Source organism: Pseudomonas sp. YY-1 (assembly GCF_002843095.1).
GTDB lineage: Bacteria > Pseudomonadota > Gammaproteobacteria > Pseudomonadales > Pseudomonadaceae > Aquipseudomonas > Aquipseudomonas sediminis_A.
On sequence record NZ_PJLX01000012.1, the window covers coordinates 57672 to 168401 of the forward strand.

At 63.4% G+C, this 110730-nt stretch carries 112 protein-coding genes (2 of these 112 running past the window's edge); 45 read left to right on the forward strand and 67 right to left on the reverse strand.

What is annotated here, in order from left to right:
- The 5 genes in view from CXP40_RS16975 to CXP40_RS16995 are tightly spaced (at most 55 nt apart) and all read right to left on the reverse strand, a layout consistent with a single transcriptional unit that may run on beyond the window.
- Window positions 1-48 carry the beginning of an SCO family protein gene (locus tag CXP40_RS16975; RefSeq protein ID WP_099524929.1) on the reverse strand. Its footprint begins 585 nt before the window's first position, so only the first 48 of its 633 coding nucleotides appear in the window; its start codon is at window positions 46-48; the stop codon falls past the left edge of the window.
- 48 nt (window positions 49-96) lie between these two features.
- The gene (gene cyoE / locus CXP40_RS16980) at window positions 97-996 is read right to left on the reverse strand and encodes a heme o synthase (RefSeq protein ID WP_017676413.1); all 900 of its coding nucleotides are present in this window, start codon (window positions 994-996) and stop codon (window positions 97-99) included.
- A 23-nt stretch (window positions 997-1019) separates the two neighbouring features.
- Entirely contained in the window at window positions 1020-2075 is a 1056-nt protein-coding gene (locus CXP40_RS16985) for a heme A synthase (RefSeq protein WP_106734720.1), read from the reverse strand.
- A gap of 55 nt (window positions 2076-2130) precedes the next feature.
- Complete coding sequence (locus CXP40_RS16990; protein WP_055986032.1) at window positions 2131-2709, reverse strand: hypothetical protein; 579 nt, start codon at window positions 2707-2709, stop codon at window positions 2131-2133.
- Complete coding sequence (locus CXP40_RS16995) at window positions 2684-3415, reverse strand: SURF1 family protein (RefSeq protein ID WP_106734721.1); 732 nt, start codon at window positions 3413-3415, stop codon at window positions 2684-2686. The genes CXP40_RS16990 and CXP40_RS16995 overlap by 26 nt, the downstream gene beginning before the upstream one ends.
- Window positions 3416-3486: 71 nt before the next feature.
- On the opposite strand from CXP40_RS16995, the gene CXP40_RS17000 reads away from it, so the two are divergent.
- Complete coding sequence (locus CXP40_RS17000) at window positions 3487-3690, forward strand: twin transmembrane helix small protein (protein ID WP_021487546.1); 204 nt, start codon at window positions 3487-3489, stop codon at window positions 3688-3690.
- Between the two features lie 6 nt (window positions 3691-3696).
- On the opposite strand, the gene CXP40_RS17005 is transcribed toward CXP40_RS17000, so the two are convergent.
- The 4 genes from CXP40_RS17005 to coxB are packed head-to-tail and all read right to left on the reverse strand — an operon-like array spanning window position 3697 to window position 7876.
- The gene (locus CXP40_RS17005) at window positions 3697-4593 is read right to left on the reverse strand and encodes a cytochrome c oxidase subunit 3 (protein WP_106734722.1); all 897 of its coding nucleotides are present in this window, start codon (window positions 4591-4593) and stop codon (window positions 3697-3699) included.
- A gap of 11 nt (window positions 4594-4604) precedes the next feature.
- Window positions 4605-5153 (reverse strand): cytochrome c oxidase assembly protein, encoded by a 549-nt coding sequence (locus tag CXP40_RS17010; RefSeq protein WP_106734723.1) that lies wholly within the window; start codon window positions 5151-5153, stop codon window positions 4605-4607.
- A 10-nt stretch (window positions 5154-5163) separates the two neighbouring features.
- Window positions 5164-6747, reverse strand: coding sequence for a cytochrome c oxidase subunit I (gene ctaD, locus CXP40_RS17015; RefSeq protein ID WP_017676406.1), 1584 nt, complete (start codon window positions 6745-6747; stop codon window positions 5164-5166).
- A 4-nt stretch (window positions 6748-6751) separates the two neighbouring features.
- Window positions 6752-7876 (reverse strand): cytochrome c oxidase subunit II, encoded by a 1125-nt coding sequence (gene coxB / locus CXP40_RS17020; RefSeq protein ID WP_026088514.1) that lies wholly within the window; start codon window positions 7874-7876, stop codon window positions 6752-6754.
- Between the two features lie 404 nt (window positions 7877-8280).
- Here coxB and CXP40_RS17025 point away from each other — a divergent pair, with 404 nt between their 5' ends.
- Window positions 8281-8922, forward strand: a complete 642-nt coding sequence (locus CXP40_RS17025; protein ID WP_106734724.1) for a hypothetical protein — start codon at window positions 8281-8283, stop codon at window positions 8920-8922.
- Here the strand turns inward: CXP40_RS17025 and CXP40_RS17030 are convergent.
- Window positions 8912-9841, reverse strand: a complete 930-nt coding sequence (locus CXP40_RS17030) for an AEC family transporter (RefSeq protein WP_106734725.1) — start codon at window positions 9839-9841, stop codon at window positions 8912-8914. The genes CXP40_RS17025 and CXP40_RS17030 overlap by 11 nt on opposite strands.
- 142 nt (window positions 9842-9983) lie before the next feature.
- Here CXP40_RS17030 and glsB point away from each other — a divergent pair, with 142 nt between their 5' ends.
- Window positions 9984-10892 carry a glutaminase B gene (glsB, locus tag CXP40_RS17035; RefSeq protein WP_099524937.1) on the forward strand — a complete coding sequence of 303 codons (909 nt, stop codon included), beginning with the start codon at window positions 9984-9986 and terminating at the stop codon, window positions 10890-10892.
- Between the two features lie 63 nt (window positions 10893-10955).
- Window positions 10956-11351 (forward strand): RidA family protein, encoded by a 396-nt coding sequence (locus CXP40_RS17040; RefSeq protein WP_099524938.1) that lies wholly within the window; start codon window positions 10956-10958, stop codon window positions 11349-11351.
- 144 nt (window positions 11352-11495) lie between these two features.
- Here CXP40_RS17040 and CXP40_RS17045 read toward each other — a convergent pair whose 3' ends face one another.
- The 9 genes from CXP40_RS17045 to CXP40_RS17085 all read right to left on the reverse strand — a co-directional run bounded on the left by CXP40_RS17045 (window position 11496) and on the right by CXP40_RS17085 (window position 20828).
- A complete protein-coding gene (locus CXP40_RS17045; RefSeq protein ID WP_106734726.1) occupies window positions 11496-13079 on the reverse strand; it encodes a gamma-glutamyltransferase family protein in 1584 nt (527 codons plus the stop codon).
- 9 nt (window positions 13080-13088) lie between these two features.
- Window positions 13089-13925, reverse strand: coding sequence for a sulfite exporter TauE/SafE family protein (locus CXP40_RS17050; protein ID WP_106734727.1), 837 nt, complete (start codon window positions 13923-13925; stop codon window positions 13089-13091).
- Window positions 13926-13946: 21 nt separating this feature from the next.
- Complete coding sequence (locus tag CXP40_RS17055) at window positions 13947-15272, reverse strand: TRAP transporter large permease subunit (RefSeq protein ID WP_106734728.1); 1326 nt, start codon at window positions 15270-15272, stop codon at window positions 13947-13949.
- Window positions 15269-15790, reverse strand: coding sequence for a TRAP transporter small permease subunit (locus CXP40_RS17060; RefSeq protein WP_106734729.1), 522 nt, complete (start codon window positions 15788-15790; stop codon window positions 15269-15271). The genes CXP40_RS17055 and CXP40_RS17060 overlap by 4 nt, the downstream gene beginning before the upstream one ends.
- Before the next feature lie 4 nt (window positions 15791-15794).
- On the reverse strand, window positions 15795-16889 hold the full coding sequence (locus CXP40_RS17065; protein ID WP_106734730.1) for a TRAP transporter substrate-binding protein: 1095 nt from the start codon (window positions 16887-16889) through the stop codon (window positions 15795-15797).
- A gap of 392 nt (window positions 16890-17281) precedes the next feature.
- Complete coding sequence (locus tag CXP40_RS17070) at window positions 17282-17728, reverse strand: Lrp/AsnC family transcriptional regulator (protein ID WP_017676395.1); 447 nt, start codon at window positions 17726-17728, stop codon at window positions 17282-17284.
- A gap of 71 nt (window positions 17729-17799) precedes the next feature.
- On the reverse strand, window positions 17800-18243 hold the full coding sequence (locus CXP40_RS17075) for a GNAT family N-acetyltransferase (RefSeq protein WP_106734731.1): 444 nt from the start codon (window positions 18241-18243) through the stop codon (window positions 17800-17802).
- A 27-nt stretch (window positions 18244-18270) separates the two neighbouring features.
- Window positions 18271-19260, reverse strand: coding sequence for an asparaginase (locus CXP40_RS17080; protein WP_106734732.1), 990 nt, complete (start codon window positions 19258-19260; stop codon window positions 18271-18273).
- 128 nt (window positions 19261-19388) lie between these two features.
- Window positions 19389-20828 (reverse strand): sodium:alanine symporter family protein, encoded by a 1440-nt coding sequence (locus CXP40_RS17085; protein WP_106734733.1) that lies wholly within the window; start codon window positions 20826-20828, stop codon window positions 19389-19391.
- Window positions 20829-20987: 159 nt separating this feature from the next.
- Between CXP40_RS17085 and CXP40_RS17090 the strand changes: the two genes are divergently transcribed.
- A complete protein-coding gene (locus CXP40_RS17090) occupies window positions 20988-21800 on the forward strand; it encodes a helix-turn-helix transcriptional regulator (RefSeq protein WP_106734734.1) in 813 nt (270 codons plus the stop codon).
- 4 nt (window positions 21801-21804) lie between these two features.
- On the opposite strand, the gene CXP40_RS17095 is transcribed toward CXP40_RS17090, so the two are convergent.
- The 3 genes from CXP40_RS17095 to CXP40_RS17105 are packed head-to-tail and all read right to left on the reverse strand — an operon-like array spanning window position 21805 to window position 23567.
- Window positions 21805-22476, reverse strand: a complete 672-nt coding sequence (locus tag CXP40_RS17095; protein ID WP_106734735.1) for a GNAT family N-acetyltransferase — start codon at window positions 22474-22476, stop codon at window positions 21805-21807.
- Window positions 22476-22916: a GNAT family N-acetyltransferase gene (locus CXP40_RS17100; protein WP_106734736.1), complete on the reverse strand. Its 441-nt coding sequence runs from the start codon at window positions 22914-22916 to the stop codon at window positions 22476-22478. Before CXP40_RS17100 ends, CXP40_RS17095 begins: the two co-directional genes overlap by 1 nt.
- 18 nt (window positions 22917-22934) lie before the next feature.
- The gene (locus tag CXP40_RS17105) at window positions 22935-23567 is read right to left on the reverse strand and encodes an FMN-binding negative transcriptional regulator (protein ID WP_106734737.1); all 633 of its coding nucleotides are present in this window, start codon (window positions 23565-23567) and stop codon (window positions 22935-22937) included.
- Window positions 23568-23664: 97 nt separating this feature from the next.
- Between CXP40_RS17105 and CXP40_RS17110 the strand changes: the two genes are divergently transcribed.
- Window positions 23665-25125 carry a PLP-dependent aminotransferase family protein gene (locus tag CXP40_RS17110; protein ID WP_106734738.1) on the forward strand — a complete coding sequence of 487 codons (1461 nt, stop codon included), beginning with the start codon at window positions 23665-23667 and terminating at the stop codon, window positions 25123-25125.
- Window positions 25126-25367: 242 nt separating this feature from the next.
- Here CXP40_RS17110 and aspA read toward each other — a convergent pair whose 3' ends face one another.
- A complete protein-coding gene (gene aspA, locus CXP40_RS17115; RefSeq protein ID WP_106734739.1) occupies window positions 25368-26792 on the reverse strand; it encodes an aspartate ammonia-lyase in 1425 nt (474 codons plus the stop codon).
- A 179-nt stretch (window positions 26793-26971) separates the two neighbouring features.
- On the opposite strand from aspA, the gene CXP40_RS17120 reads away from it, so the two are divergent.
- Both CXP40_RS17120 and CXP40_RS23695 read left to right on the forward strand, forming a co-directional pair.
- Window positions 26972-27877, forward strand: a complete 906-nt coding sequence (locus CXP40_RS17120) for a LysR substrate-binding domain-containing protein (RefSeq protein ID WP_099524948.1) — start codon at window positions 26972-26974, stop codon at window positions 27875-27877.
- Window positions 27878-28162: 285 nt separating this feature from the next.
- A complete protein-coding gene (locus CXP40_RS23695; protein WP_157831692.1) occupies window positions 28163-29491 on the forward strand; it encodes a hypothetical protein in 1329 nt (442 codons plus the stop codon).
- Window positions 29492-29839: 348 nt separating this feature from the next.
- Here CXP40_RS23695 and CXP40_RS17125 read toward each other — a convergent pair whose 3' ends face one another.
- Window positions 29840-30934, reverse strand: a complete 1095-nt coding sequence (locus CXP40_RS17125; protein ID WP_106734740.1) for a polyamine ABC transporter substrate-binding protein — start codon at window positions 30932-30934, stop codon at window positions 29840-29842.
- Window positions 30935-30998: 64 nt separating this feature from the next.
- Window positions 30999-32027, reverse strand: coding sequence for a histone deacetylase family protein (locus CXP40_RS17130; RefSeq protein WP_106734741.1), 1029 nt, complete (start codon window positions 32025-32027; stop codon window positions 30999-31001).
- A gap of 212 nt (window positions 32028-32239) precedes the next feature.
- On the opposite strand from CXP40_RS17130, the gene CXP40_RS17135 reads away from it, so the two are divergent.
- From CXP40_RS17135 to CXP40_RS17155, 5 genes are read left to right on the forward strand one after another with little or no spacing between them, the layout of a single operon-like run.
- Window positions 32240-32509, forward strand: a complete 270-nt coding sequence (locus tag CXP40_RS17135; protein ID WP_106734742.1) for a PepSY domain-containing protein — start codon at window positions 32240-32242, stop codon at window positions 32507-32509.
- 55 nt (window positions 32510-32564) lie between these two features.
- Window positions 32565-32867, forward strand: coding sequence for a PepSY domain-containing protein (locus CXP40_RS17140; RefSeq protein WP_106734743.1), 303 nt, complete (start codon window positions 32565-32567; stop codon window positions 32865-32867).
- Window positions 32868-32877: 10 nt separating this feature from the next.
- Window positions 32878-34158, forward strand: coding sequence for an exo-alpha-sialidase (locus tag CXP40_RS17145; protein ID WP_106734744.1), 1281 nt, complete (start codon window positions 32878-32880; stop codon window positions 34156-34158).
- Window positions 34151-34750: a hypothetical protein gene (locus CXP40_RS17150; protein WP_106734745.1), complete on the forward strand. Its 600-nt coding sequence runs from the start codon at window positions 34151-34153 to the stop codon at window positions 34748-34750. Before CXP40_RS17145 ends, CXP40_RS17150 begins: the two co-directional genes overlap by 8 nt.
- Window positions 34747-36783: an LTA synthase family protein gene (locus CXP40_RS17155; protein WP_106734746.1), complete on the forward strand. Its 2037-nt coding sequence runs from the start codon at window positions 34747-34749 to the stop codon at window positions 36781-36783. The genes CXP40_RS17150 and CXP40_RS17155 overlap by 4 nt, the downstream gene beginning before the upstream one ends.
- A 103-nt stretch (window positions 36784-36886) precedes the next feature.
- On the opposite strand, the gene CXP40_RS17160 is transcribed toward CXP40_RS17155, so the two are convergent.
- The 3 genes from CXP40_RS17160 to adhP form a co-directional block, all read right to left on the reverse strand.
- On the reverse strand, window positions 36887-37879 hold the full coding sequence (locus CXP40_RS17160; protein WP_099524956.1) for an AraC family transcriptional regulator: 993 nt from the start codon (window positions 37877-37879) through the stop codon (window positions 36887-36889).
- Between the two features lie 81 nt (window positions 37880-37960).
- Window positions 37961-38755, reverse strand: coding sequence for a hypothetical protein (locus CXP40_RS17165; protein WP_106734747.1), 795 nt, complete (start codon window positions 38753-38755; stop codon window positions 37961-37963).
- A gap of 120 nt (window positions 38756-38875) precedes the next feature.
- Window positions 38876-39898, reverse strand: a complete 1023-nt coding sequence (gene adhP, locus CXP40_RS17170; protein WP_106734748.1) for an alcohol dehydrogenase AdhP — start codon at window positions 39896-39898, stop codon at window positions 38876-38878.
- 276 nt (window positions 39899-40174) lie between these two features.
- Here adhP and purE point away from each other — a divergent pair, with 276 nt between their 5' ends.
- From purE to CXP40_RS17200, 6 genes are all read left to right on the forward strand, one after another.
- Window positions 40175-40666 (forward strand): 5-(carboxyamino)imidazole ribonucleotide mutase, encoded by a 492-nt coding sequence (gene purE, locus CXP40_RS17175; protein ID WP_106734749.1) that lies wholly within the window; start codon window positions 40175-40177, stop codon window positions 40664-40666.
- A gap of 147 nt (window positions 40667-40813) precedes the next feature.
- Window positions 40814-41899 (forward strand): 5-(carboxyamino)imidazole ribonucleotide synthase, encoded by a 1086-nt coding sequence (locus tag CXP40_RS17180; protein ID WP_106734750.1) that lies wholly within the window; start codon window positions 40814-40816, stop codon window positions 41897-41899.
- A gap of 54 nt (window positions 41900-41953) precedes the next feature.
- Window positions 41954-42718, forward strand: coding sequence for an ABC transporter substrate-binding protein (locus CXP40_RS17185; RefSeq protein ID WP_106734751.1), 765 nt, complete (start codon window positions 41954-41956; stop codon window positions 42716-42718).
- Window positions 42719-42784: 66 nt separating this feature from the next.
- Window positions 42785-43030: a GlsB/YeaQ/YmgE family stress response membrane protein gene (locus tag CXP40_RS17190; RefSeq protein ID WP_024306226.1), complete on the forward strand. Its 246-nt coding sequence runs from the start codon at window positions 42785-42787 to the stop codon at window positions 43028-43030.
- Window positions 43031-43093: 63 nt separating this feature from the next.
- The gene (locus CXP40_RS17195) at window positions 43094-43627 is read left to right on the forward strand and encodes a DUF3299 domain-containing protein (RefSeq protein ID WP_106734752.1); all 534 of its coding nucleotides are present in this window, start codon (window positions 43094-43096) and stop codon (window positions 43625-43627) included.
- 31 nt (window positions 43628-43658) lie between these two features.
- Window positions 43659-44132, forward strand: a complete 474-nt coding sequence (locus tag CXP40_RS17200; protein ID WP_106734753.1) for an FAD/FMN-containing dehydrogenase — start codon at window positions 43659-43661, stop codon at window positions 44130-44132.
- Here CXP40_RS17200 and CXP40_RS17205 read toward each other — a convergent pair.
- The 3 genes from CXP40_RS17205 to CXP40_RS17215 all read right to left on the reverse strand — a co-directional run bounded on the left by CXP40_RS17205 (window position 44125) and on the right by CXP40_RS17215 (window position 47038).
- Entirely contained in the window at window positions 44125-45027 is a 903-nt protein-coding gene (locus CXP40_RS17205; protein ID WP_106734754.1) for a D-hexose-6-phosphate mutarotase, read from the reverse strand. The genes CXP40_RS17200 and CXP40_RS17205 overlap by 8 nt on opposite strands.
- A gap of 99 nt (window positions 45028-45126) precedes the next feature.
- Complete coding sequence (locus CXP40_RS17210; protein ID WP_106734755.1) at window positions 45127-46503, reverse strand: TRAP transporter large permease subunit; 1377 nt, start codon at window positions 46501-46503, stop codon at window positions 45127-45129.
- Window positions 46496-47038 carry a TRAP transporter small permease subunit gene (locus CXP40_RS17215; protein WP_106734756.1) on the reverse strand — a complete coding sequence of 181 codons (543 nt, stop codon included), beginning with the start codon at window positions 47036-47038 and terminating at the stop codon, window positions 46496-46498. The genes CXP40_RS17210 and CXP40_RS17215 overlap by 8 nt, the downstream gene beginning before the upstream one ends.
- Window positions 47039-47225: 187 nt before the next feature.
- Between CXP40_RS17215 and CXP40_RS17220 the strand changes: the two genes are divergently transcribed.
- The 3 genes from CXP40_RS17220 to CXP40_RS17230 all read left to right on the forward strand — a co-directional run bounded on the left by CXP40_RS17220 (window position 47226) and on the right by CXP40_RS17230 (window position 50987).
- Window positions 47226-48326, forward strand: coding sequence for a TRAP transporter substrate-binding protein (locus CXP40_RS17220; protein WP_072425091.1), 1101 nt, complete (start codon window positions 47226-47228; stop codon window positions 48324-48326).
- A gap of 635 nt (window positions 48327-48961) precedes the next feature.
- A complete protein-coding gene (locus tag CXP40_RS17225) occupies window positions 48962-50311 on the forward strand; it encodes a cache domain-containing protein (RefSeq protein ID WP_106734757.1) in 1350 nt (449 codons plus the stop codon).
- 43 nt (window positions 50312-50354) lie between these two features.
- The gene (locus CXP40_RS17230; RefSeq protein ID WP_106734758.1) at window positions 50355-50987 is read left to right on the forward strand and encodes a response regulator transcription factor; all 633 of its coding nucleotides are present in this window, start codon (window positions 50355-50357) and stop codon (window positions 50985-50987) included.
- 132 nt (window positions 50988-51119) lie between these two features.
- Here CXP40_RS17230 and CXP40_RS17235 read toward each other — a convergent pair whose 3' ends face one another.
- On the reverse strand, window positions 51120-51521 hold the full coding sequence (locus CXP40_RS17235; RefSeq protein WP_064493685.1) for an acyl-CoA thioesterase: 402 nt from the start codon (window positions 51519-51521) through the stop codon (window positions 51120-51122).
- A gap of 374 nt (window positions 51522-51895) precedes the next feature.
- Here CXP40_RS17235 and CXP40_RS17240 point away from each other — a divergent pair, with 374 nt between their 5' ends.
- The 4 genes from CXP40_RS17240 to CXP40_RS17255 all read left to right on the forward strand — a co-directional run bounded on the left by CXP40_RS17240 (window position 51896) and on the right by CXP40_RS17255 (window position 54137).
- On the forward strand, window positions 51896-52093 hold the full coding sequence (locus tag CXP40_RS17240; RefSeq protein ID WP_099524987.1) for a hypothetical protein: 198 nt from the start codon (window positions 51896-51898) through the stop codon (window positions 52091-52093).
- A gap of 19 nt (window positions 52094-52112) precedes the next feature.
- Window positions 52113-52277, forward strand: a complete 165-nt coding sequence (locus tag CXP40_RS17245) for a DUF1328 domain-containing protein (protein ID WP_017676339.1) — start codon at window positions 52113-52115, stop codon at window positions 52275-52277.
- A gap of 10 nt (window positions 52278-52287) precedes the next feature.
- On the forward strand, window positions 52288-52749 hold the full coding sequence (locus CXP40_RS17250; RefSeq protein ID WP_099524988.1) for an inhibitor of vertebrate lysozyme family protein: 462 nt from the start codon (window positions 52288-52290) through the stop codon (window positions 52747-52749).
- A gap of 158 nt (window positions 52750-52907) precedes the next feature.
- Entirely contained in the window at window positions 52908-54137 is a 1230-nt protein-coding gene (locus CXP40_RS17255; RefSeq protein ID WP_099524989.1) for a nucleoside recognition domain-containing protein, read from the forward strand.
- 21 nt (window positions 54138-54158) lie between these two features.
- Here CXP40_RS17255 and CXP40_RS17260 read toward each other — a convergent pair whose 3' ends face one another.
- The 6 genes from CXP40_RS17260 to CXP40_RS17285 form a co-directional block, all read right to left on the reverse strand.
- Entirely contained in the window at window positions 54159-54740 is a 582-nt protein-coding gene (locus CXP40_RS17260) for a hypothetical protein (RefSeq protein WP_099524990.1), read from the reverse strand.
- A gap of 109 nt (window positions 54741-54849) precedes the next feature.
- Window positions 54850-55065: a dodecin gene (locus tag CXP40_RS17265; protein WP_099524991.1), complete on the reverse strand. Its 216-nt coding sequence runs from the start codon at window positions 55063-55065 to the stop codon at window positions 54850-54852.
- A gap of 123 nt (window positions 55066-55188) precedes the next feature.
- A complete protein-coding gene (locus CXP40_RS17270; protein WP_106734759.1) occupies window positions 55189-57597 on the reverse strand; it encodes a TonB-dependent receptor in 2409 nt (802 codons plus the stop codon).
- Window positions 57598-57693: 96 nt separating this feature from the next.
- Window positions 57694-58635: a FecR domain-containing protein gene (locus tag CXP40_RS17275; RefSeq protein ID WP_106734760.1), complete on the reverse strand. Its 942-nt coding sequence runs from the start codon at window positions 58633-58635 to the stop codon at window positions 57694-57696.
- Window positions 58632-59138 (reverse strand): sigma-70 family RNA polymerase sigma factor, encoded by a 507-nt coding sequence (locus CXP40_RS17280; RefSeq protein ID WP_099524994.1) that lies wholly within the window; start codon window positions 59136-59138, stop codon window positions 58632-58634. Before CXP40_RS17280 ends, CXP40_RS17275 begins: the two co-directional genes overlap by 4 nt.
- Before the next feature lie 74 nt (window positions 59139-59212).
- Window positions 59213-60091, reverse strand: a complete 879-nt coding sequence (locus CXP40_RS17285; RefSeq protein ID WP_106734761.1) for a LysR family transcriptional regulator — start codon at window positions 60089-60091, stop codon at window positions 59213-59215.
- Window positions 60092-60215: 124 nt separating this feature from the next.
- Between CXP40_RS17285 and trpB the strand changes: the two genes are divergently transcribed.
- Window positions 60216-61430, forward strand: a complete 1215-nt coding sequence (trpB, locus tag CXP40_RS17290) for a tryptophan synthase subunit beta (RefSeq protein WP_106734762.1) — start codon at window positions 60216-60218, stop codon at window positions 61428-61430.
- Complete coding sequence (gene trpA / locus CXP40_RS17295) at window positions 61427-62236, forward strand: tryptophan synthase subunit alpha (protein WP_106734763.1); 810 nt, start codon at window positions 61427-61429, stop codon at window positions 62234-62236. The genes trpB and trpA overlap by 4 nt, the downstream gene beginning before the upstream one ends.
- 151 nt (window positions 62237-62387) lie before the next feature.
- Here the strand turns inward: trpA and CXP40_RS17300 are convergent, their stop codons facing one another.
- The 5 genes from CXP40_RS17300 to ybaL all read right to left on the reverse strand — a co-directional run bounded on the left by CXP40_RS17300 (window position 62388) and on the right by ybaL (window position 67412).
- Window positions 62388-62813 (reverse strand): hypothetical protein, encoded by a 426-nt coding sequence (locus CXP40_RS17300; RefSeq protein WP_106734764.1) that lies wholly within the window; start codon window positions 62811-62813, stop codon window positions 62388-62390.
- Window positions 62803-63405: a nucleotidyltransferase domain-containing protein gene (locus tag CXP40_RS17305; protein ID WP_100546470.1), complete on the reverse strand. Its 603-nt coding sequence runs from the start codon at window positions 63403-63405 to the stop codon at window positions 62803-62805. The genes CXP40_RS17300 and CXP40_RS17305 overlap by 11 nt, the downstream gene beginning before the upstream one ends.
- Window positions 63406-63535: 130 nt before the next feature.
- A complete protein-coding gene (locus tag CXP40_RS17310; protein ID WP_106734812.1) occupies window positions 63536-64972 on the reverse strand; it encodes a SulP family inorganic anion transporter in 1437 nt (478 codons plus the stop codon).
- Window positions 64973-65098: 126 nt separating this feature from the next.
- Window positions 65099-65506 carry a hypothetical protein gene (locus CXP40_RS17315; RefSeq protein WP_106734765.1) on the reverse strand — a complete coding sequence of 136 codons (408 nt, stop codon included), beginning with the start codon at window positions 65504-65506 and terminating at the stop codon, window positions 65099-65101.
- A 175-nt stretch (window positions 65507-65681) separates the two neighbouring features.
- Window positions 65682-67412 (reverse strand): YbaL family putative K(+) efflux transporter, encoded by a 1731-nt coding sequence (gene ybaL, locus CXP40_RS17320; protein WP_106734766.1) that lies wholly within the window; start codon window positions 67410-67412, stop codon window positions 65682-65684.
- 283 nt (window positions 67413-67695) lie between these two features.
- Between ybaL and CXP40_RS17325 the strand changes: the two genes are divergently transcribed.
- Complete coding sequence (locus CXP40_RS17325) at window positions 67696-68439, forward strand: SDR family oxidoreductase (RefSeq protein ID WP_106734767.1); 744 nt, start codon at window positions 67696-67698, stop codon at window positions 68437-68439.
- A 73-nt stretch (window positions 68440-68512) separates the two neighbouring features.
- On the opposite strand, the gene dkgB is transcribed toward CXP40_RS17325, so the two are convergent.
- Entirely contained in the window at window positions 68513-69316 is an 804-nt protein-coding gene (gene dkgB, locus CXP40_RS17330; RefSeq protein WP_106734768.1) for a 2,5-didehydrogluconate reductase DkgB, read from the reverse strand.
- A gap of 220 nt (window positions 69317-69536) precedes the next feature.
- Between dkgB and CXP40_RS17335 the strand changes: the two genes are divergently transcribed.
- A complete protein-coding gene (locus CXP40_RS17335) occupies window positions 69537-70430 on the forward strand; it encodes a LysR family transcriptional regulator (RefSeq protein WP_106734769.1) in 894 nt (297 codons plus the stop codon).
- A gap of 68 nt (window positions 70431-70498) precedes the next feature.
- On the opposite strand, the gene pbpG is transcribed toward CXP40_RS17335, so the two are convergent.
- The gene (gene pbpG / locus CXP40_RS17340) at window positions 70499-71401 is read right to left on the reverse strand and encodes a D-alanyl-D-alanine endopeptidase (RefSeq protein ID WP_106734770.1); all 903 of its coding nucleotides are present in this window, start codon (window positions 71399-71401) and stop codon (window positions 70499-70501) included.
- A gap of 113 nt (window positions 71402-71514) precedes the next feature.
- A complete protein-coding gene (locus CXP40_RS17345; RefSeq protein WP_106734771.1) occupies window positions 71515-72435 on the reverse strand; it encodes a LysR family transcriptional regulator in 921 nt (306 codons plus the stop codon).
- 113 nt (window positions 72436-72548) lie between these two features.
- Here CXP40_RS17345 and betC point away from each other — a divergent pair, with 113 nt between their 5' ends.
- The 3 genes from betC to CXP40_RS17360 are packed head-to-tail and all read left to right on the forward strand — an operon-like array spanning window position 72549 to window position 76657.
- A complete protein-coding gene (gene betC / locus CXP40_RS17350) occupies window positions 72549-74057 on the forward strand; it encodes a choline-sulfatase (protein WP_106734772.1) in 1509 nt (502 codons plus the stop codon).
- A 49-nt stretch (window positions 74058-74106) separates the two neighbouring features.
- Window positions 74107-75027: a choline ABC transporter substrate-binding protein gene (choX, locus tag CXP40_RS17355; RefSeq protein ID WP_106734773.1), complete on the forward strand. Its 921-nt coding sequence runs from the start codon at window positions 74107-74109 to the stop codon at window positions 75025-75027.
- Between the two features lie 58 nt (window positions 75028-75085).
- Window positions 75086-76657, forward strand: coding sequence for a SulP family inorganic anion transporter (locus CXP40_RS17360; RefSeq protein ID WP_106734774.1), 1572 nt, complete (start codon window positions 75086-75088; stop codon window positions 76655-76657).
- A 202-nt stretch (window positions 76658-76859) separates the two neighbouring features.
- Here CXP40_RS17360 and aroE read toward each other — a convergent pair whose 3' ends face one another.
- Together aroE and hemF are read right to left on the reverse strand one after the other, a co-directional pair.
- Window positions 76860-77681: a shikimate dehydrogenase gene (gene aroE / locus CXP40_RS17365; protein WP_106734775.1), complete on the reverse strand. Its 822-nt coding sequence runs from the start codon at window positions 77679-77681 to the stop codon at window positions 76860-76862.
- A 144-nt stretch (window positions 77682-77825) separates the two neighbouring features.
- Window positions 77826-78740, reverse strand: a complete 915-nt coding sequence (gene hemF / locus CXP40_RS17370) for an oxygen-dependent coproporphyrinogen oxidase (protein WP_106734813.1) — start codon at window positions 78738-78740, stop codon at window positions 77826-77828.
- Between the two features lie 146 nt (window positions 78741-78886).
- Between hemF and CXP40_RS17375 the strand changes: the two genes are divergently transcribed.
- Window positions 78887-79864, forward strand: a complete 978-nt coding sequence (locus CXP40_RS17375; RefSeq protein ID WP_106734776.1) for an NADPH:quinone reductase — start codon at window positions 78887-78889, stop codon at window positions 79862-79864.
- Window positions 79865-79944: 80 nt separating this feature from the next.
- On the opposite strand, the gene CXP40_RS17380 is transcribed toward CXP40_RS17375, so the two are convergent.
- The 3 genes from CXP40_RS17380 to CXP40_RS17390 form a co-directional block, all read right to left on the reverse strand.
- The gene (locus tag CXP40_RS17380) at window positions 79945-80502 is read right to left on the reverse strand and encodes an L-threonylcarbamoyladenylate synthase (RefSeq protein WP_106734777.1); all 558 of its coding nucleotides are present in this window, start codon (window positions 80500-80502) and stop codon (window positions 79945-79947) included.
- A 76-nt stretch (window positions 80503-80578) separates the two neighbouring features.
- Window positions 80579-81694 (reverse strand): DNA-processing protein DprA, encoded by a 1116-nt coding sequence (dprA, locus tag CXP40_RS17385; RefSeq protein WP_106734778.1) that lies wholly within the window; start codon window positions 81692-81694, stop codon window positions 80579-80581.
- 81 nt (window positions 81695-81775) lie between these two features.
- On the reverse strand, window positions 81776-82813 hold the full coding sequence (locus CXP40_RS17390; protein ID WP_106734779.1) for a LysM peptidoglycan-binding domain-containing protein: 1038 nt from the start codon (window positions 82811-82813) through the stop codon (window positions 81776-81778).
- Between the two features lie 153 nt (window positions 82814-82966).
- Here CXP40_RS17390 and def point away from each other — a divergent pair, with 153 nt between their 5' ends.
- From def to CXP40_RS17415, 5 genes are all read left to right on the forward strand, one after another.
- Entirely contained in the window at window positions 82967-83473 is a 507-nt protein-coding gene (def, locus tag CXP40_RS17395) for a peptide deformylase (protein ID WP_106734780.1), read from the forward strand.
- Between the two features lie 56 nt (window positions 83474-83529).
- Window positions 83530-84462, forward strand: a complete 933-nt coding sequence (gene fmt / locus CXP40_RS17400; protein ID WP_106734781.1) for a methionyl-tRNA formyltransferase — start codon at window positions 83530-83532, stop codon at window positions 84460-84462.
- A complete protein-coding gene (rsmB, locus tag CXP40_RS17405) occupies window positions 84459-85766 on the forward strand; it encodes a 16S rRNA (cytosine(967)-C(5))-methyltransferase RsmB (protein WP_106734782.1) in 1308 nt (435 codons plus the stop codon). Before fmt ends, rsmB begins: the two co-directional genes overlap by 4 nt.
- A gap of 161 nt (window positions 85767-85927) precedes the next feature.
- The gene (trkA, locus tag CXP40_RS17410; protein ID WP_017676312.1) at window positions 85928-87301 is read left to right on the forward strand and encodes a Trk system potassium transporter TrkA; all 1374 of its coding nucleotides are present in this window, start codon (window positions 85928-85930) and stop codon (window positions 87299-87301) included.
- Between the two features lie 123 nt (window positions 87302-87424).
- Window positions 87425-87739 carry a tetratricopeptide repeat protein gene (locus tag CXP40_RS17415; RefSeq protein WP_106734783.1) on the forward strand — a complete coding sequence of 105 codons (315 nt, stop codon included), beginning with the start codon at window positions 87425-87427 and terminating at the stop codon, window positions 87737-87739.
- 262 nt (window positions 87740-88001) lie between these two features.
- Here the strand turns inward: CXP40_RS17415 and CXP40_RS17420 are convergent, their stop codons facing one another.
- The 4 genes from CXP40_RS17420 to CXP40_RS17435 form a co-directional block, all read right to left on the reverse strand.
- Window positions 88002-89378, reverse strand: coding sequence for an aspartate aminotransferase family protein (locus CXP40_RS17420; RefSeq protein ID WP_106734784.1), 1377 nt, complete (start codon window positions 89376-89378; stop codon window positions 88002-88004).
- A gap of 20 nt (window positions 89379-89398) precedes the next feature.
- Window positions 89399-90862, reverse strand: a complete 1464-nt coding sequence (locus CXP40_RS17425) for an NAD-dependent succinate-semialdehyde dehydrogenase (RefSeq protein ID WP_106734785.1) — start codon at window positions 90860-90862, stop codon at window positions 89399-89401.
- A gap of 216 nt (window positions 90863-91078) precedes the next feature.
- Window positions 91079-91729: a 7-cyano-7-deazaguanine/7-aminomethyl-7-deazaguanine transporter gene (locus CXP40_RS17430; RefSeq protein ID WP_106734786.1), complete on the reverse strand. Its 651-nt coding sequence runs from the start codon at window positions 91727-91729 to the stop codon at window positions 91079-91081.
- A gap of 155 nt (window positions 91730-91884) precedes the next feature.
- Entirely contained in the window at window positions 91885-92256 is a 372-nt protein-coding gene (locus tag CXP40_RS17435; RefSeq protein ID WP_371916968.1) for a C40 family peptidase, read from the reverse strand.
- A 399-nt stretch (window positions 92257-92655) separates the two neighbouring features.
- On the opposite strand from CXP40_RS17435, the gene choX (CXP40_RS17440) reads away from it, so the two are divergent.
- The gene (gene choX, locus CXP40_RS17440; RefSeq protein WP_106734788.1) at window positions 92656-93582 is read left to right on the forward strand and encodes a choline ABC transporter substrate-binding protein; all 927 of its coding nucleotides are present in this window, start codon (window positions 92656-92658) and stop codon (window positions 93580-93582) included.
- A 134-nt stretch (window positions 93583-93716) separates the two neighbouring features.
- On the opposite strand, the gene CXP40_RS17445 is transcribed toward choX (CXP40_RS17440), so the two are convergent.
- The 6 genes from CXP40_RS17445 to CXP40_RS17475 all read right to left on the reverse strand — a co-directional run bounded on the left by CXP40_RS17445 (window position 93717) and on the right by CXP40_RS17475 (window position 100394).
- Window positions 93717-94193, reverse strand: a complete 477-nt coding sequence (locus CXP40_RS17445) for an Lrp/AsnC family transcriptional regulator (protein ID WP_106734789.1) — start codon at window positions 94191-94193, stop codon at window positions 93717-93719.
- A 251-nt stretch (window positions 94194-94444) separates the two neighbouring features.
- The gene (gene doeB / locus CXP40_RS17455; protein WP_106734790.1) at window positions 94445-95449 is read right to left on the reverse strand and encodes a N(2)-acetyl-L-2,4-diaminobutanoate deacetylase DoeB; all 1005 of its coding nucleotides are present in this window, start codon (window positions 95447-95449) and stop codon (window positions 94445-94447) included.
- A gap of 4 nt (window positions 95450-95453) precedes the next feature.
- Complete coding sequence (gene doeA / locus CXP40_RS17460) at window positions 95454-96644, reverse strand: ectoine hydrolase DoeA (RefSeq protein ID WP_106734791.1); 1191 nt, start codon at window positions 96642-96644, stop codon at window positions 95454-95456.
- Window positions 96645-96701: 57 nt separating this feature from the next.
- Window positions 96702-97679, reverse strand: a complete 978-nt coding sequence (eutC, locus tag CXP40_RS17465; protein WP_106734792.1) for an ectoine utilization protein EutC — start codon at window positions 97677-97679, stop codon at window positions 96702-96704.
- 9 nt (window positions 97680-97688) lie between these two features.
- Complete coding sequence (eutB, locus tag CXP40_RS17470; RefSeq protein WP_106734793.1) at window positions 97689-98660, reverse strand: hydroxyectoine utilization dehydratase EutB; 972 nt, start codon at window positions 98658-98660, stop codon at window positions 97689-97691.
- 336 nt (window positions 98661-98996) lie between these two features.
- A complete protein-coding gene (locus CXP40_RS17475; protein WP_021487463.1) occupies window positions 98997-100394 on the reverse strand; it encodes a PLP-dependent aminotransferase family protein in 1398 nt (465 codons plus the stop codon).
- 246 nt (window positions 100395-100640) lie between these two features.
- On the opposite strand from CXP40_RS17475, the gene ehuB reads away from it, so the two are divergent.
- From ehuB to ehuA, 4 genes are all read left to right on the forward strand, one after another.
- Entirely contained in the window at window positions 100641-101486 is an 846-nt protein-coding gene (gene ehuB, locus CXP40_RS17480; RefSeq protein ID WP_106734794.1) for an ectoine/hydroxyectoine ABC transporter substrate-binding protein EhuB, read from the forward strand.
- Between the two features lie 64 nt (window positions 101487-101550).
- Window positions 101551-102210 (forward strand): ectoine/hydroxyectoine ABC transporter permease subunit EhuC, encoded by a 660-nt coding sequence (gene ehuC / locus CXP40_RS17485; protein WP_106734795.1) that lies wholly within the window; start codon window positions 101551-101553, stop codon window positions 102208-102210.
- On the forward strand, window positions 102207-102869 hold the full coding sequence (ehuD, locus tag CXP40_RS17490; protein WP_017676297.1) for an ectoine/hydroxyectoine ABC transporter permease subunit EhuD: 663 nt from the start codon (window positions 102207-102209) through the stop codon (window positions 102867-102869). Before ehuC ends, ehuD begins: the two co-directional genes overlap by 4 nt.
- 41 nt (window positions 102870-102910) lie before the next feature.
- A complete protein-coding gene (ehuA, locus tag CXP40_RS17495) occupies window positions 102911-103690 on the forward strand; it encodes an ectoine/hydroxyectoine ABC transporter ATP-binding protein EhuA (RefSeq protein WP_106734796.1) in 780 nt (259 codons plus the stop codon).
- Window positions 103691-103822: 132 nt separating this feature from the next.
- On the opposite strand, the gene CXP40_RS17500 is transcribed toward ehuA, so the two are convergent.
- From CXP40_RS17500 to CXP40_RS17525, 6 genes are all read right to left on the reverse strand, one after another.
- Window positions 103823-105076 carry a virulence factor family protein gene (locus CXP40_RS17500; protein WP_371916969.1) on the reverse strand — a complete coding sequence of 418 codons (1254 nt, stop codon included), beginning with the start codon at window positions 105074-105076 and terminating at the stop codon, window positions 103823-103825.
- A gap of 1 nt (window position 105077) precedes the next feature.
- On the reverse strand, window positions 105078-107714 hold the full coding sequence (gene mprF, locus CXP40_RS17505; protein ID WP_106734798.1) for a bifunctional lysylphosphatidylglycerol flippase/synthetase MprF: 2637 nt from the start codon (window positions 107712-107714) through the stop codon (window positions 105078-105080).
- Between the two features lie 120 nt (window positions 107715-107834).
- Complete coding sequence (locus CXP40_RS17510) at window positions 107835-108101, reverse strand: PilZ domain-containing protein (protein ID WP_106734799.1); 267 nt, start codon at window positions 108099-108101, stop codon at window positions 107835-107837.
- A 127-nt stretch (window positions 108102-108228) separates the two neighbouring features.
- Window positions 108229-109116, reverse strand: a complete 888-nt coding sequence (locus CXP40_RS17515) for a lysophospholipid acyltransferase (RefSeq protein ID WP_106734800.1) — start codon at window positions 109114-109116, stop codon at window positions 108229-108231.
- 101 nt (window positions 109117-109217) lie between these two features.
- Window positions 109218-109826 carry a pyridoxamine 5'-phosphate oxidase family protein gene (locus CXP40_RS17520; protein ID WP_106734801.1) on the reverse strand — a complete coding sequence of 203 codons (609 nt, stop codon included), beginning with the start codon at window positions 109824-109826 and terminating at the stop codon, window positions 109218-109220.
- Window positions 109823-110377, reverse strand: coding sequence for a DNA-3-methyladenine glycosylase I (locus CXP40_RS17525; protein WP_106734802.1), 555 nt, complete (start codon window positions 110375-110377; stop codon window positions 109823-109825). The genes CXP40_RS17520 and CXP40_RS17525 overlap by 4 nt, the downstream gene beginning before the upstream one ends.
- 172 nt (window positions 110378-110549) lie before the next feature.
- On the opposite strand from CXP40_RS17525, the gene glyQ reads away from it, so the two are divergent.
- A protein-coding gene (glyQ, locus tag CXP40_RS17530; protein WP_017676289.1) for a glycine--tRNA ligase subunit alpha crosses the window boundary here: on the forward strand, window positions 110550-110730 show its start. Its footprint extends 767 nt past the window's final position; 181 of the gene's 948 nt are visible here — the first part of the coding sequence; its start codon is at window positions 110550-110552; the stop codon falls past the right edge of the window.

Consider the following 110730-nt stretch of genomic DNA (forward strand, 5'->3'; position numbering starts at 1 on the left):
GGCCACGATTGCGACAAGAACGAAAACCGTTGTGTGGGTACGAGTCATGAAATCCCTTAGCTAGCTTTTGCAAACCGTCTGCCACGCCACAGCTTGCTAGATGTTCAACAGCAGATAGTGATCCGCCAACAGCGCGATGAACAGCAGGAACAGGTACCAGATACTGTACTTGAAGGTGTTGATCGCGGCGTGCGGCTTGCTGTCACGGTACAGCACCCAGGCCCAGTGCAGGAAGCGGCCGCCCAGTAGCACAGCGCAAACCAGGTACAACGGCCCGCTCATGTGAATGGCGTAGGGCAGCAGGGTCACCGCGAACATCACCAGGGTGTAGAGCAGGATATGCACCTTGGTGTAGTGCTCACCGTGGGTCACCGGCAGCATGGGGATGTCGGCCTTGGCGTATTCGGCCTTGCGATGGATGGCCAGGGCCCAGAAGTGCGGCGGCGTCCAGGCGAAGATGATCAGCACCAGCAGCAGCGGCTCGGCACTGAGGTGACCGGTGACGGCAACCCAACCCAGCAACGGTGGGGCAGCACCCGCCAGGCCGCCGATCACGATGTTCTGCGGCGTGGCGCGCTTGAGAAAGCCGGTGTAGATCACCGCATAGCCGAGCAATGAGGCCAGGGTCAGCCAGGCAGCCAACTCGTTGGTGAACACCATCAGCAGGCTCATGCCGGCGATGGCCAGCAGCAGGGCGAAGGTCAGCGCCGCCACCGGCGAGACACGCCCGGCGGTGACCGGACGTTTGTGCGTGCGCGCCATGATCGAGTCGATGCGCCGATCTACCACATGGTTGACCGCAGCCGCCGCGCCTGCACACAGGCCGATGCCGAGGTTGCCGAACAGCAGCACGGTCCAGGGCACACCGGCACGGGTAGCGAGGAACATGCCGACCAGCGAGGTGATCAGCATCAACATCACCACCCGCGGTTTGGTCAGCTCCAGATAGTCGCGCCAGGTGGCGTGTTCGGAGTGAGCTCGCAGCATTGTCGCCATGGCATTGCTCCTTGATTCGTTATTTACCGGCCTTGAACCAGACCGTTGGAAACCAGAGTCGTGCGCCTGCCCGCCAGACCAGATGCTTCGCGAGCCGCCGCAGAAACAGCCCTCAGGCGATAGTTGATCAGCACCATCACCAGCAGCAGAGCAGCGCCACCAGCGTTGTGCGCCACCGCCACCAGCAGCGGTAGATGGAAGATCACGTTGCTGATACCCAGGCCAACCTGCAGAGCCAGCGCCAGCAGCAGCAGACCGGCCAGGCGCGGCAGCTTGGCAATGCGCAACTGCCAGGCCAGAGCCAACAGCGCCAGCGTTACCAGCAGCGCTCCGATGCGATGGCTCATGTGAATAGCGGTGCGCGCGTCACTGTCGAGCTGCCCGCCCAGGTAGTTGGGGCCGATGTGCTGGGTCAGGTGAAAGCCCTTGCCGAAATCCATAGCCGGCCACCACTCGCCGTGACAGGTGGGCAGGTCGACGCAGGCGACAGCCGCGTAGTTGGAACTGACCCAGCCGCCGAGGGTGATCTGCCCGATCACCAACAGCAGGCAGGCCGCCGCCAATGTGCGCAGGCGCCCCGGCAACTGCAGCGGGGCGAATCGTCCAGACAGGCGCAAAGTGAGCAAGGTCAACAGACTGAGCGTGGCGAAACCGCCGAGCAGGTGAGCGGTGACCACCTGCGGCCATAGCTGCAGGGTGACCGTCCACATGCCGAAGGCACCCTGCAGAATCACCAGCGCCAGAATCGCCAGCGGCAACTTGAGCGGCTGAGTTGGCTCCGCACGACGGCGCACGGACAGGGCAGCAATGGCGAGAATCACCAACCCCAGTGCGCCGGCAAAGTAGCGATGGATCATCTCGTACCAGCCCTTGGCAACCTCTACCGGCGCCTCGGGAAAACGCGCTTCGGCGATGGCCTGCTTGTGCTCGCTCATCGGCACGCCGAGAAACCCGTAGCAGCCTGGCCAATCCGGGCAACCCAGCCCGGCATGGGTCAGTCGGGTGTAGGCACCTAGCAGCACCACCACCACGGTCAGGAGGGTCGCGAACAACGCTAGACGGTAACCGGGCTTGTGCATGTGTACTCCTTGGGCACTGGGCCTGACGCTCTGTCGATATGGACAGAGCGTGGCGTCAACCGATCAGGGAAATTTTCAGCAGGTAGCGCAGATCATCGAGAATGGCCTTGCCCTTGCTGCCGGCCGGATAGCGCAGCACCAGATTGCCGTGTGGGTCGACCAGCCACAGCTGTGCACCCTGAACCGCCTCGGCGGCCTTGTCGTAGGCCTGCAGATCCAGTTGATAGCGTCCAAGTTGCGGGTACTCGCGCTTGAGCGTGGCGTCGTACTCGGCCGGCAGTGGTTCGGCCAGCGCCAGGCCGTGACTCGCGCGGGCAGTCTCGCGATTGAGGCCAATCTGGATCTGCCGCGCCAGGTAAACCAGTTGCTGACAGTCGGCCTCACAGGCGCCCGGTGCTGTCACCAGAATCTGCCACAGCGGCTCCACCTCGCCCTGTACGCCGAGATCGGCAAGGGTGCGCCCATCGCCGATCAGCACACCGTGGTAGCTGCGCGTCTCTGGCACCCAGAAGCGCCATTTGTACATGGCGTTAGCCAGGAACATCGGGCCGATGATAATGGCCAGGATCAACAACAACTGCAGGCGACCACGCCCCTTGCGCGGTGCCTCAGGCATGGCGATGGCTGGGTTCATGACGACGCTCCCGTGCATTGTGAATTCCGAGATAAATGAACAGGCCAAACAGCGCGGCAGCCAGAGAGAACCACTGCACCGCATAGCCAAGATGTTTGCTGGGGCTCATGGCCACGATTGGCCAGTCGACGCGATAACTGGCCGGCCCGGGCTCCAGACGCACCTCGAAAGGCAGACCACCACGACCCAGCTGGCGCCAGAGACTGTCGGCCTCGACCTGCGTGATCAGTCGCGGCCAGCCATCGGTCGCTGCACCGGAGCGCAGATTGAAACCGCCAGAAGGCGCGACATAGACCCAGGCAGTGAGTTGCAGCACGCCGTCAGGGCTATCGAAAGGCGGCGTTGTACGCCGATCCGGCCAAGGCAGCCAGCCGCGATTGAGCAACACCCAGAGACCGCTGGACTGATCGTAGAAAGGCTGCAGCAACTCGACACCGGCATGGCCATCACGGATACGGCTATCGAGCAACAGGCTGTGCTCGGTATCGAAGTGCCCACGCAGTTGAACGCGGCGGTAGGCAGGATCACGCATGGGCTCAAGCTGCTCGAGGCTGATCGGCTCGGCCGTCCGCCGTGCCTCGAAGCTCGCCAACAGCTGGCGTTTCTCTTCGCCACGCTGCAGCTGCCAGAAACCCAGCCAGAGCAACCCCGGCAGCAGCAGGGCAACCAGCACGCTGGGCAACCAACCGGGACGGAAGGCGCTCATTGCGCCCTGCCGATACGGTTTGGGTTGCTGGCTATACTGCAATGCATCACGTCAATCCCCCGGAGTCTCACATGCTCAAGGCCGCGATCGTCCTCATGCTGCTGGCAACCATCGCCAGCCTGTTCAGCGGCCTGTTCTTCCTGGTCAAGGACGAAGGCCATGGTTCCCGCGTGGTCGGCGCGCTGACTGTCCGTGTCGGCCTGACCGCTATTACCGTTGCCCTGGTCGCCTGGGGCTTCTACTCAGGGCAACTGGTCTCTCACGTTACCTGGTAGCCCTCGCTACAGTACGTAGACGAAGATGAACAGGCCGAGCCAGACCACATCGACGAAGTGCCAGTACCAGGAGGCTGCTTCGAAGCCGAAGTGCTGATCGGCGTCGAAGTGCCCACGCATGATGCGCACCAGCATCACCACCAGAATCAGCGTACCGAGCGTCACGTGCGCACCGTGAAAGCCGGTGAGCATGAAGAAGGTGGCGCCGTAGATGCCTGAGCCAAGCGTCAGCCCAAGCTCGGTGTAGGCCTCGATGTACTCCTCGACCTGAAAGAACAGGAATGCCAGGGCCAGCACGATGGTAGCGGCCAGCCAGGCCTTGAGCGGGCCGCGGTGGTTCTTCTTCAGGGCATGATGGGCGAAGGTGATGGTGACGCTGGAGGACACCAGCAAGATGGTGTTGACCAGCGGCAGGTGCCAGGGATCGATCACCCCGCTCGGTGGCGGGAACAGCTTGGAGTCGGGGTTCTGCAACATCGGCCAGCTGTATTCGAAGCCGTCCCAGAGCATGTTGGCCACGCCCTTGTCACCTTCACCGCCGAGCCAGGGGCCGGCCCACATGCGGATGTAGAATAAGGCGCCGAAGAAGGCGACGAAGAACATCACCTCGGAGAAGATGAACCAACTCATGCCCCAGCGAAAGGAACGGTCCATCTGTGCGCTGTACAGACCGCTGCGGCTTTCCTTGATGACGTTGCCAAACCAGCCGAACAGCATCCAGGCCAGGATCAGCCCGCCGACGAAGAAGATCAGCGGCCCGTTGGAGCCTTCACGACCCGCCGACAGATCGTTGAACCAGGTGCCAACGCCGTAGAAGCTGACCAGCAGACCAATGGTGGCGACGATGGGCCACTTGCTCTGCGCCGGTACGTAATAGTTCTCGTGACTTTCGTGACTCGACATTGTTGTTCTCCTTATGGAGCCTGTGCCACTGGCGGTTTGCGCGCGGTGATATCGAACAGGGTGTAGCCCAAGGTCAGGTGCTTCACGTCCTGCGGCAGGTCGCGGTCGACGATGAAGCGCACCGGCATTTCGATGCGCTCGCCCGGTTGCAACACCTGCTGGGTAAAGCAGAAACACTCGGTCTTGTGAAAGAAGGCCGCCGCCTTCGAAGGCGATACGCTGGGAATCGCCTGCGCGCTCATCGGCCTGTCGCTGGGGTTATAGGCGACGAATAGCATGTCGCGCGCCTCGCCCGGGTGAACCAGAATCTCGTCAGCCTGCGGGCCGAACTCCCAGACCATGCCGGCGGCGTTGGTGGCGAGAAACTGCACGCGCACCTGGCGCTGCTCATCCACCATTTGCTCGCCCTGGTAGGCCCCGGCCGTCTTGCCGTTGATGCCGAAGACCCGGCACATGGCGTCGTAGAACGGCGGCAGGACGAAGATGCCGAAGCAGAACATCACCACCACCACAAGCAGCAGACGGGTAACCAGGCGACGAGTCGCGATGACCTCGCTCACGGCAGACCTCCTATTTCACTTCCGGCGGCGTGCTGAAGGTGTGGTAGGGCGCCGGTGAAGGCACCGTCCACTCCAGGCCTTCGGCACCGTCCCAGGGTTTGGCCGGGGCCGGCTTGCCGCCGCGAATGCACTTGATGACGATGAACAGGAACAGCAACTGAGTAGCCCCAAACATGAACGCGCCGATACTGGAGATCATGTTGAAGTTGGCGAACATCATGTTGTAGTCGGGGATACGCCGCGGCATGCCAGCCAGGCCAACGAAGTGCATCGGAAAGAACGCCAGGTTCATGCCGATGAAGCTCATCCAGAAATGCAGTTTGGCCAGGGTTTCGTCATACATGTGGCCGGTCCACTTGGGTAGCCAGTAGTAGGCCGAGGCGAAGATGCCGAAGATTGCGCCAGGCACCAGCACGTAGTGGAAATGCGCCACCACGAAGTAGGTGTCGTGATACTGGAAGTCCGCCGGCGCGATGGCCAGCATCAAGCCGGAGAAACCACCGATGGTGAACAGGATGACGAAGGCCACCGAGAACAGCATCGGCGCCTCGAAGGTCATCGAGCCCTGCCACATGGTACTGGCCCAGTTGAACACCTTCACCCCGGTGGGCACGGCGATCAGCATGGTGGCGTACATGAAGAACAGCTCGCCGGTCAGCGGAATGCCGACGGTGAACATGTGGTGCGCCCAGACGATGAACGACAGGAAGGCGATCGCCGCCGTGGCGTAGACCATCGAGGTGTAGCCGAATAGCGGCTTGCGTGCGAACGCAGGGATAATCGAGCTGACCGCGCCGAAGGCGGGCAGAATCATGATGTACACCTCGGGGTGACCGAAGAACCAGAACACATGCTGGAACAGCACCGGATCACCACCGCCAGCAGCGTTGAAGAAGCTGGTGCCGAAGTGGATGTCCATCAGCATCATGGTCACGCAGCCAGCCAGTACCGGCATCACCGCAATCAGCAGAAACGCCGTGATCAGCCAGGTCCAGACGAACAGCGGCATCTTCATCAGAGTCATGCCGGGCGCGCGCAGGTTGAGGATGGTGGCGACCACGTTGATCGCCCCCATGATCGAACTGATGCCCATCAGGTGCACGGCGAAGATGAAGAAGGTGGTGCTCTCCGGCCCGTAGGTGGTCGACAGCGGCGCGTAGAAGGTCCAGCCGAAGTTCGGCCCGCCGCCTTCCATGAACAGCGTCGAGACCAGCAGACCGAATGCCGCGGGCAACAGCCAGAAGCTGAAGTTGTTCATCCGTGGCAGGGCCATGTCCGGCGCGCCGATCATCAGCGGGATCATCCAGTTGGCGAGGCCGACGAAGGCCGGCATCACCGCACCGAAGACCATGATCAGGCCGTGCATGGTGGTCATCTGGTTGAAGAATTCCGGCTGCACGATCTGCAGGCCCGGCTGGAACAGCTCGGCACGGATGACCATGGCCATCGAGCCGCCCAGCAGGAACATGCAGAAGCTGAACCACAGGTACATCGTGCCGATGTCCTTGTGGTTGGTGGTCAGCACCCAGCGCATCAGGCCCTTGGCCGGGCCATGGTGGTGGTCAGTATGACCGTGGTCGATCACTGCACTCATGTCCTTACTCCTGCGCCTTGGAGAAATCGAGAATGTCCTTGGGCGTGACCATGTCACCGACATTGTTGCCCCAGGCGTTGCGCTCGTAGGTGATGATGGCGGCCAGGTCAACCGGCGACAGCTGCTTGCCGAAGGCGGCCATGGAGGTGCCAGGCTTGCCTTGGTAGACGATGTGGATATGCCCCTCGGCCGGCCCGGTGGCGATGGCCGAGCCCTTGAGCGCCGGGAACATCGGTGGCAGACCTTCACCGGTAGGCTGGTGGCAGGCTGCGCAAGAGGTGTTGTAGGCCTTCTCACCACGCGCCATCAGCTCTTCCATGGTCCATTCCTTGCTGGTCAGCTCACGCTCAGCGGCGGCAGCCTGCTTGCGCTCGGCCAGCCAGGCATCGAAGTCTTCCTTGGACTTGGCCTCGACCACCACCGGCATGAACCCGTGGTCCTTGCCGCACAGCTCGGTGCACTGGCCACGGTAGATGCCGGGCTCCTCGATGCGCGTCCAGGATTCGTTGATGAACCCAGGGATGGCGTCTTTCTTCACTGCCAATGCTGGTACCCACCAGGAGTGAATGACGTCGGCGGCGGTGATCAGGAAGCGCACCTTGGTGCCCACCGGCACCACCAGCGGCTCGTCGACTTCCAGCAGGTAGTGTTCGCCCTTGGCTTCGCGGTTATTGATCTGCGAGCGCGGCGTGGTCAGGTTGCTGAAGAATTCGACATCCTGACCCAGGTACTTGTAGTGCCACTTCCACTGGTAGCCAGTGACCTGAATATCCAGCTCGGACTCGGAGGTGTCGTAGATCTCGATCAGCGTCTTGGTCGCCGGGATCGCCATCACCACCAGAATGGCCAATGGCACCACGGTCCAGAGAATCTCGACAGTTGTACTTTCGTGAAAATGCGCGGGTTTCTGGCCGGTGGAGCGGCGGTGCATGATCATCGACCAGAACATGGCGCCGAACACGATCACGCCGATCACAACGCAGATCCAGAAAATGGTCATGTGCAGATCGAAAACAGAGCGGCTGACGTCGGTTACACCGGGCGCCATATTGACCGTCCACTGCGCGTGCGCCGAGCCTAATGCCAGCCACAGCAGGAGGCCCATCCAGACTCGTGGATGTCGCATCATTGCGGGTTCCCCTTGATTGTTCTTGTTATCCCGCCGGCTGAGCCTGCGGTTAAGGGATCGACTGCCATAGAGCGACATGGCGGACTCACTGTCCGCGTACCGCGCTCAACTGCTGGCGACTACTGCCGAAACCTCTCCGTGCCTGAGCTCGTCCGGTTCCATCAGGTACTGCCTTTCGAACTCGAGTATAGACGGGGAGTTGCACCTGGCAACGTACGCGCAAAAATCGCCGAAGGCGCGCAAGCCTTGTGCTAAACGCCCCGACTGACGCGGGGTGTAGCCGTTCTGATACAGGCATTTATAGCCAACTCGCATAAGTATGAAAAAGTTATGACAATCGCGTCTTAGCCGACTGCCGGAGCCGGCTAAGGTTCACGTCCATGTCCTGAAATGTAGGAGCCGTCATGAACACCGCCGCCCTTCGTCAATTGATCACCCAGGCTCGTCAGCAGGAAAATGGCAGCCAGGCTCTCTCGCGCTACCTGCAGGCTCAGCTGGAGCGCCTGCATCCGTCCATCCGTCTACCGGAGGATGATGCGCCTGGGGCACTGACCGCCTTCGTCATCGCCTATATCGAGGAGGTGCCGGACGTGCTCGACGCTGCTGCCGAAGTAGCGCGCGAAGCAGGAATCGAGGCTGCCGTGAAACCGGTGCTGAAGATCGCCGAGCATTTCTTCCTGCAGCCACCAGCGCTGATGGAGGGCCACGAAGGACTCGAAGGCCTGCTCGACGAGGCCTATCTGGCCCATCGCCTGGTGGAAGAGGTCAACGACCGCTATATCGCACACCTCGGCCAGCCGCTGATCCCGCTGGACACCACACGCGCCAACCTGATCGCCCACCAGTTGATTGGCGAGCCCTTCGCCAACCAGCTCGACGAAGCGGTGCATCATGCCTTGGCCGGTATGCTCGATGACGCCAGCTTCGACCAACCCTCGGTGCAGGCCTACCGCGAACGTCTGGCGGCGCCGGATACCGCCTCGGCCTGGCGGCGCTGGCCCTGCCTGTCGCAGCAGTTGGGCGTGGAGCTGCAACTCAAGGCGTGATCAGCAGCAGGATCAGAGTCAAGGTCAGCAGCGAGCCGAGGGTAGAGAACAGGATCGCCCGCGACACCAGCGCCGCCTGGCGCTGGTAGTACTCGGCGAGCATGAACGGCCCAGTGCCCGTTGGCAGCGCGCTGAGTAGCAACGCGGCATGTGCCCAGAACGGCGGCAGGTCGAGCAGCACGAAGGCAATGAACCAGGTCACCAGCGGCTGCAAAACCAGCTTCAAAGCCACCAACGGCCAGGCGCCTTCGCTCGGCCCGCTCTGCCGCTGCGCCAGGAACAACCCCAGCGACACCAGTGCGCAGGGCACCGTGGCGGCGCCGAGCAAGCGCAGAAATTCGTCCAGCGCCGCGGGCATCTGCACGCCACCAAACGCCCAGGCAGCACCAAGCAGTGGCGCGACCACCAGCGGGTTTTTCAGGAGCGCCATGACCACCTGCACGATGGCGCCGCCCAACCCCTTCTTGCTCTGCAGACCTACCTCGATGCACACCACTGCCAGGCCGAACAGCACACAGACCACCATCAGCGAGGCGATCAAGGCCGGCGCCATGCCGTCCTCGCCCAGTACCAGCACGCACAGCGGAATGCCGATATAGCCGGTGTTGGCGTAACCGGCGCTGAGCCCGTCGATACTGGCGTCGACCAGGCTGCCAGTGGTTTTCCAGCGATACACCAGCGTGACCAGAAATACCGCGAGCACGCCGCCGGTAAAGGCAAGCAAGAAACCGGGCTGCCAGATGTGTGCCCAGTCGGCCTTGGCCGTAAGGCTGAACAGCAACGCAGGCAGGCCGAGCCAGACCACGAAGCGGTTCATCTCCGATGCGGCGGTCTCTCCCAAGCGATTGGTTCGCCGGCAGATGAAACCAACCAGGATCAGGCCGAAGATCGGCAGCAGTACATTGAGAACGGTGGACATCGAACCACGCCAGCGACAGGGGAGGACCGAGACTAGGTGGCCGCGCTGCTCAGGGCAAGCGCCTACCTGTGATTCCGTAGCCCCCGCAGGCGTCTAGCTCTGACCTGCCGGGACGCTCCCCGGCCTACTCGCGAGCCTGAACATGCAAGCGCTGTTGACCGAAATTCTCGATGAAGTCCGCCCGCTGATCGGCCAGGGCAAGGTGGCCGATTACATTCCCGCGCTGGCCAACGTGGTGCCTGACCAACTGGGCATCGCCGTCTACGGCAACGACGGCCAGGTACATGTCGCCGGCGATGCACGTACGCCCTTCTCGATCCAAAGCATTTCCAAGGTGTTCAGCCTGGTCCAGGCCATCGGCCACAGCGGCGAGAGCATCTGGCAGCGCCTGGGCCATGAGCCGTCCGGACAGCCGTTCAACTCGCTGGTGCAGCTCGAATTCGAGCGAGGCAAGCCGCGCAATCCCTTCATCAACGCGGGCGCTCTGGTGATCTGCGATATCAACCAGTCGCGCTATGCCGCACCGGCACTGTCGATGCGCGACTTCGTCCGGCGTCTGTCGGGCAACCCCGAGGTCACAGTGGACAACCACGTCGCCGAATCGGAGTACCAGCACCGCGCGCGCAACGCGGCAGCGGCGTACCTGATGCAGTCGTTCGGCAATTTTCACAACGAAGTCGAGGCGGTGCTGCGCAGCTACTTCAGCTGCTGCGCGCTGCGCATGAGCTGCGTCGACCTCGCGCGTGCCTTCGGCTTCCTGGCCAATGAAGGTTTCTGCCAGCACAGCGGCGAACAGGTGCTGTCGCCACGCCAGACCAAGCAGGTCAACGCCATCATGGCCACCAGCGGGCTGTACGATGAAGCCGGCAACTTCGCCTATCGCGTCGGGCTGCCGGGCAAAAGCGGCGTCGGCGGCGGCATCCTCGCCGTGGTACCGGGGCAGTTCAGCGTGTGCGTGTGGTCGCCGGAGCTCAATGCTGCGGGCAACTCCCTGGCCGGGATCAAGGCGCTGGAGCTGCTCAGCGAACGCATCGGCTGGTCGGTATTCTGAGGTATGGTCACAGGGGCCGGCGCAGTGCTGTGTCGGTGCCCATTGATCAGCCCTGGAGTGCTTATGTCGTTGCCTGAATACCACATGTTCGCCGCCGCGCCCGAGCCAGTCGCGCCGTTCTCCCACGCCTGCGAAGCCGATGGCTGGGTGTTCATCACCGGCCAGCTGCCCATCGACCCAGGCAACGAAGCGGCGCCGCTGCCCGAAGGCATCGAGGCGCAAACGCACAAGACCTTCGACAACCTGCTGGTGGTCCTCGAAGGGCTCGGCCTTGGCCTGGAAAATGTGGTCTCGGCTCGCGCCTTCCTCACCGATTTCTATGGTGACTACGCGCGCTTCAACGCGGTGTACGCCAGCTACTTCCCCGAGGGCAAGCGCCCGGCGCGCACCTGCATCGGCACCACCGGGCTGGCGCGGCATGCGCTGGTGGAAATCGACTTCATTGCGCGGCGGCCATAGGGTCTGTTGAGCTTGTGTAGGAGTCGCGCCCCGCGACGAATGCGGTGTACACCATCGGTTTCACTGAATGGCTGCAATCGCTTCGCCCCGAGGCGGGGCTCCTACAGGAGTGCGCTATGGCCTGCACAGGGTAGCCATAACCTTCTACAAGCCGCAGACGCTGCCGTCGCTGCGCGGGTCCGCCGCACCTTCAAGCACGCCGTTGGGGTGTCGCAGCAACGCGCCGGCATGGCCCATGGTGTCGCTGAAGGCTTCGTCCAGCACCTCGATCACATGGCCGGCGGCGCGCAGCTGTTCGATCAGCTCGGCGGGGAAGCGATTCTCCAGCTTGAGGCTGGTGCTGACGTCGCCCCAGGTGCGCCCCAGCAACCAGCGGGGCGCGGTGATGGCAGCCTGCAGGTCGCTGCCCAGACGATAACGGCTGAACAGCGCGGCCTGGGTTTGCGGTTGGCCTTCGCCGCCCATGGTGCCGTAGCTCAGCACGCGGCCATCGTCGAACAGCGCCAGCGCCGGGTTGAGGGTGTGGAATGGCTTGCGCCCCGGCTCCAGAGCCTGCAGCGCGGCCGGGTCGAGGGAGAAGCTGATGCCACGGTTCTGCCAGGCCACACCGCTGGACGGCAGCACCATGCCGGAACCGAACTCCCAGTACACACTCTGGATAAAGCTCACCGCGCGGCCTTCGCTGTCGATGCAGCCCATCCAGATGGTGTCGCCTGGCGAAGTCGGGCGCGGCCATTTCAGGGCGCTGTCAGGGTCGACCGCCGCAGCCAGGGCGTCGAGGTTTTCTGGGGCGAGGAAGCCTTGTGGGTCGGCCGGCACACGGCGCGGGTCGGTGACCACACGATCACGGATCATGAATGCCTGCTTGGTCGATTCGACCAGGCCATGTACATGGGTGAAGCCCTCCGCTTCAGCGACTTTGAGGCGCTCGAACACACCAAGGATCAGTAGCGAGGCCAGCCCCTGGGTCGGCGGTGGCATGTTGTACAGAGTGGCGTCGCCCAGACGCACCTGCAACGGAGTAACCACCTGCGCCTGGTAAGCCTGCAGATCAGCCAGGCGCAGCGGGCTGCCCAGTTGTTCCAGTTCGGCAGCCATGCGCGTGGCCAGCTCACCTCGGTAGAAGTCATCCAGACCTTTTTCTGCCAGGTGCGCCAGGGTGTCGCCCAAAGCCGTCTGCTTCATCAGGCTACCTTCGGCCGGCACCTGACCGTTGTTCAGATAAACGTTGGCAAAGCCCGGCACGTCCTTGAGTTCATCGAACTTGACCCGCGTCAGGTGCGCCTGGCTGCGACTGACGACGATGCCGTTGCGCGCCTGGCCGATGGCCTCGGCGAGCAGGTCGCGCAGCGGCAGTGGCGTGCCCCATGCGGATGCCACTTCCAGGGCCTTGGCCCAGCCACCGATGGTCCCGGCGACGGTCAGCGCCGCCGTTGGGCCACGACTGGGGATGGTCTCCAGACCTGCGTAGAACTCGCGATCAGCCAGCGCTGCGCTGCTGCCACAGGCATCGATGGCCACCGGGGCCTTGCCCGGCTCGTGGATCAGCCAGAAGCCGTCACCGCCAATGGCGTTCATGTGCGGATAGACCACGGCGATGCTGGCAGCCGCGGCGACCATGGCCTCGACGGCGTTGCCGCCGGCCTTGAGTACGTCACGGCCGGCCTGGGCGGCCAGGTGATGGGGGGCGACGAAAATGCCGCGGGTGGCATGGGTACTTTTCAGCATGATCGATCCTCAGAGGGCAAAGGCGCCGAACAGCATGCGTACTGCTGTAAGGGCCAGAAATAGGGCGAACAGGCGGCGCAGCAGGCGCGCGTTGATGGCATGAGCGATGCGTGCGCCCCAGGGCGCGGTGAGCATGGTCACCGGCACGATCATCGCCAGGCCGAGCAGGTTGACGTAGCCCAGGGTGGCCGGGGGCAGGTTGTCCGCGCCCAGGCCGTTGATCAGATAAGCCAGGGCACCGGGCAGGCTGATGATCACACCCAGTGCGGCGCCGGTGCCGACAGCGATATGCATGGGCGTGCGGCAAGCATTGAGGACCGGCACGCTGAGGGTGCCGCCACCAATGCCCATCAGGGTCGACAGGCTGCCGATGAATACCCCAAGCACGCCGCTGCCAGCTTTGCCAGGCAGCCCGTCGCGCAGGCTCAGGTTGCGCTCGACCGCCATGTTCAGCGCCACCAGCAGGGCGATCACAGCGAAGATCGCCGCCAGCACCTGGCCGCTGAGATAGCCGCTGAGCAACGCACCGATCAGCACGCCAACCAGAGTCCCGGGGATCAGCGGTTTGAGCAGTTCCGGCTTGAGCCCGCCGCGCTTGTAGTGCGCTCTGGCAGAGATGATCGAAGTCGGCACGATGGCCGCCAGCGAGGTGCCCACCGCGACGTGCATGCGCACCTCGGGGTCGATACCAAGCAGGGTGAACAGGTGGTACAGCACCGGCACGATGACGATACCGCCACCAACACCAAGCAGGCCGGCGAGGATGCCGGCCACCGCGCCGGTCAACAGCAGGGCGCAGACCAGTCCGGCCAGCCACAGCGGGCTGTAGGCAGAGAAAAAATCCATAAGCGCTCTCTTGCGTCAGGGTTACCAGCCAATGGCCTTGGGCAGCCAGGTCGCCAGGGTCGGGAAGGCGAACACCAGGGCCACGGCGAGCATTTGCAGTGCCACGAAGGGCAGTGCGCCGATGTAAATATCCTTGGTGCTGATGCCGGGTGGCGCTACGCCCTTGAGGAAGAACAGTGCCCAACCAAATGGCGGCGTGAGGAACGACATCTGCAGGTTCAGCGCGACCAGAATCGCCAGCCAGACCATGTCGGTGCCATAGCCCATGAACACCGGCAGGAACATAGGCAGGGCGATGTAGGAAATCTCGATCCACTCCAGGAAGAAACCAAGTACGAACAGCAGCACCATGAGGAACAAGACTGCACCCAGCTCACCGCCCGGCAGCAGGCTGAACAGGTCATGCACCAGGGCTTCGCCACCCAGACCGCGGAAGGCCAGGGAGAACGGCTGCGAGCAGAGCAGAATGAGGAAGATCATCGCGCTGATGCTCAGGGTGCCGTGCAGGGTCTGCTTGAGGGTTTCGCGGTTCAGACGCCCGGCGCAGCCGGCAATGACAAGTGCCCCAAGGGCACCGACGGAAGCGGCTTCGGTGGGTGCGGCCAGGCCGCCGATGATCGAGCCGAGCACGCAGACCACCAGCAGCAGCGGCGGCAGGACCGATTTGGCAATGTTCTTCCATAGCTGTTTACGGCTGATCAGCGCGCGTTCTTCGGCAGGAATCGCCGGCACCCACTGCGGGCGCAACCAGCCGAGCAGCAGCATGTAGCCGATGTAGACGCCGGCCAGCACCAGGCTGGGGATAAATGCCGCGGCGAAGATCGAACCCACCGATTCGCCGAGGATATCGGCCAGCAGAATCAGCACCAGGCTCGGTGGAATGATCTGTCCCAGAGTGCCGGAGGCGCAGATGGTGCCGCAGGCCACGCTGGGCTTATAGCCACGGCGCAGCAGCACCGGCAGGGTCAGCAGGCCAATAGTCACTACGGTGGCGCCGACGATGCCCGTGGAGGCACCGAGCAGCACGCCGACCAGCACGATTGCCAGGCCCATACCGCCGTTGAGGCCGCCCATGGCCTGACCGACCGTCTCCAGCATGTCCTCGGCGACTTTGGATTTCTCCAGCATCACCCCCATGAAGGTAAACAGCGGTATCGCCAGCAGCGTGTAGTTGCTGACCACGCCAAACATGCGCGCCGGCAGCAGGCTGAACAGCATTGGGCCGAAGCCGATCAGGCCGGCGGCGAAACCGGACACAGCCAGGGAAATGGCCACCGGCACGCCGACCATCATCATCGAGAAAAAGGCGAACACCATCAGGATCGCCAGCCATTCATTGGGGCTCATGGCAAGGCCTCCTCAGGTACGGGGTTGGGGGTGAGCAGGCCTTTGATGGCGCGCAGGGTGTCAGCAATGCCTTGCAGGCCGAACAGGGCAAAACCCAGCGGCAGGAAGGCCTTGACCAGAAAGCGGTGAGGCAAGCCGCCGGGGTCTGGCGAGCCTTCGCCGATGGCGTAGGACTGCATCATGTAGTGCCAGCAGACCCAGGCCAGAAACAGACCGATCAGGCAGGTAGACAGGGCGCTGAACAAGTCCACTGCAGCCTGGGTGCGCGGCTGGAATTTCTCGTAGATAAAGTCCACCCGCACGTCGGCGCGGTGTTTCAACACGTAGGAGATGCCGAGCAGCGCGATGGGCGAAATCAGAAACCATTCGAGCTCCTGCAACGCCACCGGGCTCACGGAAAAGCCATAGCGGATCAGCACGTTGGCCGACACCAGCAGGACCAGCACCAGCACGCAGCCGCGTGCCAGGCTGCCCAGGGTCTCAACCAACTGCTCGATGCGGTTGATCACGGCATGCATCGCCTCACACCCCCAGGTCCATGAAACCTTTCTCGCCGGTTACCGACCAGGTGCTGTACTTCTTGCGGAACGCCATGAAGTGGTCATGTACCTTGCGTGTTGCGGGGTCTGCGGCAGCCATGCTGGCCAGGGTGTCGTTAGTGACCTCGCGCAGGCGGGTGATGATCGTGGTGGGCAGGGGTTTGGCGATCACACCTTCATTGGTCACCAGGTCTTCCAGGGCGTCAGCGTTGACCGCGTCGGACCAGGCCAGGCTCTCGGCGTTGCAGGCCTGGGCGCAAATGCGCACGATGGCTTGCAGATCGGCCGGCAGGGTTTCCCAGGCCTTTTTGTTGATGATCAGTTCAGTGACGTTGGTCGGCTCATGCCAACCAGTGGTGTAGTAGTTCTTGGCCGCCTTGTGCAGACCCATGCGTCGATCTTGATATGGCCCGACGAATTCGGCTGCGTCGATCACCCCGCGCTCCAGCGCCGGGAAAATCTCGCCACCGGGCAGCAGACGCACCGCCACGCCCAGTTCGCTGTAGACCTTGCCAGCCAGGCCGGCGATGCGCATTTTCAGGCCCTTGAGGCTGTCCACGTTTTCCAGGGGTTGGCGGAACCAGCCCGTCATCTGGGTGCCGGTGTTGCCCATTGGCATCGGCACCAGGCCGTGGGATTCGTAGAGCTCTTCCCAGAGTTGCAGGCCGCCGCCGTTGTAAAGCCAAGCGTTCATGCCCTGGGTATTCATGCCGAACGGCACAGCGGTGAAGAACTGTGCGGCGGGGATCTTGCCAGCCCAGAAGAAAGCATTGGCGGCGTTCATTTCCACCATGCCACTGGACACCGCATCGAAGCCTTCGAGCGCCGGAATCAGCTCACCAGCAGCGAAGTGCTGGATCTTCAGGCGGCCATTGGACATGGCCTCGACGCGCTTGCAGAAATCGGTCGGGCTACCCGGCCCCTGCACATAGAACGGCGAGCCGGGCGCGTATGCGTTGGTCATCTTCCAGTTGAAGGTTTTTTCGCTGGCAGCGGCGATGCCCGAGGCACCCAGGGTCAGGCCTGCGCCGGCGGCAACGGCTCCAGCACCAAGGAATTTACGACGGTTAAGGCTCATGGGGCGGTCTCCAGTTACACAGTGGCTCCAATCGGCGCAACGGCCTATCGGATGTAAAGTGGTCTGGAAGCCCTAGAGCAACACGCGTGCCAGTAGAAAAATATATTTAAACTATTGTTTTATAACGGTTTTTCTATTTATTGAAGAATATGGCCGTTAGCCAGACTGCACAAAAAATAAGCATCTTTAGGCTGCTTCTGGCGACGAATCGTCAATACACCGCAGGGAATGAATACATTTGTCAGCAGTGCCAAACCATTTGCATACGATCGGTCCGCTGACCTTGCCTTCAACTGACGAATGTCAGTTATGCACTAGATGAGCGCACTGAGCGCTTTTTTAAGGCGTCGAAGCCTCAGGTATAGTGAGAAATAGCTCGATGTATCAAGATGTTACAGGCGAGCACCGCCGCGCCGGTGCTTCACTCGCGTCATCAGTGCCTTGCAGTCGACCGTGAGAATCTCTGGATGGTTGAAGATATGCTCGCGCACGAATGCATCAAAGGTCTCGTAGCTGTCGGTCAGCGTGTGAATGTGCAGGCTTTTCAGATCACTCATGATGTACAGACTGACCACCTCCACGGTGGCCGAGAGTCGCTCGGCGACGGCTTCGATAGCATGCGGCGCGACAGTAAGATCGACGAAAGTGGAAATACCCTTGCCGAGCTTTTCCGGATTCACCACGGCCGTGAATTTCTCGATGACTCCGGTATCGACCAGGGCCTGTACCCGAGTGCGTGCGTGGGCTCGGGATATGTTGAGCTGGCGTGCGATATCGGCAAAAGACGTGCGCGAGTCCTTGATCAGGATATTCAGCAGAGCGTTGTCGAGCTTGTTCATGGCTGTCAGCTTGAAGACGAGGGAGCACTGACGATGCGCAATGCATGCCAACGTCCCTCTCTTGCCCCCAGCTACAGCAGCTTGCGGTACTGCACGAACCCCGAGCGTTCGCCGATGCGCTCGTACAGCAGCTTGGCCTGGCTGTTGGTTTCATGTGTCAGCCAGTGCACCCGCGAGCAGCCGGCGGCGCTCGCCTGCTCAAACACATGCTGGATCAACTTGCGCCCGATGCCGCCGCTGCGCTCGCCCTTGGCGATGAAAATATCCTGCAGGTAGCAGTAGTCGCCGGTGGTCCAGGTCGAGCGGTGGATGACCCAGTGCACCAAACCGATAGCCTGCCCATCACGCCAGGCCAGGGCGGCGCCCATCGGCTCGGCGGGGTCGAGAAAACGCTGCCAGGTAACGGCGCTGGTCTCGGCTGGAATCTCGGTCATGTAGAAACGCTGATAACCCTGCCACAGGGGCAACCAGGCTTCGTGATCGGCAGCGACTACAGGGCGAATGTCGATACTCATCGTCCTTCCTCTGTTTGGGCAGGTGGATCAGTCGCTCATCTCACCACAGAGATCGCGCGCCAGCCAGTGCTCGACCTGCGTTTGCGGCAAACCGGCGCCGAGCAGGGCGAACAGCTTGCCCAGTGCCGCCTCACGGGTCATGCCGCCACAGGACACCAGGCCGACCTCGGCCAGACGGCTGCCGGCCGCATACACACCGAACTGCACATGGCCTTGCGGGCACTGGCTGATCGCCGCCAGCACTACGCCGCGCTGGTGCGCCTCACGCAGCACGCTCATCAATTGCGCGTCGCCGGCCGGGCCGGTACCGCTGCCGTAGCACTCCAGCAGCAACCCCTGCACGCCGCTGGCCAGCAGAGCTTGCAGATGCCCGGCCTGCACCGCCGGATGCAGCGGCAACACGGCAAGGTTCACAGGCTGACGCGGCTGGCGAAAGTCGATACGGTCATCGACCGTGGCCCGCTCGGCCTGACGCTGACGCGGAAGCACCTGGAAGGCATCGAAGGCATCGCTGCGCAACTTCGAGCAACGTGCGCCATGCAGCAGCTGGCCGTTGAAATACAGGTGCACGCCCGGCTTCACGCCGCGGTACAGCGCACGCATGGCGCCGAACAGGTTGGGCCAGGCATCTCCACCATCGACACCAGCCGGCTGCATGGCGCCAGTGAGCACCACCGGCGCATCGAGCCCGAGCAGCAGGAAGCTCAGTGCCGCAGCGCTGTAGGCCAAGGTATCGGTGCCGTGTAGCACCAGCACGGCGTCGTGGCCGCCCGCTTGCACCGCCGTGACGATTTCGTCGCGCAGCGCCAGCCAGTGGCCGGTATTCATGTTGGCGCTGTCGATCAGCGGCAGCAGCTCGCGGAAGCTCCATTGCGGCAGCTCACTGGCGTTCTCGCCGGCTTGCTGGCTGCGCATGCGCGCCTCGAAACCCGAGGCCGGCGCCAGGCCGTCTGCGCTCATCTGCATGCCGATGGTGCCGCCTGTGTACAGCACCAGGAGTTTTTCTGGGGTCGCCATGGGCTCTCCTCACAAATCACGGGCCTGTGCGACATTCATGACGTCGCTTACGACGGCCCGAACAATAGCTGCCAACGCTGGCGGGCAAGAAAAAGGGGGCCTCGCCCCCTTCTTCCATCTGAGTCAGATCAGCGCTGGTAGACGCGATCCCCGATTTCCGCCTGGTCGGCGGTTTCACCTGGCTGGCTACCCCAGACGGCAGGGTCGAGGTCCAGATCAGCGAACTGCTTGGCATCCAATACCGGCGACTCAACACCCGCCTTGATCTGGCTATCGTAGTCGCGCATCAGGCGCATGCCCACTTTGAACAGCAGCGCCAGAGCGATGAGGTTGGCGATGGCCAGCAGACCCATGGTCACATCGGCGAAGGCGAACACGGTGCCCAGATCCTGCACCGAACCCCACAGCACCAGGCCGACCACCAGCACGCGGTAGATCATTACCGGGCCACGCTTCTGGCTGAAGAAGCCGAGGGCATTCTCGCCGAGGTAGTAGTTGTAGATCAGGGTGGTGAAGACGAACAACAGCAGCGCCAGGCTGACGAACACCCGGCCCCACTCGCCGACCACGGCGGCAACGGCGCTCTGGGTCAGTACCACACCGGCCTGTTCCATACCCGGCTGATACACGCCCGACAGCAGGATGATCAGCGCCGTGCAGCTGCACAGGATCAGGGTGTCGATGAACACACTGAGCGACTGCACGATGCCTTGCGCGGCCGGGTGCTTGACCTCGGCGACAGCGGCCACGTTCGGTGCACTGCCCAGGCCGGCTTCGTTGGAAAACAGACCGCGCTTGACGCCCATGATGATGGCCGCGCCGATGCCGCCGGCGAAGGCCGGCTCGAGGCCGAAGGCGCTCTTGAAGATCAGGGCGAAGGTGGCTGGAACTTCGCTGATGTTCATGCCGATCACCAGCAGCGCCATGCCCAGGTAAGAGAACGCCATCACCGGAACCAGCACGTCGGCGAACTTGGCGATGCGCTTGATGCCGCCGAAGATGATCAGGCCGATCACCACGGTCAGGGCGATGCCACTGGCCAGGGTCGGGATGCCGAAGGTGTCGTGCAGCGAGTTGGCGACGGTGAACGACTGCACGGCGTTGAAGCCGAAGCCGAAGGTCATCAGCAGCAGGATCGACACGACGATACCCAGCCAGCGCTGACCAAGGCCGTGCTGGATGTAGAAAGCCGGGCCACCGCGGTAGCCGCCATCGGCCTCGCGACGTTTGTACAGCTGAGCCAGCGAGCACTCGAAGTAGCTGGTGGCCATGCCAACCAGGGCCACGACCCACATCCAGAAGATGGCGCCCGGACCACCGAGCATGATCGCCACCGATACCCCGGCGATGTTGCCGGCGCCCACACGGCCAGCTACCGACAGCATCAGCGCCTGGAATGAGCTGAGCTGGCCCGGCTGACGCTGGAATGCCTCGCCGAAGATGCGGAACATGCTGCCGAAGTAGCGGAACTGAACGAAGCGCGAAGCGATGGTGAAGTACAGGCCGAGACCGATCAGCATCACGATCAGCAGCTTGCTCCAGATGAGGTCATTGAGAAGATCGAGCATGGAGGCTTTCTCTCTTGTTGTTCTGAATGGGAATGCGCCGCGCCGGGCGGGTGGCGCAATCTTTGGTGAAGGCGCCGCGCGGGACAATTTCGCAGGTCGCGGCGAACTGATGCGAGTTGATGCTAGAATCGCGTCATTCGCATCAGCTGGAGCGGCCATATGTCCGATTCCCTCGGCAGCAATCTGAAATTGCTTTGCAGCCATTACCGCTCGATTGCCGAGGTATGCCGCAAGCTGTCGATCAACCGCGCGCAGTTCAACCGCTACCTGGCCGGGCAGAGCCGACCGACCACGCACAACCTCAAGCGCATCTGCGATTTCTTCGGCGTCGAGCCCTTCGAGCTGAGCATGCCGGCCGAGCAGTTCACCCGGCTGATTGGCGCACGCAGCGGCGATGCGCAGCCGCACAGTGGCAACGATCCATTGCTGGAGCTGTTCACGCCGCTGCGCCGTCAGGCCAGCCCGATGGAGCGCTACTGCGGCTACTACTTCGAATACTCCAACTGCATGTCAGTGCCGGGACATGTGCTGCTATCACTGGTGCACCTGCGCGAGGAGCGCGGCAACTACCTGTTCGAGCGCCAGGAGCGTCAGGAGCGGCAGGAACCCGCACGTGGCGAGGACTGGGTGCGCTGTCGCTACCTGGGTACGGCGTTCTTCCTGCAGGACCGCCTGTTTCTGGTCGACTACGAGTCGCTCACCGGCAACGAGATGAGCCAGACCATCCTCATTCCCAGCTTCAAGAGTCGCATCATCCGCCTCAATGGCATCAAGACCGGCGTCTCCAGCGGCGACCGGCGCACGCCGGCCTGCACCCGCGTGGTCTGGCAGTACCTGGGTAACGAGATCAACCGGGTCAACGCCTATCGCCAGCTGATGCTCTACGCACCGGACGACCCGCGCATCGACGACGACATCCGCCAGCGCCTGGGCGGCGCGCAGCTGCGTGATGGGTTGTTCGAGATGGAGTGAGGCGTCACCCGCGCAGCGCCTCCAGGCACTGCTTTTGCTGGCCCTGCTCATCGAAGTTAGCCACCGCCAGCCAGCGCTCGAAGGCATCCCGGCGGGCCGGCCATTCACCGTCGATGATGGAGAACCAGGCGGTGTCGCGGTTACGCCCCTTGCGCACCATGTGCTGACGGAACAGCCCTTCCTGGGTGAAACCAAAGCGCTCGGCGGCGCGCAGCGAGCGGGCATTGGCCGCGTCGCACTTCCATTCCAGGCGCCGGTAGCCGAGGTCGTCGAAGGCATGCCGCGCCAGCAGATAGACCGCCTCGGTCGCGCCTGGGGTGCGCTGCATCGGCGCGCCGAAGGCCACATGGCCAATTTCGATGCTGCCATCCTGCGCGGTGATACGCAGGTAGCTGAACAGCCCCAAGGCACGACCGCTGGCCAGGTCGACCACCGCGTAGAACAGCGGATCGCGGCTCTGCGCATTGCCGGCCAACCAGGCATCGAAGGCGCTTCGCTCGGTGAAGGGGCCGTAGGGCAGATAGTTCCAGAGCGCCGGGTCCGGACCCTGCAGCGCGCGCCACAATTCATCGCCATGCCGCACGACATCGAGCGCTTCGAGACGCACGAAACGGCCTTGCAACGAGCGCTGATCCGGTGCGGGACGGGGTTGCCAGTGAGCGAGATCACGCGTCATCAGAAGAGCTTCCTGTACTGAATGAAACCGGAGCGGTCGCCAATGCGGTCGTAGAGCATACGCCCCTGGTAGTTGCTTTCCTGGGTCAGCCAATGCACACGGCTGGCGCCAGCAATTCGCGCCTCGGTGTAGACATGCTCGATCAGCGCGCGGCCGATGCCGCCACCGCGAATACCCTCGGCGACGAACAGATCCTGCAGGTAGCAGTAGTCCCCATTTGTCCAACAACTGCGGTGATAGATGAAGTGCACCAAACCGACCGCCTCGCCGTCCTGCCAGGCCAGAGCGGCGTGCATAGGCTCGGCCGGGTCGAGAAAGCGCTGCCAGGTAAGGGTGCTGGTCTCGGCCGGGATCTCGGCCTGGTAGAAACGCTGGTAACCCTGCCAAAGCGGCAGCCAGGCAGCGTGATCGGCAGCGGTGATGGGACGGATGTCGAGCATGATGGCCTTCCTGTGGAGTCAGTCGGTGGGATTCATCTGCGCTGCCAGTTCGTGGTCACGCGGGCTGGCGGACGTCGCCAGGCCGGCGCAGACACCGGCCTGGTCTGCCTCGGAACGGTTCTGGCTAAGTTTCCATTTGCCTTCGAGCCGGCGAATCGGCAGGGCGAAGCCAACGATGGCGCGCAGCATGGCATCGATGTAGTCGCGCGGCGCATCCTCGACTGCCCAGGGCTGCGCGCGACCCTGCTCATGGCGGTCGCTGAGGCGGCTGACCAGTTGCAGCAGGCGCTCGGGCTCGTCGAACACTTCCGCTTGGCCCCGGGCATGCACGGCAATGTAATTCCAGGTCGGTACCACCTTGCCGTGCTCGGCCTTGGCCGGATACCAGCCGGGATGCACGTAAGCGTCCGCACCGCTGAACACCACCAGCGCCTCGGCACCGCTGGCCAGATCACGCCAGTGCGGATTGGCCCGGGCAAAGTGGCCGTACAGGGTGCCGAACTCGCCTTCTTCAGGCGCCAGCAGCAGCGGTAGATGACTGGCCTGCAAGCCCTGCGCACCGCTGCTGGTCACGATGGCCAGTCCGCTGGACCGCATCTGCGCATGCAGGGTGGGCAGGTCGTCCTGACGAAAGGCGGCGGGGCAGTACATGAGGGTTTCTCCTAGCGCGATGGGGCCATGCTAGGCAGGATATTGGCCTGATGTAAGATCCATTCCTGACGACTTTCATAGAGCCAATTTGCCGATCATGACGCGCTCGCCTGCCCTGCCATTCGATCTTTCTGGCATTCATCTGCAGCCCGGTCAGGGCCTGGCGCGCCAGCTTTACCAAGCCTTGCGCGAGCGCATCCTCGACTGCCGCCTGGCCAGTGGCACACGCCTGCCGGCCAGCCGTGAGCTGGCCACGCTGCTGGGCATCTCGCGCAATACCGTGACCCGCGCGCTCGACCAGCTGTACGCCGAGGGCTACGTAGCCGGACGGGTCGGCGATGGCACCTACGTCGCCGATCTGCCGCACAGCCAGCCTGCCGCCGCCATCACTGTCGAAGCGGACAGCCCAGCACTGCAGTTGTTGCTGCGTCACCACCTGGCCACACCGGCCAAGGGCGCGCCACGCGCCTTTCGCATCGGTGTACCGGCGTTCGACCTGTTCCCCTTCGAGACCTGGGCACGCCTGCAGGCGCGCTTCTGGCGCAAACCCTCGCCGGCCCGGCTGGGCTATGGCGACCCTGCCGGAGACCTGCAGCTGCGCGAGCTGATCGCCGCCTATCTGCGCAACAGCCGCGGCCTGACTTGCGAGGCGCAGCAGGTCCTGATCACCTGCGGCTCGCAGCAGGCCATCAGCCTCTGCGCGCAGTTGCTGGTGCAGCACGGCGCGCGGGTGGCGCTGGAAAATCCCGGCTACCGCGCGGCGGGCCATGCCTTCGCAGTGGCCGGCGCGCAACTGTGCGGTATCGCAGTGGACTGCGAAGGCATGGATATCGACGCGCTACAGCGCCTCAACGATTGCCAGCTGGCCTATGTCACGCCCGCGCACCAGTACCCCACCGGCGTGACCCTGTCGCTGCCACGGCGCCTGGCATTGCTGGAGTGGGCCAAGCGCGTGAACGGCTGGATCATCGAGGACGATTACGACGGCGAGTACCGCTACAGCGGTACGCCGCTTGCGCCACTGGCGGCGCTGGACGAGCAGCAACGGGTGATCTACATCGGCACGTTCGGCAAGCTCGCCTTTCCGGCGTTGCGCCTGGGCTACCTGGTGCTGCCGCCTGCGCTGGCCGAGAGCTTCGCCCGGCGCCAAGCGCTGGAGATGCGCCACTCGGAGATCGGCACCCAAGCGGTGATGGCCGAGTTCATCGCTGCCGGGCACTTCCAGCGCCACGTACGGCGCATGCGCCAGGCCGCACGCAGCCGGCGCGACGCCTTGCTCGCGGCCTGGCCGGCGATGATTCCGGGATGCTCTTCGCTACCAGCCGTGGACGCCGGCCTGCACTTGAGCATCAAGGTGGAGAGTCTTGCGCGGGAACGCGAGCTGATCACCGCCGCACGCGCCGCCGGCATCGAGATGAACCCCTTGAGCGATTACTGGCTGCCCGGCAGCGAAACGGCTGAGGATGCTCGCGCCGGGCTGGTGCTCGGTTTTGCTGCGGTGCCAGAGGCGCAGATCGTCGAGGCGGTGCAAACGCTACGCCGGGCGTGGAAGCTGTAGCAAGCCGAGATAGAGCCTGTGGGAGGGGCGTTCGGCTCTGGCATCCTGCTTCGCTCTACCTCCTGCATCCATGCAGTCGTAGCCGCGACTGATGTATCGCATCGACCCCCAGAATGTCGGGCAAAAAAAGGGATGGCCGAGGCCATCCCTGAAGGTTGAGGCTGGTGAAGGCCTCCTATGAATCAGGTTGTCAGCTACGCGGACGGGCGGGCAGCCGACGGTTGGCGTTGCCGAATCGCCAATCAGGACTGCAAGGGCACGAGGCGCGGGGCGATCATGTTCTCGGGGCGCAGGATGTCGGCCAGGGTGGACTCGTCCAGTAGTTGCTCCTCACGCACCAGCTCCAGTACGCCGCGTCCGCTTTCCAGAGCGACCTTGGCGATGCGCGTGGCATTCTCGTAACCGATATAGGGGTTGAGTGCGGTGATCAGGCCGATGGAGTTTTCCATCAGTTCACGGCAGCGGTCTTCGTTGGCGGTGATGCCATCGATGCACAGCTCGCGCAGCATATCCATGGCGCGGGTCAGCAGGCGGATCGAGTCGAAGATCTTGTAGGCGATCAGCGGCTCCATCACGTTCAGTTGCAACTGGCCGCCCTCGGCTGCCATGGTCAGCGCCAGGTCGTTGCCGATCACTTCGAAGGCCACCTGGTTGACCGCCTCGGGAATCACCGGATTGACCTTGCCCGGCATGATCGAGCTACCCGGCTGACGCGGTGGCAGGTTGATTTCGTTGATGCCGGTACGCGGGCCGCTGGAGAGCAGGCGCAGGTCGTTGCAGATCTTCGACAGTTTGACCGCGGTGCGCTTGAGCATGCCGGAGAACAGCACGAAGGCGCCCATGTCGCTGGTGGCTTCGATCAGGTCGGCAGCCGGGGTCAGTGGGTGACCGCTGATAATGGCCAGGCGCTTGACCGCCAGGGCTTGGTATTTCGGATCGGCGTTGATGCCGGTGCCGATCGCGGTACCGCCCAGGTTGACTTCGGTGAGCAGGGTCGGCGCCAGCAGTTTCAGGTGCTGCAGGTCTTCGCCGAGGGTGGTGGCGAAGGCACGGAACTCCTGTCCGAGGGTCATCGGCACGGCGTCCTGCAACTGGGTGCGGCCCATCTTCAGCACGTGGCCGAACTCCAGACCCTTGGCGGCAAAGGACTGAATCAGCTTGTCCAGCGCGCTCAGCAGGCTGTCGTGACCGAGCAGCAGGCCGAGGCGGATGGCGGTCGGGTAGGCGTCGTTGGTCGACTGCGCCATGTTCACGTCGTTGTTCGGGTGCAGGTGCTGGTACTGGCCCTTCTCGTGACCCATGGCCTCGAGGGCGATGTTGGCGATCACCTCGTTGGCATTCATGTTGGTCGAGGTGCCGGCGCCGCCCTGAATCATGTCAACCACGAACTGCTCGTGGAACTCGCCCTGGATGATGCGTGCACAGGCAGTGCTGATCGCCGTGTGCTTGGCAGCGGACAGGTGGCCCAGCTCGCGGTTGGCGTCAGCCGAAGCCTGCTTGACCATGGCCAGGCCGATCACCAGCTTCGGGTAGTGCGACAGCGGCACGCCAGACAGGCGGAAGTTCTGCACGGCACGCAGGGTCTGAATGCCGTAGTAGGCATCAGCGGAGACTTCGAGGGTACCGAGCAGGTCTTTTTCGACGCGAACAGATGCAGCAGAGGACATGATAGAGATGACTCTTGGGAAATACGGCGAGTGCCGCGATGCCCATAGAATAGGGGCCTTGACCGTCTCGCTACCAATGCCGTTACTTGCTGCCCTATGCATGATCGGCATAATGTGGATGTGACCGCAACAATGCACCAACCGTGTGCACTGCCCTGACATGAGCGGAGGACGCGCCTGTGAACCTGGAAACCAAATGGCTGGAAGACTTCGTCACCCTGGCCGCGACCCGCAGTTTCTCCCAGTCGGCGCAGAAGCGCTTCGTCACCCAGCCGGCGTTCAGCCGGCGCATCCGCAGCCTCGAGGCCGCATTGGGGCTGACGCTGGTCAACCGTTCGCGCACGCCGGTGGAGCTGACCGAGTCCGGCCAGCTGTTCCTGCTCACCGCACGCAGCATGGTCGAGCAACTGGGTGAGGTGGTGCGTCACCTGCATCACCTCGAAGGACAACAGGGCGAAGCGCTGCAAATAGCAGCGGCGCACTCGCTGGTATTCGGCTTCTTTCCCGAATGGATCGCCCGCCTGCGCCGCGATGGCCTGCCGCTGAGCACCCGCCTGGTGGCGACCAACGTCGGCGAAGCGGTGCACTCGCTGCGTGAGGGCACCTGCGACCTGATCCTCGCTTACCACGACCAGGACGCCGCTGTGCAGCTGGCACCGGACATGTTCCCGTCCTTGCACCTGGGCTACAGCGAAATGCTGCCGGTATGCGCCGCAGATGAAACAGGCGCACCCCTGTTCGACCTGGACACCGGACAGAGCGTGCCGCTGCTGGCTTACAGCGCCGGCACCTTCCTCGGCCGCTCGGTCAACCTGCTGCTGCGCCAGCGCGCCCTGCGCTCGACCACCGTGCATGAAACCGCCATGGCTGACAGCCTCAAGGCCATGGCCATGCAAGGTCTGGGCGTGGCCTGGGTACCGCGCCTGTCGATGAGCCCCGAGCTGGCCCGTGGCGAACTGGTGGTGTGCGGCAAGGAACACTGGCACATCCCGCTGGAGATCCGCCTGTATCGCTGGGGCATGTCGCGCAAGGCGGCCGTGCGCCTGCTGTGGCGCAAGTTAGAGACGGGGGCGGTGGGTGGGTAAGCGTTGGCTGTTGGTGATGTTGTCCCGGATTACGGCAGAAGCTAATCCAGGCTACGGAGAGTCCGGGGCAAGTGCTTGGTTGTACTTTTTGCCCTCGTACGTCGTAGGGCCAAAAGAGGACGTCAAGCTAATACGTCCAACCACCAGAGGCCGGCTGGTAATACACTGATTTGAAGGGGGTTTTTCCAACGCAGCCATGAGGATGGTGCGGAGTTATGTGGAAGGCTCTACTATCGGATCACTATCGTTTCCATCTGATCACCATTATGTTTCTGAGGAGCCACATTGAGTAATCTCGCTTTAGATTTACTTATAGACGCGGGGCTTCTGACCAGCACAGGCAAGGCTTTCGATATCAAGCGCCTTACACATGAGGAGATATCGAAAAGATTGTCTCACTATAATGCGGCTAGAATTAGCACCGCCGAATCTGAAATAGATAATTACATAGCGAATGACAAATTAAATGCGCTATTTAGCACCGGATCCACAAGAAATAGCGAATCAAGTATTTTGTCATCCGCCTTGGTTTACGACTCAATAATTCTCGACGACCCTCTGGTGACGTCTTCAAGCAGCTTAAGCATCTCCAGCTTGACTAAAGGCCTTTGTTTTTTTGAGTGGGCCTTTGAGCTAATTAGAGCGAATTTTATATTAATACTTCCCGTCTCCTACTTTAATAAACCTAGCAACGACATCCCATTACTTTTATCCGAAGACGCCTTTAGATCCTCCATTCCCTCTGAGATTCATGATTTCATCCACAAAAACACAATTATTAAATCAGTTATAAAATCTAAAAATGATGAAATGCTGATTCTAAATGAAGACGCATTCGAAAACAGAAGAACAGCTCTTCATATTAGTTTTGAAAAAGATTATTGGAGATCAGGAACAAGTCTATTCTTGTTTCAAACACTGGAAAATTGTAAAAAAAATGGCTCTGGCGAGCTTATTTGCCAACAGGTCTGGGATCCAAATGGAACGTTAGATTCTGAAAAATTTAAGCGCTGGGCTTATCAGTCAACAAACCAAGCGATGCGGAGTCGCTTGATTAATATATACAACGAAACGTATTTAGCCGAGAAGCTAGGTCACACCTACATAACAGAATCCGAGTTTGAGGCCAACTTTCTATCAATGTCCGGAAAAAGTGACTCCGGTAGAAAACACACTTCAGCTCGATTTTTAGATGCAAATAATGGCTTTATATATATTGATAAACCTGAAACCATTATAGAACTGAGAGACCGTCACAACGTTGCATTCGAAAGGTTCAACTATTCTTTACAGTATGTATCTGCACAGCTAGCCAGCTTTTCTGGTGAAGACTTTGATAGGCAAGCAAAGATTTTATTTCATTCCGAAATCATGCCTCAAATTGATGAAATCCGTAGCCATGTAGGTTCGATATCAAGAGCTAGCGCTAAAGGAGGAATAGCTACTTTAAGCGGGCTTGCCGCTGCACTAGTGACAGGCTCAACGGTTCCACTCATTCCCGCCTTAATGCTAGGTGTAGCTGGCGCACTAACAGAAGCGCTACCTCTTGTAGGAAATGCCGGAAGAATTAAGAAGAAGCCTGTATATATATGGCATAAAATCGTAAAAACATAACAACCGTCCGCACCGGAGAAATTTCTGCTGTTATCTTTTGTACAAAACTATGCACAAAATCCATCATCAAAAATTTGCTCGGGGACTTGGCCGTTATTCACCAGCGTTCGGGTGCGTAAACCATCGCGGCTGAAGCCGCTCCTACAAGTTTCAATCATTGGTAACTCAGCCCAGGATGCACTACGCCCGTTGCAATCTTCATAGTGGCCAGCGCCGCCTGGCATGACGCGCAGCATCGTATACAGAGGCACCCACGCAGAGCATGGGCACCATCGGTTATACGAAGCATCGCGTTTGTAGGGGCGGCTGGGCAGCATTGCGCTTCAGCCGCGAGCCGTTAGTGACGAATCACTTGCCCGACTTGATCGAGGTCCACGCCCGCGTACGCACGCGCTCGATTTTCTGCGGCAGCGGTTGCACCACGTACAGTGACTTCTGCAGCTCCGGGGTCGGCGTCAGGTCGTGGTCGTCGGCGATTTCAGCGCCCACCAGTTCCATGCCCGGTACGTTGGGGTTGGGGTAGCCGAGAAAATCGCTGATTGGGGCGATGACCTTGGGTTCGAGCAGGTGGTTGATGAAGGCAAGCGCCTCATCCTTGTTCTGCGCGCTCTTGGGGATGGCCCAGGTGTCGAACCAGATCGGCGCGCCTTCTTTAGGCAGGCGCCAGTTGATCGTCACGCCGTTGCCGGCTTCCTTGGCGCGGTTGGCGAACTGGTAGAAGCTGCCCGAATAACCGATGGCCACGCAAATGTCGCCGTTGGCGATATCGGTCATGTACTTGGCCGAATGAAAATAGGCCACGTACGGGCGCACTTTCAGCAGCAGTTCGGTGACCTTGTCATAGTCGGCCGGGTTGGTGCTGTTGGGGTCCAGGCCCAGGTAGTGCAAAGCGATGGGGATGATCTCGGTCGGCGAGTCGAGCATGGCCACGCCGCAGGATTTCAGCTTCTCCATGTACTCGGGCTTGAACACCAGGTCCCAGCTGTTGACCGGCGCGTCCTCACCGAGCGCGGCCTTGACCTTGTCCGGGTTGTAGCCGATCAGCACGGTGCCGTACATGTAGGGCACGCCGTACTGGTTGCCCGGATCATTCTTCTCCAGCAGGCCAAGCAGCACTGGATCGAGGTTCTTCCAGTTTGGGATCTTCGACTTGTCCAGCGGGGCGAACACGCCGGCCTTGATCTGGGTTTCGAGGAACTGGTTGGACGGAATCACCAGGTCATAGCCGGAGTTGCCGGTGAGCAGCTTGGCCTCCAGCGCCTCGTTAGTCTCGAAGGTGTCCCAGGTGATCTGGATGCCGGACTCCTTCTGAAAATCCTTGGGCACCTCCGGGAGGATGTAGTCCGCCCAGTTGTATACGCGCAGCTCCTTGGCCTGCACCGCGCCGCTGAGCAGGGTGGCGCCGCACAGGGCGACGCCGAGCATCTGTTTGATGGCTTTCATCGTTCTAGCACCCCTGAAATATTGCTCTTGTTTGGCAGATTTCTGATTGCTGAAGAGGCGCCGATCAGGCGCCCTCGAAACCTTCCAGCACGTTGACCGCGTTGACGCCGATGGCTTCCACCGCGTAGCCGCCTTCCATGATGAACAGCGTCGGCAGGCCCAGCGCGGCGATGCGCCGGCCCATGGCCAGGTAGTCCGGACTGTCGAGTTTGAACTGCGAGATCGGGTCTTCCATGTAGGTGTCCACGCCCAGCGACACCACCACCACCTCGGCGCCGTATTCGGCGATGCGCTGGCAGGCCTGCTCCAGTGCGGCGCTCCAGGCTTCCCAGGAGCTGCCCATGGGCAACGGGTAATTGAAGTTGTAGCCCTCGCCAGCGCCTTCGCCCAGTTCGTCGGCATAACCGAGGAAAAACGGGAACTCCTCGGCCGGGTCGCCGTGGATCGAGGCGAACAGCACGTCGCTGCGCTGGTAGAAGATGTCCTGGGTGCCATTGCCGTGGTGGTAGTCGACATCGAGGATGGCGACTTTCTTGCTGCCCTGGTCGAGGAAGGCCTGGGCGGCGATAGCGGCGTTGTTCAGGTAGCAGTAACCGCCCATCACGTCGCCGGCGGCATGGTGGCCTGGCGGACGGCACAGGGCGAAGGCGCTGTGGGCACCGTTGGCGATCTCCTGCTGGGCGCTAAGCGCCACCTGCGCCGCGCTGTAGGCGGCCTGCCAGGTGCCGGCGGTGATCGGCGCACCGCCGTCGAAACTGTAGTAGCCGAGCTGGCCGTGCAGGTCGTTGGGGATCATCCGGCGCAGGGTGCGCGCCGGCCAGGTGAACGGCAGCAGGTCGCCCTTGCCGCCCTGCTCCTGCCAGCGTGCCCAGGCGCCCTTGAAGAATTCCAGGTAGGCCTTGCTGTGGATGCGCTCGATGGGCGCCAGGCCAAAGTCCTTGGGTGCGCGAACCTCGCCGAGCTGGCGATTGTTCACACGGGCGAGGATATGGTCGGCGCGCTGCGGCTTCTCGAAGCAGGGCATCAGTTGCCCGTCGATCAGCTCGCATTTGCCGTGGTGCAGGTGGTGGTCGTCGCTGTAGTAGGTGAGCATGCAAAGCGCTCCAGGCTCGTTGTTGTGCCTGCATTGTTCGCCTGCTCGGCCAGCGTCGAAAACGCTGGCAACGGCCAAAAGGGGATCGAAATGGCCAAATTGCGCTGCCAGCCGGACGCTAACCGGCAAGATGTAACGAGGTGTGAGCCTTAAGTTTTCGTTAAGCCAGGACGCCGAAGGTGACGGCTCCGAACCCCATCAGGAGCCTCACCATGCGTCGTCTACTGCTCGTTTCCGCCCTGCTGGCCTGTGCCGCGCCAGCCTTCGCCAAGACCGAATGCACCACGGCCGAACGCTCCACCTGGCAAGACCCCGACCAGTTCCAGGCCAAGCTGGTGGCCGATGGCTACAAGATCAACAAGTTCAAGGTCACCGAAGGCAACTGCTACGAGATCTACGGCTTCGACAAGGAAGGCCGCAAGGTCGAGATCTACCACGACCCGGTCAGCGGCAAGGCCGTGAAGACCGAGATCGAAGACTGATCGCAGCCCCCGGCGCCGGCCCTGGCGGCCAGCGCCTCGTGATGAGAACCCTGCCATGCCCCTTTTAGCCCGCACCGCCCTGGGCGGCCTGCTGCTGCTCGGCGCCACGCCGCTGCTGGCCGACACCGATTGTGCCCGCCCCGACCGCAGCGCCTGGATGCCGGAGTCGCAGTTCCGCGAGCAGATGAAGCGCCAGGGCGTACAGATCACCAAGTTCCGCATCACTCCCGGCCACTGCTACGAGATCTACGGCTTCGACGCTGCCGGTCGCAAGCTGGAGGTCTACTACGACCCGGTCGACGCCCGCCCGGTGGAAGAAGTCGCCAGCTCGCATCTGGCATCGCCACGACATCCCTGAAACCGCAACCATGACCTCGACCTTCAAGACCTGCGCCCTGCTGCTGGGCGCGGCCACGGTGTTCGCCTGCGCCTGGCTCGGCGCCGCGCCCCATGCGCTGGCACCCTTCGCCAGCCAGCCAGCGCCACCCGCGGCCGACGCGACACCGACCCTGGCCGCGCACTTCGCCTCCTCCGATCTGGAGGATTTCGTGCATTCCGCCTCCATCACCGGCCTGCCCGGCGGCGACCTGATGGCGGCCTGGTTCGCCGGCAGCCGCGAAGGTGCCGCAGACGTACAGATTCGCGCCGCGCGTTTCGATGCCGCCAGTGGCCAGTGGAGCGCCGAGCGCGTGCTGGCCACCCGTGAAGCTACCCAACGCGCGGTCGGCAAGCACATCCGCAAGCTGGGTAACCCGGTGATCAGCCTGGCGCCGGACAATCGCCTGTGGCTGTTCTACGTCTCGGTGTCGCTCGGCGGCTGGGCTGGTAGCGCGGTCAACGCCATGGTCTCCGACGACCTCGGTGAAACCTGGTCGGCGCCGCGCCAGCTGGTCACCAGCCCCTTTCTCAACATCAGCACTCTGGTGCGCGCCACGCCGGTGTTCCATGCCGACGGCAGCATCGGCCTGCCGGTGTACCACGAGTTCCTCGGCAAGTTTCCCGAGTACCTGCACCTGAGCGCGAATGGCGAGGTGCTGGGCAAGTACCGCATCGGCAAGGGCCGCTACTCCCTGCAACCGACCGTCGTGGCGCTGGACGAACGCCGCGCTGTGGCCCTGCTGCGCTATGCCGGTGAGGAGCATCACCGCGTGCTGGCCAGCTACAGCGAAGACGCCGGGCGTAGCTGGAGCCGACCGGAACCAGTAGAACCGAGCAACCCCAACTCATCCCTGGCGGCGGTCGGTCGCCCCGACGGCAGCCTGCTGGTGGCGATGAATGACCTGGAGGACGGCCGTTTCCGCCTGACCCTCTACGCCACCGACGCCAAGCTGGGTAACTGGCGCACCCTGGGCGAGCTGGACGAGACGCCCAACCCCTGGGGCGAGCCGATCCCACGCGACGAATTTCCCGCCGTGGTCAGCGAGAAATACCGCGCCAGCGGCGGCAAGCCCGAGCTGCAGGCGCGCTTTCTCGAACAGGTAAGCGCACGCATGTGCAGCGCCGAAGGCTGCACCTTCGACTACGAGTACCCCTACTTCACCCGCGACCGCGAGGGCACCTACCACCTCGTCTATTCGTGGAACGACATGTTCATCAAGCACCTGGCCTTCAACGAGGGCTGGCTGTCGGAGCGCCGCCCGCATGACTGACTTCTGGCTGCCGCACCTGGCCTTCGCCCTGCTGGTCTTCCTGATCTTCACGCGACTGACGCGCAATAAACTCCAACGCGGCATTCTGCTGGCGGGCTGCCTGCTGCTCAGCCTGCTGCCGGTGCAAGGCATCAGCCTGGCGCTGCAGTTGCGCACCTATATCGGCGACCTGTCGGTGGCCAGCCTGGTGCTGCTTGGCTGGGCGACCATGAGCCGCTTCGGCGTGGCACCTGCCAGCGCCGGTGATCGCCTGGCCAGCCTGGCGCTGTTCGCCGGTCTGGCCGTGCTGCTCTACCCGGCGGCGCTGGGCCTGAGCTATGCCGACCCCTACCAGCTCGGCTTCGAACCGCGGCCGATGTTGCTGGTGCTGGGCCTGCTGTGCGTGGTGCTGATCATCCAGCGCAGTTGGCTCGGCGCCCTGACGCTGGTACTGGCGACCCTGGCCTTCGCCCTGCGCCTGGGCACTTCGGAAAACTACTGGGATTACCTGATCGACCCCTACCTGGCCCTCTACAGCCTCGGCGCGCTGCTTCTGGCAGGCGGACGCTGGCTGCTGATTCGACTCTCGACTCGAACTAGGAACCTCGCATGAGCTGGTTGAAATCACGCCGCCTGCATTACCTGGCAGGCCTCACGGCGCTGCTGTTCGTACTCTTCGCCGCCTTGCGCGGGCTGTTTCTGCTGGGCTTCTCCGCCGTCGACAGCCTCAGCGAGCCGGACGTGCTGCCGACCCTCGGCATCGGCCTGCGCTTCGACCTGCGTCTGGCCCTGCTGTTGATGCTGCCGGTTGGCCTCCTGCTGGCGCTACCGAAGCTGCGCCTGGCGCGCTTTCGCGCCATACGCTGGTTGCTGCGCGGCTATCTACTGCTGGCCGTGGCGGCGCTGGGCCTGCTGTACATAGTCGACTTCGGCCACTACGCCTACCTGGGTGTGCGCCTCAATGCCACGGTGCTGCGCTTTGCCGGCGATGCGCAGATTTCCGCCGGCATGCTCTGGCAGACCTACCCGGTGCTGTGGATAACCCTGGCCTGGCTGGCCGGTGTGGCACTGTGGGCGTGGGCGCTTCTGCGCCTGGAGCGTGCCACCCTGGATCGCCCTGCCAGCGGCAAGGTCGGCGTGCTGCCGGCCCTTGGCGGCGCGGCGGTTATGGGCGTGCTGGTGTTTTTCGGCCTGCTCGGTCGCGCCAGCGCGCTGAACCTGGAGAACCCGGTGCCGCTCCGCTGGAGCGATGCCTTCTACAGCGGCAACAGCCAGATCGGCGCGCTCGGCCTCAACCCGGCGCTGTTTCTCTTCGACACCCTCAAGCTCGAACCCGCCGCCTTCGACGAAGCGGCCACGCGCGAGCACTACGAGGTAGTAGCCGATTACCTGGGCGTCAGCGAGCGTGATGCGCAGGGGCTGAACTTCTTCCGTCACCAGCCGGTGCAAGCGCATCGCATTCAGGCCGAGCGCCAGCCCAACGTGGTTTTCGTCATGCTCGAATCCCTCGGTACCAGTGCGGTGGGTGCCTACGGCAACCCGCTGAACCCGACGCCGAACCTGGATCGTCTGGCCCAGCAAAGTTGGTTCTTCCGCCACTTCTACGTGCCGGTCACCGGCACCGCCAAGACGGTGTGGGCGAGCATCACCGGCATCCCCGACGTGTCGCGCCAGGAGACCGCCACGCGCAACCCGCTGATCGCCCGCCAACGCACGCTGATCAACGCGCTCGACGGTTATGAGAAGTTCTACATGATCGGCGGCAACGCCGGCTGGGCCAACATCAACGCGCTGATCCGCCAAAGTATCGACGACGTGCAGCTCTATGAAGAGCGCCACTGGCAATCGCCGCAGGTGGACGTGTGGGGCATTTCCGACCTGGATTTCTTCAAGGAAAGCACGCGCATCCTCGGCGCCCTGCCCAAGGACAAGCCCTTCTTCGCCTACCTGCAGACCTCCGGCAACCACCGGCCCTTTACCATCCCCAAGTACAACGACGGCTTCGAGGCGCTCGACCTGCCGCTGGAACAGGTGCAGCAGGCCGGCTCGCGCAGCGTTGAGCAGTACAACGCCGTGCGCCTGCTGGACTTCAATATCGGCCGCCTGATGGAGCTGGCCAAGGAGCAGGGCTTCTACGACGACACCATTTTCGTCTTCTTCGGCGACCACAACACCCGCATCAGCCAGATCCCGCACATGGCGCCGGCCTTCGAGCAACTGGGGCTGGAGAGCAACAACGTGCCGCTGCTGATTCATGCACCGAAATGGTTGGCGCCGCGCGAGTTCGACGCAGCCGTGGGTCTGGCCGATCTGCTGCCGACGGTGGCCGGGCTGGTCGGCGTGCCCTTCGACAACGGCGGTTTCGGTCGCGACCTGCAACTGCCGGCGCCGGAAGGTGAGCGGGTGGTACCGCTGGTGCTGCAGGAAGGCACCTTCCCGGTGATCGGCGCGGTGACCCGGGATTTTCTCGTGCAGATGCAGCACGACGGCAGCTCACCGACCCTGCACGACCTGCACTCGCCAACGCCGCGTGACAATGTGGCCGAGCAGCACCCGCAAGAGTTCCAGCGCCTGCTGGGGCTAAGCCGTGGCCTGCATGAAGCAGCGCGCTTGCAGATGTATCGCAACGTACAAGCAGAGAAGTGAGCACACTTGTGGGAGGCGCTTTAGCGGCGAGCTTTTATCGCGGCTGAAGCCGCTCCTACGGAGTGTGTAGGAGCAGCTTCAGCCGCGAATGCCATCGATCATCTCAGGCGCGAAAGCGACTCGGCGGCACGCCGCTCCAACGTTGGAAAGCATGCCGAAAGCTGGCGGTTTCGCTGAAGCCCAGCACTTCGGCGATGCGATACACCGGCCATTGCTGCTCATTGAGCAGAGCCTTGGCACGCTCGAAGCGCAACTCGTCGAGCAGGCCCTGATAGCTGGTACCCAGTTCCTGCAGGTGGCGACGCAAGGTACGCGGCGAGCAGTGCATCTGCTGCGCCAGGTTCTCCAGCCCCGGCGGCTCGGCCAACTGTGCGGCCAGCAACTGGCGCACCCGCTCCAGCCAGGCCTGGCGGCTGCTGAACTCGGCGTTCAGGCGACGGCAGCGCTCGACCATATCGCCATGGGTGACGCTGTCGGCCAGCGGCAGGCGGCGCTCCAGCAACGCGGCAGGAAAGGCGAAGGCATTGCGCTGCGCCTCGAAGCGCAGCGCGCAGGGAAAACTCTTTGCATAGCGCTTCATATAGCGCGGCTGGGCATAGGTGAACTCGGCACCCTCCAGCGGTATCGGCTGACGCAGCAGCTCATCGCCGATCAGTTTCAGCGAAGCCAGGCACATCTCCACGTTGAACACTTCCAGCGCCTCGGCATCGCGATAGCCGCTGGCGCAGATCCAGGCCAGTTCGCCTTCCACCTGTAGATCGAGACGGAAATAGGTGCCGAGTAGCGCCGGGTACTGCAACAGCAGGCGCCAGGCGTCACCAAAGGTGGCAGCCGAGAGCGCGGCGTAACCGAGCAGCCCATAGGAGGAAACATGCAGGCTGCGCCCCAACTCCAGCCCCATGTCGGCACGCAGGGCCAGGGCATTGGCACACACCTGCAACTCCTGCACCCGGGTGATGCGCGCGTCGGCATTGTCCAGATCAGCCGCACCAATACCGCTCCCGGCCAGCAATTGCGGGCGCAACTCGGGCTGGTCGGCGAAGCGTTGCAGGATCAGGGAAACCACGTGCAGGGTGGTCAGCGAGGCGTGCAGCATGATGCGTTCCGTGGGGGGAAGACTGAGAATAGAACGCAAGAAATATGCCGCGAGGGGCGGGTCAACGCCCGCCCGATACGATCAACGGTTACGCAGGATGGCGTTGATGAAGTCGCCCTGGTTGGCTTCATCCGAATGGGTGGTGAACTGCAGCTGGCCGTCCTTCTCGTGCAGTTTCATCGCCTCGCCGAAGCGGCAGTCGACGCCCTTGAGGGTCTTGGCTTCGGCCTTGTAGCGGTCATCACGGCCGCACAGATAGGCCATCTGATTGACCACCTCGCCGCAGAAGCTCGGCACGCTGAGGCCAATCAGTTGCTCGTCGCTGATCGCGCTCCAGTCCACCTTGGTCGCCAGCGAGGTACCGCAGGCCTTGGTGGCTTCGCCGTCCATTTGCTGCAGGCGCGCACTGTAATCGGCAACACGCTGCTTGCGGTCGAAGGCAGCCAGGCGCGCCTGCAGGCCATCCTTTTCCTGCTTCTCATAGAGCGCCAGGAGATCCTTCGGCTTCAGCGCCTTGGTCTTGTCCTCGTTGTAGCTGAGTTCGAAGCCCTGAGTGTTCGGCAGGTTGAGCTGATAGCTTTCGCCGCTCCAGGCGCGCCGCTTGTTCAACAGGTTGTAGTCACGACCATCGAGGCGGATGCCGTAGTCGCGCTGCTCGTTGCCCAGCTCGCGAACGTCGGTGAGGAACACCACTTCGTCGAGCGGGTGGTTGATGCCGCGGACCTGCACCAGCGCCTGCTTGCCGTCGGCAGAAGGAGCCAGCGCCAGGCTGACGCCCTGGCCGGCATCGAAGACCTGCGGATGCTTGGCCAGATCCAGCGCAGCGGCTTGAAGAGAGAGCAGAGAGAGAGCAACGAGCGAAACGTACTGTTTCATGACGATACGTCCTTGTACGGATGAAGGGCGCACAGTATAGCCAGCCGTCTGGCGGCAATCTGTGCGCTCTTCCGCGTCCGTTCTGTAGGAAAATTGCCTATCCGTGGCCATTTCCTTGCCTTAGAACTGCAGCACGACGCGCCCCTCGATCTGCCCGCTGCGCATCTGATCGAAGATGCCGTTGATGTTGTCGAGACTGTCGCTGTGCACCGTGGCCTTGACCAAGCCTTCACCGGCGAAGTCCAGCGCCTCCTGCAGGTCGGCACGGGTGCCGACGATGGAGCCGGTGATGGTGATGGCCTTGAGCACCACGTCGAAAATCGGCGTGGGGAAGTCGCCCGGCGGCAGGCCGACCAGCGCCACCGTACCATGCCGGCGCGCCATGCCGATGGCCTGGCCAAAGGCGGCGTTGGACACCGCAGTGACCAGCACGCCGTGGGCGCCGCCGATATCGCGCTGCACCACCTCGGCCGGGTTTTCCTTGCGCGCATTGATGGTCAGGCTGGCGCCGAGCTTGCGCGCCAACTCCAGCTTGGCATCGTCGACGTCCACCGCGACCACGTGCAGGCCCATGGCGCGCGCGTACTGCACGGCCACGTGACCGAGACCGCCAATACCGGAGATCGCTACCCACTGTCCGGGGCGTGCCTTGGTTTCCTTGAGGCCCTTGTACACCGTCACCCCCGCGCAGAGGATCGGCGCGATTTCCAGGAAATCGACATTCTTCGGCAGGACGCCGACGTAATTCGGGTCAGCCAGCACGTATTCGGCATAGCCACCGTTGATCGAGTAGCCGGTGTTCTGCTGGCTCTCGCACAGGGTTTCCCAGCCGGTCAGGCAGTGCTCGCAGCAGCCGCAGGCGGTGTACAGCCAGGGCACGCCGACGCGGTCGCCCTCCTTGACCCGAGTCACACCGCTGCCGACCGCCGCCACGTAGCCGACGCCCTCGTGACCGGGAATGAACGGCAAGCTCGGCTTCACCGGCCAGTCGCCCTCGGCGGCGTGCAAGTCGGTGTGGCAGACGCCCGAAGCTTCGATCTTCACCAGGATCTGCCCGGGGCCAGGCAGCGGAGTCTTCACCTCCTCGATGCGCAGGGGTTCGCCAAAGGCGTGGACGACTGCGGCTTTCATGGTCTGGTTCATGTGCTGTTCCTCTTCCATGCGAGTGGAGCGTCAGTTTGCGCGCGCAGCCCGTGCCGGCATTGCTCCAGAGCAAGGTTTAGGCGGTTTTCCCGCTCTGCCACATCCTGCATGACAAACGGTCGTCGCCACTGCCCGCCAGCGCTGGCTTTGCGTTATACTGCGCGGCCTTCGGCCGGCAGCACCCGGCCAACGAATCATGACAAGCCACGCTGGCCCGCCCGCGTGGCTTGTTGGTTTTTGACGCGCCGCGAGGCGCCCGAGAGAAGAGGCACGACGATGAGCGCACTGGTTGGCGTGATCATGGGCTCCAAGTCCGATTGGTCCACCCTTAGCCACACCGCCGAGATGCTGGACAAGCTGGGCATCCCCCACGAGGTCAAGGTGGTTTCCGCCCACCGCACCCCGGACCTGCTGTTCCAGTACGCCGAAGAGGCAGAAGCACGCGGCATTCAGGTGATCATCGCCGGTGCCGGTGGCGCCGCTCACCTGCCGGGTATGTGCGCAGCCAAAACCCATCTGCCGGTGCTCGGCGTACCGGTGCAGTCGTCGATGCTCTCGGGCGTCGACTCGCTGCTGTCGATCGTGCAGATGCCTGCCGGTATCCCGGTCGCCACTCTGGCCATCGGCAAGGCCGGCGCGGTCAACGCCGCCCTGCTGGCCGCCAGCATCATCGGTCACCAGCACCCGCAGTTCCACGCGGCGCTGAAGCAGTTCCGCCAGGAACAGACCGATACCGTGCTGAGCAACCCGGATCCGCGCGAGGCCTGAAGCCCATTCCATCAGGGGCTGCGACACAGCGCATTCGAACGCTGTGAGCTGCTCGGAATGCTCACTTACCGGCGTAAACTCCGCTTCCTGCGCTGCGGGCAACGTTCAACTGCTTGGTTCGCCACCTGCTGAAAAAGGGGCTTTGTTATGAAAATCGGTGTGATCGGTGGCGGCCAACTGGGCCGCATGATGGCCTTGGCGGGCACCCCGCTGGGCATGAACTTCGCTTTCCTCGACCCGGCGCCGGACGCCTGCGCGCAGGCGCTCGGCGAGCATATCCGTGCCGACTACGGCGACCAGGATCATCTGCGCCAGCTGGCCGACGAGGTCGACCTGGTCACCTTCGAATTCGAGAGCGTGCCAGCGGAAACCGTGGCCTTCCTCTCGCAGTTCGTGCCGGTCTACCCGAGCGCGCAAGCCCTGCGCCTCGCCCGTGACCGCTGGTTCGAGAAGTCCATGTTCCGTGAGCTGGGCATCCCCACACCGGAGTTCGCCGATATCCAGTCGCAGGCCGACCTCGACGCTGCGGTTGCCAGCATTGGCCTGCCAGCGGTGATGAAGACCCGTACCCTGGGCTATGACGGCAAGGGCCAGAAGGTGCTTCGTAAGCCGGAAGACGTCACCGACGCCTTCGCCGAACTGGGCAGCGTGCCGTGCATCCTCGAAGGCTTCGTGCCGTTCACCGGCGAGGTGTCGCTGATCGCCGTGCGCGCCCGTGACGGTGAAACGCGCTTCTACCCGCTGGTGCACAACACCCACGACAGCGGCATTCTCGCCCTGTCCATCGCCAGCACCGATCACCCGCTGCAGGCGCTGGCCGAAGACTACGTCGGCCGCGTACTGGACAAGCTCGATTACGTCGGCGTGCTGGCCTTCGAGTTCTTCGAAGTCGACGGCGGCCTCAAGGCCAACGAGATCGCCCCGCGCGTGCACAACTCCGGGCACTGGACCATCGAAGGCGCCGAGTGCAGCCAGTTCGAGAACCACCTGCGCGCCGTCGCCGGCCTGCCGTTGGGCTCCACCGCCAAGCTGGGCGAGAGCGCCATGCTCAACTTCATCGGTGAAGTGCCGCCGGTGGACAAGGTGATCAACATCGCTGACTGCCACCTGCACCACTACGGCAAGGCCTTCAAGGCTGGGCGCAAGGTTGGCCACGCCACCCTGCGCAGTGCCGACCGCGCCACATTGGATGCGCGTATCGCCGACGTTCAGGCGCTGATCGCCGAAGACTGACAGATCGATTCGCAGCTAGACTCTTGAACGACGGTGGTCGTTCAAGAGCCCCCCATGAAGCGTCTTCTTTCCTTACTGCCGTTACTGTTTTCGCTGACCTGTGTTGGCGCGCCAGAGGTGCTGCGCGTCGACTTTCGCGAACGACCGCCGGAAATGCGAGCTGTCGACGGGCTGCCCAGCGGCCCGCTGATCAGCGTACTGGAAACGGCCGCACACCGTATCGGGGTGGATCTGCAGTGGCGTGAAGCGCCCTTCCTGCGCAGTCTTGAGGACCTGCGCTCCGGGCGAGTCGACCTGGTGCCACGCGTGCTGCTCACTCAACAGCGCCGCGAGTACATCCATTTCCTGCCCAGCATCGGCAGTCAGCAACTGAACGTTCGCTTCGTCGTGCGCCCTGGGGAAGAAGCCAGGCTGAGCCGCTACGCGGATCTGTACGAGCTGTCTCTGGGTGTTAAACGCGGTACGTCCTATTTCGAACCTTTCGACAGCGATGACCTGCTCGGCCGCGCCTATGCCAGCGACGATGCGCAGCTGGCCGCGATGTTCCGGGCTGGGCGCCTGGACACCATCGCGGTGATCGACGCCGTACCGATGGAGGCGCAATTCCAGGCCATGAACTTTCGCGCCTACAGCTACGCGCACTACACCCACCAGCAGGTACTGGGCAACCACTTCGGCGCATCGCTGAAACGCTACCAGAGCGACCGACGCGAGCTCTATGACCGCCTAGGCGCTGAACTGCAACGCATGCGTGAAGAGGGCGAAGTTGCCCTGATCTACCGCCGTTATGGCGTTCTGCCGCCAGACGAGGCGAACTGATAGCCCCGTTGACTTGTCTCATGACGCGCCTGCCGCACACGCGGCACTCATCAAGGAGATACGCCAATGGGCATTATCGGCACCATTTTCATCGGCCTGATCGTCGGTCTGGTCGCACGCTTTCTCAAACCCGGCGATGACAGCATGGGCTGGATCATGACCATCCTGCTTGGCATCGGCGGCTCCATTGCCGCGACCTACGGCGGGCAGGCGCTGGGCATCTACGAAGCTGGCCAGGCGGCCGGTTTCATCGGCGCAGTGATCGGCGCCATCGTTCTGCTGGTAATCTACGGCGCGATCAAGAAGGGCTGACAAGCCCAGCCAGGAGCCGACTTGTCGGCTCCTCGTTTACGCCGCCACGAGATGCCATACCCCATGCGCCACTTGCTGCTCGCCCTACTCTTTTGTACCGGCCTGGCCCACGCCGAACTGCCGGAAACCGACTGGCTCGATTTGATGCCACCCGAAGACCGAAAGGCCCTCGAGGAAATGCCCGAGATCAGTCACGACAGTCCTGAAGGCGACAGCACCTTCTACAGTGAGGGCGGCCTGCGCCAGCAGGATCAGGATCTGCCGGCAGTGATGTACTCCGCCAAGACCGTGCCCGAACTCGACGGCAAGGCCATCCGCCTGGGCGGCTATCCGGTGCCGCTGGAAAACGACGAGAAAGGCAACAGCACGCTGTTCTTCCTGGTGCCCTATCCGGGCGCCTGCATACACGTGCCGCCACCACCGCCCAATCAGCTTGTCCTGGTGCGCTACCCGAAAGGCATCCCGCTCGACGACATCTACGCCCCGCTGTGGGTCAGTGGCGCGCTGAAGGTGGAGCAGGTCAGCAACGACCTGGCCGACGCCGCTTATGCCATGGATGCCGGCGAAGTACGCTTGGTGACCGACGAAGACCTCTAACTGCCTGCCATCCCCTGCTAGGAGTTCCAGCATGAAAGCTGCTGCCCTGCTGTTGCTGTGCCTGCTGTCCACCGCTGCACTGGCCCTGGAGCCCGGCGAGCGCCTGGCGCCCTGGACGCTGCTCGATCAGTTCGACGCGCCCTACACCCTGAACGACGAAACGCAGATCCTACTGGTCGCGCGCGACATGGATGGCGCCAAACTGGTCAACGCCGCTCTGGAAGGCAAACCCAAAGGCTATCTGGAACAGCGCCAGGCAGTCTTCCTCGCCGACGTCAGCCGCATGCCCCGTATCATCGCCACGCTCTTCGCCCTGCCGAAGATGCGCGACTATAACTACCGCATCCTCCTCGACCGCGACGCCCGCATCGCTCCGCGCTACCCGGCGGCGGAAGGCAAAGTGCTGTGGTTGCAGCTAAAGGATGGGCAGTTGGTTCAGCAACAGACCTTTACCAGCGCCGAGCCGCTTCGCCAGGCGCTGGAGCAGCAGGGCAGCGCTAACTAGCTAGCGGCTCGCTGGACAGGCGCAACTCAAGCCGATGACGCTCATCGGCTTTCAGCTGCACGATGTCTTCCAGCACGTTGGCCGTCTCGATGCAAAGCATGTTCTGCCAGGCCTCGTCGGGGAACTGCGACAGGCGCTTGGCCTTGTCGACCCAGGGATTCCACAGCACAGCCGAACGTGAACCACGAGCATCCAGATGGATGCGCCGACCCCAGCCCGGATCGACGATGCTCAGTCGCGCGGCGGTGTCGAAGTAGATGCGATCGGTCTCCGCATCGAACACCAGCGCTTCCTGCTGACGCAGCTCCTGCCAGTCCTGCAAGGTGTCGATATAGCGGCAGCCCTGCAGCCCCTCGACGCTGACCTGGCGCACGTCGCTGACGGCGAAGTAGCTGTGCAGCGCCTGGCTCAGTGTCAGCGGCTCCGTACCGCGATTGTGGGTTTCCAGGCTCATGCCGAGATCGTCTGCCAGGCGCACGACGAAGGTCAGGCCGACATCCCTGGGCCAGCCCTCCAGCGGCTGAGTGCGCGTGTCGTAGGCAAAGCGCAGGGTGACAGCGTCGTCCTCCTCGTCGATGCCCAGCAACTCCCAGTCCAATGCACGCACCAGGCCATGGGCCGGCGCCTGCTCGAGGTGATAGTGCGCCTGCACGGCCTGCGGATTGCGGCGCAGATCTCCGAACCAGGGCCAGCACACCGGCACACCACCACGCACGCTTTGGCCATGCTGATAGGCTGCATCCGGGCTTAGCCAGATCAGCGGCGGCTGCTCACCCTGCTGGTAACTGAGAATCTGCGCCCCCTGCTGGGCTACCAGCAATTCGCTGCCGGCAGCACGAATGCGCCAGCAGACCAGTTGATCCAGTTCCACGCGTTCGACTTGGGCGGTGCTCATGACGACCTCTCGTTGAGATAGATGACCAATAGTGTGACAACGCAAAAAGCAAAACGCCCATCACGAGGACGGGCGTTTTGCCAAACCAGCCAGCGAGACTTACTTGCCGTAGACCTGCTCCGGCAGCCAAGTAATCAGCCCTGGGAAGATATAGGCGATCACCAGCAGCAGAATCTGGATCAGGATAAACGGCACCACACCTTTGTAGATGGTACTGGTGGGAATGCTCGCCGGTGTCACGCCACGCAGATAGAACAGCGCGAAGCCGAAGGGCGGGGTAAGGAAGGATGTCTGCAGGTTAAGTGCGATCATCACGCCCAGCCAGATCGGATCGAGCCCCATGGCCAGCAGTACCGGACCGACGATCGGCACCACCACGAAGGTGATCTCGATGAAGTCGAGGATGAAGCCGAGCAGGAAGATCACCAGCATCACCAGGAAGAACGCGCCGAGCACACCGCCTGGCAGTTGGGCGAACACGTCCTCGATCAATACTTCGCCGCCGAAGCCGCGGAACACCAGGGAGAACAGCGACGCGCCGATCAGGATCATGAAGACCATGGCACTGATTTCGGTGGTGCCGTAGGCCACTTCCTTGAGCTGGCCGAAGTTCAGCTTGCCCTTGCTGAAGGCCAGCAGCATCGCACCTACGGCGCCCAGCGCAGCGGCTTCAGTTGGCGTAGCGTAGCCAGCGAGGATCGAGCCTAGCACTGCGCCGATCAGGATCAGCGGCGGAATCAGCGCCTTGCCCAGCTTGCCCCATTCGATCGGGCCGAGTTCTTCTTGCGGCAGCGCCGGCAGTTTCTTCGGCTGCAGGATGGCGACAGCGATGATGTAGACGATATACAGACCGACCAGCAGCAGACCGGGCAGCAGAGCGCCGACGAACAGGTCGCCAACCGAGACGGTCTTCGGCGAGAAGATGCCCATCTTCAGCTGCGCCTGCTGATAGGCGCTGGACATCACGTCACCCAGCAGTACCAAGACGATGGACGGCGGAATGATCTGCCCCAGGGTGCCGGTAGCAGCCAGAGTGCCGGTGGAAATGGCCGGATCATAGCCACGGCGCAACATGGTCGGCAGCGCCAGCAGGCCCATGGTCACCACGGTGGCACCGACGATACCGGTGGAAGCGGCCAGCAGGGCACCGACCACGCACACGGAGATGGCCAGGCCGCCACGCAGCGTGCCGAACAGGCGCGACATGGACTCGAGCAGATCCTCGGCCACCCGTGAACGTTCCAGCATCACCCCCATGAACACGAACAGCGGCACGGCGAGCATCGTCTGGTTGTTCATGATGCCGAACAGACGGTTCGGCAGGGCGCTGAGGTAACCAGGATCAAAGGTGCCCGTGACGACACCGATGGCGGCGAACAGCAGGGAAACCCCAGCCAGGGTGAACGCCACCGGGAAGCCGGCCATCAGGGCCACACAGATACTGACGAACAGCAGAATCGCCATCAACTCAGCCATGTTTCACCTCCGGAGCAGGCAGGCGACCGCTGAAGACGTAGATTGCCTTGATCAGATTGGAAATACCTTGCAGCACCAGGCTGACAACCAGTGCCAGGATGATGCTTTTCTGCAGGTAGACGAACTTGAGGCCGCCAGATTCGCTGGACGCTTCGAACGTCGACCAGGAGTTACTGACGTAGTCCCAGCTGGCCCAGCCGAGGAACAGCGCTACCGGCAGGAGGAACAGAAGATTACCGAAGATCTCGACCAGCGCCTGACGGCGGCCGCTGAACTTCTGATAGAAGATGTCCACGCGCACGTGGCCGTTGCGTTGTAGCACCCAGGCCGCTGCGCCCATGAACACCAGTGCGTGAGCGTAAAGCACCGCTTCCTGCAGGGCTGTCGCGCCGATACCGAAACCGTAACGCAGCACCACGACGATGGCTGTACCGATTACCAGGAATATCGTCAGCCAGGCGCAAGCCTTGCCAAAGAGGGCGTTGCACGCATCAATGAAGCGCGCCAACCCGAGTAGAGGGGGGGGATTGGGCATGGCAGATCCTTATTCTTATTGCCAAGGGGCTCGGAATTCTAGGGGGTCACTCCAGAGCATCGCAACCCGCAATACTACGTACGTAGTCGCTGCGCTTGAGTGATGCTACTGCCTATGATAGTCAGAACGCTCTGAATGCTGGCGATCCTGGTGTTCGGGTAATTAGTACAACAACAAGGAGCATTGCATGAAACGTCGCGACATACTCGCCGCAGCGGGCGTAGGCCTTGCAGCAACCGCACTGGCCGGCTGTAAAGAAGATTCCAAGAGCGCCGCAGCACCCCAAGAGGGTTCGAGTGCTCAGACCTTCAACTGGAAGATGGTCACCTCCTGGCCAAAGAACTTCCCGGGCGTCGGCGTCGGAGCCGAGCGCTTCGCCAAGCTGGTCGATGAAATGAGCAACGGCCGCCTGAAGGTCAAGGTGTACGCTGCCGGTGAGCTGGTGCCAGCCCTGGAAGTGTTCGATGCAGTCTCTCGCGGCACCGCCGAAATGGGTCACGGCGCGCCGTACTACTGGAAAGGCAAGGTGCCGGCTGCGCAATTCTTCTGCGCCTCGCCGTTCGGCCCGAATGCCCAGGAAATGAATGCCTGGCTGCACCGTGGCGGCGGTCAGCAGCTGTGGGAAGAGGTCTACAAACCGTTCGGCGTACTGCCGATGGCCTGCGGCAACACCGGCGTGCAGACCGCCGGCTGGTTCAACAAGGAAATGAACTCGGTCGACGACTTCAAAGGCCTGAAGATGCGTACCCCGGGTCTGGGTGGCGAAGTGCTGACCAAGATGGGCGGCACCGTGGTCAACATGCCGGCCGGTGAAATTTTCACCGCCATGCAGACCGGCGCCATCGACGCCACCGAGTGGATCGGCCCATACAACGACCTGGCCCTCGGCCTGCACAAAGCAGCCAAGTACTACTACACCCCGGGCTGGCAGGAGCCGAGCGTTCTGTTCGAGCTGGACGTCAACATCAAGGCCTGGGAAACCCTGCCGCCAGATCTGCAAGCCATCGTTCGCGCGGCTGCTCGTGACGTCAACGGCGACATGCTCGACGATTACAACGCCAAGAACATGGAGGCCATGGAGCAGCTCAAGGCCGACGGCGTGGAAGTTCGCCGCCTGCCGGACGAAGTCCTGGCACGCCTGAAGGAAGTGGCTGCCGAGGTGGTCGATGCCAGCGCTGCGGCCGATCCGGCGGCAACCAAAGTTTGGGAACATCAGAAGGCCTATCTCAAGCGCCTGTACGAATACGCGGAAAGCAACGAGAAGGATATCTACAACATCCGTGGCTGATCCACGAGCCAGGAAAACGTCGGCATCGCGCTGAGAGCCGTTCGCTTTAGTCTGGTAAATATCGAAGACCCGGTGAAGTCACCGGGTCTTCGATCCGCTACAAGCCCCATATTCAGTGCCTCCAGTCAGTGGAGCCCTTCACCTGGTGGTTCTGTATCGCTCGAGAGCATCGAGCAGATCTTTCAATCTGGTTCGAGCTGTACACCCCGCCTAGCCGCTCACGTTCGGCCATTCCCCCGAGAACAAGACGCGAACGACACCGTCGATGCGAGGTGCAAGCACGAGGCGGCACCATGCAGGCTGGACCTGCTGCAAAGCCAAGCGCGGCAATCAAGGCGGAACGGGCCGCAGAAGCCGGCGCGCGGGTTGGCCATGGTTGCCGACGAAGTGCGTGCATCGGCCATCCGCACCCAGCAAAGCACGCTGGAAACTCAGGTATGATCGACCGCCTGCAGGTAGGCAGCGAAGACACAATGAACGCGATGCGCCACTCCAGCGATGCCGGCATGCCGACACCGGGCAGGTGAGCCAGGTCAGCAAGCCTCGGCCCCGCCGAACGCCGCCAGAACCCGGTTACTCCGCTGCATCGACTGCGCATCTATTTTTGCTTTGTTCTTTCCCTGAATACGTAACCCATGCAACTCAAACACAAGATCGTCGCACTCAGCGTACTGCCGTTGCTGCTGGCCGTGGCGGCCGTCTGTGTACTGGTTTTTTTTCAGAATCAGCGCCTGGGTGAACAACAGGCGCGCCTGATCGAAGACAGCATCCTGGCGAGTAAGCGCCTTGAGCTCAAACACTATGTGGAGACGGCACTCAGCATCATTTCTCCGCTCTACGAAAGCGGCCGCGACGACGCCGAGATCAAACAACAGGTGCTGGGGGTGCTGGCCAGAATCAGCTTCGGCAGCGATGGTTACTTCTTCGTATACGACAGCAACGGGCGCAGCCTGATGCACCCGCGTCAGGGCGAGTTGGTCGGTCAGGATTTATGGAACATGACCGACCCGCGCGGCTTACTGGTCATTCAAGCCCTGATACGAAGCGCGCAGAGCGGAGATGGCTTCCAGCACTACGCCTGGCAGAAACCATCGACCGGCGAGGTGACCGACAAGCTGGCCTATGTGGTCATGCTTGAGCGCTGGGGCTGGATGCTCGGCACAGGGATTTATCTGGAGGACGTCGACCAAGCAATCGTCCAGGTGCATGACGAGGCCACCAATGGCATTCACGCCACCATGCTGGCGATTGCCGGCCTGGCCCTGGTCGCGGTGTTGCTGGTATTCGCCGGTGGCCTGGCCCTGAACCTCAGCGAGCATCGCCTGGCGGATCGCAAGCTGCAGTTGCTCACCCAGCGCATTGTCAGCATGCAGGAAGAGGAGCGTTCGCGCGTCTCACGTGAACTGCACGACGGCATCAGCCAACTGCTGGCTTCGATCAAGTTCCAGTTCGAATTGGCCAGCCTTGAACTGACCTCAGGCAATCAACAAGGGCTTGAAACGCTACACAAGGGTACCGAGCGGCTGGCGGGCGCCATCGGCGAAGTGCGGCGGATTTCTCACGACCTGCACCCCTCGCTACTCGACACCCTTGGCCTGCCCGCAGCGATTGGTCAGCTGGTCGCCGAGTTCGAGCAACGAAGCGGCCTGCTGATCGACTACAAGAACGACCTGGGCGATACACTACTCAACGATGGAATGGCAGTTGCCCTGTTCAGGATTCTGCAGGAAGCGTTGACCAACATCGAACGCCACGCGCAGGCGAACACCATTGTCATTAGCCTCGACGGCCGAACGCGACGGGTGCATTTGCGGGTTCGCGACGACGGCGTCGGTTTCAGCTCCAGGCATTTCGACACTCTTACTGGCGGGATTGGTTTGCGTAACATCCGTCAACGTGTGGAGCATTTTGGCGGGCGCTTTGCCCTTACATCGCGACCCGGCCACACGGAGTTGATGGTGACGCTGCCGTTACCGATACCCTAGCTCTGCTGACTGAAGCACCCAAAACAACAAGAGCGCGCCCTACATGACCGCTGCCACCATACGAATTGCTCTGATAGACGACCATGCCCTGGTACGCGAAGGTATTCGCGCACTGCTCGAGGTGCTGCCTCATTTCGAGGTCGTCGGCGAGGCCGGCAGTGGTGCCGAAGCGTTCGAGCTGATGCAACGCACCCCAGTCGACATCCTGCTGATGGATGTTGGCTTGCGCGATATCAATGGATTGGAACTGACCCGCCAGTTGCGCGAACGCTACCCGGCCATCAGGGTGTTGATGCTGAGCATGTACGACAATCAGGAGTATGTGAGCAGCTCGCTGGCGGTGGGTGCCAGTGGCTACGTTTTGAAAGAAGCGCCCTCGCGCGAAATCGTCGCAGCTATCGAAGCCATTGCAGCCGGTGGCAGCTTCTACAGCGGAGATATCGCGCGCAAGTTGGTCAAGCCCACCCCGAACGAAGACGAACTGACCCCACGCGAACGCGAGGTGCTACTGATGCTCGCCCAAGGTCTGAATAACAAAGTCATGGCCCGCGCTCTGCAGATCAGCGTACGCACCGTCGAAACCCATCGCCTGAGCATCAGGCGCAAACTGGCGATCGACAAGCCGGCAGACCTGCTCAAGCACGCGCTGGCCCATGGCTGGGTTCCCTACGACTAGCGGGCCGTTAACCCGCACGAGAACGCATATAGTGTGGAAAAGACCTTAATAGCGTCCGGCCGCTAGAGACTCGGTCATTGACGGGAGTCGCCTTGGGTTTTTGATCGGCTCGGGCTATGGCCTTTGGTGGCCTTAGCGACGCGGCGGCACCGGACGAGTGCGGCCACTGCCGTCGATGGCGACGAACACGAACACCGCTTCGGTGACCTTGCGCCACTCGTTGGACAGCGGATCGTCGCTCCACACCTCGACCATCATCTGAATCGAACTGCGGCCGATTTCCAGTGCCTGGGTGTAGAAGGAGAGCTGCGCGCCCACCGATACCGGTACCAGAAAGGCCATGCGATCAATGGCGACGGTCGCCACGCGGCCACCTGCAACCTTGCTCGCCATCGCGGTACCAGCGAGGTCCATCTGCGACACCAGCCAGCCACCGTAGATATCACCGAAACCATTGGTCTCGCGCGGCAACGCGGTGATCTGCAGAGCGAGGTCGCCCTGGGGAATCGGGTCTTCCTGTTCGTAGTCGTTCATCGGTTCGAGACTCGCGGCGCGGTTGTTGTTCTGGGCGCGGAACCCGCATGGCACACGGGCGCAACGAGTATACCGACTGTGCAGTCGACGGGCGACCACTCTGGCAGGGCGCAAAACGCCACAGCCCATGCCCGGTCGGGCAAAACGCACGACCCGGCAAAACTCATTCGGGCAGTATGCCTACCACAAAATGCCATCACTTAACTGTAAGCGATTGATTTTAAAATACTTTTAATAAACAAAAAGTCTGGCACGGGTGCTGCACTAGTCCCAGTACGCAACTGGTCATGTACCGGTTGCAATGCGAAAACAAGGAAGAGACGGATATGCCACACACCCGAGCCATCCGCCTCCCACGCAACAGGAGAACCGCCATGTGGATAGTTGCTCTGGTGCTCGCCACCTTGCTGCTTCTGCTCAGTCTGACGCTCGCAAGCGTTGTACTGATTGGCCAGACCCTGTGCGCAAGCCGCAATACCGCCGAGCTGGAGCTGCCCACGGGCGCCGCGCCCCAGCCTGTGGACCCGAGCAACGCGCAAGACCCCTGGCCTGCCTGGGCCATTACCCACTGATCCATCAAGGAGAAACACCATGCTTAGTTGGGCAGTCACTTTCCTGATCATCGCCATCATCGCCGCAGTACTGGGCTTCGGTGGTATCGCCGGCACCGCTGCAGGTATCGCCAAGATTCTATTCGTGGTGTTCCTGGTGCTGTTCATCGTCTCGTTTGTCATGGGCCGCCGCCCGCGCCTCTAGGGAGACATAGATGCAATCGATCCACGCCATTGCCGCCGCCCTGCTGATGGGCGGCGCCCTGGCGGCTCAGGCCGCCGACCGCGACGCCAGTTTCCATCCAGGCGAGCTGCTCACCAGCAACACCGAGTACCGTGAAGCCTGGCAGGATCTGGTGAAGAACGAAGAGCGCTTGCCGGACTGGCTGATCAACCTCAGCGGCCTGTCCACTCCCATGCAGACAGTGGAAGCCGATAGCGATCGCTATCTGGTTGGCCAGATCTGCGAAGCGAACAGATGCTTCAATCAGCGCGCCTATGTCGCCTTCGAATGGGAAGACGACGATGCCTACGCGCTGTATGTGCAGGTACCGGATGGCCTGCCGGAAGACCGCGCGCCAAGCGAGCATGCCAGCCTGCGTTGGCTGGGCGAGCCGGACGAGGAAATCCAGCAGATGCTGATGGAACAGCTGCGCAGCGATCCCAACTGGTATTGAGTGACGGCAGTTTGCCGGCTGTCCCACAGACACCGCCGGCACGTTATCATCCCCCGCCATAACGGCATGCCCTCCTTCATCTGGCGCTTTGCGCCATCTTCTTCCTCAGGGAGAAGGCGATCAGGGAAGGCGTCGCTTGCCAATTTAGGGGGATCGCAATGCTCAATGGCCTGTGGCTGAGCTTTTTTCTGCTGGGAGCCGCTGCCGCTCTGGCACGCTGGCTGATTGGCGGTGATGCAGCCGTATTCGGCGCGATGGTCGAAAGCCTGTTCGCCATGGCCAAGCTCTCGGTGGAGCTGATGGTGGTGCTGTTCGGCACCCTGACACTCTGGCTGGGTCTACTGCGCATCGCCGAGAAGGCCGGGCTGGTCGATCTGCTCGCACGCATGCTGGGCCCATTATTCGCCCGCCTGATGCCGGAAGTGCCACGCGGCCATCCAGCGTTGGGGCTGATCAGCATGAACTTCGCCGCCAACGGCTTGGGGCTGGATAACGCCGCTACGCCGATCGGCCTCAAAGCCATGCGCGCCTTGCAGGATCTCAACCCCAGCGCCACCACGGCGAGCAATGCACAGATCCTGTTCCTGGTACTTAATACCTCCTCACTGACCCTGCTGCCGGTATCGATCTTCATGTACCGCGTGCAGCAAGGTGCTGAAGATCCCACCCTGGTATTTCTGCCGATCCTGCTGGCGACCAGCGCGTCGACCCTGGCAGGCCTGCTGGCGGTATCGGTGATGCAACGCCTGCGTTTGTGGGACCCGGTGGTGCTGGCCTACCTGATTCCCACCGCGCTGCTGCTCGGCGGCTTCATGGCCCTGCTCGCCGGCATGAGCGCCACGGCGCTGGCGGCGCTGTCATCGCTGCTCGGTAACCTCACCCTGTTCGGCTTGATCCTGATGTTTCTGGTGGTGGGCGCGCTGCGCAAGGTGGCGGTGTACGAGAGCTTCATCGACGGTGCCAAGGAAGGTTTCGACGTGGCCAAGAGCCTGCTGCCGTATCTGGTCGCCATGCTCTGCGCCATCGGCGTTCTGCGCGCATCCGGCGCGCTGGATTTCGGCCTCGACGGCATTCGCTGGCTGATCGAAGCGCTGGGCTGGGATACCCGCTTCGTCGATGCTCTGCCCACTGCGCTGATGAAACCCTTCTCCGGCGGTGCCGCGCGCGCCATGCTGATCGAAACCATGGAGAACTTCGGCGTCGACAGCTTCCCGGCGCTGGTTGCGGCGACGGTGCAGGGAAGTACCGAAACGACGTTCTACGTGCTGGCGGTGTACTTCGGGGCGGTCGGCCTGCAGCGCGCCCGCCATGCCGTGGGCTGCGCCTTGGTCGCCGATGCCGCCGGGATCATCGCCGCCATCGGCGTGTGCTACTGGTTCTTCGGCTGATCGCCGCGATGTCAGGGCTGCTCAGTCGGCGCCAAACCCCAGTTTGTCGCTCGCCCAGCTGAGCAACGGATCGCTGTGCTGGTATTCGCGCAACGCCAGCAGCTTGGGCGCGATGAATGCCTCGAAGTCCTCAGCCTGTTCGAAGTACACCCCGGTGAAAATGGTGAACATCGACTTGTTGCCGACCGTGGCATAGAACAGGTTGCCCACCGGCTCACCGTCCTGGGTCAGCAGCTTGAGGCTGGCGCGACTGGCCAGCTTGGTGTCCAGCGGCAGATCCTGTTGCACCAACCCGCTGTCACGCAGGCCGAACGAGGCGCCGAACGTCTCGGCGTAGCTGGTCATCAAGGCATCACCGGCGCGCGGGTAGAGAGAGACACCGCTGTAGAGGTAGAACCAGTCGCTGCCCTCGCTCTCGAAACTGAGGTCTATGCTGCGCGCAGCGTAGGTCACCAGCTTCTCGTAACGCCCCTCGTCCGGGGCCTCGTAGGCGGCGAAATCCTCGCCACTGAGCAGCAGTCGGCGCTCCTCGGCGAGAGGCGGTTCGTTGTCGACGCAGCCCGCGAGTGCGAGCAGGCTGAGCAGCAGCACGAGTCTGAACATGGCATTCCTCCCTGAATTGGCCCGCGCAGCTTGCCCGAACCGAGCACACCTCGCCAGCGACAGCCCTCGTCGCTGTGCGCGGTGCCACAGCCTGGCGACTGAGTGCCCGTCAGCTACCGCTCAGGCGAAAGCCAACCTTGAGCGTGACCTGATAGTGCCCCACCTTGCCATTCTCGATGTGGCCACGGGTGTCGATCACCTCGAACCAATCCATGTTGCGCACGCTTTTGGCGCATTCGGCCAGGGCATTTTCGATGGCTTCCTCGATGCTGGTGCGCGACGAGCCGACGATCTCGATCTTCTTGTAGGTGTGGTGAGTGGACATGACGGACTCCTGAGTGGTGAAGGTTCTTGTTCAGACTAGCCCGCCCCGTAGAAGTGTCATCTGTCGCACCCTTATCCGGCCTGCTGGAAAGCCGCCACGGGCTTTCCAGCGCCTGGGCTGGCGTTAGAAGTCCACCTGGTAGCCCAGGGTGAAGGTGCGCCCACGACCCTTGAAGTTGTAGTCGTTGGCGATACGTGCCGACTGCGAGTAGTAGGTGAAATAGTCCTCGTCGAGCAGGTTGTCGATGCCCAGCGACAGGTTACCCACCGGCAGGCGGCGGCTGACGCTGGCTGAGAGCAGGGCGTAGCCGTCGAATTCCAGGCGCGGGTCGTCGAAGCTGCGGCTGACGTAGTAGTTGTATTGCAGGTAGCTCGACCAGTCGTCGTTCCAGTTGGCCTGCCAGCCCAGGCTGTACTGGTCCGGCGAGATGTTCAGGCCGGTCAGGCGAGTATCCACCTTGCCGTCGCCATCGGTGTCGGATTTACCCTGGCTGTGGGCGTAGCTGCCACGCAGGCTGTGGCGGTCATCGATAAGCCAGTTGCCGGTCAGCTCGTACCCCTGGATCTCCACTCGCTCGCGGTTGGCGATGTAGTTGCCGTCGCTGTTCACCGACAGACGCTCGCCGACGCTGGAGAAGGACTCGTAATAGCTCAGTTCCATGTCCACGCGGTCGAAGTTCAGACGCAGGCCCACTTCACGCGAACGGGTGACGATCGGCTCCAGCTCCAGCAGGCTTTCAACCTCTAGCCCCGGTTCGTCCAGCCCGCGCAGCACACGGCCGATGTCAGGCATGCCGAAGCCTTCGGAGTAGCCGCCGTAGAGCTGCGCCCAATCGGTAGCCTGGTAAGTGAAGCCGTAGTTGCTCAGGGTTTTGCCGAACGACACCTTGCCGCCGGTGACGCTCACCCCGCCAGCGTTGTTGGTGCCCCACACAGTGCGGAAGTCATCCACGTCGAGCTCGGAATGCTCGCGGCGCACGCCAGCCATCAGGGTCAGCTTGTCGGTCAGGTGCAGGTCGCCCTGAAGGAAGCCGGCCTGGTTGTCGTAGGTAGACGGCGGCACATAGCTACGATTGGTCTGCACCAGCACCTGCTCACCCTTGTCGCGCATCAGGTCGACGCCACCGGTCAGATCCAGCAGACCATCGAACAGGCCTTTGCGGCGCAGGGTCAGCTTGCCGCCCCATTTCTCCGAGTCACTGCGGCTTTGCTCCCACAGGGTGCCGACCGGCGCGATGTTGGGGTCCTGGAAGGTCGCTGAGATCAACGCACCGAACTGGCCACGGTAGCGCTGGTGATAGAGCTGCACGTCGAGCACGTTGCCGTACAGGTCCTGATTGCTGTAGCTGAAGGTGTACTGGCGGTTCTCGTTGAACGCCGGGTCGCCCTGCGGATCGCCCTTGCGCGCAGTGGTGGGAATACCGGCGGCGCGGTTGCCGAGTACCGGCACGTAGTCGTTGTTACCCTTGAGCTCGTAATGGTTGGCACTGAATTGCAGGTGCTGCACGTCGTCGATCCAGTAGCCGAGTTTGAACATCAGATCGTGGTCGCGGGTGTCCTGGATCTCGCCCGGGTAGGCGACGCCAATCAGCTCATCGTTGGCATCGTAGAACGCACCGCGCTCCTGCCAGGTGGCACCGAACAGCGTCTCCCAGTCACCCTGCTGGGCGCTGAGCCGGTAGTTCATCTTGTAGCTCAGGCCATCCTTGCTGAAGCGGTCGTCGCTCTCCAGGCTGACCCCGGCGTGCTGGCTGACGCCGTTACCTTCGGGCCGACGGCTGATGAAGTTGACGATGCCGCCGGTGGCGCCGCCGCCGTGCTCGGCCGAGGCGCCGTGAATCACCTCGATGCGCTCGATCTGTGCCAGGTCGATGGTGTAGCTGCTGCGCCCGTCGTTGCGGATCGAACTGGCTTGCGGAACGCCGTCGACGAGAAATTGCGGGGTGCGCCCACGCAGCGTCTCACCGGCGTTGGACATCTTCTGCCGACTCGGCGAGTAGGACGGAATCAGGTTGCTCAGCACCTGGCCCGGGTCGCTGCTCAGCGCCAGCTGCTGCTCGATCTGCTGGCGGTCTATGACGGTCACGCGCTGCGTGGTCTCGCCCACTGCACTGTCACTGCGCAGGGTGCTGACGGTCATCGCTTCCAGTTGCAGCACATCACTGCCCAGCTTACTGGGCGCGGACAGCGCATCGAGGCCGTAGACCCCCTCGGCCTGGCGCACCGCGCGCAAGCCACTGCCCTGCAGCAGACGGGCAAAGCCGTCCTCGACCTGATAGGGGCCCTGCAGACCCGGGCTGCTTTGACCCTGCAGCGCGCTGGCATCGAACGACAACGCCACGCCGGCAGCGCTGGCATAACGGTTGAGCACCTCGGCCAGCGGGCCGGCAGCGATGTCGAAAACCTGTGTCTGCACGGCAGGCTCGGCGGGTGCAGCGCTGGCCAGCGGCACGGCCAGCGCAAGGCCGGAACAGAGCAGGGCAGTTTGCACAGCGAGGGTTAGCGAATGCAGGTTGCAGCGAGGTTGACGCATGGATTTCCCCTGAGAACGAAAGGCCTGTAGCCGAGATGTCAGAAGGGCCGATCCAGTCGAGAAAAAAGTGCAAACGACAATGAATATTTTTGCTAATTAAACCTTTGGCACCAGCGTCACCCAGTAATCGCTGCGCCGCACCACACGCAGCGGGAAGCTGTGTTCCAGCGCCGCCAGGGCACGATCGGTATCCGCCAACGGGAAGCTGCCGGACACCTTCAACCCGGCCAGGGCCGGGTCGATGCGCAGCACGCCATGGCGATAGCGCGCCAGCTCGGCGATCACCTCACCCAGCGGCTGATCGAGGGCGATCAGACTGCCCTGCGTCCAGGCCGTCGTGGCGGCCTCGTTGGCACGCGGCGCCCCGAGTCGTTCGGCATCAAAATGCAATTGCTGCCCGGCAAGCAGCGGCTGCATGGCTTGCAGATGCCGCAGCGGCGCGACCTCCACCCGCTGCTCCAGCACCGCAACGCGACAGCCCTGCTCATCGCTGCGCACGCAGAACCGCGCGCCCTCGCTGCGCACCACGCCGTGACGGGTTTCCACCAGCAAGGGGCGGGCTTCGTCGAGGCTGTGGATCAGCGCCTCGCCACTGACCAGGCGCAACAGGCGGCGCTGTCCATCGACATGCCATTGCGCGGCGCTGGCCGTGCCCAGCATCAGCTGGCTGCCATCGCTCAATTGCCATTGGCGGCGCTCACCCACACCACTGCGGTAGTCGGCCAGCCAGTAGCGCCGCGTATCGCTTTGCCAGGCGAACCAGCCCAGCGGCAGCGCCAGGCCGACCAACGCCAAGCTACCAAGCAGGCGGCGTCGGCCATGGTCGACGCCACGCAGGGTCGACGAAGCAATGGGGCCGGGCAATAGGCCCAGTTGTTCACGCAGTTGCTCGATCTGCTGCCAGGCCTGGCGATGAAGCTCGTCGGCGTCGTACCAGTGCTGCCAGGCCTGCTGCTCATGGGCATCGCTGTCACCGGCGCACAGCCGCGCGTACCAGTTGCTGGCGGCCTTGAGCGCCGCGCGCTGCACCTCGGTCACGGCTGCCAGCCTGCTTGCAGCAGGCAGCAATGCTCCACAGCGCGAGCCATGTAGGTGTTCACGCTGCGCAGGGAAATGCCCAGCCGCGCGGCGATCTGCGCGTAGGTGAGGCCGTCGAGCTGGGACAGGATGAACACCTCGCGCACCGTGCGGCCGAGACCAGCGAGCAGGCGGTCGACCTCCATCAGCGCTTCGAGGAGCAGCGCCTGATGCTCGGCGCTGGGGTGTTCGGCCTGCGGCTGATTGGCCAGCGCTTCGAGATAGGCTTGCTCCAGCGAACGCCGCCGCAGAAAGTCGACCATCAGCCCCCGCGCCACGGTGGCCAGGTAATCACGTGGCTCGCGAATGCTCGCCGCATTGCCGGCGCGCAGCAGACGCACGAAAGTGTCCTGCGCCAGGTCGGCGGCATCGCAGCCATTGCCCAGGCGCCGACGCAGCCAGCCTTGCAGCCAGTTGTGATGGTCACGGTAGAGGGTGTGCAGCACCTGGGCGTCGGCGGGCATAGCGCGATTTCATATCAAATGACAATGAATTGCATTGTCATCCGTACCTCATCGACTTGGCAACACCGCCGGTGCTACGCCAGCTCGCGCCTCAGCCACTGCGCCAGGCGCTCGCTGCGCGGATCGGCGCGACGCGTCCACAGCGCCAGGCAGCCCGTGGTTTCGACGAAGCCCCAGGGCGCGACCAGGCGGCCAGCACGCAGGTCGTCAGCAACCAGCGTTTGCGGCGCGATGGCCACGCCGAGCCCGGCCGCGGCGGCTTCCAGCAAATAGTAGAGATGCTCGAAACCCTGGCCCTGCTGCAGTCGCTCGGGCGCCAGCCCTTGGGCACGGGCCCACTGCGGCCAGGCCTGCGGGCGCGAAGTGGTGTGCAGCAGTGGCTCGGCGTACAGCGCATAGGCGGTGGCCGCACTCAACGGCGCGTGGTTGGCATAGCGCGGGCTGAGCACCGGGCCGATACGCTCCGGCGCCAACTCGAATACCTGCATGTCGGCCGGCCACGGCGGGTCGGCAAACAGCAGAGTGGCGTCCACCTCGGCGCTGCGCGGGTCCAGCTCGCCCTGGCTGGCCGACAGTTGCAGACGCAGCTCAGGAAGCTCGCGCTGCAGACGATCCAGGCGCGGGATGAACCAGCGCGCCAGCAGGCTGCCCGGGCAGCCAAGGACGAAGGGCCGCTCTTCGGTTTCACGGCGCAAATCAGCACAAACGCTACTCAGGCGCTCGAAGCTCTCAGTGGTGACATCGCGCAGGCGCAAGCCGGCATCAGTGAGTTTTACGCCACGCCCGTCCTTGCCGAACAGGCTAACACCGAGCTGTTCTTCGAGGGCACGAATCTGCCGGCTGATCGCACCGTGGGTGACGTGCAGCTCCTCACCTGCCTTGCTGATACTTTGCAGGCGTGCGGCGGCCTCAAAGGCGCGCAGAGCGTTGAGCGGGGGAAGTTCTCGGCTCATGATTATGTGAATTTTTCTGACGTGTTACTGCAATCTAATCGCTTTTCACCGCGTCGGCCAGCGGTAGAATGGCCCCATCACCCACTCGCCCTGCCAGCCCAGTGCTGTCGACAAGGAGCACGCCATGACCTCATTTCGCACCGGCCCCGACACTCGCGGCCTGTTCGGTCGCTTCGGCGGCCAGTTCGTCGCCGAAACCCTGATGCCGCTGATCAACTCGCTGGCCGCCGAATACGAGAAGGCCAAGAACGATCCGGCCTTCCTCGAAGAACTGGCCTACTTCCAGCGCGACTACATCGGCCGCGCCAGCCCGCTGTATTTCGCCGAGCGCCTGAGCGAGCACTTCGGCGGGGCGAAGATCTACCTCAAGCGCGAAGACCTGAACCACACCGGCGCGCACAAGATCAACAACTGCATCGGCCAGATCCTGCTGGCCAAGCGCATGGGCAAGCAGCGCATCATCGCCGAGACCGGCGCCGGCATGCACGGCGTGGCCACCGCCACCGTGGCTGCGCGCTTCGGCATGCAGTGCGTGGTGTACATGGGCACCACCGACATCGACCGCCAGCAGGCCAACGTCTTCCGCATGAAGCTGCTCGGCGCAGAGGTGATCCCGGTCACTGCCGGCACCGGCACTCTCAAGGACGCCATGAACGAAGCCCTGCGCGACTGGGTGACCAACGTCCACAACACCTTCTACCTGATCGGCACCGCCGCCGGCCCGCATCCGTATCCGGCCATGGTGCGCGACTTCCAGTCGGTGATCGGCAACGAAGTGCGTGAGCAGATTCTCGAGAAGGAAGGGCGCCTGCCCGACTCCCTGGTGGCCTGCATCGGCGGCGGCTCCAACGCCATCGGCCTGTTCCACCCGTTCCTCGATGACCAAGGCGTGCAGATCGTCGGCGTCGAAGCAGCCGGTCACGGCGTCGACACCGGCAAGCATGCGGCGAGCATGGCGGGCGGCGCGCCGGGCGTGCTGCACGGCAACCGCACCTTCCTGCTGCAGGACGAGGACGGCCAGATCACCGATGCCCACTCGATTTCCGCCGGCCTCGACTACCCTGGCGTCGGCCCGGAACACGCCTGGTTGCACGAGATCAAGCGCGTCGAATACGTGCCGATCAGCGATGACGAAGCCCTCGAAGCCTTCCACCAGTGCTGCCGCCTGGAAGGCATCATCCCGGCCCTGGAAAGCGCCCACGCGCTGGCCGAAGCCTTCAAACGTGCGCCGAAGCTGCCCAAGGATCACCTGATGGTGATCAACCTGTCCGGTCGTGGCGACAAGGACATGCAGACCGTGATGCACCACATGCAGGACAACCAGGAGAAGCACGCATGAGCCGCCTGCAGAACCGTTTCGCCGAACTGAAAGCGGAAAACCGCGCCGCGCTGGTCACCTTCATCACCGCCGGTGACCCCGACTACGCCACCTCGCTGAGCATCCTCAAGGGCCTGCCGGACGCTGGCGCCGACGTGATCGAGTTGGGCATGCCGTTCACCGACCCGATGGCCGACGGCCCGGCCATCCAGCTCGCCAACATCCGCGCGCTGGCCGGCAAGCAGGGCATGCAGCAGACGCTGCAGATGGTTCGTGAATTTCGTGAAGGCAACCAGAGCACGCCGCTGGTGCTGATGGGCTACTACAACCCGATCTTCGTCTACGGCGTCGAGCGTTTCATTGCCGACGCCAAGGAGGCCGGCGTCGACGGCCTGATCGTGGTCGACCTGCCGCCGGAGCATAACGACGAGCTGTGCGAGCCGGCGCAGAGCGCGGGTATCGACTTCATCCGCCTGACCACGCCGACCACCGACGACGACCGCCTGCCCACCGTGCTGGCTGGCAGCTCCGGCTTCGTCTACTACGTGTCGGTCGCGGGTGTCACCGGTGCCGGTGCGGCGACAATGGATCACGTCGAGGAAGCCGTGGCGCGCCTGCGTCGCCACACCGACCTGCCCGTGTGCATCGGCTTCGGCATTCGCACTCCGGAGCACGCCGCCGAAGTGGCCAAGCGCGCCGAAGGCGCGGTGGTCGGCTCGGCACTGATCGACAAGATCGCCGAGGCGAAAAGCCCGCAGCAGGCCATCGACGGCGTGCTCCGCCTGTGCAGCGAGCTGGCCGAAGGGGTACGCGGCGCGCGCCGCTGACACACCCTCTTTGGCATACGAGAAAGCCGCTGGCGGAGCGATCTGTCAGCGGCTTTTTCATGGCTTTGTAGCCTGAGTCGAGCGTAGGGATACCCGGGGAATTGGTTGATGGGTTTCGCGAGGTTCAACCCATCCTAGGTGCTCATGTAGATCACGCTACCGCCATGGCTTTCTGTACTTCAGGCAGAAGTGCATCGGTCGCCGCAATCAACTCGGCCAGCAGTGGCTCATCCACATCCATATAACCTTCGTACTCGGCCAGGTTGCGTCGGTCATGGCATAGCGCAAACAGGCGCACTTGCGCCTTGCTGACGGCAAGCGTGTGCGCCAGGCACTGGAACACCAGATAGCGGCGGTCGGAACGATAGCCCTGTAGGCGCAATGCAGTCAGAGCCAGTGCGTGAGCAGCGTTGTAGGCGAGGTCGAAGCGGCTGGCGAATGACAGCGCAGGGTTGTGGGCGTCCTGCAGGCGGTCAACGGCCGAACGCAGCAGTCCTTCGCATTCCTTGCGGTCTGGCGGTTCGGCCTTAAGGCTGCCCGTGCGCAGCAGGTTGTCCAGATTGTCGTTATTGCCCATGTTCGGTTCCCTCCGGATCGTGGCCGATCAGCTCGATCTTGTCTTGCTGCGCCACCCGCAGCACGAAACTGTTGCCAGCGACTTTCCTGGCTTGCCACTCGTGCGGAGTATAGAGCGTCGGGTTGATGGTGCGTCCTAGTTGGGCCTCCACCGGCAACAAGCGCTCCATCACGTCGGAATAGCTGAGTCCGTTGCCGATCAGCATCAGGTCGATATCGCTATCAGCATGTTCACTGCCCTTAGCCAGCGAACCATAGACGAACGCCCACGTCAGTTGTCCAGCCAACGGCGCGAGTGCTTCACGCAGCGGGGCATCGATTCCGAAGGTCTTGCGCACGATGCCTTGCAGCTCGGTATAGATAGGGCAGTGCGGGTTAGCCTGGTAATGGGTCTGATTGCCCTGACGGGTCATGCTCAGGATACCCACCTGCTGCAGACGCTCCAGCTCACGCATCAGGCTGCCTTTGCCAACCTGAGCATGGCGGGCGATTTCATTGGCATAGAAGCTCTGTTGCGGCTTGCCGTAAAGCAACCCCAATACCTTGCGCTGGGTGCCGCTGAACAGCGCCTCACCTAATGAAAGAGTTTGCATGGGCGGCCCAATGAGTCCCAAAAAAGGAACGATAGTTCCCTTTTAGGGACTCTTCAATGGTTTCTTCACTAAATAGCGAGAACACGGCCTGCCTTAGCAGCAGGCAAGGCCCTCAGCCACAGTTGCAACCTTATTCGCTCGCACGCTTGAGCAACTGCTTGCAGCGCTCGGACAAGTGCACCACACGAAGATGTTTGCCCGCACGCTCGTAGCGTTCGCGCAGGGTCCTCAGCGCGGCGATGGCAGAGTAATCAACGAAGCTCAGGTGGCGGCAGTCCAGGGTTACCTGCTGCGGGTCATCAGCCGGCTCGAATTGCGCCAGGAAGGTGGTGCAGGAGGCGAAGAACAGGGTGCCGTGGGCGCGGTACAGCTTGCTGCCGTCGGCCTGCATATCGCTGTCGGCATACAGCTCGCGGGCGTGCTGCCAGGCGAAGTTGAGCGCGGCGATGACGATGCCGCAGAGCACGGCGGTGGCCAGGTCAGTGGCGACGGTGATGGCGGTCACCGCGACGATCACCAGCACATCGTTGGCCGGCACCTTGCCGGCGACGCGCAGCGAGCCCCAGGCGAAGGTCTGTTGCGCGACCACGAACATCACGCCGACCAGCGCCGCCAGCGGGATACGCTCGATCAGCGGCGAGAGGAACAGCACGAAGAGCAGGATCATCACCCCGGCGACCACGCCGGACAGTCGCCCACGGCCGCCGGAGCCGAGGTTGATCACGGTCTGACCGATCATCGCGCAGCCGCCCATGCCGCCGAATGCGCCGGAAACCATGTTGGCCGCGCCGAGGGCGACACATTCGCGATCCGGGTGGCCGCGCGTGGCAGTGATTTCGTCGGTGAGGTTCAGGGTAAGCAGGGTCTCCAGCAGTCCGACCAGGGCCATCAGCACGGCGTAGGGGGCGATGATGATCAGGGTTTCCAGTGTCCAGGGAATGTCCGGCAGCACCAGACTCGGCAGGCCGCCGGCGATCTGCGCCATGTCGCCCAGGGTGTGAGTGGGTAGATCCAGCAGATAGACCAGCGCACCGATGCCAAGGATCGCCACCAGCGCCGGCGGTACGGCGCGAGTCAGGCGCGGCAGCAGGTAGACGATGAGCATGGTCAGTGCCACCAGGCCGAGCATCAGGTACAGCGCGTTGCCCTGCAGCCAATGGCCGTCATGCTGGAAGTGCTCGAACTGAGCCAAGGCGATGATGATCGCCAGGCCGTTGACGAAGCCCAGCATCACCGGATGCGGCACCATGCGGATCAGCTTGCCCAGGCGCAGCAAGCCGAACGCCAGCATGATCAGGCCACCGAGCAGCACCGTGGCCAGCAGGTACTGCACGCCGTGCTGCACCACCAGGGCGACGATCACCACCGCCATCGAACCGGCGGCGCCGGAGATCATCCCCGGCCGGCCACCGAACAGGGCGGTGAGGGTGCAGATGATGAAGGCGCCGTACAGGCCCATCAGCGGGTTGACCTGGGCTACCAGGGCAAAGGCGATGCACTCGGGCACCAGGGCGAAGGACGAAGTCAGGCCGGCCAGCAGGTCAGCGCGTAGGGAGGCGGGTTTCATGGCGAGGTAAGCGGATGGAGAAGGGGCGCGCATGGTAACGCTCGAGCCCACCGCCGTCATGCACCTGCGCTGAGTTCTGCCGCGCAAGGGCTGGCCTCGCGCGGCAGACGGCCGATCAGGCCAGAATCAGCGATACAAGGCGCACAGCGGCTCGATCTTGTCGCCTTTGACGTAGGAGAAGCTCAGTTTGTGGCCTTCGATCTCCATGCCCAGCTCCATGGTCTTGGCATTGAACGCCAGCACCTGCAGATCGAAGCTCTGGTAGGGCGAAGTAATGTGGATCGTCTGACCATCCTCGCTGAGGTGATAGTCGGAAACTTCCACCTCGCGCTCGCCCGGCTCTGCGCAATTGAACGGATGCAGGTCGCTCTTGCCATCGGCCTTGAACTCCACCACGTTGGCGATGCCATTGTTCAGCGGTGTCATGGCCCAGATGCCGAGCAGTTGCTCCTGGCTATCGACCTTGGCGGCGCTGGCCAAGGCGTTCGCGCTCGAGACAACGGCAAGCAGGGAGACGAATAGCAGTTTGCTCATGGGATTTCCTTATCAGGTAATGAAGCACGCTCACAGCGAACGAGCGGCGCAGATGCTACTGACTTTCAGGTGCTTTGCGGGCACGGATGACGCAGATGCCACCTCGTCGATCACCGGACAATCGCCACGAAAAAGCCGCTGAAGGATCGCCCTCCAGCGGCTTTATCATCGCCTGTCAGTGGCCGTGCGACGGGCTGTGCTCTGCGTGCGGCTGAGCCGGGGCGAACTTGGAAAGGACGTGGTCCTTCATCCCGCGCGCCAGTTCTTCCTCGTCGAAGAACACCTCGCCGAAACCTTCGCGACGGAAAATTTCCACCGCATCGGCGCTGTGCGTACGGATCACGACTTCCACCTGCGGGTTCAACGCCCGCGCGGTTTCGACCATGCGCTGCACATTCAGCGGATCGGGCGTGGCGATCACCAGCATCGACGCCTTGGCGATATGCGCCTGGATCAGCGTACCCGGCTCGGCCGAGTCACCGCTGACCGCGGCGATGCCCTGACCACGGATCTGCTCGACCCGCTCGCGATTCTGCTCGACCACGACGAAAGGAATACCGCGCTGCAGCAAGGCCTTGGCAATACGTCGGCCGACCCGGCCGTAGCCCACCACCACCACTTGCCCCTCGAGGTATTTGCGCTCGGTGCTGGCCGGCAGCACCGCCAGCGGGTCTTCACGAAACTCGAGGCGTCGAGCCAGGGCAGAACGCCGCAGAGCCAACTCTTTGATCGGTTTGATGCAGGCAAACACCAGCGGATTGAGGGCAATCGAGATCAGCGCGCCGGCCAGCACCAGGCTCATGCCCTCAGCCGACAACAGGCCCAGGTCCTTGCCCAGCCCAGCGAGGATGAAGGAGAACTCGCCGATCTGCGCCAGGCTTGCCGCCACGGTCAGTGCGGTGCTCAGGGGATAACGGAAAGCCAGAACCAGCAGCGCCGCTGCCAGGCCCTTGCCGACGATGATGATGGCCACCACGGCCAGCACACGCAGCGGCTCTTCGACCAGCACGGCCGGCTCGAACAACATGCCAACCGAGACGAAGAACAGGACTGAGAAAGCATCACGCAGCGGCAGCGACTCTTCAGCCGCACGGTGCGAGAGGTCCGACTCGCGCATCACCGTACCCGCGAAGAAGGCACCAAGCGCGAAAGACACATGAAACAGCACCGCTGCGCCATAGGCGATGCCAATGGCGGCGGCAACCACGGACAGGGTGAACAGCTCGCGCGAGCCGGTCTTGGCAATCTGCAGTAGCAACCAGGGCAGCACGCGGCGCCCGACCACCAGCATCAGTGCGATGAAAACAGCCACCTGCAGCAGCGTCATGCCCAGCACCTGCCACAGCGGCGTGCCGATATCGGCACCGACTACCTTGCCGCCGAGCATGCCAGCCAGTGGCGGCAGCAGTACCAATACCAGTACGGTGGCCAGGTCTTCCACCACCAGCCAGCCTACGGCGATGCGGCCATTCATCGAATCGGTGATGCCGCGCGTTTCCAATGCCTTGAGCAGCACCACGGTGCTGGCGCAGGACAGCGACAGCCCGAGCAACAGGCTCTCGCCGAAAGTCCAACCCCACCAGCTGGCAACACCGAGGCCAAGCACGGTGGCCATGCTCATCTGCACGACCGCGCCGGGCAGCGCGATCTTCTTCACGGCCAACAGATCTTTCAGGGAGAAATGCAAACCGACGCCGAACATCAGCAGCATCACGCCGATCTCGAGCAACTGCGGGGCCAGTTCCATGTCCGCAACGACACCTGGGGTCGCCGGGCCCAGCGCGATACCCGCCAACAGATAACCTACCAACGCCGGCAGCTTCAGCTTTTCTGCGATAAAGCCAAAGATTAGAGCCAGGCCGAAGCCACCGGCCAACATGGTGATGAGGGATATGTTGTGCTCCATCGCACCTCCTGCTGAATCGAGTTTGCCTGCCGCTGCACCTGCGCCGCGGCCACATATTTCTTTAAAGAATAAGAAGCGAATCTTATATCACGCTTTCAATTCTCCAATTTTTTCACTCGGCTATTCATTCAGACAGTGTTGTGCAAAGTATTAACGGGATGACTACAGCGGCCGTCATAGACGCGCTGCTGCCGCGCACGCCATTCATCGGAATGACTCACGCCGTGGCGGGCCCGGCGTAAATCCGGCAACCTGAATACAAGCACAAGAAAGGAGTCCAGCCATGAGCAAGAACCTGCTAATCACTGGCGCCAGCCGCGGCATTGGTCGCGCAGCTGCCCTGCTGGCTGCCGCTGACGGCTGGGCAGTCGGCGTGAACTACCGCAATGACCGCGGCGCCGCCGATGAAGTGGTGGCGCAGATCGAGGCCATCGGCGGCAAGGCCGTCGCGCTGCCTGGCGACGTCGCCAATGAAGAGGACGTGCTGCGCCTGTTCGAGGCCATGGATCAATTCGGTCCGCTGCACGGCCTGGTGGTCAATGCCGGCATCGTCGCCCCGCCGATGCCGCTGCTGGACATGAGCAGCGAGCGGTTGCGCCGTATGTTCGAGGTCAACGTACTGGGCAGCTACCTCACCGCACGCGAGGGCGCCCGACGCATGGCCCGCAGCCGCGGTGGTAATGGGGGATCGATGGTGCTGGTGTCATCGGTAGCCGCCAGCCTTGGCTCACCCTTCGAATACGTCGACTATGCCGGTGCCAAAGGTGCCATGGACGTCCTGACCCGCGGCCTGGCCAAGGAGTTGGGCGGCGAGGGCGTGCGGGTCAACGCCGTGCGCCCGGGGCTGATCGATACCGAGATTCACGCCAGCGGCGGCCAACCGGATCGCGCCGAGCGCCTGGGCAAGGCGACACCGCTAGGCCGCGCCGGCCGCGCCGAGGAAGTCGCTGAGGCGATCGTCTGGCTACTCGACGACAAGGCCAGCTACACCACCGGCGCGCTGATCGATATAGCTGGCGGCAGATAGAAACCAGAGTCGCGGCTAAAGCCCCTCCCACACATTCGTGGTCAGGTGCGCCACGCGCACCAACACTAACGGCTCAGTCCCAACGCGGTGCGAAGCCCGGGTTGGCGACGCGCTCGCCACGCTCCAGAGTGGCGATGGCGGCCATATCCTCTTCGCTCAAACGCAACTCGGCAGCGGACAGATTGGCCGCCAGATTCTCACGCTTGGTCGAGGACGGAATCACCGCATAGCCCTGCTGCAGCGACCAGGCCAGGGCCACCTGCGCCGGGCTGGCGCCGTGGGCTGCGGCGATACGCTGGATCACCGGCTCGGCCAACACCTTGCCGTAGGCCAGCGGCATGTAGGCGGTGAGGTGGATGCCCTGCTGCCGGGCGAATTCCACCAGCTTGCGGGTCTGCAGCAGCGGATGGATTTCCACCTGGTTGGTGGCGATCTCCTCCACACCCACCGCATCGATGGCCTCGCGCAAATGAGCGATGGTGAAGTTGGACACGCCAATCGCTGCCGTCAGCCCCTGGCGCTTGGCCTCCAACAGCTCGCCCAGGTACTGCGCCACCGGGATCTCGTCGTTCGGCGACGGCCAGTGGATCAACGTCAGATCGACCCGTTCCAGGCCCAGGCGCTGCAAGCTCTCCTGCAAGCTGGCGATCACTCGGCCGCTGCCGAGGTTCTCGGTCCAGATCTTGGTGGTGACGAACAACTCATCCCGCGCCACGTTGCTGGCAGCGATGGCCTGACCGACTGCGGCCTCGTTGCCGTAGATCTGTGCCGTGTCAATATGCCGGTAACCCAGTTCCAAACCCGTGCGCACCGAGTCGATGGCGATCTGATCCTTGAGGCGAAAGGTGCCAAGGCCGAAGGGGGGAATGAATTTCATGACGAATATCCTCACAGGTGGTGAATGGATGGCCGATCAGCAGACCGGCAGACCGGCAGACCGGCAGAGCCTGAATGATTCGGCCTGACTCAGCGGGTAAAAGTTGCAGGTCCGAGACAAAGGGCGAGCAGCAGGCAGGCTTGCTGGCGAGCAGTATCCGCGCCAGACTCATGCGGAAAAACCTACCAAGCTAGCAAACACCTTTGACTGAAGATCAACAATGAAGACCAGCCTGGAAGAAATGCTCGCCTTCGTCAGCGTGGTCGACTGCGGCTCGATCAGCGCCGCCGCCGAGCAGCTCGAACAGACCGCGTCCGGCGTCAGTCGCGCTCTCAGCCGACTGGAGGAAAAACTCGCCGTCACCTTGCTACGCCGCACCACCCGGCGCCTGGAGCTGACCGAGGAGGGCGAAGTGTTCCTGGCCCAGGCGCGGCGCATCCTGGCCAGCGTCGAGGAAGCCGAGGAGCAGATGACCCTGCGCCGCCAGGCACCGTCCGGGCGCTTGCGCATCAACACCGCCTCGCCCTTCATGCTGCACGTGATCGTGCCGCTGATTGGCGATTTCCGTGCGCTCTATCCACAGATCGAACTGGAGCTGAACAGCGATGACCGCATCATCGATCTGCTGGAGCGCCGTACCGACCTGGCCATTCGCATCGGCAACCTGCCAGACTCCAGCCTGCACGCCCGGCCGCTTTACCACAGCCGCCGCCGCGTACTGGCCAGCCCCGACTACCTGCGCCAACACGGCAACCCGGTGCGCACCGAAGACCTGGTCGGACACAGCCTGATCGGCTTCACCGAACCGGACAGCCTCAACGAGTGGCCGCTACGCCACGCCCTTGGCGAGCGCTGGCGCATCACCCCGAGCCTGCGCGCCTCCAGTGGCGACACGATTCTCGAACTGGCCCTGGCCGGCGAAGGCCTGGTGTGTCTGTCGGACTTCATGACCGATGCCACCCGCGCCAGCGGCGCGCTGGTGGAAGTGCTGGCCGAGCAGCGCGTGGAGGTACGCCAGCCGATAAACGCGGTGTACTACCGCAACACCGCGCTGGCGTCGCGCATCACCTGCTTTCTCGATTTTCTCAGCGAGCGGCTGGGCTCCCCGCACTGACGCAGCACGACAGCACAACGAAAAAGGGCGACTCATCGAGTCGCCCTTTTTGCATCATCAGCCTGAGGTCACTGTGCGGCCTGCAGGCTCCACTCGGCCAGCTTCTGCTGCTTGTAGCTGAGTGCCGCAGCCGGCACCGGAGTGACCTTGCCAGTCTCCATCCAGCGCTTGAGACGGTTGGCGTCGGCCATATGGGTGTACTTGCCGAAGGCGCCGAGTACCACGAACGCCACCGGGCGGTTGGCGATGGTCGTGGCCATCACCAGGCAGCGGCCGGCAGCGTTGGTGAAGCCGGTCTTGCTCAGGTTGATGTTCCAGTCCGCCTTGCGCACCAGTGCGTTGGTGTTGCGAAAGCCCAGGGTGTAGTTGGGCTTGCGGAAGGCCACGGTGGCTTCGGAGTCGGTGCTGAACTGGTGAATCAACGCATACTGGTTGGCTGCCTTGACCATCAGCGCCAGGTCGCGCGCGGTGGCGACATTCAGTTCGGACAGGCCGGTGGGCTCGACGAAATGGCTGTTGCGCATGCCCAGTGCCTTGGCCTTGGCGTTCATCGCCGCAACGAAGGCGCCATGGCCGCCCGGATAATGGTGAGCGAGGCTGGCGGCGGCGCGGTTCTCCGAGGACATCAGCGCCAGGTGCAGCATCTCGCGGCGGGTGATCTCGCTGCCGATTCGCACGCGGGAGAACACGCCCTGCATTTCCTGGGTGTCGCGGATGGTGATTGGCAGCACCTCGTCCAGCGGCAGCTTGGCATCGAGCACCACCATGGCGGTCATCAGCTTGGTGACCGAGGCGACCGGCAGGCGCAGATCCGGATTACTGGAATAGAGCTCCTGGCCAGTCTTCAGGTCGATCAGCAATGCGCTACCAGCGGCCAGCTCCTGCTTCGGCTGGGCCGGCGCGGCCTGGAGGGTCGAAACAACAAGGCTGCCGCACAGCAGCAGGCCCAAAATCGAATGACGGAGTTTCACGGTTCACTTCACCGGTTGGAGTGTGGGGGCCGCTGGCAGGTGATAAAAACGACCGGCTAGAGCGGCGGCGAACAGTATAGAGACTCACGTCTCGCTGTTGCAGTATGGCCCGATCAAACGCTCGCTGCCGACGAATCCAGCTCAGCCTGCAACCAGTCGACGAAACGCGCGGTCAGGCGCTGACGACGCTTGCGCTCGGGTAGTACCAGGTAATAGCCAAGTGCCGAATGCGCCTCGGCATCACCCAGACGACAGAGCAGCCCCTGAGCCAGAAGTTCATCCACCAGATGGCGCCAGCCGATGGCCACGCCTTGACCGGCGATGGCCGCCTGGATCAGTAGGGTGTAGTTGTCGAAACGCAGCGCGCCGGGCGTTGGCAGGCTGGCGATACCCAGCGCGCGAAACAGACCATCCCAGTCAAACCAGCGCGAACGGTGCTCGGGCCGCAGGTGCAGCAGCGGCAGGTCGACCAGCGCTGAAACCGGCAACGGCGGCTGACGCTCGCCGAGCAGGCGCGGGCTGCACACCGGGAACACCTCCTCGCGAAACAGCAGGTGTGCCTCACCGTGCTTGAAACGGCCGTCACCGAAGCGGATCGCCACGTCGATGTCGCTGGGTACCGTGGCCGGGTCACGCTCGCTGGTGATCAGGCTGACGTCCAGATCCGGGTACAGCCGATTGAAGCGCTGCAAGCGGGGCATCAACCAGTAAGCGGCGAAGGCGAAGTCGGTGGCCACCTGCAGCACCTCATGCTGCTGCCGTGCGGTGACAGCGACGAGCCCGGCATCGAGGCTGGCCAGCCCCTCCTGTACATGGGCCAGCAACAGCTCACCGGCCTCGGTCAGCACGATCCCGCGATAGACGCGGTCGAACAGACGGGTGGCCAGTTGCTGCTCCAGACGCTTGATCTGCTGGCTAATGGCCGGCTGGCTACTGCCCAGTTCGCTGGCGGCGGCGGTGAAACTGAGCTGGCGCGCGGCCGACTCGAACACCCGCAGTGCGTCGAGCGACAACCCATCGATAGCTTTATACATAAGCTCTGCTTATCCGAGGCATGTGTCGCAGCTGGGTTTACCCTGCTGTCGTTCTACCGGAATCATGGAGCCAGCACTGTCGCATAAACCAACAATATGGAATACCCGCCACCATGAAGCGCCCGAACATCCTCTTCATCATGGCCGACCAGATGGCCGCGCCGATCCTGCCGCTGCACGACGCGGCCTCGCCGGTGCAGATGCCCAATCTGATGAAGCTGGCCGAACAGGCCGTGGTGTTCGACTCGGCCTACTGCAACAGCCCGCTCTGTGCGCCGTCGCGCTTCACCCTGGTCAGCGGCCGGCTGCCATCGAAGATCGGCGCCTACGATAACGCCGCCGATTTCCCCGCCGATGTACCGACCTACGCCCACTACCTGCGCCGCCTCGGCTATCGCACGGCGCTGTCGGGCAAGATGCACTTTTGCGGCCCCGACCAGTTGCACGGCTACGAAGAACGCCTGACCAGCGACATCTACCCGGCCGACTACGGCTGGGTGGTGAACTGGGACGAGCCGGACGTGCGCGCCAGTTGGTACCACAACATGTCCTCAGTGCTGCAGGCCGGCCCGTGCGTGCGCAGCAACCAGCTGGATTTCGACGAGGAGGTGGTGTTCAAGGCGCGCCAGTACCTCTACGACCATGTGCGCATGACACCGGATCAGCCGTTCTGTCTGACCGTGTCGATGACGCACCCGCACGATCCCTACACCATCCCGCGCGAATACTGGGATCGCTACGAGGATGTGGACATTCCCCTACCGCAGCAATACATCGAGCAGGCCGAGCAGGACCCGCACTCGCAGCGCATCCTCAAGGTCATCGACCTGTGGGACAAGCCGCTGCCCGAGGACAAGATTCGCGACGCCCGGCGCGCCTATTTCGGCGCTTGCAGCTACATCGATGACAACATAGGCAAGCTGCTGAAGACCCTGGAAGAGTGCGGCCTGGCGGAGGACACCCTGATCGTCTTCTCCGGCGACCATGGCGACATGCTTGGCGAGCGCGGCCTCTGGTACAAGATGCACTGGTTCGAGATGTCCGCCCGCGTGCCGCTGCTGGTACACGCGCCGAAACGCTTCGCCGCGCACCGGGTCAGCCAGTCCGTCTCAACCCTCGATCTCTTGCCGACGCTGCTGGAGTTGGCCGGTGGCCAGGTCGAGCAGGGGCTGGAGCTGGAGGGCCACTCGCTGCTGCCGCACCTGCAAGGCAAGGGCGGCCACGACGAAGTGCTCGGCGAGTACATGGCCGAAGGCACGGTCAGCCCGCTGATGATGATCCGCCGCGGTCCCTGGAAATTCGTCTATTCCGAGCAGGACCCGCTGCTGCTGTTCAATCTGGACAATGACCCGCTGGAGCGTCAGAACCTGGCCGAGTCCAGCGAGCACAAGGGCATCCTCGCCGGTTTCCTGGCCGAAGCCCGCGAACGCTGGGACATCCCGGCGATCCACGTAGCCACCCTGGCCAGCCAGCGCCGCCGCCGATTTGTCGCTGAGGCCCTGAGCCAGGGCAAATTGACCAGTTGGGATCATCAGCCCTGGGTCGACGCCAGCCAACAGTACATGCGCAACCATATCGATCTCGATGACCTGGAACGCCGCGCCCGTTTTCCGCAGGTATGAACCTTTGCCTACTGCCGCCCCCAAAACAGAAGAAAAAAGGAGAGACGCCATGAACCGATTCAGCGTGCTACTACTCACCGCAGCGCTCACCAGTGCCGGCAACGTCTGGGCCGAGGACGCCGCCTGTGCCACGGTCAAGCTAGGTGACCCGGGCTGGAGCGACATCGCCGTGACCAACGGCATCGCCAGCTTCCTGCTCGACGGCCTGGGCTACAAAGCGGAAAGCCAGACCCTGGCCGTGCCGATCATCTTTGCCGGCCTGCAGAAGGGCCAAGTCGACGTCTTCCTCGGCAACTGGATGCCGGCGCAGCAGAGCAACTACGACAAGTTCGTCGCCAGCGGCGAAGTGGACAAACTGGCGCAGAACCTCGCAGGCACCGAGTACACCCTGGCGGTCCCGACCTATGCCTATGAGGCCGGGGTGAAGACCTTCGCCGATCTGGACAAGCACGCCGACAAGTTCGGCAAGAAACTCTACGGCATCGCCTCCGGCTCGCCGGCCAACGAGTCGATCAAACAGATGATCGCCGCCGACGAGTTCGGCCTGGGTGACTGGAAGCTGGTGGAGTCCAGCGAACAGGCGATGCTGGTGCAGGTCGGCCGCGCGGTGAAACGCGATCAGTTCGTGGTCTTCCTCGGCTGGACCCCGCACCCGATGAACGTGCAGTACGACATGAAGTACCTGAAAGGCGGCGAGAAATATTTCGGCGACAGCGGCGAGGTCAACACCCTGGCGCGCAAGGGTTATGCCGCGCAGTGTCCCAACGTCGGCAAGCTGCTGAGCAACCTCGCCTTCACCCAGGAGATGGAGAACAGCATCATGGATCAGGTGCTGAGCAAACAGGCCAGCAACGACGCCGCGATCAAGGCCTGGCTGCAGGCCAACCCGCAGGTGCTCGATGGCTGGCTGGACGGCGTGACCACCCGCGACGGTGGCGACGGCCTGGCCGCCGTGAAGGCGCGGCTTTGAATTAACCGCGGCAAGTGAGTAGGGTGGAGTCGCCCACGGCCCACCCTCGACCCGAACCATGCGCCTACCTGACCGACAGACCCTGCTGCCGTTTCTCCGCTGGTTGCCTGGCACCAGCCGCAAGACCCTCGGCAATGACCTGCTGGTGGGCCTGACCGGCGCCATCCTGGCTCTGCCGCAGTCGCTGGCCTACGCGCTGATCGCCGGATTGCCGGCTGAGTACGGCCTGTACGCGGCCATCGTGCCGGTGATCATCGCCTGCCTGTGGGGCTCCTCCTGGCACCTGATCTGCGGGCCGACCGCAGCCATCTCCATCGTCCTGTTCACCAGCGTCAGCCCCATGGCACGCATCGGCAGCGACGAATTCATCGCCCTGATCCTGCTGCTGACCTTTCTTGCCGGGCTGTTCCAGTGGCTGCTCGGCCTGCTGCGCTTCGGCGCCCTGGTGAACTTCATCTCGCAGTCGGTGGTGCTCGGTTTTACCCTCGGCGCGGCCCTGGTGATCGCCATCGGGCAGATGCCCAATCTACTCGGCGTCGAGGTCACCAGCCAGCCCACGGCGCTGACCAGCCTGCTGCAGATCGGCCAGCACCTGCCGCAGGCGCATTGGCCCAGCGTGGCCCTGGCGGCCTTCACCCTGCTGCTCAGCCTGATGGTGCGGCAGCTCTGGCCAAAGTTGCCTGCACTGCTGATCGGCCTGATCTGTGGCAGCCTGCTGGCCTGGTTGCTGCCGGCACGTTTCACCGCTGAAATCGCCCTGGTGGCGCCGTTCGAAGGTGGTCTGCCGCCTTTGACCCTGTTGAGCTTCGACCTAGACGACGTGCTGCGCCTGCTACCGGCAGCGGTGGCCTGCGGCATGCTCGGGCTGGTCACCAGCCTGTCCATCGCCCGCGCGCTCGCGGTGAAATCGCACCAGTTCCTAGATGCCAACCAGGAAGTACGCGCTCAGGGCCTGTCGAACATGCTCGGGCCGTGGTTTTCCGCGTCGCTGTCGGCCGGCTCCTTCACCCGCTCGGCGCTGAACCTGCAGGCCGGCGCACGCACGCCGCTGGCCGGGGTGTTCTCGGCGCTGCTGGTGGCGCTGTTCGCGGTGTTCGGTACGGCACTGCTGACGCATATCCCGTTGCCAGTAATGGCCGCCGGTATCCTGCTGATCTGCTGGGGTCTGGTGGATCTGCCAGCGATCCGTGCACTGCGCAAGGTCAGCCGCGCCGAGTTCATGGTGATGCTGCTGACCTTCACCGCCACCCTGGTGCTGGAGCTGCAGACGGCGATTTATGCCGGCGTGCTGGCCTCGCTGTTCTTCTACCTCAAGCGCACCTCGCAGCCACGCGTGCGCCTGTGGCATGACGGTGATGACGAGGTGCTGCGCATCGACGGTTCGATCTTCTTCGGCGCCTGCCAGTACATCCAGCAATTGCTGCAGCGCAGCCGCGGGCAGCGCCTGGTAATCGACGCGCGGCACATCAACTTCATCGACTACGCAGGCGTGGAGATGCTGCACCAGGAGGCGCGCCGCCTGCAGGCGCTGAAGCGCAGCCTGGTGCTGCGCCAGGCACGACCGCAGGTGGTGGAAGAAATCCTCAAGCTGGAAGGCGCCGAGCGCTGCCCGGTGTTGTTCGAGGATTGAGTGACCGGTGTCTAACCAGTAGGGTGGGTTAGCGGCGCAATCCCCGAACGACCTGACAGCACGGTGATGGCGCGCCGCGTAAGCCACCGGGCGATCCTCCCGCGTGACACTAATGGTGGGTTACGGCGCGTCGGAACTTGCGGGTTGCGACATGCGCCTAACCCACCCTACGCAGCGGCGCTCTGCACGAACTTCGGGAAGTTCAGCAGGCCAGTTGGCGACGCAGCTCGGCCAGCACCGGCGCAGTGTCCGGGCGTACGCCGCGCCACAGCTCGAACGCCTCGGCGGCCTGCTCAACCAGCATGCCCAGGCCGTCCAGGCAGCGCGCCGCACCCTGCTCGGAGGCCCAGCGATTGAAGGCGGTCGGTTCCTTGGCGTACATCATGTCGTAGCAGACGGTATGACCGGGCTGGATCAGGCTCGGCGCAATCGGCGGCAACTCACCACCGAGACTGGCGGAAGTGCCGTTGACGATCAGGTCCACCGGCGCATCGATCCAGTCGAAGCCAGCGGCGACCAGCGGACCGAGATCAGCGAATTCACGCACCAGTTGCTCGGCCTTGGCCACGGTACGGTTGGCGATCACCAGCACCGCCGGCTGCTGCGCCAGGAAGGGCTCGAGCACGCCACGCGCAGCGCCACCCGCACCGAGCAGCAACACGCGCTTGCCCGCCAGGCTGAAGCTAGCGTTGTCCTGAAGGTCGCGGGTCAGGCCGGCACCATCGGTGTTGTCACCCAGCAGGCGACCGTCCTCGAGTTTCTTCAGCGTGTTCACCGCACCGGCGCGGCGCGCACGCTCGGTGAGTGCGTCGCAGAGGCGGAAGGCCTCCTCCTTGAACGGCACGGTGACGTTGCCGCCCAGGCCGTCAGTGAAGAAGGCGAGGGCATTGCCAGTGAAATCGTCCAGCGGAGCCAGGCGTGCCTGGTAGTCGAGCACCTGGCCAGTCTGCTCGGCGAACAGGCGGTGGATCAGCGGTGATTTGCTGTGGCCGATGGGGTTGCCGAAGACGCAGTAGCTGTCCATGGAAAGTCCTGTAACGGTAGAAATCTACGAAACTGACGCCACCCTGTAGGAGCCCCGCCTCGGGGCGAAGCCTTTGCTTCGCCGCGGTAGCACACGCCGCCGTCATTCGCTGCGGGGCGCAGCTCCTACAAGAGAGAATGGAAGCTAGGCCCGCGCCAGCCAATCACGATCGGTCAGGAAATACTCGGTCAGGCGAGCTTCCTCGCTGCCCGGCTCGGGCTTCCAGTCGTAACCCCAGCGCACGTGCGGTGGCAGCGACATGAGGATCGACTCGGTACGCCCGCCGGACTGCAGGCCGAACAGCGTGCCACGGTCGAACACCAGGTTAAACTCGACGTAGCGGCCGCGGCGAAAGGCCTGGAACTCGCGCTCGCGCTCACCGAACGGGGTCAGCTTGCGGCGCTGGACGATGGGCAGGTAGGCCTGGATATAGGCATCGCCAATGGCACGCATGAAGGCGAAGCTGGTGTCGAAATCCCACTCGTTGAGGTCGTCGAAGAACAACCCACCGATGCCACGCGGCTCACCGCGATGCTTGAGGTGGAAGTAGCGGTCGCACCAGGCCTTGAACTTGGGATAGACCTCGGCACCGAACGGCGCGCAGGCGTCGTGCGCGACCTGGTGCCAGTGCACGCAGTCTTCTTCATTGGCGTAGTAGGGCGTGAGGTCGAAACCACCACCGAACCACCACACCGGCTCTTCGCCTTCCTTCTCGGCGCTGAAGAAACGTACGTTGGCGTGCGAGGTCGGCACGTAGGGGTTTTCCGGGTGGATCACCAGCGACACACCGAGCGCCTGAAAGCCGCGCCCTGCGAGTTCGGGACGGTGGGCACTGGCCGAGGGAGGCAGGCTGTCGCCGAACACGTGGGAGAAATTCACCCCGCCTTTTTCGATCAGCGCGCCGTTCTCGATCACCCGCGTACGCCCGCCACCACCGGCCGGACGCTGCCAGGCGTCCTCGGCGAACACAGCCTGGCCGTCTTCGGCTTGCAGGGCAGAGCAGATGCGGTCTTGCAGGTCGAGCAGGTAGGCCTTCACGGCCTCGGTACGATCAGTCACGGCGGCACCTTGAACAGAGAGCAGGTCGAAATCGGCGGGCAGCATAGCATTCACCCAGGCACATCCGCAGTTGACGTCGGTCAAACGAGACGATTGGATAGACCCTTTCGCCGTTAGCAGCGGCTCGAGCAGACAAGGAATCCGAGATGTCCAAGCGTATTCAGTTCAGCCAGCACGGCGGCAGCGACGTGCTGCAATACCGTGACTATCAGCCGGCAGCGCCAGGCCCGCGCGAAGTACGGGTCGCCAACCAGGCCATCGGTCTGAACTTCATCGACACCTATTTCCGCAGCGGCCTGTATCAACCACCGGCGCTGCCGTCGAGCCTGGGTACCGAAGGCGCCGGCGTGGTCGAAGCCGTCGGCAGCGAAGTCGAAGGCTTCAAAGTCGGCGATCGCGTCGCCTATGCCACCGGCCCGCTGGGTGCCTACAGCGAGCTACACGTACTGCCCGCCGACAAACTGGTGAAACTGCCGGACAGCATCAGCTTCGAGCAGGCCGCGGCGGTAATGCTCAAGGGCCTGACCGTGCAGTACCTGTTGCGCCAGACCTATGAGCTCAAGGGCGGCGAGACCATCCTGTTCCATGCCGCCGCTGGTGGCGTCGGCTCCTTCGCCTGCCAATGGGCCAAGGCGCTGGGGGTGAAGCTGATCGGCACCGTCAGCTCGGCGGAAAAGGCGGCGCGCGCCAAGGAGCAGGGTGCCTGGGCGACCATCGATTACAGCCATGAGAACGTCGTGCAGCGGGTGCTGGAGCTGACCGACGGCGCCAAGTGCCCGGTGGTCTACGACGGCGTCGGCAAGGACACCTGGGAAACTTCGCTGGACTGCGTGGCGCCACGCGGCCTGCTGGTCAGCTTCGGCAATGCATCCGGCGCGGTAACCGGGGTGAACCTGGGAATTCTGGCGCAGAAGGGCTCGCTCTACGTCACGCGTCCGACCCTGGCCGGCTACGCCACCAACGCACAGCGTCTGCAGGCCATGGCCGATGATCTGTTCGGCATGATCGCCAGCGGCAAGCTGCAGGTGGAAATCAGCAACCGCTACGCACTGAAGGACGCCGCCGCCGCGCAGGATGCACTGAGTTCACGGCAGACCACTGGCTCGACCATCTTGCTGCCGTAAGCGTAGGAGCGAGCTCTGCTCGCGAACCCGGCCCCTGCAAACGCTTCGCGAGCAGAGCCGCTCCTACACGATTTCATGTTTCAGGACGGGCGAATCACATCGCCCGTGCGCAGGTCACGAATCAGGCTAGGGTTCTTGCGCCCGCCCAGTGCGCCGCCGAGCACCTTGTCCAGTTCACCGGGGAAGTACTGTTCGACGCGCAGGCGCGAACGCGCCGAAGGACGCCCAGCCGGGTTGGCCGAGGTAGAAATCAGCGGCCCGGTGTAGCGGCACAGCGCACGTACCAACGGATGATCACTGACGCGCAGGGCAACGCTGTCGTGCTCGCCCGTGACCCACTCGGGCAGACGATTCTGATGCGGCACTAGCCAGGTATTCGGGCCTGGCCAGCTACCAGCCAGGCGCTCCTGCCAGACCTCTGGCAGATCATCGAGAAGAAAATCGAACTGTTCGATGTCATCGGCAACCAGAATCAGCCCCTTGCGCATCGGCCGCTCCTTGAGCGCCAAAAGACGATACACCGCCTCTTCGTTCCAGGGATCGCAGCCCAGGCCCCAGACTGCCTCGGTCGGATAGGCGATCACGCCGCCCTCGCGCACCACTCGCGCCGTTTGCTGTATCTGCCAGTTGCTGGCCATCGCCTGTCTCCCGCGGAATCAATGGGCGGCAGTCTATCCAAGCCAATCGCGACCTGCCACGGGCCTTAACAGACTGTTAACGACTGCGCGCCATCCAACGCCCAGACTCGTTGCACACCAGGCCATCGAGCTCCAGTTCGGTCAAAGCTCCCAGCACCTCAGCCAGTGGCCAACCGCTGGCCTGCATCAGCGCCTCTGTGCTATGCGGCGCGGCATGCAGCAAGGCCAGCAATGGATGCTCGACGCCAGCGAGCGGCGCCGATGTGGGCTGAACGGCTGGCGCCTGCCAGCCACGCAGGGCTTCGAGGATATGCTCGATGCTTTCCACCAGGGTGGCGCCATCACGAATCAGCTGATGGCAGCCACGCGCGCCAGGGTGATGGATCGATCCGGGGATGGCATAGACCTCACGCCCCTGTTCGGCAGCCAGGCGTGCGGTGATCAGCGAACCACTGGACGGGCTGGCCTCGACCACCAGCACACCCAATGAAAGACCGCTGATGATCCTGTTGCGCCGCGGGAAGTTACTCGCCTGCGGCGGACAGTCCAGCGGCAGCTCGGAGACCAGCGCACCGCCTTGCTCGCTGATCTGCGCCGCCAGCCTCACATGCCGCCGCGGATACAGACACTGCAAACCGGTGCCCAGCACGGCCACCGTTTTGCCGCCGCTTTCCAGCGCCCCCTGATGTGCAGCACCATCGATCCCCAAGGCCAGACCACTGGTGATGACGAAACCGCCGCCCGCCAGGCTACGGGCGAAGGCACGCGCGTTATCCAGGCCTGGCTGCGAGGCCCGCCGACTGCCGACCATGGCCAGTTGCGGCGCCTCCAGCACGCTCGGCTCGCCCGCTACGAACAACAGCGGCGGCGCATCCGCCAACTCGCCGAGCAGAGCCGGGTAGCCTGGATCGTCCCACATCAGCACATGCTGACCAGGCTCGTCCAGCCATTGCAGGGCGGTAGCCGCTCGCTCGCGGATTTCCGCATTGCGCCGGGGCTCGGCGCAGGCTGCCGGCAACCCCAACGCACGCCAGGCGCTGGCCGGCGCACTGAGCGCAGCTGAAGCACTGTCGAACGCACTCAGGAGTTTGCGAAAACGCCGCGGCCCCAGCTCCGGCAACAGATGCAGACGCAGACGAGCTTCGAGTTCGGCAGGAGAGATGGCGGGGGAAAGCGAGGAGGATGCAGGCATGGCGATTCGTCCCTGAGCAGTTGCACCGCCATCCTGGCGGCCTGAAAGCACGAGCCCCGCTAGTGCGGGGCTCGTTGGGTATTACGGGTTGCGGACCTTGTCCATCACCGCCAGCTGGCGGCTGGCCTGCAGTACCAGGCCATAGCTGAGCTTGTCATAGGTGCGGAACACCATCAGCAGGCCGGAACGCTCGTCCGGGATTTTCACGTTTTCGCCAGTAACGCGGTCACGTACGGTCTCGCCGGTCTTGAACACCGCCAGCACGTTGCCGATCTCCAGGCCATCGCGTATCCCCTTGTTCAGGGTGACAACATCGAACTGACCAATCTGGCTGACGCCACGCGGTACATCGAGAATCAAACCATCGATGTCGGTGATCGGCTCGCTAGGCATGAAGGTGGAGTTGATCGCACGCTCCTCGGTGGGGAACAGGCGATCTCCCAGGCGTACTTCCTGAGTCGAGCGCTTGAGCAGCAGCGTACCCACATCCCCTTCTTCGGCCACGATCTCGCCAGAGCCGACGTCATCGGCGTTGATGCCGAGGAATTCCTGAGTTTCAGGGTCCACGTAGGTTTTGCCCTGACGGAAGATACCGTAGACAGGGTTCTGTTCGTCGAACTCGCCGCGGGCGTAAACGCGATCACCAGCGCCGCTGACCACGCGCTCAGCGTTGCCGGCGACAACATAAGGCTTGCCGTTGAATTCTTCCGGAGTGTCGACGATACGGTTGCTCAGCAGGAAGCTGTTGATCGCCTCCAGCGGGATGGTCGGGATCGCTTCGGCCATCGGCGTGCTTCGTACCTGCGGCGACAGCTTGATGGTGCCGCGGGACTCGCCGCGGTTGAGCATCAGGCGCGGCTGACCGTCCACGTAGACCAGATTGAGGGTATCGCCGGGATAGATCAGGTGCGGGTTCGCCACCTGCGGGTTGGCGTGCCAGATCTCCGGCCATTTCCACGGCTGGCGCAGGAACTTGCCGGAAATGTCCCAGAGGGTATCGCCCTTGACCACTGTGTAGCGGTCCGGGTGACCGTCCTTGAGTTGCACTTCGGCCTGAGCCAAGCTGGTCAGGGCCAGTCCGCCCGCTGCAAAGAGCAGGGCGAGTAGTGATTTCCTCATACGGTGAATCCCTTTATTATGTGCCTTCACGTGAAGCGCCCTAGCGCCGCGTGCCAAACCCGCTGAATACGCGGCGTGAAGCCGTTTTTCAATGCTGTTCATCATCTTAGCAGCGGATTTTGACTTTATTCCACAAGTGCATCACAAACGCATATGGCGATCCTGAATATCCTCGAATTTCCTGATCCACGCCTGCGTACCATCGCCAAACCGGTGGACGTCGTGGATGACTCCATCCGTCAACTGGTCGACGACATGTTCGAGACCATGTATGACGCACCCGGTATCGGCCTGGCGGCGACGCAGGTCAACGTGCACAAGCGCGTGGTGGTCATGGACCTGTCCGAGGACAAGTCCGTACCGCGGGTGTTCATCAACCCCGAGTTCGAGTCGCTGACCGACGAGATGGACCAGTACCAGGAAGGCTGCCTGTCGGTGCCCGGCTTCTACGAGAACGTCGATCGCCCACAGAAGGTCAAGATCAAGGCGCTGGATCGCGATGGCCAGCCCTACGAGCTGATCGCCGAAGGCTTGCTTGCCGTGTGCATCCAGCATGAGTGCGATCACCTCAACGGCAAGCTGTTCGTCGATTACCTGTCCAACCTCAAGCGCGACCGCATCAAGAAGAAGCTGGAAAAGCAGCATCGCCAGCGCGCCTGACCTCCGATTACCCGAAAGGCTTGCCACGGCAAGCCTTTTTCTTTGGTGACTGCCCTATGCGTATCGTCTTTGCCGGCACCCCGGAATTCGCCGCCGAACACCTCAAGGCCCTGCTGACCAGCCCGCACCAGATCATTGCCGTCTACACCCAGCCGGATCGCCCGGCAGGTCGCGGCCAGAAGCTGATGCCGAGCCCGGTCAAGCAACTCGCCGTCGAGCACGGCATCCCGGTCTACCAACCGGCCAGCTTGCGTAATGAAGAGGCGCAGGCCGAGCTGGCGGCATTGCAGCCGGATCTGATGGTGGTGGTCGCCTATGGCCTGATCCTGCCGCAGGTGGTGCTCGACACCCCGCGCCTGGGATGCATCAACAGTCACGCCTCCTTGCTGCCACGCTGGCGTGGCGCAGCGCCGATCCAGCGCGCGGTGCAGGCCGGCGATGCCGAGAGTGGCGTCACCGTGATGCAAATGGAAGCGGGCCTGGACACCGGACCGATGCTGCTCAAGGTGAGCACGCCGATCAGTGCTGACGATACCGGCGGCAGCCTGCATGACCGCCTCGCCCAGCTTGGTCCGCAGGCGGTGCTGCAAGCCATCGACGGCCTGGCTGCCGGTACGCTGAAGGGCGAAGTGCAGGACGATGCCCTGGCCAACTACGCACACAAACTGAACAAGGATGAGGCGCGCCTCGACTTCAGCCGCCCGGCCGTGGAACTGGAGCGCCTGGTGCGCGCCTTCCATCCCTGGCCGATTTGCCACACCACGCTGAACGGCGATGCGCTGAAAGTGCATGCGGCCGAGATCGGCGAAGGCAAGGGCGAGCCGGGCAGCATTCTCGCCGCCGACAAGCAGGGCCTGACCGTGGCCTGCGGCGAAGGCGCGCTGCGCCTGACTCGCCTGCAGCTGCCCGGCGGCAAGCCGCTGGCCTTCACCGACCTGTATAACAGCCGCCGTGAGCAGTTCGCCCCCGGTCTGGTACTCGGTCAATGAACCCGCGCCTGGCCGCCGCACGCGCCCTGACCGCCGTGCTCTCCGGCAAGGCTTCTCTGGGAAGCAGCCTGCCGCCGCAACTGGACAAGGTCGAGCACCACGACCGCGCCCTGGCACAGGATCTGGCCTTCGGCGCCGCACGCTGGCAGCCGCGCCTGCAACTGTTGGCCGAGAAACTGCTGGAAAAACCCTTCAAGGCCGCCGACAAAGATGTGGAAGCGCTGCTGCTGATCGGCCTCTATCAGTTGCTGCACAGCCGCATCCCCGAACATGCCGCCATCGGCGAGACAGTCGGCTGCGCCGGCGCGCTGAAGAAGCCCTGGGCCAAGGGACTGCTCAACGCCGTACTGCGCCGTGCCCAGCGCGAGCATGAGGTGTTGTACGCCGAGCTCGATCGCGATCCGGTGCTGCACACCGCGCACCCGCGCTGGCTGCAAAAACAGCTCAAGGCCTTCTGGCCCGAGCACTGGCAAGCTATCTGCGCCGCCAACAACGCGCATCCGCCGCTGATCCTGCGGGTCAATCGCCGTCACAGCAGCCGTGACGCGTACCTCACCGAACTGCGCGACGCCGGCATCGATGCCGAGCCCTGCGCTTTCAGCCGTGACGGCGTGCGCTTGCTGCAACCCTGCGACGTGACCACCCTGCCCGGCTTCAAGGACGGCCGCGTCAGCGTCCAGGACGAAGCTGCGCAACTGGCCGCCGACCTGCTCGAGCTGGCGCCTGGCCAACGTGTGCTGGACGCCTGCGCCGCGCCGGGCGGCAAGACCTGTCACCTGCTGGAAGTCGAGCCGGGACTCAGCGAAGTGGTCGCCGTGGATCTGGAAGCCAAGCGCCTGGCGCGCGTACGCGAGAATCTCGACCGCCTGCATCTGGAAGCCACGCTGATCGCCGCCGACGGCCGCGATACCGGCGCCTGGTGGGACGGCCGGCCATTCCAGCGCATCCTGCTCGATGCGCCCTGCTCGGCCACCGGCGTGATTCGCCGCCACCCGGATATCAAGCTGACCCGCAAGCCCGAGGACATTCCCGCCCTGGCGCAGTTGCAGGGCGAACTGCTCGATGCGCTGTGGCCGACCCTCGCGCCCGGCGGAATCCTGCTTTACGCCACTTGCTCGGTGCTGCCGACGGAAAACAGCGAGACCATCGCCGCGTTTCTGGCCCGCACCGCGGATGCGCAGGAAGTCACCATCGACGGCGATTTCGGCCTGCAGCCGGCGCACGGCCGCCAACTGCTGCCACAGCTGGACGGCCACGACGGCTTCTACTATGCCAAGCTGTTCAAAAGGCCACAGGTACTCTGAAATAGTCGTCATTACTCGCTGCGCTCGCCCTATTCGGGCCACACTAAAGTGCGTTCAGCGCAAGCGCTGTCCCGCGAAGGCGGGAACCCAGAAAACCGAAGCACCTGGGCTCCCGCCTTCGCGGGAGTGACGGTTGCCAATATTTCCAACGGAGCGTATCGGTGAAAATCATCATTCTCGGCGCCGGCCAAGTGGGCGGCACCCTGGCGGAACACCTCGCCAGCGAGGCCAACGACATCACCGTGGTCGACACCGATGGTGATCGCCTGCGCGACCTCGGCGACCGCCTGGATATCCGTACTGTACAGGGCAAGGGCTCCTTCCCCACCGTGCTACGCCAGGCCGGCGCTGACGATGCCGACATGTTGGTGGCGGTGACCAACAGCGACGAAGTCAACATGATGGCCTGCCAGGTGGCCTATACCCTGTTCCACACACCGACCAAGATCGCCCGGGTGCGTGAGGCCGCCTACCTGACCCGCGAGGCGCTGTTCGACAACGAAGCGATTCCGGTCGACGTGCTGATCAGCCCCGAGCAGGTGGTGACCAACTACATCAAGCGCCTGATCGAATACCCCGGCGCCCTGCAGGTGATCGACTTCGCCGAAGGCAAGGCGCAGCTGGTGGCGGTCAAGGCCTACTACGGTGGCCCGCTGGTGGGTCAGCAGCTGCGCCAGTTGCGCCAGCACATGCCTAACGTCGACACCCGCGTCGCGGCGATCTTCCGCCGCAATCGACCGATCATGCCCAAGGGCGACACCGTGATCGAGGCCGATGACGAAGTGTTCTTCATCGCCGCCAAGGCGCACATCCGCGCGGTGATGAGCGAGATGCGTCGTCTCGAGGACAGCTACAAGCGCGTGGTGATCGCCGGTGGCGGCAACATCGGCGAACGCCTGGCCGAAGCCATCGAAAGCCGCTACCAGGTGAAGATCATCGAGATGAACCCGGCGCGCTGCCGCTACCTGTCGGAGAACCTCGACAGCACCATCGTGCTGCAGGGCAGCGCCTCGGATCGCGACCTGCTGGTGGAAGAGAACATCAACGATGCCGACATCTTCCTCGCCCTGACCAACGACGACGAGGCCAACATCATGTCGTCGCTGTTGGCCAAGCGCCTGGGCGCGCGCAAGGTGATGACCATCATCAATAACCCGGCCTATGTAGACCTGGTCCAGGGTGGCGAGATCGACATCGCCATCAGCCCGCAGTTGGCCACCATCGGTACCCTGCTGACCCACGTGCGCCGTGGCGATATCGAAAGCGTGCACAGCCTGCGCCGTGGCGCCGCCGAGGCGCTGGAAGTGATCGCCCATGGCGATGCCAAATCGAGCAAGGTGATCGGCCGCGCCATCGAAGACATCGCCCTGCCACCGAGCACCACCATCGGCGCCATCATCCGCGACGAACAGGTGCTGATCGCCCACGACGACACGGTGATCGAGTCCGGCGACCACGTGATCCTGTTCCTGGTCGACAAGAAGTACATCCGCGACGTCGAGCGCCTGTTCCAGGCCGGTCTGACGTTCTTCTGAAGCTATAAAAGACAAATTTCGTAGGAGCGAGCTCTGCTCGCGAAGCGTTTCGAGCGCCTGAGATTCGCGAGCAGAGCTCGCTCCTACAATCGACACCAGCGAGGCCGACGAAGGAGACTCCCTGTGAGCACTGAGGCACTGGAAAAGATGTTGGCCAAAGGCATGGACAATGCCCTGCTGCGCTTCGGCCTGGGCAAAGCCCACCTGGATGGCGGCAATGCGGTGCAGGCGGCCGAGCACCTGCAACGCTGCGTGGAATTCGACCCGGCCTATTCAGCGGCGTGGAAACTGCTGGGCAAGGCGCTACAGGTCGACGGCGACCACGACGGCGCACGCCAGGCCTGGCAGCAGGGCATCGCTGCCGCCCAGGCCAAGGGCGACAAGCAGGCCGAGAAGGAAATGAGCGTGTTTCTGCGCAAGCTGGACAAGCAACGCTGATCGACTCGGTGCGCACGGCGCACCCTACGGTTCACAGCGGTGTTGTAGGGTGCGCCGTGCGCACCAAGCTAGCAGGCTGTTGAAAAACTATCTGCGTTGCCTGGCCGTCGTTAAAAACAGCCTCAAAATGCTCATTTACAGCTCGTAAACTCCGCTTTTTCGGCTGTTTTTGCCTAGGCCAGTCTGCCTCGCCTACGTTTTTCAATGGCCTGCTGGAGAAGGACTTCAGCCTTCATGGCTGAAGTCCTTCCAGCGGTAGATCTCAGAGCACCTCGCTGGCCACCGCATCCACCGCCGCCTTGGCGATCCCCACTACCTCGTCCGCCTCAGCCTTGGTAAGTACCAGCGGCGGGGCGAAGCCGAGGATGTCGCCGTGCGGCATGGCGCGGGCGATCATGCCGCGCTCCAGGCAGGCAGCAGAGACGCGCGGGCCGACCTTGAGCGCGGCATCGAATGGCGTGCGCGCCTCCTTGTCAGCCATGAACTCCAGCGCCGCGAGCATGCCGACACCGCGCACTTCGCCCACCAAGGGATGACCTTCGAAGGTCTGGCGCAGTTGCTGGTTGAGGTAGGCGCCGACATCGGCGGCGTTGGCGGAGATATTTTCCTTTTCGAGAATATCTAGGTTGGCCAGCGCAGCCGCGGCGCAGATCGGATGACCGGAGTAGGTCCAGCCATGGCCCATTGCGCCATCGCGACTGGAAGCCTCGTCGATCACGTTCCACACCTTCTCGCCGACGATCACTGCCGACAGCGGCGCGTAGGCACTGGTCAGGCCCTTGGCGGTGGTGATCAGGTCCGGCTGCATGCCGAACATCTGGCTGCCCATCGGCGTGCCCAGACGGCCGAAGGCGCAGACCACCTCGTCGGCGATCAGCAGAATGTCGTACTTGGCCAGCACGGCCTGGATGGCCTGCCAGTAACCAGTGGGTGGGACGATGATGCCGCCGGTGCCCATCACCGGCTCACCGATGAAGGCGGCCACGGTGTCCGGGCCTTCAGCCAGGATCAGACGCTCCAGATCCTCGGCGCAATGGCGCACGAAAGCCGCTTCATCCATGCCGGCCGGAGCCTTGTAAAAGTGCGGGCAGGCGGCGTGTTTGATATCCGCGTGAGGCAGGTCGAAGTGCTGATGAAAGCTGGCCAGGCCGGTGAGGCTGCCAGTCATGATGCCCGAGCCGTGGTAGCCGCGCTGGCGGGAGATGATCTTCTTCTTCGCCGGGCGGCCGAGCACGTTGTTGTAGTAGCGCACCAGCTTGATCTGGGTCTCGTTGGCGTCCGAGCCGGACAGGCCGTAGTAGACCTTCTTCATCCCCTTGGGCGCCCAATCGATGATGCGCGCCGACAGCTCGATGATGGCCTCTGTCGAGTGGCCGACGTAGGTGTGGTAGTAAGCCAGCTCCTTGGCCTGCTTGTAGATGGCCTCGGCCACTTCGGTACGCCCGTAGCCGATGTTCACGCAGTACAGGCCAGCGAATGCATCGAGCAGCTCGCGGCCTTCGTGGTCGCGAATACGGATGCCGGAAGCGCCGGTGATGATACGCCCCTTGAGTGCGCCGCTGGCGTGGTCGTGAGCGTGGGTGGACGGGTGCATGAAGTGGGCACGGTCCTGGGCGAACAACTCGTCGTAATGGCTCATGGAAAATCCTCCGGTTTGGCTCAGTAGCGCTGGCCCTGATGATGAATGCAGAAGTATTTGGTTTCGACGAAGGGCTCGAAGCCTTCCGTACCGCCCTCGCGGCCGAGGCCGGAGGCTTTCATGCCACCGAAGGGGATCGGGTGGCCGGTGAATTTGGTGCCGTTGACCGCGACCATGGCGTGGTCGAGGCGACGGATCAGCGGGTGGACGACATCCACGCGGTTGGAACAAATGTAGGCAGCCAGGCCGTATTCGGTGTCGTTGGCCATGGCCACGGCTTCGTCCAGGGTGTCGAAGGCGCGCACGCCGGCGATGGGGGCGAAGTTCTCCTCGCGGTAGATGCGCATGCTGTCAGTGACGTCGGCCAGCAGCGTCGGCTGCCAGAACCAACCGCCCAGCGCATGCGGTTCGCCACCGGCCAGCAGGCGCGCGCCCTGTTCGATGGCATCGGCAACCCGTGCGGCCGTCACGTCCAGCGCAGCCTGGTGCATCAGCGGACCGATCTGGTTGCGCGCGTCATGCCCAGGGCCGACGCGCAGGCCGCGCACGGCCTTGGCGAAGCGCTGTAGAAATTCTTCATAAATGGGGCGCTCGACCAGAATACGGTTGGCGGCGCAGCAGTCCTGGCCGGAGGTCTGGAACTTGGCATCCAGCGCCACCTGCACGGCGTGATCGAGATCGGCATCGGCGCAAACGATCAGCGGCGCATTGCCGCCCAGTTCCAGCGCCACCTTCTTCACATCCTCAGCAGCCGCCTGTAGCACCAGCTTGCCGACGCGAGTCGAGCCGGTGAAGCTCACCGAGCGCACACGGGTATCTTTGACCAGGGTTTCCATGGCCATCTGCGGTTCACCCAATACCACGTTGAACACACCGGCTGGCAAGCCGGCCTCCTCGGCCAATTGCGCCAGGGCAAAGGCGGAATAGGGCGTCTCGTGCGCCGGTTTGACCACCACGGTACAGCCGGCGGCCAGCGCCGCGGCGGCCTTGCGGGTGATCATCGCGCTGGGGAAATTCCACGGCGTGAGCAGGGCACAGACGCCCACCGGCTCCTTCACCGTACCGAGCTGAGCACCTGGGATATGGCTGGGGATTGTCTGGCCGTAGAGCCGGCGCGCCTCCTCGGCGAACCAGGGGATAAAGCTGGCGGCGTAACGGATCTCGCCACGGGCTTCGGCCAGCGGCTTGCCCTGTTCAAGGCTGAGAATGCGCGCCAGGTCTTCCTGATGCTGCAGGATCAGTTCGGCCCAGCGCCGCAGCAACGCCGCTCGGGTTTCCAGGCTCTGCTCGCGCCAGTCGGCGAAGGCACGCTGGGCGGCGTCCACTGCGGCAACGATCTGCGGCTCACCGAGCATCGGCACATGGCCGATCACGCTCTGGTCGGCAGGGTTGTGCACGGCGATGCTGGCGCCGTCGTCACTGTGCAGCCAGTGACCGTCGACATAGCACAGCGATTTGAACAGCAGGGGATGGTCGAGGGGCATGGCGGTGTCTCCGGGCCGATGGGCATGGGAGACATGCTAGGGAAGGGCGGCTTGGCATTTTTTCCAAGCCGGGCAGGCGTTACCGCAGTTTTTTCTGAAGGATCAGCCGGAACAGAAGATTTCTGGGGCGCCCGTCATGCCTTGACGGCGGCACTCGGGTAAAGCCCCTCCCACATACTTGGCCACCGTGGGAGGCGCTTCAGCGGCGAGTGAGCATCACGCCGTGGCAGTGCGCTGCGGCAAGGCCCGCACGATGGCACTGAGCAGCATGCCGTACAACGGCACGAAGAGGATCAGGCTGATGGCCAGCTTGATCACGTAGTCCACGGTGGCGATCTCCACCCAGTTGGCGGCCATGAACGGATCGTCGCTGCGCCAGAACGCCACCGAGAAGAACAGGAAGGTATCGAGCAGATTGCCGAAGATGGTCGAGGCCGTCGGCGCGACCCACCACTGACGCATCTTGCGCAGGCGGTCGAACACCTGGATATCGAGCAACTGGCCGAAGGCGTAGGCCAGGAAACTGGCCACGGCGATGCGAAAGACGAACAGGTTGAATTCGCCCAGCGTCGCCAGACCGCCGAATACCCCTTCATGGAACATCACCGACACCACGTAGGAGGCCACCAGCGCCGGCAGCATCACGCGGGCAATCACCACCCGCGCGGAATGCTTGCCGATCAGGCGCACGGTGAGATCGGTGGCCAGGAAGATGAACGGAAAGCTGAACGCACCCCAGGTGGTATGCCAGCCGAACAGGGTGATCGGCAGCTGCACCAGGTAGTTGCTGGCGATGATGATGACGATATGGAAGGCGATCAGGCCGGCCAGCACGGGCCGACTGACCGACGCAGGAATCAGGGTCATGTCGATGTCCTTTTTCATGGAGTGGGGTTAGGGAACCCACTGCCGCAGCCGACATGGCCGCGAGCGGCGCGCATTCTAGCGCGTTGTTGACCCGCGGGATAGGTTTTCCCGCAGATGACCAAACCGCTCGGATGGAAGGTCGCGCCGCCGCTGACTCAGGCTTCCGGCACCACCCGCTTGGCCAGCTGGAAATGCCGCTGCCAATACGAGTTGTTGAGGAAGTCGATACGCACGTTGGTGCCACGGCGCGGCGCGTGGACGAAGCGGCCCTCACCGATGTAGATGGCCACGTGATCCACCGAGCGGCTGCGAATGCGGAAGAACAGCAAATCGCCCGGCTGCAGGTCGCTGCGTTTCACCGAGGGCGCGTCCAGGCGCGACAGCGCGCGGGAGGTGCGCGGCAGGTCGAGGTCGTCCTGAGTCTTGAAGGCGTATTGCACCAGGCCGCTGCAATCGAAACCGTGGCGCAGGCTGGTACCACCCCAGCGGTAAGGCGTGCCCAACGCGCCCAGGGCGCGGTCGATCACTTCGCTGGACGGTTTTGGCGCAACCGCTGGCGCGGTGGCAGGAAGGGTATGGATACGAAAGGTGGCGGAGGCTTGGGTACAAATTCCCAGTAAAAGAGCGCCTCCCAGGCAAAATGACATGAAGAACTTATTCAAACCCAGTGATCCTGGTGATTGGCCTTTACGCGGAAGCCCTTCCGAATCAAGGCATTGCATCGGAAACGAGCCTCCTGCCCATCCCGGAGACGGACTGTCAGGAAAAGTCTTTGGTTCATTTCCAAGGCGACGAGCCGACGAACGGTTTACCGCTGATGCCTTCGTATTCCCGACCAATCGCGTCCAATCACGACTCGGAGGTTGAGCCTCCGGCCCTCGGCCGTTAAGGTCGCGGAGCGACTCATCTTCGGAAAGGATTCACTCATGACGCTCAAAGCCTTCCTGCTCGGCGCCTCGCTCCTGGCACTCGCCCACGGCGCCCAGGCGCAGACCGAAAACTCCAGCTGCTCCACGGTGACCCTGGCCGATCCCGGTTGGAGCGACATCGCCGTGACAAATGGCATCGCCAGCCTGCTGCTCGATGGCTTGGGCTACAAAGCGCAGACGCGCACCCTGGCCGTGCCAATCATCTTCGCCGGGCTGCAGAAAGGGCAGGTCGATGTGTTCCTCGGCAACTGGATGCCGGCCGGCCAGCACGACTACGACCGCTACGTGGCCAGCGGGCAGATCGACAAGGTGGTGGAAAACCTGGGCGGCACCGAATACACCCTGGCCGTGCCGACCTACGCCCATGAAGCCGGCGTGAAGGACTTCAACGACCTCGCCAAATTCGCCGACAAGTTCGGCAAGAAGATCTACGGCATCGGCTCCGGCTCGCCGGCCAACGACTACATCCGCCAGATGATCACCGGCAACGAGTTCGGCCTCGGCGACTGGCAGCTGGTGGAATCCAGCGAGCAGGCGATGCTGGTACAGGTCGGCCGCGCGGTGAAGCGCGACGAGTTCGTGGTGTTCCTCGGCTGGACACCGCACCCGATGAACGTGCAGTTCGACATGCAGTACCTCAAGGGCGGCGAGAAATTCTTCGGCAGTACCGGCTCGGTCAACACCCTGGCGCGCAAGGGCTATGTGGCCGAATGCCCGAACGTGGGCAAGTTGCTGACCAACCTGAAGTTCACCCAGGAGATGGAGAACACCATCATGGACGACGTGCTCAACCGCAAGGTGGCCAATGCCACGGCGATCAGGAACTGGATCAAGGTCAACCCGCAGGTACTCGATGGCTGGCTGGAGGGTGTGAAAACCCGTGATGGCGGCGATGGGCTGGCGGCGGTGAAAGGCAAGCTCTAATACCGCATTCCCGTGTCGGTCGAACCAGTTCCCGTAGGGTGGGTTACGCCGCAACCAACATGGCGAAATGTTCGAATACTCCGGCGACGGCTAGCCCACCCTACGGGCGCTCGGCATCTGGTGGTTGGCGTCCGTTACTCATCCAGTTCGGCGGGCGCACCCGCCGTGTCCGCCTTGATGGTCTTGGTGACGATGTAGGTGAAGTAGCGCTCGATGCCCAGGTCTTCGAGCAGCAGCTGGTCGATGAAGCGCTGGTAGTGGTCGATATCGCGGGCACGGATCATCGCGATGTAATCGACACCGCCGCCGGTGGCGTAGCAGAAGCCCACCTCCGGCGCCTCGCTCAGGCGCTGCTCGAAGCGGCGCATATCCTGCGCGGTGTGGCGGGCGAGGGTGATTTCCACCAGCACCTGCTGGCTGCGAAACAGCGCCGCCCAGTCGATCTGCGCGCGGTAGCCCTTGATCAACCCGGCACTTTCCAGCTTGCGCACCCGCTCCCAGGCCGGCGTCACCGAGAGGTTGATCGCCTCGGCCAGAGCCGACTTGGTGATCCGCCCATCCTCGGCGAGGATGCGCAGGATCTTCAGGTCATAGCGGTCGAGCTTGTGCATCGGTTTCTCGGTTGGCTAGGGGTTTAAAGATGTAAAGGCCAGATCGCGGCTAAAGGGCACCTCTAAAAACTACCTGCGTTGCCATCGCTGCGTTAAAAACAGGCTCAAAATGCTCATTTACAGCGCGTAAACTGCGCTTTTTCGCCTGTTTTTGCCTTGCGCTGGCTGCCTCGCCTACGTTTTTTGAGATGCCCTAAAGCCCCTCCCACGGGACACTCAGACTATGGGAGGGGCTTTAGCCGCGACCGTTTCTAGTCCACCACCTCGGCGATGACCGCGAGGGTATCACCACTTTTCACCAACCCCGGGAAATGCCGGGCAGCGAGCAGGCCGCTACGTTTTGCTCGGTATTCGGTGGCCGGCGCGCCAGTACGACGCGCGCTGTGCACCCGCGCGATCACCTCGCCCTTCTCCACGGTATCACCGAGGTCGCGGCACATTTCCAGCAGGCCATCGTCTTCGCTGGCGACGAAGCAGTCGCCGTCGGGCATATCCAGCATCACCGACTCGCCGGCCTCGATCTCACCCTGTAGCAGGCCGAAGTGGATCAGCAGGTTGCGCACGCCACGCTCGGCGATGGCCAGGCTTTTCGCCGTGCTGCTGCCACCGCCACCCAGTTCGGTGGTGACGAATACCTTGCCCTGTTCCTCGGCCGCGGTGTCGTACATGCCCACTGCGTCCAGTTCCAGCATGCGCATGCAGTAGGGCGCGGCGAAGGCACGCATGCCGGCCGCGCAGGCGGCGTCCTGCGCCTTGTCGGGCAAAACGTGGCAGGCGGCGAAGGGCAGGAAATCCAGGGTCTTGCCCCCGGAGTGAATGTCCAGCACAACGTCGGCCAGCGGCAGCAGCGTGCGCTGGAAGTAGTCGGCGATCTTCTGCGTCACCGTGCCGTCCGGCTTACCAGGAAAGCTGCGGTTGAGGTTGCCCTTGTCGATGGGCGAGGTACGGGTGCCCGCCTGCACCGCCGGGGTGTTCATGAACGGCACGATGATCACCCGACCACTGACGTCCTCGGCGCGCAGGCGCTGGGCCAGCTTGCTCAACGCCAGCGGGCCTTCGTATTCGTCGCCATGGTTGCCACCGGTAAGCAGCGCGGTGGGGCCGCTGCCATTCTTCACCACGGTCACCGGGATCATCACCGCGCCCCAGGCCGAATCGTCACGGGAATAGGGCAGCTTGAGAAAGCCGTGTTGCACGCCATCACGGTCGAAATCGACCGTGGGGCTGATGGGGTTGTCGCGCAGAACGTCGGTCATGGCATCAATCCTTCACGAACAGCTTGCGCGGTACGTCGCAGAAGGTTTCCACGCCGCTGTCGGTGATCAGGATCGACTCGGTGATTTCCAGGCCCCAGTCGTCCAGCCACAGGCCGGGCATGAAGTGGAAGGTCATCCCCGGCTGCAGCACGCTCTCGTCGCTCGGGCGCAGGCTCATGGTGCGCTCGCCCCAGTCCGGTGGATAACTGATACCGATGGGGTAGCCGCAGCGGCTGTCTTTGTGGATGCCGAACTTCTCCAGCACCTTGAAGAAGGCGCGGGCGATGTCGCCGGTGGTGTTGCCCGGCTTGGCCGCATCCAGGCCGGCGGCGATGCCTTCGACCACAGCCTTCTCGCCGTCGAGGAAATGCTGCGGCGGCTTGCCCAGGTAGATGGTGCGCGACAGCGGGCAGTGATAGCGCTTGTAGCAGCCGGCGATCTCGAAGAAGGTGCCGGCGCCGCTGATCATCGGCGAGTCGTCCCAGGTCAGGTGCGGCGCGCTGGCATCGGCGCCGGTGGGCAGCAACGGGACGATGGCCGGATAGTCGCCGCCATGGCCGTCTGCACCGAGGATGCCGGTGCGGTAGATCTCGGCGACCAGCTCGTTCTTGCGCAGGCCCGGTTCGATCTTGTCGAAGATCGCCGCGTGCATCTTCTCGACGATCTTCGCCGCGATGCGCATGTAACCGATCTCGGTGGGCGACTTGATCGCCCGCTGCCAGTTGACCAGCGCAGTCGAATCGACGAAACGCGCGTTGGGCAGATTGCGCTGCAGCGAGCCATAGGCGGCGGCGCTGAAGTAGTAGTTGTCCAGCTCGACGCCGATGCTGAGTTTGTCCCAACCACGGGCAGCGATGACCTCTTTGGACAGGTAGTCCATCGGGTGGCGCTCGGTGGACTGCACGTAATGGTCGGGGTAGCCGACGATATTGCTCTGCTGCATGAACACCGTGCGCTTGGCGCCATTGGCGTCCTGGCCACGGCCGTACCAGACCGGCTCGCCATCGAGCGCCAGCAGCACGCACTGGTGCACGTAGAACGACCAGCCGTCATAGCCAGTGAGCCAGGCCATGTTGGACGGGTCGGTGACGATCAGCAGCTCGATGCCCCTGGCCTGCATGGCGCTACGCGTCTTGGCCAGGCGCTGGGCATATTCCTCCCGGCTGAAGGGGAGGTTGACGACGATTTCGGACATTGCGTTGCCCTCGTGATGGAACGGTTATTCAGGCGCGGCGTGCCGCGCCCGCAGGTTTCATGAATCGAAACTGAGGCCTTTGCCGGCCGCGACGGCGCGCTGGTAGGCGAGGCTGGCGATGGCGGTGTCTTGTGCTCCAGTGCCGGTCAGGTCGCACAGGGTGATCTGCTCGGGCGCGGTGCGACCGGGACGTTGCCCAGCGATGACCTGGCCGAGCTCGGCGAAGTCATCCTCGGCATGCACCAGACCGGCGGCGATGGCGTGGTGCAGCTCACCCAGCACACGGGTCTGGCTCAGGCGGTCGGCGACATAGGCATTGACCCGCGCCAGCACGGCTGGGGCGATCTCGTTCTTGTGCTCGGCATCCGAGCCCATGGCGGTGATATGCAGGCCGGAGCGCAGGTGCTGCGGCTGGATCAGCGGCTCGCGACTGGGCGTGGTAGTGATGGCGATATCGGCGCCATCCAGCGCCGCGTCGACGCTGTCCACTGCGCGCGCATCGTCCAGCTCGGCGGCCATGGCCTGGGCCTTGGCGGGATCGCGCGCCCAGATACGTACCTCGCGCACCTCGCGCACCAGGCGCAGGGCTTGCAACTGCAGGCGCGCCTGCTCACCGGCACCGAGGATGGCGACCACCTTGGCATCTTCGCGGGCCAGCCATTTGGCGGCAATGGCGCCGGCGGCGGCAGTGCGCACGGCAGTGAGGTAGCCGTTATCCAGCAGCAGCGCATCGGCCAGGCCGGTCTGTGCCGAGAACAGCATCATCAGGCCATTGAGGCTGGGCAGGCCAAGCTTGGGGTTGTCGAAGAAACCGGGGCTGACCTTGATCGCGAAGTGCGCCACGCCGGGCAGGTAAGCGGTCTTCACGTCTACCTCGCCGTTATGCTCGGGCACGTCCAGACGCAGGATCGGCGGCATCGCCACGGCGGCAGTGGCCAGCAGGCGGAAGGCGTTTTCCACCACTTCGAGGCTGTCGCTGTCGAGGCCGACGCAGTCGCGCAGGTCGGCCTGGTTGAGAATCAGGGTCTTGGCCATGGAAGCTCCTCAGGCGTCGGCGCCATTGAGCACGCGCAGGTGCTGGTCGATGTCGATGTTGCGGCCGCTGATCACCACCACCACCGGGCCACGCGGTTCGATCAGGCCATCGAGCAAAGCGGCGATGCCGACCGCTGCGGCGCCCTCGACCACCAGCCTTTCTTCGCGGTAGGCGTGGCGGATGCCGCGGGCGATGGAGGCCTCGTCGAGCAGGTGAACCTGATCGCACAGCTCGCGAGTGATGGAATAGGTGAAGCGGTTGTCCAGGCCGATGCCGCCGCCGAGCGAGTCGGCCAGGGTCGGCAGCTCCTCCACCTCGACTGGCTCACCAGCCTCGAGGCTGGCATGCATGGCGGCGCCCAGCTGCATGCTGATGCCGTGGGTACGAATCGCCGGGCTGGCCGCCTTGATCGCCAGCGCCACACCGGCGAACAAGCCGCCGCCGGACAGAGGCACCAGCACTTCGCAGACGTCCGGGCACTGTTCGAGAATCTCCAGGCCCAGGCTGCCCTGGCCGGCGATCACATGCGGGTGGTCGAATGGCGGGATAAATGCGGCGCCCTGCTCGCGAGCGATACGCAGGGCTTCGAGCTGGGCATCGTCCTGGCTGCGGCCTTTGATAACCACCTCAGCGCCCAACTCGCGAATGGCACGCAACTTGTTCTGCGGCACAAGCTCGGAGAGGCAGACAATGGCCTTCACGCCCTGCTGCGAGGCAGCGAAGGCAAGCGCACGGCCATGGTTGCCGGTGGAGGCCGTGACCACGCCGAGGCGCTTCTGCTCGGCATCCAGCTGCGCGACCGCGTTGCTCGCGCCGCGCAGCTTGAAACTACCGGTAGCCTGCTGCGACTCCAGCTTCAACCACACCGGCACACCGGCCAGGCGACTCAGGCTGGGCGAATGCTCCAGCGGCGTCTGGCGCACCAGGCCGGCAATGCGCTGGCGGGCCTTGAGTAGATCATCGGCGGTGATGGAAGACATGGCGCACGTTCCGAGAAGGTGTGCGGCCGAGTGTATGAGCGGGAAATTGAGCGGCTGAATGTACTAGGACGATTTTTTATCTGGGCGTTTGTACCGTGTGGAAATCGGTGCGCACGGCGCACCCTACAGACACGTCAACCGTAGGGGGCGACGCACGCATCCGCTTGTAGCCTGTATGAAATCCGGGAAGCATCGAAGCAAACCACTCCCGGATTTCATCCGGGCTACAAGAGCCCCTCTCCCCAACCCTCTCCCGCAAGCGGGAGAGGGAGCTAAATCCTTGTACCGTTGGAGGTGTTGTAGGAGCGGCTTCAGCCGCGAAACTCTTCAACAGCGCTAGAAATCATGCACCTTCGGGTACTGCTCGAAGACGTCACGCACGATCTGCACGCCCTGGCGCATCTTCGCTTCGCTGCATTCGGCGCCGACGCACAGGCGCACTGCACGCGGCCTCGGCATGCCTGGCGGGACGAAGGGGTCGGGCAAGGTCAGCGCGACGTTGCGCCGGCGCAGCTCGCGCAGCAGGCCATCGGTCTCCCAGCCTTCGGGCACACGCAGCCAGCTGTTGAGCGAATAGGGGTGGTTGCCGATCAGGTGTTCGCCCAGCTCCTGCTCCACCAGCGCCTGCCGGTTGGCCAGCAATTGTCGCTGTAACTGCACCAGATCCTCGGCCTCGCCCGAGTCGATCCAGCGCGTGGCGATTTCACCGAGCAGCGACGGCGCCATCCAGCTGTTGACCCGCAGGATGCTCTCGGTACGCAGAGCCAGACGTTTGGGCATCACCAGGTAGCCGATACGCAGACCGGTGAGCACCGACTTGGTCATGCTGGTGCAGTAGAACGACAGCTCCGGCGCGTAATGACTGAGCGGCCGCGTGGCTTGCTGGCCGGCCAGCAGCGGGCCGTAGACGTCGTCCTCGATGATGTACACGCCATAGCGGCGGGCGATCTCGGCGATCTCGCGGCGGCGCTCGTCGGGCATCAGTGCGCTGGTCGGGTTGTTGAGGTTGGGCGTGCAGACCAGCGCGGTGATCCGCTCGTTGCCACACATGTCCTCGAAGTGCTCGGGGTTCAGCCCGTAGCGATCCATCTCCAGGCCCTTGAGGGTGAAGCCGAGCACCTGCGAACTGCCGATGGCGCCGTGGTCGGTCAGCCCTTCGCAGAGCACCACGTCATCCGGGCCGGCCAAGGTAGCCAAGGCGAGGAAAATACCGTGGGCGGCGCCGCTGGTCAGCAGCACATCCTCGATGCCGACATCCATACCCAGGCGCGCCAGCCAGCGCACCGCGGCCTCGCGCTGATGCTGCATGCCAGCAATCGGGCGGAAGGCGTGAATCCACGGCTGGTCCGGCTCCTGCGCCAACTCCAGGCAGGTCTGTCGCCACAGGCGGTCGTGATCAGCCGTATGCAGGATGCGCGCGTTGGAAAAGTCCATCAGCGCCTGCTCGGTTTGATCGAGCATGCTGGTGGCCACGCGCTCGCTGGTGCGCCGTGAGACGAAGCTGCCACGGCCCACCTCGCAGCGCACGCGGCCCTGACGCTCTAACTCCTTGTAGGCGTTGGTCACGGTCTGCACGCTGATACCCAGCGCGTCTGAAACCTGACGTTGCGGCGGCAACCGTTGGCCGTCGATCAGGGTACCCTGTTCGATATCGGCGGCGACCGCCTGGACCAGCAGCTTGTATTTCGATTCGCCCGGGCGAGCGTTGGCCAGGGCCTTCTTCCAGTTGTGCATCGATGGCTCCTCCGGCGACTGCGTTCAAGCATCCCGCGTGAGGCGTTACGATTCAATTGTCCTAGTGCAATGCCGTAGCCAAAAAAGCCTTTGTATGCTCGGCCCAAGGGTGGAAAACAGTGCCTCAGGCAACTCAAAAGAACACCACCCGGCGCAGGCCTACTGCGCACCAACGCTCTTGATTTACCTGCCTCCTAACACAGCACGCCGCCGTTGGCGGATTACAAGAAACAGGAGAACACCAAGATGAGTAGCGTTATCCCCTCCCGCTTCGGCCGCCTCGCACTGGCCTGCGCCCTGCTCACCGGTCTCGCTGCCGGTGCCCAGGCCTCGACCCTGGACAAGGTCAAGGACAGCAGCAGCGTGCGTATCGGCTACGCCAATGAAACACCATTCGCCTACACCGCCCTCGACGGCAGCGTCACCGGCGAGTCGCCAGAGATCGTCAAGAAGATCTTCGAACGCATGGGCGTCGAGAAGATCAACCCGGTGCTCACCGAGTGGGGTTCGCTGATCCCCGGCCTGCGCGCCAGCCGCTTCGACCTGATCGCCGCCGGCATGTACATCACCCCCGAGCGCTGCAAGCAGGTGCTGTTCACCGACCCGCACTACCAGCTGCCCGATACCCTGCTGGTGAAAACCGGCAACCCGAAGGACCTGCACAGCTACGAGGACATCGCCAAGAGCGGCGCCAAGGTGGCGATCATGTCCGGCACGGTGAACCTCGGTTATGCCCGTAGCGCCGGCATCACCGATGACCAGATCCTCCAGGTACCGGATACCACCGCACAGCTGCAGGCCGTGCGCGCCGGTCGCGCCGACGCGGCAGTCGGCACTCAGCTGACCATGAAAGGTCTGGCCGACAAGGGCGGCGACAGCGTCGAAGCCATCGCCGAATTCAAGGACGATCCAGCCCACACCGGCTACGGCGCCCTGGCCTTCCGCCCGGAAGACAAGGACCTGCGCGATGCGGTGAATGCCGAGCTGAAGAAATGGATCGGCAGCGAAGAGCACCTGGCCACGGTCAAGCCCTTCGGTTTCGACCAGTCCAACATCACCGACAAGACCGCCGCCGAACTCTGCGGCCAGTAATGAACGGACCACGCCGCGCACTCCGGTGCGCGGCGCGCTTTCGTGCATAGAGCGGTAGACATTCATGACCGATCTTCTTCCCCTGCTGCTGCAAGGCGCCTGGGTCACCGTGCAAGTCACCTTCTGGGGCTCGCTGCTGGCCATCGTCTCGGCTGTTATCGCCGCCCTCGGCCGGCTGTCGCCCATCGCTCCGCTGCGCTGGCTGGCGATCACCTACATCGAGATCTTCCGTGGCACCTCGCTGCTGGTGCAGCTGTTCTGGCTGTACTTCGTGCTGCCGATGCCACCGTTCAACGTCGAGATGAGCGCCTTCACCGTGGCCATCGTCGGCCTCGGCCTGCATATCGGCGCCTATGGCGCGGAAGTGATGCGCGGCGCCATCCGCTCGGTAGCCAAAGGTCAGTACGAGGCCTGCACCGCGCTGAACATGCGACCGTCGAAGCGTTTCCTGCGCATCATCCTGCCGCAGGCACTGCTGGCAGCGATCCCGCCAGGCACCAACCTGCTGATCGAGTTGCTGAAGAACACCTCGCTGGTGTCGCTGATCACCCTGTCTGACCTGGCCTTCCGCGCCCGTCAGCTGGATCAGGCGACCTTCATGACCCTGGAGATCTTCGCTCTGGCCCTGATCCTGTATTTCCTCATGGCCCAGGTGATCAACCTCGGTATGCGCCTGCTGGAAAAACGCCTGAGCCGTGGCCGGATGCGCGGAGGCCTGCAATGAATTTCTTCGACTGGGATTTCGCCCTGAGCATCCTCCCGGATTTGCTCAAGGCCTCGCTCAATACCCTGCTGATCACCTTCGCCGGCTTCGCCATTGCCATCGTGCTCGGCCTGCTGCTGGCCATCGCCCGACGCAGCAAGCACCTGTGGCTGTCCTGGCCGGTGGCCGGGCTGATCGAGTTCATCCGCAGCACGCCGCTGCTGATCCAGGTGTACTTCCTGTTCTACGTGTTCCCCAACTACGGACTGAACCTCACCGCGCTGCAGGCAGGCATCCTCGGCATCGCCCTGCACTACGCCTGCTACACCGCCGAGGTGTATCGCGCCGGCCTCGACGCGGTGCCGCGCGGCCAGTGGGAGGCGGTGACGGCGCTGAACATGTCGCCGCTGTCGGCTTATAGGCAGATCATCCTGCCGCAGGCACTGCGGCCGATCCTGCCGGCGCTGGGCAACTATCTGGTGGCCATGCTCAAGGACACCCCGGTACTGTCGGCCATCACCGTGGTGGAAATCATGCAACAAGCCAAGAACATCGGCTCGGAGAGCTTCCGCTACCTCGAGCCCATCACCATGGTCGGTCTTTTCTTCCTGCTGCTGAGCCTGGCCCTGGCCTGGTGCGTGCGGCGCGTGGAAGATCGCCTGGAGGTCACTGCCCGATGACTGCTTTTCTAAACTCTACAAACGCTGCAGGGAGTTCCTCCATGCCCCAGCCCATCGTCCGCTTCACCGACGTGACCAAGCGTTACGGCAACCTCACCGTACTCAACAAGCTCAACCTGGATGTCGCCCCCGGCGAGAAGGTAGCGATCATCGGCCCCAGCGGCTCGGGCAAGTCGACCCTGCTGCGCGCGCTGATGACTCTGGAGAGCATCGACGAAGGCGTGATCGCCGTCGATGACGAGCCGCTGACCCACATGCCCGGTCGCGACGGCCGCCTGGTGCCGGCCAGCGCCAGCCACCAGCGCAAGGTGCGCGGCAAGATCGGCATGGTGTTCCAGAGCTTCAACCTGTTCCCGCACATGTGTGCGCTGCAGAACGTGATCGAGGCGCCAATGCAGGTGCTCGGCATGGGCAGGAAGGAAGCCACCGAACGCGCCGAGGACCTGCTGGCGATGGTCGGCCTGGGCGAGAAGCTGCGCCATTTCCCCTCGCAGCTCTCCGGCGGCCAGCAGCAACGCGTGGCCATCGCCCGTGCGTTGGCGATGCGACCCAAGGTGATGCTGTTCGACGAGGTGACCTCGGCGCTCGACCCGGAACTGTGCGGCGAAGTGCTCAACGTGATTCGCCGCCTCGGCAGCGAGCACAACCTGACCATGCTGATGGTCACCCACCAGATGGGCTTCGCCCGCGAGTTCGCCGACCGCGTGTGCTTCTTCCACCAGGGCTGCATCCATGAACAGGGCACGCCGGACCAGCTGTTCGGCAACCCGCAGCAGGAAAGGACGAAGGCGTTTCTCAGCGCGGTGAACGAGGCGCACTGAGGCGCACTGTGGGAGGCGGGGAGCAATCAGAGCTCTCTACCGTTTCCGTAGGAGCGGCTTTAGCCGCGATTTTTCGCGGATGAATCCGCTCCTACAGAATCAGGGCAATCCGTTCGGCATGCGTCAGCGAGACTAACGCGGCTGCCGCGCCTTGATCGCCGCCAGCATCTTCTGCGCCAACGCCGCGTAATCACCATCGAAGTGGTGCCCGCCCTTGATCATCAGCTGCTCCCCCGGCGCTCCGGCTTCGGTGCAGCCGCTCTCGGCTGCTTCCTCGCTGCCGTAGATGCAGTACACCTTGGCCGCCGGCACCTTGCGCAGTTCGGGGCCGGTGGCCGCTTCCGCGCCATCCTTGCCGAGCCAGCCGCTGACGGCGATCTCGAAGCTGCCGCTACGGGCAAAGGCCAGTAGCAACATGGCGTCGACCTGCTGCTGATCACTGGCCGGCAGGCGGTTGTAGATCGCCGGCAACACGTCTGCACCGAAGGAATAGCCGGCGAGCACGAAGCGCTTGATATGCCACTTGTCGCGGTACTGCTGCATCAGTCGCGACAGGTCGGCGGCGCTCTGTTCCGGGCTCTTGTGCTGCCAGTAGTAACGCAGGGTGTCGATGCCCACCACCGGATAACCGGCAGCCGCCATGTGTTCGGCCGAGGCGCGGTCCAGATCGCGCCAGCCACCATCGCCGGAATAGAACAGGGTCAGGGTATCGGCCGGTTGCTCCGAGGGATGCTCGATCACCGGCATCGCCGCGCCCTGGCCGGCGAGCAAATGCTGCAACTGATCGGCCAGCAGGGTCGGCAGCGGCGTGCCCAACGCACCGATGCGCGGCTCACCGTTATTCTGCTCGCGCAGGAAACGTGCGTTGTCGTCACCCGGGTTATCGTTCCACAGGGCGATCCAATGGCCGTGCTCGGCCTTGTTCGGCAAGGGCTCGGCGCAATCGGGTTTGGCCAGGTCGAAACCGACCGACAGCGCCAGGGCCTGGTCGTCGCTTTGTGCCGCCAGCCAGCGCCAGGCCGAGGCTGCTGCCGGGCCGATACCGGCCACCAGGGTCGGCGCGCCGCCCAACTCCTCGCTGGCCTGGCTGATCAGTCGTTGTTGCGCGTGGCAATCGCCTGCCACGAAAGGCACCTGCAATAGGCGCAGGTTGCCCGCCTCGGCCAGGCGCTGCAACGTCGCGTCATCCAGCGCCTGGTCAGGCGCCGCGATCAGCAGCACACGCTGGCGCGCCTCGCCCTGGCTCAGCAGTTGCGCCGGCGTGCCCTGTATCTGCAGCGTTTGCAGATGAGGCACGGCATGCATCGACCACCACCAGATAAATGCTCCGGCGCCCAATGCAGCAACCAGCAACAATCCACCCAGCGTCCTTGTCGTCCTGCTCATTTCAACGCCTCACCAATCCACCCAGGCCGCCAGCGATCAACGTGGCGGTGTCGGCCAATGCCACCCAGGGGTCGAGCCCGGCCGGCACGGCCAGGTAACGCGGCTCCCACTGCGGCAGGAACTTGTCCTTGAAGCGGCGCAGGCCCTGGAAGTTGTAGAAGTTCTCGCCACGGTCGAACACCACCGCGCCGAGACGCAGCGGCAGCGGCGCACCCTTGCGCGTCTGCAGGCCGGCCAGCGGCACCATGCCAAGGCTGAAGCGCGCATAGCCCTCGCTCTGAAACTGCTGGATCAGGCCAAGCATGAGGAATTCCATGGTCGACTTCGGCGCATCCGGCAGTACGCGCATCAGGTCGAGGCTGGCCACCGCGCGCGTTTCGCATTCCAGCAGGTTGGCGAAGGCCACCGCGCGGCCCTCGAAGCGCACCACCACAACGCGAAAATGTGCCAGGTATTCAGGGCTGAAACGGCCGAGGGAAAAGCCTTTCTCGCGTACGTTCTTACCCTGCAGCCAGGCGTCGGAGATCGCCTGCAGCGCCTCCATCGGCACCTGGCCGGGCGCGTGGAACTCCAGGCTCAGGCCATCGCGCTGGCCGCGATTCCAGGTGTAGCGCAGGGCTTTCATCTCCTTGCCGTTGCTGGCCAGGTCGAAGGTCTTCAGATCCACCAGCGCCTCTTCACCGAGCTTCAGCGCAGTCAGGCCGATATCGATGTAACCGGGCAGGTTCTCCGCGCGCACCTGGTAGAACACCGGCCGCGCATGGTGGCGGTCGCAGAGGTCGCGGAACTGCCAGATCAGCTCGGCACGTGCCGCAGGCGGGCCGATGGGGTCGAACAGTGCCACCAGGCTGCGCCCGCGACGGGCATACATGAGGAAAGCTTCGCTATCGGGATGGAACAGCAACGCCTTGTCACCACTCAGTGCCAGGCCACCCTCAGGCTGGCGCGAGGCCTGGACGATGGCACGGGCACGCAGCAACGCATCCTCGTCCGGCAGGCTGATACTTGGCGGCGTGGCGCGCAGCAGCCAGGTCAGGCTGACCGCCAGCAGCACCAGGGCACTGCCCAGCGCCGCCCGCAGGCCGCGCGGGGCGTTGGCATCCAGCTCGAACTGCCACCACAGCTGATGGCTGTAGGCGACATCCTGATAGGCGAACAGCAGCAGCCACACCGAGGCGGCGATCACTCCGGCGGTGGCCGCCAGCACCAAGCCGGAGGCCGGCACGTCCATCAACCGGCTACGTCGGTAGAACTCGCGGCGAAACAGCGCCAGCAAGCCCGCGATGGCCGCCAACGCCAAGGCCTCCGGCCAGTCGAAGCCCTTGAGCAGTGACAACACCACGCCCAGGCAGAGCAGCACCAGGGTCAGTGCCCAGGCCGCCGACAGGCGCCGGCGCAGCCCTTGCGCCAGCAGCAGGCAGAGCGTGCCGACCAGGCTGGCCGCCAGGTGCGAGGCCGCCACCAGTTGCGGCGGTATGAGGAAATCCAGCGCCTCCAGGCGTTCGTCCATGGTCGGCGTCACCCCGGAGAACAGCAGCACCGCACCGGCGCAGAACACCAGCAGCGCCAGCAGGGGTACCGCCATACCACTGGCCATGCGCGCCACCTGCCGCGGGAACCACAGGCGACGCGCCTCAGCAGCCAGCAGCAGGAGCCCAGCCGCCACCAGCGGCAAAATCACATAGAGCAGGCGATAGAGAAGCATGGCCGCGACCAGCCCGGCCGGGTCGATACGCGAGGAAAAGGCCGCCAGCAGCACCGCCTCGAATACCCCGACACCGCCCGGCACATGGCTGAGCACACCAGCTGCCAGTGCCAGCATGTAGATCAGCACGAAGGAGGAGAAAGGCGGCGCCTCGGGCAGCAGCAGATACAGCACGCTGGCAGCGATCAGTACGTCGAGGCTGCTGATCAACAGCTGCGTCAGGCTCATGCGCAAACCGGGCAGACGCAGACTGAAGCGGCCCAGATCGATTTGCCAGCAGCCAGGCGCGGGGCGCTCGGCCAGGCGTTTCCGGCTAACCAGCAGCCCCACCACCAGTGCCGCGAGCAGTATCGCAACGGCGAACACTGCCAGCACAGGCTCGGACAGGCGCAGCGCAGCCGAGGCATCCGTGAGATCGAACAGAGCCGCCAATGCCGCGAGAATCGGCAGGCTGACGCCCAACGACAGGCTGGCGAACAGGCTCATGCGCGCCACATCGCCCGCGCTCAGCCCATTGCGCCCGTACAGGCGGTAGCGCACCGAACCACCGGACAACGCCGACAGGCCCACGGCATTGCCGATGGCAAAAGCGCAGAAACCGCCGAGCGCCAGGGTCGGCGGCGGCAGGTCGACATTGGCATACCGGCTGGCTGACCACTCGTAGGCGAGCATCAACAAAAAGCCCAGCACGGTGGCCAGCAAGGCGCCGAGCAAAGCCTGCGGCGGCACGGCCGCCAGGGATTCACGCACCTGATCCGGGTTGATCTCGCGCACCAGGTGCCAGCAGGCGACCAGCGCCAGGCCGAACAACAGCAGCGAAAGGCCGAGGCCGATCAGGTGTCGGTTGCGTTGCAGCCAGCCGGATTGGGGAGAGGGAGGAAGATCTGGCGCGCCTGCGCTTTCAGCGGGGAGTTCGGATACCGCTCGACTCATGTCGAAAACGCCTCTGATGGACGCCACCTCGGAGTGAGGCCTAGATCAGAGTGTAGATGTAACAAAATGTTCCATTGAGCCGAAACGCTCGTTGCGAATGTCTGAACTGGCTGACGCCGTTCAGGCCTCGCCGAGAAACCTCAGGCCGGCCCCTTCGGGATCCACGCGCATCACTTCCATCTTCAATACCGGGGCGGGGAAAGGCAGATCCTGTACCTGGCCGATCACTTCGGTGCCGACCGACAAGCTGACCATGTCCGGGTGCTTCACGTAGACACCGCTATCGGACAGATCACGAGTCTGCGCCAGCAGCTCGCCGAAGCTGGGGTGGCTGATCTTGATCCGGCACTTCATCGGGGTACGCACCTGCTGGCGCTGGTTCGGCATGGAGGCTCCGGGGGTAGGCGGACGATGCAGCCTTTAATAACGCAAAATCGAAACAATTCCCAACGCTCGACAGAAAAAAGGCGCCATCGAGGCGCCTTCGTTCATCATCATGCTCAGTGGCAGTACGTCAGTACCACTTGGCCTCACCCTCGGGCCGCTTCTTGAAGCGCTTCATGCTCCACATGTACTGGCTCGGGTAGCTGCGCACGTAGCGCGATACCACTTCGCTCATCGCCGCCACGCCTTCTTCGACGTTCTCGCTGTACATGCCTTCGGGGGCCGCCTCAAGGATCACCTTGTAGCCGCTGCCATCCGGCAGACGCAACGCATGCAGGAACACACCGACCGCCTTGCCACCAGTGAGCATGCTCGGCACGAACTTGCTGGTCAGCGCGGTGGTACCGAGAAAGGGCACGAACACACCCGACGAACGGCTCGGCTCCGGGTCGGCCGGAATACCCACGGCGCCGCCCTTGCGCACTTCCTTGATGACACTGAGGATGCCTTCCTTGGTCGACGGCGCCACGCGGTTGCCCATCTGCACGCGCTGCTGCTGCAGCAGTTCGTCGACCGCCTTGAGCTTCGGCGGGCGGTAGAAAATGATCGGTTTGCACTGGTTGCAGTAGAAGTGGTTGAGCACTTCCCAGTTGCCCAGATGGCTGGTGATGCCGACCACGCCCTTGCCGGAGGCCAGCGCCTGCTGCAGCACCTCCAGGCCTTCCACTTCGCGCACCAGCTTGAGCGATTTCTGCGCCGGCCAGATCCAGGCGCAGGCACTTTCGGTCAGGGTCTTGCCGATGTCCTTGAGGCTTTGCCCGACCAGTTTGTCCAGCTCGGCCTCGTTCAGCTCGGGGAAACACTTGCTCAGGTTGATGCGCACCACATCGCGCGAGCCGTTCGGCAGTTTCCACATCAGCCAGCCGATGGCATTGCCCACGGCCTGCACGGCGCGCCAGGGCAGCAGTGCGAACAGGCGCAGGAACCCGACCACCAGGGCGCCCTTGAGTTTTTCCACGAGAGACTCCAAGCGTTTCTGCAAAGCGCCCAGTTTAACAGGACGTTCAAAAACGTTGGTGAGGCAGGCAAGACAAGGCGTAACGACCAGGGCCGGCTCAGTCAGTAAAGGCTCGTCCGCAGCCGCTGTTGCAGATCGCGCTCGTAGGCCTCGACGTCGAATTCCTCATAGATACAGCGGAAGATGTCGCCCGCACTCGGCAGGCTGGCGCGCTCCACCTGGCGCGATGCATCCCACAGCCCGGAACGCACCGCCGCCTTGGAGCACTGGAAGTAGCAGCTGTCGATATGGATGCGCAGCACGCTGCGCGGCAGCTTGCCCTGGGCACGGCCCACTTCGAGCAGTTCGGGGTCGAGGGAAATTTCTGCACGGCCATTGACTCGCAGGCTCTCGCCGACGCCTGGAATCAGGAACAGCAGCGCCACCTGCGGGTTGAGCACGATATTGCGCAGGCTGTCGATGCGATTGTTGCCGGGGCGATCCGGCAGCAGCAGGGTCTGGTCGTCGAGAATCTGCACGAAGCCCGGCGCATCACCACGCGGCGAGCAATCCAGGCCATCCGGGCCAACGCTCGCCAGCACCACGAAGGGCGAGGCTTCGATCAGCGCGCGGTAGGGTTCGATCAGCCGCGGCAGTTCCTTGCGCCGCGAGCGCTCATGGCTTTCGCCGTACAGTGCCTGCAATTCATCCAGCGTGGTGATGGTGGTCATGAGTCCTTCAGTTGCGCATAGCGGTCGCAGTCGGTGGTGTGGTCCATCACCATACCCGTGGCCTGCATGAAGGCATAGCAGATGGTCGGCCCGACGAAGTTGAAGCCCGCCTTGCGCAACGCCTCGCTCATCGCCTCGGCTTCAGGCGTCACTGCCAGCATCTGGCTGCGGTCGCTGAAGTGGTTGATCTTCGGTGCGCCGCCGACGAATGACCAGAGCCAGGTCACCGGATCCTCCAGCTGCAACCAGGCCTGGGCGTTCTGCCGCACGGCCTTGAGCTTGAGGCGGTTGCGGATGATCCCGGGATCCTGCATCAGCACCTCGATCTCTTCGTCAGTGAGGCGGGCCAGACGCTCGGGATCGAAGCCGTGCAGCACCTGGCGATAACGCTCGCGCTTCTTCAGCACGGTGATCCACGACAGGCCGGCCTGCGCGCCCTCGAGCAGCAGCATCTCGAACAGATGACCGGCATCGCGCTGCGGCACGCCCCATTCCTCGTCGTGATAGGCCTGGTACAGCGGATCGTCGGTACACCAGAAGCAGCGGGGCATGGCGGTAAGCCTCGGTCAGGGTCGAAGCGACGACTATAGCGGCAAAATAACTGGATATAAATACAGTCAACATCAACCGCGAATGATGCCGATATGCCGTACCCTGCGGCCTGCGTCGAGTTTCGATATACTCCCCGGCTTTCCCTCGCAAGCCTCCACAGGTGATTTTTTCGTGAGCCAGACCAAGCCTGCCGTGCGCACCTTCCAGGACCTGATCCTGGCCCTGCAGAACTACTGGGCCGAGCAGGGCTGCGTGGTGCTGCAACCCTACGACATGGAAGTGGGCGCCGGCACCTTCCACACCGCCACCTTCCTGCGCGCCGTCGGCCCGGAGACCTGGAACGCCGCCTACG

Bases quoted from the DNA above. Each gene is read 5' to 3' on its own strand.
- cyoE (WP_017676413.1), bottom strand. From the start codon at position 996: ATGGCGACAATGCTGCGAGCTCACTCCGAACACGCCACCTGGCGCGAC.
- CXP40_RS16985 (WP_106734720.1), bottom strand. From the start codon at position 2,075: ATGCACAAGCCCGGTTACCGTCTAGCGTTGTTCGCGACCCTCCTGACC.
- CXP40_RS16990 (WP_055986032.1), bottom strand. From the start codon at position 2,709: ATGAACCCAGCCATCGCCATGCCTGAGGCACCGCGCAAGGGGCGTGGT.
- CXP40_RS16995 (WP_106734721.1), bottom strand. From the start codon at position 3,415: ATGAGCGCCTTCCGTCCCGGTTGGTTGCCCAGCGTGCTGGTTGCCCTG.
- CXP40_RS17000 (WP_021487546.1), top strand. From the start codon at position 3,487: ATGCTCAAGGCCGCGATCGTCCTCATGCTGCTGGCAACCATCGCCAGC.
- CXP40_RS17005 (WP_106734722.1), bottom strand. From the start codon at position 4,593: ATGTCGAGTCACGAAAGTCACGAGAACTATTACGTACCGGCGCAGAGC.
- ctaD (WP_017676406.1), bottom strand. From the start codon at position 6,747: ATGAGTGCAGTGATCGACCACGGTCATACTGACCACCACCATGGCCCG.
- coxB (WP_026088514.1), bottom strand. From the start codon at position 7,876: ATGATGCGACATCCACGAGTCTGGATGGGCCTCCTGCTGTGGCTGGCA.
- CXP40_RS17025 (WP_106734724.1), top strand. From the start codon at position 8,281: ATGAACACCGCCGCCCTTCGTCAATTGATCACCCAGGCTCGTCAGCAG.
- CXP40_RS17030 (WP_106734725.1), bottom strand. From the start codon at position 9,841: ATGTCCACCGTTCTCAATGTACTGCTGCCGATCTTCGGCCTGATCCTG.
- glsB (WP_099524937.1), top strand. From the start codon at position 9,984: ATGCAAGCGCTGTTGACCGAAATTCTCGATGAAGTCCGCCCGCTGATC.
- CXP40_RS17040 (WP_099524938.1), top strand. From the start codon at position 10,956: ATGTCGTTGCCTGAATACCACATGTTCGCCGCCGCGCCCGAGCCAGTC.
- CXP40_RS17045 (WP_106734726.1), bottom strand. From the start codon at position 13,079: ATGCTGAAAAGTACCCATGCCACCCGCGGCATTTTCGTCGCCCCCCAT.
- CXP40_RS17050 (WP_106734727.1), bottom strand. From the start codon at position 13,925: ATGGATTTTTTCTCTGCCTACAGCCCGCTGTGGCTGGCCGGACTGGTC.
- CXP40_RS17055 (WP_106734728.1), bottom strand. From the start codon at position 15,272: ATGAGCCCCAATGAATGGCTGGCGATCCTGATGGTGTTCGCCTTTTTC.
- CXP40_RS17060 (WP_106734729.1), bottom strand. From the start codon at position 15,790: ATGCATGCCGTGATCAACCGCATCGAGCAGTTGGTTGAGACCCTGGGC.
- CXP40_RS17065 (WP_106734730.1), bottom strand. From the start codon at position 16,889: ATGAGCCTTAACCGTCGTAAATTCCTTGGTGCTGGAGCCGTTGCCGCC.
- CXP40_RS17070 (WP_017676395.1), bottom strand. From the start codon at position 17,728: ATGAACAAGCTCGACAACGCTCTGCTGAATATCCTGATCAAGGACTCG.
- CXP40_RS17075 (WP_106734731.1), bottom strand. From the start codon at position 18,243: ATGAGTATCGACATTCGCCCTGTAGTCGCTGCCGATCACGAAGCCTGG.
- CXP40_RS17080 (WP_106734732.1), bottom strand. From the start codon at position 19,260: ATGGCGACCCCAGAAAAACTCCTGGTGCTGTACACAGGCGGCACCATC.
- CXP40_RS17085 (WP_106734733.1), bottom strand. From the start codon at position 20,828: ATGCTCGATCTTCTCAATGACCTCATCTGGAGCAAGCTGCTGATCGTG.
- CXP40_RS17090 (WP_106734734.1), top strand. From the start codon at position 20,988: ATGTCCGATTCCCTCGGCAGCAATCTGAAATTGCTTTGCAGCCATTAC.
- CXP40_RS17095 (WP_106734735.1), bottom strand. From the start codon at position 22,476: ATGACGCGTGATCTCGCTCACTGGCAACCCCGTCCCGCACCGGATCAG.
- CXP40_RS17100 (WP_106734736.1), bottom strand. From the start codon at position 22,916: ATGCTCGACATCCGTCCCATCACCGCTGCCGATCACGCTGCCTGGCTG.
- CXP40_RS17105 (WP_106734737.1), bottom strand. From the start codon at position 23,567: ATGTACTGCCCCGCCGCCTTTCGTCAGGACGACCTGCCCACCCTGCAT.
- CXP40_RS17110 (WP_106734738.1), top strand. From the start codon at position 23,665: ATGACGCGCTCGCCTGCCCTGCCATTCGATCTTTCTGGCATTCATCTG.
- aspA (WP_106734739.1), bottom strand. From the start codon at position 26,792: ATGTCCTCTGCTGCATCTGTTCGCGTCGAAAAAGACCTGCTCGGTACC.
- CXP40_RS17125 (WP_106734740.1), bottom strand. From the start codon at position 30,934: ATGAAAGCCATCAAACAGATGCTCGGCGTCGCCCTGTGCGGCGCCACC.
- CXP40_RS17130 (WP_106734741.1), bottom strand. From the start codon at position 32,027: ATGCTCACCTACTACAGCGACGACCACCACCTGCACCACGGCAAATGC.
- CXP40_RS17135 (WP_106734742.1), top strand. From the start codon at position 32,240: ATGCGTCGTCTACTGCTCGTTTCCGCCCTGCTGGCCTGTGCCGCGCCA.
- CXP40_RS17140 (WP_106734743.1), top strand. From the start codon at position 32,565: ATGCCCCTTTTAGCCCGCACCGCCCTGGGCGGCCTGCTGCTGCTCGGC.
- CXP40_RS17145 (WP_106734744.1), top strand. From the start codon at position 32,878: ATGACCTCGACCTTCAAGACCTGCGCCCTGCTGCTGGGCGCGGCCACG.
- CXP40_RS17150 (WP_106734745.1), top strand. From the start codon at position 34,151: ATGACTGACTTCTGGCTGCCGCACCTGGCCTTCGCCCTGCTGGTCTTC.
- CXP40_RS17155 (WP_106734746.1), top strand. From the start codon at position 34,747: ATGAGCTGGTTGAAATCACGCCGCCTGCATTACCTGGCAGGCCTCACG.
- CXP40_RS17160 (WP_099524956.1), bottom strand. From the start codon at position 37,879: ATGCTGCACGCCTCGCTGACCACCCTGCACGTGGTTTCCCTGATCCTG.
- CXP40_RS17165 (WP_106734747.1), bottom strand. From the start codon at position 38,755: ATGAAACAGTACGTTTCGCTCGTTGCTCTCTCTCTGCTCTCTCTTCAA.
- adhP (WP_106734748.1), bottom strand. From the start codon at position 39,898: ATGAACCAGACCATGAAAGCCGCAGTCGTCCACGCCTTTGGCGAACCC.
- purE (WP_106734749.1), top strand. From the start codon at position 40,175: ATGAGCGCACTGGTTGGCGTGATCATGGGCTCCAAGTCCGATTGGTCC.
- CXP40_RS17180 (WP_106734750.1), top strand. From the start codon at position 40,814: ATGAAAATCGGTGTGATCGGTGGCGGCCAACTGGGCCGCATGATGGCC.
- CXP40_RS17185 (WP_106734751.1), top strand. From the start codon at position 41,954: ATGAAGCGTCTTCTTTCCTTACTGCCGTTACTGTTTTCGCTGACCTGT.
- CXP40_RS17190 (WP_024306226.1), top strand. From the start codon at position 42,785: ATGGGCATTATCGGCACCATTTTCATCGGCCTGATCGTCGGTCTGGTC.
- CXP40_RS17195 (WP_106734752.1), top strand. From the start codon at position 43,094: ATGCGCCACTTGCTGCTCGCCCTACTCTTTTGTACCGGCCTGGCCCAC.
- CXP40_RS17200 (WP_106734753.1), top strand. From the start codon at position 43,659: ATGAAAGCTGCTGCCCTGCTGTTGCTGTGCCTGCTGTCCACCGCTGCA.
- CXP40_RS17205 (WP_106734754.1), bottom strand. From the start codon at position 45,027: ATGAGCACCGCCCAAGTCGAACGCGTGGAACTGGATCAACTGGTCTGC.
- CXP40_RS17210 (WP_106734755.1), bottom strand. From the start codon at position 46,503: ATGGCTGAGTTGATGGCGATTCTGCTGTTCGTCAGTATCTGTGTGGCC.
- CXP40_RS17215 (WP_106734756.1), bottom strand. From the start codon at position 47,038: ATGCCCAATCCCCCCCCTCTACTCGGGTTGGCGCGCTTCATTGATGCG.
- CXP40_RS17220 (WP_072425091.1), top strand. From the start codon at position 47,226: ATGAAACGTCGCGACATACTCGCCGCAGCGGGCGTAGGCCTTGCAGCA.
- CXP40_RS17225 (WP_106734757.1), top strand. From the start codon at position 48,962: ATGCAACTCAAACACAAGATCGTCGCACTCAGCGTACTGCCGTTGCTG.
- CXP40_RS17230 (WP_106734758.1), top strand. From the start codon at position 50,355: ATGACCGCTGCCACCATACGAATTGCTCTGATAGACGACCATGCCCTG.
- CXP40_RS17235 (WP_064493685.1), bottom strand. From the start codon at position 51,521: ATGAACGACTACGAACAGGAAGACCCGATTCCCCAGGGCGACCTCGCT.
- CXP40_RS17240 (WP_099524987.1), top strand. From the start codon at position 51,896: ATGTGGATAGTTGCTCTGGTGCTCGCCACCTTGCTGCTTCTGCTCAGT.
- CXP40_RS17245 (WP_017676339.1), top strand. From the start codon at position 52,113: ATGCTTAGTTGGGCAGTCACTTTCCTGATCATCGCCATCATCGCCGCA.
- CXP40_RS17250 (WP_099524988.1), top strand. From the start codon at position 52,288: ATGCAATCGATCCACGCCATTGCCGCCGCCCTGCTGATGGGCGGCGCC.
- CXP40_RS17255 (WP_099524989.1), top strand. From the start codon at position 52,908: ATGCTCAATGGCCTGTGGCTGAGCTTTTTTCTGCTGGGAGCCGCTGCC.
- CXP40_RS17260 (WP_099524990.1), bottom strand. From the start codon at position 54,740: ATGTTCAGACTCGTGCTGCTGCTCAGCCTGCTCGCACTCGCGGGCTGC.
- CXP40_RS17265 (WP_099524991.1), bottom strand. From the start codon at position 55,065: ATGTCCACTCACCACACCTACAAGAAGATCGAGATCGTCGGCTCGTCG.
- CXP40_RS17270 (WP_106734759.1), bottom strand. From the start codon at position 57,597: ATGCGTCAACCTCGCTGCAACCTGCATTCGCTAACCCTCGCTGTGCAA.
- CXP40_RS17280 (WP_099524994.1), bottom strand. From the start codon at position 59,138: ATGCCCGCCGACGCCCAGGTGCTGCACACCCTCTACCGTGACCATCAC.
- CXP40_RS17285 (WP_106734761.1), bottom strand. From the start codon at position 60,091: ATGAGCCGAGAACTTCCCCCGCTCAACGCTCTGCGCGCCTTTGAGGCC.
- trpB (WP_106734762.1), top strand. From the start codon at position 60,216: ATGACCTCATTTCGCACCGGCCCCGACACTCGCGGCCTGTTCGGTCGC.
- trpA (WP_106734763.1), top strand. From the start codon at position 61,427: ATGAGCCGCCTGCAGAACCGTTTCGCCGAACTGAAAGCGGAAAACCGC.
- CXP40_RS17300 (WP_106734764.1), bottom strand. From the start codon at position 62,813: ATGGGCAATAACGACAATCTGGACAACCTGCTGCGCACGGGCAGCCTT.
- CXP40_RS17305 (WP_100546470.1), bottom strand. From the start codon at position 63,405: ATGCAAACTCTTTCATTAGGTGAGGCGCTGTTCAGCGGCACCCAGCGC.
- CXP40_RS17310 (WP_106734812.1), bottom strand. From the start codon at position 64,972: ATGAAACCCGCCTCCCTACGCGCTGACCTGCTGGCCGGCCTGACTTCG.
- CXP40_RS17315 (WP_106734765.1), bottom strand. From the start codon at position 65,506: ATGAGCAAACTGCTATTCGTCTCCCTGCTTGCCGTTGTCTCGAGCGCG.
- ybaL (WP_106734766.1), bottom strand. From the start codon at position 67,412: ATGGAGCACAACATATCCCTCATCACCATGTTGGCCGGTGGCTTCGGC.
- CXP40_RS17325 (WP_106734767.1), top strand. From the start codon at position 67,696: ATGAGCAAGAACCTGCTAATCACTGGCGCCAGCCGCGGCATTGGTCGC.
- dkgB (WP_106734768.1), bottom strand. From the start codon at position 69,316: ATGAAATTCATTCCCCCCTTCGGCCTTGGCACCTTTCGCCTCAAGGAT.
- CXP40_RS17335 (WP_106734769.1), top strand. From the start codon at position 69,537: ATGAAGACCAGCCTGGAAGAAATGCTCGCCTTCGTCAGCGTGGTCGAC.
- CXP40_RS17345 (WP_106734771.1), bottom strand. From the start codon at position 72,435: ATGTATAAAGCTATCGATGGGTTGTCGCTCGACGCACTGCGGGTGTTC.
- betC (WP_106734772.1), top strand. From the start codon at position 72,549: ATGAAGCGCCCGAACATCCTCTTCATCATGGCCGACCAGATGGCCGCG.
- choX (WP_106734773.1), top strand. From the start codon at position 74,107: ATGAACCGATTCAGCGTGCTACTACTCACCGCAGCGCTCACCAGTGCC.
- CXP40_RS17360 (WP_106734774.1), top strand. From the start codon at position 75,086: ATGCGCCTACCTGACCGACAGACCCTGCTGCCGTTTCTCCGCTGGTTG.
- aroE (WP_106734775.1), bottom strand. From the start codon at position 77,681: ATGGACAGCTACTGCGTCTTCGGCAACCCCATCGGCCACAGCAAATCA.
- CXP40_RS17375 (WP_106734776.1), top strand. From the start codon at position 78,887: ATGTCCAAGCGTATTCAGTTCAGCCAGCACGGCGGCAGCGACGTGCTG.
- CXP40_RS17380 (WP_106734777.1), bottom strand. From the start codon at position 80,502: ATGGCCAGCAACTGGCAGATACAGCAAACGGCGCGAGTGGTGCGCGAG.
- dprA (WP_106734778.1), bottom strand. From the start codon at position 81,694: ATGCCTGCATCCTCCTCGCTTTCCCCCGCCATCTCTCCTGCCGAACTC.
- CXP40_RS17390 (WP_106734779.1), bottom strand. From the start codon at position 82,813: ATGAGGAAATCACTACTCGCCCTGCTCTTTGCAGCGGGCGGACTGGCC.
- def (WP_106734780.1), top strand. From the start codon at position 82,967: ATGGCGATCCTGAATATCCTCGAATTTCCTGATCCACGCCTGCGTACC.
- fmt (WP_106734781.1), top strand. From the start codon at position 83,530: ATGCGTATCGTCTTTGCCGGCACCCCGGAATTCGCCGCCGAACACCTC.
- rsmB (WP_106734782.1), top strand. From the start codon at position 84,459: ATGAACCCGCGCCTGGCCGCCGCACGCGCCCTGACCGCCGTGCTCTCC.
- CXP40_RS17420 (WP_106734784.1), bottom strand. From the start codon at position 89,378: ATGAGCCATTACGACGAGTTGTTCGCCCAGGACCGTGCCCACTTCATG.
- CXP40_RS17425 (WP_106734785.1), bottom strand. From the start codon at position 90,862: ATGCCCCTCGACCATCCCCTGCTGTTCAAATCGCTGTGCTATGTCGAC.
- CXP40_RS17430 (WP_106734786.1), bottom strand. From the start codon at position 91,729: ATGACCCTGATTCCTGCGTCGGTCAGTCGGCCCGTGCTGGCCGGCCTG.
- choX (WP_106734788.1), top strand. From the start codon at position 92,656: ATGACGCTCAAAGCCTTCCTGCTCGGCGCCTCGCTCCTGGCACTCGCC.
- CXP40_RS17445 (WP_106734789.1), bottom strand. From the start codon at position 94,193: ATGCACAAGCTCGACCGCTATGACCTGAAGATCCTGCGCATCCTCGCC.
- doeB (WP_106734790.1), bottom strand. From the start codon at position 95,449: ATGACCGACGTTCTGCGCGACAACCCCATCAGCCCCACGGTCGATTTC.
- doeA (WP_106734791.1), bottom strand. From the start codon at position 96,644: ATGTCCGAAATCGTCGTCAACCTCCCCTTCAGCCGGGAGGAATATGCC.
- eutC (WP_106734792.1), bottom strand. From the start codon at position 97,679: ATGGCCAAGACCCTGATTCTCAACCAGGCCGACCTGCGCGACTGCGTC.
- eutB (WP_106734793.1), bottom strand. From the start codon at position 98,660: ATGTCTTCCATCACCGCCGATGATCTACTCAAGGCCCGCCAGCGCATT.
- CXP40_RS17475 (WP_021487463.1), bottom strand. From the start codon at position 100,394: ATGCACAACTGGAAGAAGGCCCTGGCCAACGCTCGCCCGGGCGAATCG.
- ehuB (WP_106734794.1), top strand. From the start codon at position 100,641: ATGAGTAGCGTTATCCCCTCCCGCTTCGGCCGCCTCGCACTGGCCTGC.
- ehuC (WP_106734795.1), top strand. From the start codon at position 101,551: ATGACCGATCTTCTTCCCCTGCTGCTGCAAGGCGCCTGGGTCACCGTG.
- ehuD (WP_017676297.1), top strand. From the start codon at position 102,207: ATGAATTTCTTCGACTGGGATTTCGCCCTGAGCATCCTCCCGGATTTG.
- ehuA (WP_106734796.1), top strand. From the start codon at position 102,911: ATGCCCCAGCCCATCGTCCGCTTCACCGACGTGACCAAGCGTTACGGC.
- CXP40_RS17500 (WP_371916969.1), bottom strand. From the start codon at position 105,076: ATGAGCAGGACGACAAGGACGCTGGGTGGATTGTTGCTGGTTGCTGCA.
- mprF (WP_106734798.1), bottom strand. From the start codon at position 107,714: ATGAGTCGAGCGGTATCCGAACTCCCCGCTGAAAGCGCAGGCGCGCCA.
- CXP40_RS17510 (WP_106734799.1), bottom strand. From the start codon at position 108,101: ATGCCGAACCAGCGCCAGCAGGTGCGTACCCCGATGAAGTGCCGGATC.
- CXP40_RS17520 (WP_106734801.1), bottom strand. From the start codon at position 109,826: ATGACCACCATCACCACGCTGGATGAATTGCAGGCACTGTACGGCGAA.
- CXP40_RS17525 (WP_106734802.1), bottom strand. From the start codon at position 110,377: ATGCCCCGCTGCTTCTGGTGTACCGACGATCCGCTGTACCAGGCCTAT.